Annotated in this window: 103 protein-coding genes and 1 pseudogene (1 of these 104 running past the window's edge); 62 read left to right on the top strand and 42 right to left on the bottom strand. The window is 64.8% G+C overall.

The window, feature by feature from the left end:
• The 5 genes and pseudogenes from gfa to FJ417_RS11990 form a co-directional block, all read left to right on the top strand.
• Positions 1-510: S-(hydroxymethyl)glutathione synthase (gene gfa / locus FJ417_RS11975; protein ID WP_140783565.1), on the top strand; the 510-nt coding region annotated here is incomplete at its 5' end.
• A 142-nt stretch (positions 511-652) separates the two neighbouring features.
• Positions 653-760: pseudogene (locus FJ417_RS33505) on the top strand (ACP phosphodiesterase); the annotation flags it as partial.
• A gap of 238 nt (positions 761-998) precedes the next feature.
• A complete protein-coding gene (locus FJ417_RS11980; RefSeq protein ID WP_140651196.1) occupies positions 999-1,982 on the top strand; it encodes an ABC transporter substrate-binding protein in 984 nt (327 codons plus the stop codon).
• A 191-nt stretch (positions 1,983-2,173) separates the two neighbouring features.
• Positions 2,174-2,977: an ABC transporter permease gene (locus FJ417_RS11985; RefSeq protein WP_140640285.1), complete on the top strand. Its 804-nt coding sequence runs from the start codon at positions 2,174-2,176 to the stop codon at positions 2,975-2,977.
• 122 nt (positions 2,978-3,099) lie between these two features.
• Positions 3,100-3,858, top strand: coding sequence for an ABC transporter ATP-binding protein (locus FJ417_RS11990; RefSeq protein WP_210240645.1), 759 nt, complete (start codon positions 3,100-3,102; stop codon positions 3,856-3,858).
• Positions 3,859-4,167: 309 nt separating this feature from the next.
• Here the strand turns inward: FJ417_RS11990 and FJ417_RS11995 are convergent, their stop codons facing one another.
• Positions 4,168-5,769 (bottom strand): GMC family oxidoreductase N-terminal domain-containing protein, encoded by a 1,602-nt coding sequence (locus tag FJ417_RS11995; RefSeq protein WP_140783567.1) that lies wholly within the window; start codon positions 5,767-5,769, stop codon positions 4,168-4,170.
• A 20-nt stretch (positions 5,770-5,789) separates the two neighbouring features.
• Positions 5,790-7,421: an amidohydrolase gene (locus FJ417_RS12000; RefSeq protein ID WP_140783568.1), complete on the bottom strand. Its 1,632-nt coding sequence runs from the start codon at positions 7,419-7,421 to the stop codon at positions 5,790-5,792.
• A 281-nt stretch (positions 7,422-7,702) separates the two neighbouring features.
• Here FJ417_RS12000 and FJ417_RS12005 point away from each other — a divergent pair, with 281 nt between their 5' ends.
• Genes FJ417_RS12005 through FJ417_RS12025 form a run of 5 tightly spaced genes read left to right on the top strand, consistent with a single transcriptional unit; the run spans position 7,703 to position 12,596 of the window.
• Positions 7,703-8,977, top strand: coding sequence for an NAD(P)/FAD-dependent oxidoreductase (locus tag FJ417_RS12005; RefSeq protein WP_140651205.1), 1,275 nt, complete (start codon positions 7,703-7,705; stop codon positions 8,975-8,977).
• A 35-nt stretch (positions 8,978-9,012) separates the two neighbouring features.
• Positions 9,013-9,429, top strand: a complete 417-nt coding sequence (locus FJ417_RS12010; protein WP_140640275.1) for a RidA family protein — start codon at positions 9,013-9,015, stop codon at positions 9,427-9,429.
• Positions 9,430-9,434: 5 nt separating this feature from the next.
• Entirely contained in the window at positions 9,435-10,109 is a 675-nt protein-coding gene (locus tag FJ417_RS12015) for a DUF1028 domain-containing protein (RefSeq protein ID WP_140783569.1), read from the top strand.
• A gap of 21 nt (positions 10,110-10,130) precedes the next feature.
• Positions 10,131-11,621, top strand: coding sequence for an aldehyde dehydrogenase (locus FJ417_RS12020; RefSeq protein ID WP_140783570.1), 1,491 nt, complete (start codon positions 10,131-10,133; stop codon positions 11,619-11,621).
• A gap of 45 nt (positions 11,622-11,666) precedes the next feature.
• The gene (locus tag FJ417_RS12025) at positions 11,667-12,596 is read left to right on the top strand and encodes a LysR family transcriptional regulator (RefSeq protein ID WP_140783571.1); all 930 of its coding nucleotides are present in this window, start codon (positions 11,667-11,669) and stop codon (positions 12,594-12,596) included.
• Positions 12,597-12,602: 6 nt separating this feature from the next.
• On the opposite strand, the gene argE is transcribed toward FJ417_RS12025, so the two are convergent.
• Positions 12,603-13,760, bottom strand: a complete 1,158-nt coding sequence (gene argE, locus FJ417_RS12030; RefSeq protein ID WP_140783572.1) for an acetylornithine deacetylase — start codon at positions 13,758-13,760, stop codon at positions 12,603-12,605.
• Between the two features lie 220 nt (positions 13,761-13,980).
• Here argE and FJ417_RS12035 point away from each other — a divergent pair, with 220 nt between their 5' ends.
• From FJ417_RS12035 to FJ417_RS12050, 4 genes are all read left to right on the top strand, one after another.
• Positions 13,981-16,050 carry an NAD(P)-binding protein gene (locus FJ417_RS12035; RefSeq protein WP_140783573.1) on the top strand — a complete coding sequence of 690 codons (2,070 nt, stop codon included), beginning with the start codon at positions 13,981-13,983 and terminating at the stop codon, positions 16,048-16,050.
• Positions 16,051-16,217: 167 nt separating this feature from the next.
• Complete coding sequence (locus FJ417_RS12040; protein WP_140783574.1) at positions 16,218-16,997, top strand: SDR family NAD(P)-dependent oxidoreductase; 780 nt, start codon at positions 16,218-16,220, stop codon at positions 16,995-16,997.
• Positions 16,994-17,590, top strand: a complete 597-nt coding sequence (locus FJ417_RS12045; RefSeq protein ID WP_246687439.1) for an SDR family oxidoreductase — start codon at positions 16,994-16,996, stop codon at positions 17,588-17,590. The genes FJ417_RS12040 and FJ417_RS12045 overlap by 4 nt, the downstream gene beginning before the upstream one ends.
• Positions 17,574-18,482 carry an aldose 1-epimerase gene (locus FJ417_RS12050; protein WP_140783575.1) on the top strand — a complete coding sequence of 303 codons (909 nt, stop codon included), beginning with the start codon at positions 17,574-17,576 and terminating at the stop codon, positions 18,480-18,482. Before FJ417_RS12045 ends, FJ417_RS12050 begins: the two co-directional genes overlap by 17 nt.
• Here FJ417_RS12050 and FJ417_RS12055 read toward each other — a convergent pair.
• The 4 genes from FJ417_RS12055 to FJ417_RS12070 all read right to left on the bottom strand — a co-directional run bounded on the left by FJ417_RS12055 (position 18,479) and on the right by FJ417_RS12070 (position 22,954).
• The gene (locus FJ417_RS12055) at positions 18,479-19,240 is read right to left on the bottom strand and encodes an SDR family NAD(P)-dependent oxidoreductase (protein WP_140783576.1); all 762 of its coding nucleotides are present in this window, start codon (positions 19,238-19,240) and stop codon (positions 18,479-18,481) included. The two genes, FJ417_RS12050 and FJ417_RS12055, sit on opposite strands and share 4 nt — an antisense overlap.
• Positions 19,237-20,772, bottom strand: coding sequence for a sugar ABC transporter ATP-binding protein (locus FJ417_RS12060; RefSeq protein WP_246687440.1), 1,536 nt, complete (start codon positions 20,770-20,772; stop codon positions 19,237-19,239). The genes FJ417_RS12055 and FJ417_RS12060 overlap by 4 nt, the downstream gene beginning before the upstream one ends.
• A gap of 83 nt (positions 20,773-20,855) precedes the next feature.
• On the bottom strand, positions 20,856-21,830 hold the full coding sequence (locus FJ417_RS12065) for a substrate-binding domain-containing protein (protein ID WP_140783578.1): 975 nt from the start codon (positions 21,828-21,830) through the stop codon (positions 20,856-20,858).
• Between the two features lie 113 nt (positions 21,831-21,943).
• Positions 21,944-22,954 (bottom strand): ABC transporter permease, encoded by a 1,011-nt coding sequence (locus FJ417_RS12070; protein ID WP_140783579.1) that lies wholly within the window; start codon positions 22,952-22,954, stop codon positions 21,944-21,946.
• A gap of 362 nt (positions 22,955-23,316) precedes the next feature.
• Between FJ417_RS12070 and FJ417_RS12075 the strand changes: the two genes are divergently transcribed.
• The gene (locus tag FJ417_RS12075) at positions 23,317-24,357 is read left to right on the top strand and encodes a LacI family DNA-binding transcriptional regulator (protein ID WP_140783580.1); all 1,041 of its coding nucleotides are present in this window, start codon (positions 23,317-23,319) and stop codon (positions 24,355-24,357) included.
• A gap of 62 nt (positions 24,358-24,419) precedes the next feature.
• Here the strand turns inward: FJ417_RS12075 and FJ417_RS12080 are convergent, their stop codons facing one another.
• The 4 genes from FJ417_RS12080 to FJ417_RS12095 are packed head-to-tail and all read right to left on the bottom strand — an operon-like array spanning position 24,420 to position 28,245.
• Positions 24,420-25,601: a mandelate racemase/muconate lactonizing enzyme family protein gene (locus tag FJ417_RS12080; RefSeq protein ID WP_140783581.1), complete on the bottom strand. Its 1,182-nt coding sequence runs from the start codon at positions 25,599-25,601 to the stop codon at positions 24,420-24,422.
• 7 nt (positions 25,602-25,608) lie between these two features.
• Entirely contained in the window at positions 25,609-26,598 is a 990-nt protein-coding gene (locus tag FJ417_RS12085) for a transketolase C-terminal domain-containing protein (protein WP_140783582.1), read from the bottom strand.
• Positions 26,595-27,443 carry a transketolase gene (locus FJ417_RS12090; protein ID WP_140783583.1) on the bottom strand — a complete coding sequence of 283 codons (849 nt, stop codon included), beginning with the start codon at positions 27,441-27,443 and terminating at the stop codon, positions 26,595-26,597. Before FJ417_RS12090 ends, FJ417_RS12085 begins: the two co-directional genes overlap by 4 nt.
• A 7-nt stretch (positions 27,444-27,450) precedes the next feature.
• Entirely contained in the window at positions 27,451-28,245 is a 795-nt protein-coding gene (locus FJ417_RS12095; RefSeq protein ID WP_246687441.1) for an SDR family oxidoreductase, read from the bottom strand.
• A 109-nt stretch (positions 28,246-28,354) separates the two neighbouring features.
• On the opposite strand from FJ417_RS12095, the gene FJ417_RS12100 reads away from it, so the two are divergent.
• From FJ417_RS12100 to FJ417_RS12180, 17 genes are all read left to right on the top strand, one after another.
• Positions 28,355-29,575: a mandelate racemase/muconate lactonizing enzyme family protein gene (locus tag FJ417_RS12100; protein WP_140783584.1), complete on the top strand. Its 1,221-nt coding sequence runs from the start codon at positions 28,355-28,357 to the stop codon at positions 29,573-29,575.
• A gap of 214 nt (positions 29,576-29,789) precedes the next feature.
• Entirely contained in the window at positions 29,790-32,186 is a 2,397-nt protein-coding gene (locus tag FJ417_RS12105) for a thiamine pyrophosphate-dependent enzyme (protein ID WP_140783585.1), read from the top strand.
• A 23-nt stretch (positions 32,187-32,209) separates the two neighbouring features.
• Entirely contained in the window at positions 32,210-33,220 is a 1,011-nt protein-coding gene (locus FJ417_RS12110; RefSeq protein ID WP_140783586.1) for an NAD(P)-dependent oxidoreductase, read from the top strand.
• Positions 33,217-33,930, top strand: coding sequence for an E3 binding domain-containing protein (locus tag FJ417_RS12115; RefSeq protein WP_140783587.1), 714 nt, complete (start codon positions 33,217-33,219; stop codon positions 33,928-33,930). Before FJ417_RS12110 ends, FJ417_RS12115 begins: the two co-directional genes overlap by 4 nt.
• A gap of 93 nt (positions 33,931-34,023) precedes the next feature.
• Positions 34,024-34,794 carry a GntR family transcriptional regulator gene (locus FJ417_RS12120; RefSeq protein WP_140640235.1) on the top strand — a complete coding sequence of 257 codons (771 nt, stop codon included), beginning with the start codon at positions 34,024-34,026 and terminating at the stop codon, positions 34,792-34,794.
• Positions 34,795-34,995: 201 nt separating this feature from the next.
• A complete protein-coding gene (locus FJ417_RS12125) occupies positions 34,996-36,060 on the top strand; it encodes a substrate-binding domain-containing protein (RefSeq protein ID WP_246687442.1) in 1,065 nt (354 codons plus the stop codon).
• A gap of 68 nt (positions 36,061-36,128) precedes the next feature.
• Positions 36,129-37,196, top strand: coding sequence for a substrate-binding domain-containing protein (locus tag FJ417_RS12130; protein WP_140783588.1), 1,068 nt, complete (start codon positions 36,129-36,131; stop codon positions 37,194-37,196).
• Positions 37,197-37,363: 167 nt separating this feature from the next.
• Positions 37,364-38,866, top strand: coding sequence for a sugar ABC transporter ATP-binding protein (locus FJ417_RS12135; protein WP_140783589.1), 1,503 nt, complete (start codon positions 37,364-37,366; stop codon positions 38,864-38,866).
• Positions 38,867-38,908: 42 nt separating this feature from the next.
• Positions 38,909-39,898: an ABC transporter permease gene (locus FJ417_RS12140; RefSeq protein ID WP_246672256.1), complete on the top strand. Its 990-nt coding sequence runs from the start codon at positions 38,909-38,911 to the stop codon at positions 39,896-39,898.
• The gene (locus FJ417_RS12145) at positions 39,895-40,863 is read left to right on the top strand and encodes an ABC transporter permease (protein WP_140783590.1); all 969 of its coding nucleotides are present in this window, start codon (positions 39,895-39,897) and stop codon (positions 40,861-40,863) included. Before FJ417_RS12140 ends, FJ417_RS12145 begins: the two co-directional genes overlap by 4 nt.
• 2 nt (positions 40,864-40,865) lie before the next feature.
• Positions 40,866-41,747: an SMP-30/gluconolactonase/LRE family protein gene (locus FJ417_RS12150; protein WP_140783591.1), complete on the top strand. Its 882-nt coding sequence runs from the start codon at positions 40,866-40,868 to the stop codon at positions 41,745-41,747.
• Positions 41,748-42,012: 265 nt separating this feature from the next.
• Positions 42,013-43,053: a proline racemase family protein gene (locus FJ417_RS12155; RefSeq protein WP_140783592.1), complete on the top strand. Its 1,041-nt coding sequence runs from the start codon at positions 42,013-42,015 to the stop codon at positions 43,051-43,053.
• A gap of 217 nt (positions 43,054-43,270) precedes the next feature.
• Entirely contained in the window at positions 43,271-44,263 is a 993-nt protein-coding gene (gene ftsZ, locus FJ417_RS12160) for a cell division protein FtsZ (RefSeq protein WP_040996104.1), read from the top strand.
• Positions 44,264-44,481: 218 nt separating this feature from the next.
• Positions 44,482-44,769, top strand: a complete 288-nt coding sequence (locus tag FJ417_RS12165) for a YciI family protein (protein WP_140651249.1) — start codon at positions 44,482-44,484, stop codon at positions 44,767-44,769.
• A gap of 14 nt (positions 44,770-44,783) precedes the next feature.
• Positions 44,784-45,845, top strand: a complete 1,062-nt coding sequence (locus FJ417_RS12170; protein WP_140783593.1) for a maleylacetate reductase — start codon at positions 44,784-44,786, stop codon at positions 45,843-45,845.
• A gap of 31 nt (positions 45,846-45,876) precedes the next feature.
• On the top strand, positions 45,877-46,785 hold the full coding sequence (locus tag FJ417_RS12175) for an intradiol ring-cleavage dioxygenase (RefSeq protein WP_140706670.1): 909 nt from the start codon (positions 45,877-45,879) through the stop codon (positions 46,783-46,785).
• 88 nt (positions 46,786-46,873) lie between these two features.
• Positions 46,874-48,565 (top strand): extracellular solute-binding protein, encoded by a 1,692-nt coding sequence (locus tag FJ417_RS12180; protein ID WP_140783594.1) that lies wholly within the window; start codon positions 46,874-46,876, stop codon positions 48,563-48,565.
• Positions 48,566-48,739: 174 nt separating this feature from the next.
• Here the strand turns inward: FJ417_RS12180 and FJ417_RS12185 are convergent, their stop codons facing one another.
• The 7 genes from FJ417_RS12185 to FJ417_RS12215 form a co-directional block, all read right to left on the bottom strand.
• Positions 48,740-49,546 (bottom strand): SDR family oxidoreductase, encoded by an 807-nt coding sequence (locus tag FJ417_RS12185; protein WP_140783595.1) that lies wholly within the window; start codon positions 49,544-49,546, stop codon positions 48,740-48,742.
• Positions 49,547-49,557: 11 nt separating this feature from the next.
• Positions 49,558-50,415: a sugar phosphate isomerase/epimerase family protein gene (locus FJ417_RS12190; RefSeq protein WP_210240644.1), complete on the bottom strand. Its 858-nt coding sequence runs from the start codon at positions 50,413-50,415 to the stop codon at positions 49,558-49,560.
• Positions 50,416-50,425: 10 nt separating this feature from the next.
• Complete coding sequence (locus FJ417_RS12195; RefSeq protein ID WP_181166957.1) at positions 50,426-51,223, bottom strand: SDR family oxidoreductase; 798 nt, start codon at positions 51,221-51,223, stop codon at positions 50,426-50,428.
• A 73-nt stretch (positions 51,224-51,296) separates the two neighbouring features.
• Positions 51,297-52,274: a sugar ABC transporter substrate-binding protein gene (locus FJ417_RS12200; RefSeq protein WP_140783598.1), complete on the bottom strand. Its 978-nt coding sequence runs from the start codon at positions 52,272-52,274 to the stop codon at positions 51,297-51,299.
• Positions 52,275-52,362: 88 nt separating this feature from the next.
• Entirely contained in the window at positions 52,363-53,346 is a 984-nt protein-coding gene (locus FJ417_RS12205) for an ABC transporter permease (RefSeq protein WP_140783599.1), read from the bottom strand.
• A 4-nt stretch (positions 53,347-53,350) separates the two neighbouring features.
• Positions 53,351-54,316, bottom strand: coding sequence for an ABC transporter permease (locus FJ417_RS12210; protein WP_246687443.1), 966 nt, complete (start codon positions 54,314-54,316; stop codon positions 53,351-53,353).
• A gap of 35 nt (positions 54,317-54,351) precedes the next feature.
• Positions 54,352-55,854, bottom strand: a complete 1,503-nt coding sequence (locus FJ417_RS12215) for a sugar ABC transporter ATP-binding protein (protein ID WP_140783600.1) — start codon at positions 55,852-55,854, stop codon at positions 54,352-54,354.
• Between the two features lie 81 nt (positions 55,855-55,935).
• On the opposite strand from FJ417_RS12215, the gene FJ417_RS33100 reads away from it, so the two are divergent.
• The gene (locus tag FJ417_RS33100) at positions 55,936-56,079 is read left to right on the top strand and encodes a hypothetical protein (RefSeq protein WP_181183205.1); all 144 of its coding nucleotides are present in this window, start codon (positions 55,936-55,938) and stop codon (positions 56,077-56,079) included.
• Here the strand turns inward: FJ417_RS33100 and FJ417_RS12220 are convergent.
• Complete coding sequence (locus tag FJ417_RS12220) at positions 56,076-57,572, bottom strand: aldehyde dehydrogenase family protein (protein WP_140783601.1); 1,497 nt, start codon at positions 57,570-57,572, stop codon at positions 56,076-56,078. The genes FJ417_RS33100 and FJ417_RS12220 overlap by 4 nt on opposite strands.
• Before the next feature lie 311 nt (positions 57,573-57,883).
• Between FJ417_RS12220 and fghA the strand changes: the two genes are divergently transcribed.
• From fghA to FJ417_RS12235, 3 genes are all read left to right on the top strand, one after another.
• Entirely contained in the window at positions 57,884-58,717 is an 834-nt protein-coding gene (gene fghA / locus FJ417_RS12225) for an S-formylglutathione hydrolase (RefSeq protein WP_140783602.1), read from the top strand.
• Positions 58,718-58,883: 166 nt separating this feature from the next.
• Entirely contained in the window at positions 58,884-59,336 is a 453-nt protein-coding gene (locus FJ417_RS12230) for a DUF2231 domain-containing protein (protein WP_140783603.1), read from the top strand.
• Positions 59,337-59,376: 40 nt separating this feature from the next.
• Positions 59,377-60,669 (top strand): sorbosone dehydrogenase family protein, encoded by a 1,293-nt coding sequence (locus tag FJ417_RS12235; RefSeq protein ID WP_246672273.1) that lies wholly within the window; start codon positions 59,377-59,379, stop codon positions 60,667-60,669.
• Positions 60,670-60,678: 9 nt separating this feature from the next.
• On the opposite strand, the gene FJ417_RS12240 is transcribed toward FJ417_RS12235, so the two are convergent.
• Positions 60,679-61,548: a LysR substrate-binding domain-containing protein gene (locus FJ417_RS12240; protein WP_140783604.1), complete on the bottom strand. Its 870-nt coding sequence runs from the start codon at positions 61,546-61,548 to the stop codon at positions 60,679-60,681.
• 150 nt (positions 61,549-61,698) lie between these two features.
• On the opposite strand from FJ417_RS12240, the gene FJ417_RS12245 reads away from it, so the two are divergent.
• The 10 genes from FJ417_RS12245 (at position 61,699) to FJ417_RS12290 (ending at position 73,443) form a co-directional block, all read left to right on the top strand.
• Positions 61,699-62,901: a 2-aminoethylphosphonate--pyruvate transaminase gene (locus tag FJ417_RS12245; RefSeq protein WP_140783605.1), complete on the top strand. Its 1,203-nt coding sequence runs from the start codon at positions 61,699-61,701 to the stop codon at positions 62,899-62,901.
• A 12-nt stretch (positions 62,902-62,913) separates the two neighbouring features.
• A complete protein-coding gene (gene phnA, locus FJ417_RS12250; RefSeq protein ID WP_140783606.1) occupies positions 62,914-64,170 on the top strand; it encodes a phosphonoacetate hydrolase in 1,257 nt (418 codons plus the stop codon).
• 223 nt (positions 64,171-64,393) lie between these two features.
• Positions 64,394-65,848 carry a phosphonoacetaldehyde dehydrogenase gene (gene phnY, locus FJ417_RS12255; RefSeq protein ID WP_140783607.1) on the top strand — a complete coding sequence of 485 codons (1,455 nt, stop codon included), beginning with the start codon at positions 64,394-64,396 and terminating at the stop codon, positions 65,846-65,848.
• 5 nt (positions 65,849-65,853) lie between these two features.
• Positions 65,854-66,972: a TIGR03364 family FAD-dependent oxidoreductase gene (locus tag FJ417_RS12260; RefSeq protein WP_140783608.1), complete on the top strand. Its 1,119-nt coding sequence runs from the start codon at positions 65,854-65,856 to the stop codon at positions 66,970-66,972.
• A complete protein-coding gene (locus tag FJ417_RS12265; RefSeq protein ID WP_140783609.1) occupies positions 66,969-68,315 on the top strand; it encodes an aspartate aminotransferase family protein in 1,347 nt (448 codons plus the stop codon). Before FJ417_RS12260 ends, FJ417_RS12265 begins: the two co-directional genes overlap by 4 nt.
• Before the next feature lie 5 nt (positions 68,316-68,320).
• Positions 68,321-69,331, top strand: a complete 1,011-nt coding sequence (locus FJ417_RS12270) for an NAD(P)-dependent oxidoreductase (RefSeq protein ID WP_140783610.1) — start codon at positions 68,321-68,323, stop codon at positions 69,329-69,331.
• A 256-nt stretch (positions 69,332-69,587) separates the two neighbouring features.
• Positions 69,588-70,619, top strand: a complete 1,032-nt coding sequence (locus FJ417_RS12275) for a 2-aminoethylphosphonate ABC transporter substrate-binding protein (protein WP_140783611.1) — start codon at positions 69,588-69,590, stop codon at positions 70,617-70,619.
• A gap of 31 nt (positions 70,620-70,650) precedes the next feature.
• On the top strand, positions 70,651-71,796 hold the full coding sequence (locus tag FJ417_RS12280; RefSeq protein WP_140783612.1) for an ATP-binding cassette domain-containing protein: 1,146 nt from the start codon (positions 70,651-70,653) through the stop codon (positions 71,794-71,796).
• The gene (locus FJ417_RS12285) at positions 71,789-72,646 is read left to right on the top strand and encodes a 2-aminoethylphosphonate ABC transporter permease subunit (RefSeq protein WP_140783613.1); all 858 of its coding nucleotides are present in this window, start codon (positions 71,789-71,791) and stop codon (positions 72,644-72,646) included. The genes FJ417_RS12280 and FJ417_RS12285 overlap by 8 nt, the downstream gene beginning before the upstream one ends.
• Positions 72,647-72,648: 2 nt before the next feature.
• The gene (locus FJ417_RS12290) at positions 72,649-73,443 is read left to right on the top strand and encodes an ABC transporter permease subunit (RefSeq protein ID WP_140783614.1); all 795 of its coding nucleotides are present in this window, start codon (positions 72,649-72,651) and stop codon (positions 73,441-73,443) included.
• Positions 73,444-73,527: 84 nt separating this feature from the next.
• Here the strand turns inward: FJ417_RS12290 and FJ417_RS12295 are convergent, their stop codons facing one another.
• On the bottom strand, positions 73,528-74,733 hold the full coding sequence (locus FJ417_RS12295) for an ROK family transcriptional regulator (RefSeq protein WP_140706630.1): 1,206 nt from the start codon (positions 74,731-74,733) through the stop codon (positions 73,528-73,530).
• 310 nt (positions 74,734-75,043) lie between these two features.
• Here FJ417_RS12295 and FJ417_RS12300 point away from each other — a divergent pair, with 310 nt between their 5' ends.
• The 4 genes from FJ417_RS12300 (at position 75,044) to otsB (ending at position 81,124) form a co-directional block, all read left to right on the top strand.
• On the top strand, positions 75,044-76,102 hold the full coding sequence (locus FJ417_RS12300; RefSeq protein WP_140783615.1) for a glycosyltransferase family 4 protein: 1,059 nt from the start codon (positions 75,044-75,046) through the stop codon (positions 76,100-76,102).
• A 140-nt stretch (positions 76,103-76,242) separates the two neighbouring features.
• Positions 76,243-78,405, top strand: coding sequence for an amylo-alpha-1,6-glucosidase (locus FJ417_RS12305; protein ID WP_140783616.1), 2,163 nt, complete (start codon positions 76,243-76,245; stop codon positions 78,403-78,405).
• A gap of 149 nt (positions 78,406-78,554) precedes the next feature.
• Positions 78,555-80,345 carry a trehalose-6-phosphate synthase gene (locus FJ417_RS12310; protein ID WP_140640138.1) on the top strand — a complete coding sequence of 597 codons (1,791 nt, stop codon included), beginning with the start codon at positions 78,555-78,557 and terminating at the stop codon, positions 80,343-80,345.
• Positions 80,342-81,124, top strand: coding sequence for a trehalose-phosphatase (gene otsB, locus FJ417_RS12315; protein WP_140783617.1), 783 nt, complete (start codon positions 80,342-80,344; stop codon positions 81,122-81,124). Before FJ417_RS12310 ends, otsB begins: the two co-directional genes overlap by 4 nt.
• Positions 81,125-81,145: 21 nt before the next feature.
• Here the strand turns inward: otsB and FJ417_RS12320 are convergent, their stop codons facing one another.
• The 9 genes from FJ417_RS12320 to FJ417_RS12360 form a co-directional block, all read right to left on the bottom strand.
• The gene (locus FJ417_RS12320) at positions 81,146-81,883 is read right to left on the bottom strand and encodes an ATP-binding cassette domain-containing protein (protein ID WP_140656571.1); all 738 of its coding nucleotides are present in this window, start codon (positions 81,881-81,883) and stop codon (positions 81,146-81,148) included.
• Positions 81,884-81,892: 9 nt separating this feature from the next.
• Positions 81,893-83,092, bottom strand: coding sequence for an alanine racemase (locus FJ417_RS12325; protein ID WP_140783618.1), 1,200 nt, complete (start codon positions 83,090-83,092; stop codon positions 81,893-81,895).
• Between the two features lie 13 nt (positions 83,093-83,105).
• On the bottom strand, positions 83,106-84,077 hold the full coding sequence (locus tag FJ417_RS12330; protein WP_140656577.1) for an ABC transporter permease: 972 nt from the start codon (positions 84,075-84,077) through the stop codon (positions 83,106-83,108).
• Positions 84,078-84,120: 43 nt separating this feature from the next.
• Complete coding sequence (locus FJ417_RS12335; RefSeq protein ID WP_140656582.1) at positions 84,121-85,182, bottom strand: substrate-binding domain-containing protein; 1,062 nt, start codon at positions 85,180-85,182, stop codon at positions 84,121-84,123.
• 64 nt (positions 85,183-85,246) lie between these two features.
• On the bottom strand, positions 85,247-86,308 hold the full coding sequence (locus tag FJ417_RS12340; RefSeq protein ID WP_140783619.1) for a substrate-binding domain-containing protein: 1,062 nt from the start codon (positions 86,306-86,308) through the stop codon (positions 85,247-85,249).
• A gap of 34 nt (positions 86,309-86,342) precedes the next feature.
• Positions 86,343-87,596 (bottom strand): M20 family metallopeptidase, encoded by a 1,254-nt coding sequence (locus tag FJ417_RS12345; protein ID WP_140783620.1) that lies wholly within the window; start codon positions 87,594-87,596, stop codon positions 86,343-86,345.
• A complete protein-coding gene (locus tag FJ417_RS12350) occupies positions 87,593-88,807 on the bottom strand; it encodes an ROK family transcriptional regulator (protein ID WP_140783621.1) in 1,215 nt (404 codons plus the stop codon). Before FJ417_RS12350 ends, FJ417_RS12345 begins: the two co-directional genes overlap by 4 nt.
• 197 nt (positions 88,808-89,004) lie before the next feature.
• Positions 89,005-92,163: an efflux RND transporter permease subunit gene (locus tag FJ417_RS12355; protein WP_140783622.1), complete on the bottom strand. Its 3,159-nt coding sequence runs from the start codon at positions 92,161-92,163 to the stop codon at positions 89,005-89,007.
• Positions 92,163-93,323, bottom strand: coding sequence for an efflux RND transporter periplasmic adaptor subunit (locus tag FJ417_RS12360; RefSeq protein ID WP_246677267.1), 1,161 nt, complete (start codon positions 93,321-93,323; stop codon positions 92,163-92,165). The genes FJ417_RS12355 and FJ417_RS12360 overlap by 1 nt, the downstream gene beginning before the upstream one ends.
• A 207-nt stretch (positions 93,324-93,530) precedes the next feature.
• Here FJ417_RS12360 and FJ417_RS33925 point away from each other — a divergent pair, with 207 nt between their 5' ends.
• Positions 93,531-93,827: an FCD domain-containing protein gene (locus FJ417_RS33925; RefSeq protein ID WP_348639929.1), complete on the top strand. Its 297-nt coding sequence runs from the start codon at positions 93,531-93,533 to the stop codon at positions 93,825-93,827.
• A gap of 15 nt (positions 93,828-93,842) precedes the next feature.
• On the opposite strand, the gene FJ417_RS12370 is transcribed toward FJ417_RS33925, so the two are convergent.
• Positions 93,843-94,874, bottom strand: coding sequence for a hydroxyacid dehydrogenase (locus FJ417_RS12370; protein WP_140783623.1), 1,032 nt, complete (start codon positions 94,872-94,874; stop codon positions 93,843-93,845).
• A 145-nt stretch (positions 94,875-95,019) separates the two neighbouring features.
• Here FJ417_RS12370 and FJ417_RS12375 point away from each other — a divergent pair, with 145 nt between their 5' ends.
• The 5 genes from FJ417_RS12375 (at position 95,020) to FJ417_RS12395 (ending at position 99,915) form a co-directional block, all read left to right on the top strand.
• Positions 95,020-96,096, top strand: a complete 1,077-nt coding sequence (locus FJ417_RS12375) for a LacI family DNA-binding transcriptional regulator (RefSeq protein WP_140656637.1) — start codon at positions 95,020-95,022, stop codon at positions 96,094-96,096.
• A 60-nt stretch (positions 96,097-96,156) separates the two neighbouring features.
• The gene (locus FJ417_RS12380; protein WP_140783624.1) at positions 96,157-97,146 is read left to right on the top strand and encodes a substrate-binding domain-containing protein; all 990 of its coding nucleotides are present in this window, start codon (positions 96,157-96,159) and stop codon (positions 97,144-97,146) included.
• A 153-nt stretch (positions 97,147-97,299) separates the two neighbouring features.
• On the top strand, positions 97,300-98,286 hold the full coding sequence (locus tag FJ417_RS12385; protein ID WP_140783625.1) for an ABC transporter permease: 987 nt from the start codon (positions 97,300-97,302) through the stop codon (positions 98,284-98,286).
• Positions 98,283-99,059, top strand: coding sequence for an ATP-binding cassette domain-containing protein (locus FJ417_RS12390; protein ID WP_140783626.1), 777 nt, complete (start codon positions 98,283-98,285; stop codon positions 99,057-99,059). Before FJ417_RS12385 ends, FJ417_RS12390 begins: the two co-directional genes overlap by 4 nt.
• 1 nt (position 99,060) lies before the next feature.
• Positions 99,061-99,915, top strand: coding sequence for a sugar phosphate isomerase/epimerase family protein (locus FJ417_RS12395; protein ID WP_140783627.1), 855 nt, complete (start codon positions 99,061-99,063; stop codon positions 99,913-99,915).
• 4 nt (positions 99,916-99,919) lie between these two features.
• Here the strand turns inward: FJ417_RS12395 and FJ417_RS12400 are convergent, their stop codons facing one another.
• From FJ417_RS12400 to pcaQ, 8 genes are all read right to left on the bottom strand, one after another.
• Positions 99,920-101,365, bottom strand: coding sequence for an aldehyde dehydrogenase (locus FJ417_RS12400; RefSeq protein WP_140783628.1), 1,446 nt, complete (start codon positions 101,363-101,365; stop codon positions 99,920-99,922).
• Positions 101,366-101,404: 39 nt separating this feature from the next.
• Positions 101,405-102,190: a coniferyl-alcohol dehydrogenase gene (locus FJ417_RS12405; RefSeq protein ID WP_140783675.1), complete on the bottom strand. Its 786-nt coding sequence runs from the start codon at positions 102,188-102,190 to the stop codon at positions 101,405-101,407.
• Between the two features lie 2 nt (positions 102,191-102,192).
• A complete protein-coding gene (locus FJ417_RS12410; protein WP_140783629.1) occupies positions 102,193-103,254 on the bottom strand; it encodes a branched-chain amino acid ABC transporter permease in 1,062 nt (353 codons plus the stop codon).
• Entirely contained in the window at positions 103,251-104,147 is an 897-nt protein-coding gene (locus tag FJ417_RS12415) for a branched-chain amino acid ABC transporter permease (protein ID WP_140783630.1), read from the bottom strand. The genes FJ417_RS12410 and FJ417_RS12415 overlap by 4 nt, the downstream gene beginning before the upstream one ends.
• Positions 104,144-104,872 carry an ABC transporter ATP-binding protein gene (locus FJ417_RS12420; protein WP_140783631.1) on the bottom strand — a complete coding sequence of 243 codons (729 nt, stop codon included), beginning with the start codon at positions 104,870-104,872 and terminating at the stop codon, positions 104,144-104,146. The genes FJ417_RS12415 and FJ417_RS12420 overlap by 4 nt, the downstream gene beginning before the upstream one ends.
• On the bottom strand, positions 104,869-105,600 hold the full coding sequence (locus FJ417_RS12425) for an ABC transporter ATP-binding protein (protein ID WP_140783676.1): 732 nt from the start codon (positions 105,598-105,600) through the stop codon (positions 104,869-104,871). The genes FJ417_RS12420 and FJ417_RS12425 overlap by 4 nt, the downstream gene beginning before the upstream one ends.
• Positions 105,601-105,628: 28 nt before the next feature.
• A complete protein-coding gene (locus FJ417_RS12430) occupies positions 105,629-106,945 on the bottom strand; it encodes an ABC transporter substrate-binding protein (protein ID WP_140783632.1) in 1,317 nt (438 codons plus the stop codon).
• A gap of 181 nt (positions 106,946-107,126) precedes the next feature.
• Positions 107,127-108,044 (bottom strand): pca operon transcription factor PcaQ, encoded by a 918-nt coding sequence (gene pcaQ, locus FJ417_RS12435; protein WP_140783633.1) that lies wholly within the window; start codon positions 108,042-108,044, stop codon positions 107,127-107,129.
• 68 nt (positions 108,045-108,112) lie between these two features.
• Between pcaQ and pcaD the strand changes: the two genes are divergently transcribed.
• Genes pcaD through pobA form a run of 6 tightly spaced genes read left to right on the top strand, consistent with a single transcriptional unit; the run spans position 108,113 to position 112,935 of the window.
• Positions 108,113-108,949 carry a 3-oxoadipate enol-lactonase gene (pcaD, locus tag FJ417_RS12440; RefSeq protein WP_181183206.1) on the top strand — a complete coding sequence of 279 codons (837 nt, stop codon included), beginning with the start codon at positions 108,113-108,115 and terminating at the stop codon, positions 108,947-108,949.
• On the top strand, positions 108,942-109,340 hold the full coding sequence (gene pcaC, locus FJ417_RS12445; protein ID WP_140783635.1) for a 4-carboxymuconolactone decarboxylase: 399 nt from the start codon (positions 108,942-108,944) through the stop codon (positions 109,338-109,340). Before pcaD ends, pcaC begins: the two co-directional genes overlap by 8 nt.
• Positions 109,333-110,085: a protocatechuate 3,4-dioxygenase subunit beta gene (pcaH, locus tag FJ417_RS12450; protein WP_181183207.1), complete on the top strand. Its 753-nt coding sequence runs from the start codon at positions 109,333-109,335 to the stop codon at positions 110,083-110,085. Before pcaC ends, pcaH begins: the two co-directional genes overlap by 8 nt.
• Positions 110,085-110,699 (top strand): protocatechuate 3,4-dioxygenase subunit alpha, encoded by a 615-nt coding sequence (gene pcaG / locus FJ417_RS12455; protein WP_140783636.1) that lies wholly within the window; start codon positions 110,085-110,087, stop codon positions 110,697-110,699. The genes pcaH and pcaG overlap by 1 nt, the downstream gene beginning before the upstream one ends.
• 11 nt (positions 110,700-110,710) lie before the next feature.
• Entirely contained in the window at positions 110,711-111,763 is a 1,053-nt protein-coding gene (locus FJ417_RS12460) for a 3-carboxy-cis,cis-muconate cycloisomerase (RefSeq protein ID WP_140783637.1), read from the top strand.
• A complete protein-coding gene (gene pobA / locus FJ417_RS12465) occupies positions 111,763-112,935 on the top strand; it encodes a 4-hydroxybenzoate 3-monooxygenase (protein WP_140783638.1) in 1,173 nt (390 codons plus the stop codon). Before FJ417_RS12460 ends, pobA begins: the two co-directional genes overlap by 1 nt.
• 13 nt (positions 112,936-112,948) lie before the next feature.
• On the opposite strand, the gene pcaF is transcribed toward pobA, so the two are convergent.
• The 3 genes in view from pcaF to FJ417_RS12480 are tightly spaced (each overlapping or abutting the next) and all read right to left on the bottom strand, a layout consistent with a single transcriptional unit that may run on beyond the window.
• Positions 112,949-114,154, bottom strand: coding sequence for a 3-oxoadipyl-CoA thiolase (gene pcaF, locus FJ417_RS12470; protein ID WP_140783639.1), 1,206 nt, complete (start codon positions 114,152-114,154; stop codon positions 112,949-112,951).
• The gene (locus tag FJ417_RS12475) at positions 114,155-114,958 is read right to left on the bottom strand and encodes a CoA-transferase subunit beta (RefSeq protein WP_140783640.1); all 804 of its coding nucleotides are present in this window, start codon (positions 114,956-114,958) and stop codon (positions 114,155-114,157) included.
• Positions 114,955-115,343, bottom strand: partial view of a CoA transferase subunit A gene (locus FJ417_RS12480; protein ID WP_140783641.1) — the end only. The gene runs 469 nt beyond the window's last position; 389 of the gene's 858 nt are visible here — the last part of the coding sequence; its start codon lies off the right edge, out of view; it ends in the stop codon at positions 114,955-114,957. Before FJ417_RS12480 ends, FJ417_RS12475 begins: the two co-directional genes overlap by 4 nt.

Genomic DNA, 115,343 nt, shown 5'->3' on the forward strand with positions numbered 1-115,343 from the left:
GCCGGCGGCACGCTGGTCTGCCTGTGCACCAGCAATCCGGTGAAGGTGAAGGTCAAGGGCCAGATCGCCCACAACCATGCCTGCGGCTGCACCAAATGCTGGAAGCCGGACGGCGCCATCTTCTCGGTGGTGGCCGTTGCCGGCAGCGGCGACGTCACCGTCACCGAGAACGGCGACAAGCTGAAGGTGGTCGATCCCTCGGCCCTCATCCAGCGCCATGCCTGCACAAGCTGCGGCGTCCACATGTACGGCCCGGTCGAGCGCGACCATCCCTTCAAGGGCCTGTCCTTCATCCATCCCGAACGCTTCGAGGAGGATGGCTGGTCGCCGCCGGGCTTCACCGCCTTCGTCTCCTCGATCATCGAATCCGGTGTCGATCCGAGCCGCATGGACGGCATCCGTGGCCAGCTGAAGTCGATCGGGCTCGAGCCCTATGACTGCCTCAGCCCCGGCCTGATGGACTATATCGCCACCTGGACCGCCAAGAAGTCGGGCGCCTTGGCGGCATAGTCCGCATTGCCACGTCGGGGGGCGTGGCGATCGCGCCGAAAATCTCCGGGTTGCGGCCGACCAGGCCGCATCCCTCGACAGTGCCCCAAAGCGCCTGAATTTGCCACTCATCCTGGCGCCGCCGTCGATTTCCCGATGGTCTGAGAGCGCCTTCGATCGGGCGAGCGTCCCTACCGCTACAATCTCTTTGGTCAGCAAGCCGTCCACGGTCATTGGCGCATCTGCCGGCGCCATCGGAACCGCGGTCGCCTGGCGCCGTCAATTCAAGCGCGTCAACCATGCAGGGTCCGCTGCTTCGGTTTCGGCGAAGCAAAGGACAGAAAAAGACTTCTTTTTGCGATCCGGCCCGGATGCTCTCTTGCGGGACCTAGAACAAGGCCCGCCTGGGAGGGCGACGCATAACAAGAGAGCGGCTGCCGAAACGACAGCCTGGCATACGCCACTCGAACGAGGTCGATGCCGGTAACAGCCATAGGGGAACCACGATAATGAAGACATTCCGAAACTGCCTGATGACCGCGGTCAGCGCGGGCCTGCTGGGCCTGGGGCTTGCCGCTCCCGCCAACGCCGGCGCCATTCGCCTCGGCATGACCACCTGGGTGGGCTACGGGCCGCTGTTCCTTGCTCGCGACCTTGGCTACTTCAAGGAAGCCGGCGTCGATGTCGACCTGAAAGTCATCGAAGAATCAGCGCTTTACATGGCGGCGGTGGCCGGCGGCGATCTCGACGGCGCCGCCTCCACCGTCGACGAACTGATGAAGTACCGCTCGGACGAGCTCTGCTTCAAATACGTGGTGGCGCTTGACGACAGCCATGGCGGCGACGGTGTCGTCACGCAGGCCGACGTCAAATCGCTCAAGGATTTGAAAGGCCAGCCCGTCGCCTTGAACGAGGGCTCTGTTTCCGAATTCTGGTTCAACGTGCTCCTGAAAAAGGAAGGCATGACCGAGGACGATGTCAGCGTCACCAACATGACCGCCGACGATGCGGCGACCGCCTTCATCGCCGGCCAGGTTCCCGCCGCCGTGACCTGGGAGCCGCACCTCACCGAAGTCCGCAAGGGCGGAAAGGGCAAGGTGCTGATCGATTCCACGACCACGCCTGGCCTGATCGTCGATGTGATCGCGCTCAAATGCGACCTGATCGAGAAGCACCCCGAGGATGTGAAGGCCCTCATCAAGGGCTATTACAAGGCGGTCGATTACATCAAGACCAACCCGGAAAAGGCCTATGAGATCATGGCCAAGGGCATTGGCGGCTATCTCGAGAAGCCCGAGGATTTCGCGGCCGGCGCCCAGGGCGTGCGCTACTATGACCGCGCCCGCAACCTGGAATTCTTCGGCACGCCGCAGAAGAGCGAAGCGTCCGACCTGGTGAACTTCGCGCAGGACATCTGGGGCAAGGCCGGCAAGCTCAAGATGACGATCGACTCGAAGACCATCCTCGACACCGATTTCATCAAGGAACAGTGAGCCTTCGGGATAGCCGGGATCGGCCCGCCCGGGCCGATCCCGGTTTCTCGAACGCCTGAGCTTCGCGCCTGGGTCGGTTCACCGTTTCACCGAAACGGCGAACCTTTCTATCTCTTGTTTTGACGCAATTCCGAACGGAAAACCGCCCTCACTTTTCCTGGAATTGCTCTAAAATCAACGGAGGCCATCTTATGGCACAAAGGCGGACGGCGTGGACACGCCTGACGACCCCATTCGCCAACATCCCCGCCAGCACGGCAACGACACTCGCGCTGGCGATGTGGGTGGTCGTTATCGGCGGTTGGGCGTTGCTGTCCTATGGCCGCGTCGTGCCGAACATGTTCCTGCCGACGCCTGGAACCGTGCTGCAGACGACCTATCGCATGTCGCTGGACGGCAGCCTTTTCTACCACACGCTCACCAGCGCCAAGGTGGTCATCCTGGGCTTCATCGTGTCCTCGGTGATCGCGGTGCCGCTGGGACTGTGGATGGGGACCTACCGGGCGGTGCAGGCACCGCTGGAGCCGCTGGTCAATTTCATCCGCTACCTGCCGGTGACCTCCTTCGTGCCGCTGTTCATCCTTTGGATCGGCATCGGCATCGAGCAGCGCATCGCGGTCATCTTCTTCGGCACATTCTTCCAGCAGCTGGTGATGATCTCCGACTGCGCGCGCAGCGTGTCCAGGGATCTGGTCAACGCCTCCTACACTCTGGGCACCAAGCGCTCGGAGGCGGTGTGGCACGTCATTTTTCCTGCAGCGCTTCCCTCGATACTCGACACGCTTCGCGTCACCATGGGCTGGGCCTGGACATATCTCGTCGTGGCGGAGCTCGTCGCGGCGTCGAGCGGCCTCGGCTATATCAGCCTCAAGGCGATGCGCGGCTTCCAGGTCGATGTGATCTTCATGGCGATCGCCGCGATCGGGCTTCTCGGCCTGATCACCGACACGGCATTCCGCATTCTGCGGGCAAGGGTCGCGCCATGGGCACCTTGATGTTGAACGCATCCTCGCAAACCGCAGCCGGATCAAGGGTAGTGATGACCGAAACCGTCAAGGCGAACATTCCGACCGGCACGGCCCATGCGGCCGGCGATCCGCATTCGACCGGCACCACGATGGCCATCGAGGACGTGACGCTGCGCTATGGCGACGCCAACGGCGTGCTGGCGCTGGACGATGTGTCGCTGATGGTGGCCAGGAACGAATTCTGCGTCATCGTCGGCCCTTCGGGATGCGGCAAATCCAGCCTGCTTTATCTCGCCGCCGGCCTCAATGACGCGACCTCCGGCACCATCAAGGTGGACGGCAGGGAAGTGATCGAACCCGGCCCCGACAGAGGGATGGTGTTCCAGAGCTACACCCTGTTTCCCTGGCTTACGGTGCGCGCCAACATCGAATATGGACCCAAGCGCAAGGGCCTGCCGGCGGAGCAGCGCAAGCAGATCGTCGACCAGTATCTCAACGAGGTCGGCCTCGCACCCTTTGCCGACCATTATCCGGCGCAGCTCTCGGGCGGCATGAAGCAGCGCGTGGCGATCGCCCGCGCGCTCGCCAATGATCCGGCGGTCCTCTTGATGGACGAGCCGTTCGGCGCGCTCGACAGCCAGACGCGCGGCACCATGCAGAAACTGCTGTTGCGAGTCTGGGAGCGGCAGCAGAAAACGGTGCTGTTCGTCACCCACGACATCGACGAGGCGCTGGTGCTCGGCGATCGCGTTCTGGTGATGACGGCCAGGCCCGGCAAGATCAAGGCCGAGATCAAGGTCGACATCCCGCGGCCGCGCTCGATGGACGTGATCCTCGAACCCGACTTCATCGCGCTCAAGCGCCGCATCCTCGGCCTCCTGCACGACGAGATCGACGAGGATCACTAAACCAATCTCGTCGCGGCAGGATTTCACCGTTCATTTCCGTGAAATCAGCGCAGCCGCTGGGGATTGACCAAAGCCTCTCAGCTTCGTCATCCACGGGCGGAGCGGACGCGGAGACCCGAGGATCCATTCCGTAACCTTGGCCGAGGCGCAGCGGAGCAGAATTCTTCACCGCGGCGGCGCCTCGGCGTCACGGAATAGATTCTAGGGTCTGCGCGCGTCGCTCCGCTCCTTGCTCCGCCCTAGAATGACGCTGTTTGGGGGACAAGCCAATTCCAGACGTTTGCGATGGTTCACCGAAACAGCGGCGACCTATTTGCCGAGGATCATCTCCGAAGCCTTCTGCCCGATCATCATGCTTGGCGCGTTGGTGTTGCCGCCGATCAGCTTCGGCATGACCGAGGCATCGGCGATCCGGAGCCTGTCCACGCCGCGCACCTTGAGCGTCGCCGGATCGACGACAGTCATATCGTCGGTTCCCATCTTGCAGGTTCCGACGGGGTGATAAACCGTCAGCGCCTCGGCGCGCAGATAGGCGAGGATCTCGTCGTCGCTGCGGACATCCTTGCCCGGCAGCATCTCCTTGCCGCGCACCGCGTCGAACTCGGGCGAGGCAAAAATCTGGCGCGCGATCTTGATGCCTTCGACCAGCACCATGGCGTCGTCGTCATGCGTGAAGAAGCGGTGGTCGATCAGGACGTCCCGGCGGGAACTGTCGCGCGACAATTTGATCTCGCCCACGCTTTTCGGCCGAAGCACGCAGGTGTGAATGGCGTAGCCGTGGCCGTATTCGATCAGCCTGCCGCGATGGCTGCGATAGCCGGGCACGAAGTGGAACTGGATGTCGGGAAGGCCGTTCGCGTGCCTGGTCTTCGCGAAGCCGCCGGCTTCGACATAGTTGGTGGTGAGCATACCCTTGCGGCGCGCGAAATACTGGAAGGGTGCCGCCGCGATACGGGGCAGGTTGGCGATCGACAAGCCGAGCGTCCTGGTGCTCCTGGAGCGCACCGTGATCATGCCGTCGACATGGTCCTGCAGGTTCTTGCCGACACCCGGCAGATCAAGAACCGGCGTGATGCCGATCTGCCGGAGCTCGGCTGCGGGGCCGATGCCGGACGCCATCAGGATCTTGGGCGAATTGATGGCGCCGGCCGAGAGCACGATCTCGCGGTTTGCGGAGAGCGTCTTCTGCTGGCCCTCGTGCCGCACGCGCATTGCCGTGGCGCGGCCTTCGGCAATGACGAGGTCGATCACCTCGCATTGGCTGAGCAGCGTCAGGTTCCTGCGGTCGAGCACTGGGCGCATGAAGGCACTGAAGCTGCTGAAGCGCTGACCCCTATCTTGCGTGACGTTGTAGATGCCGAGGCCGAACTGGTTTTCGGCATTGAAGTCCGCGTTGGCGGGCAGGCCGGCGTTCCTGCCGGCCTTGACGAACATGCTGGAAAGCACGTTCGGATCACGCGGATTGTCGACCAGCAATTCGCCATCGTCGCCATGATAGCGCGGGTCCTGTCCGAGCAGATTGCGTTCCAGTTTCGTGAACACCGGCAGCACGTCGCGATAGGCCCAGCCGGCGCAGCCGAGCGCGGCCCACTCGTCATAGTCCTCGGCGGCGCCGCGAATATAGACCATCGAGTTGATCGAGCTCGATCCGCCCAGCGCCTTGCCGCGATTGACCGGAATGCGGCGGTTGTTGAGCTCAGGCTGCGGCACCCCGACGAAACAATAGTCGTAGGCCGGGTTGCCGTAGAGCGAGAGGATGCCCGCCGGCACCTTGACCCGTAGGCTGTTGTCGCTGCCGCCGGCCTCGATCAGGCACACTTTGACCGACGGATCGGCGCTCAGCCGATTGGCGACCACGCAACCGGCCGAACCCGCGCCGACGATGATGTAGTCAAATTCAGCCGCTTCCATCCAACCCCCAAGACGCGGCCTCACGCCGCGGGTTCGTCCCAGACTGATCTGCCGCCGACGATCGTTTTCAGCACCTTGATGTCCGCGATTCTGTCCGGCTCGACCTGCAGCGGATCATCGGAAAGGACGATGAAGTCGGCGAGCTTTCCCGCCGCCAAACTGCCCTCGTCGTTTTCCCGGTGGCAGGCAAAGGCCGCCCCCAGCGTATAGGCATGAACCGCCTGCGCGACGGTGACCCTCTGCTCAGGGACCCAACCGTCTTCCGGCTGGTGGTCCCGGCTCTGGCGCAACACCGCATTGCGAATGCCGATGAGTGGATTGAGGTCGACGATGGGCCAGTCAGTTCCGAACGCGACGGCGCCCGCGGCCTCGAGGATGGAGCGAACAGGAAAGGCCCGCGGAAGAGATCCGGAGCCGACACGCATCTCCCAAAGCCCTTCCATTCCGAGCCATTGGTCGCGTGGATAGATCATGGCGGGCTGGAAGCTGGCTATCGCTCCTATCTCGCCAAAACGCTCGATGTCGCGCGCGGTGGGTATTTCGCAATGCTCTACCCGCGGCCGGCGCTGCCGCGAGCGTTCCCCGTCCGCGGCATAGGCGTCGAGGGCCATTTCGATGGCGCCCGTCCCGATCGCGTGTGTCCAGACCTGAAATCCTTCCTGCTGCGCACGGCTGACGGCCGCGTTGTAGGCCGATACCTTCCAAAGGCATGTTCCGGTTTCGCCCGGTTTGTCGGCATAGCCCCGGGGCATGAAGCCGGTGTGGGATTCCAGCACGCCGTCCAGGAAGAATTTGATGACACGCCCATCGAGAAAGTCAGGGTCGAGGTCACCCCTCCATCCCGATACGCGCGCAATCACCTCGTCGAGGTTCGAATCCGGATTTGCAATGCTCGAAAGCGTGAACCGCAGGCTTAGCTCGCCATTCGCGAATATTTCAGCCAGCAAGGGGACCGCTTCGTCGTCCATCCCGGCGCTTTGAACCCGCGACAGTCCCAAACGGCTTGCTTCCTTGATGGCGGAGAGCAGCGCCGCTCGCATATCGGATTTCGAGGATTGGGGGACCAAAGTTTCAAGCTGGGACCACGCTTTCTCCTTCAACCACCCGGTCGGCTCGCCGTTCGCATCTCTCACGATCTCGCCACCTTCGGAGTCGGGCGTGTCCCTTGTGATGCCGGCAAGTTCCAGCGCCTTGCTGTTCACCCAGGCCGCGTGCGCCATGCCGGAGCGGAAGAAAACCGGGCGATCGGCAACAACCCGATCGAGCAGCGATTTGTGGAAGCCGCCTTCGGGGAGATCGGAGTAGCCGTAACTGAATTCGCTGCCCACGATCCATGCGCGGTCGGGATGGGTTTGCGAATAGGCCTTCAACCGGGCGAGGACGTCGCCAAAGGTGTTTGCCTCGCGCAACCGTACTTCATCGAGATATTTGCTCCCCCAGGCAAAATGGACATGGGAGTCGATGAAGGCCGGCATTGCGAACCGACCCTGGAGATCGACGATTTCGGCATTCGCGGAAGCCTGCGCCCTGACGGAGGACCAAGAGCCGACAGCAACGATGCGGTCGCCGCGAACCAGCATCGCCTCAGCAACGGGATTCGCCGCATCGACCGTGTATAGCGCGCCGTTTGTATAAAGGGTCTCTCGCGCCATCTCACTCTCAGCGGTCGTCGCTCCGATGCGGGTGACGCAGGGAACCACCAAACCCAAGGCGCAAGAATTACTTTTTCCAGCACCCGTGCTTAGGGTCCGCCTAAGCTTTTCCCGATGTCCGGAGGCGGGAATTGGATGCCCCTCGGCGATCCCGTTCCAGCGTTTAGGGATAAGCTAAGCACTGACACATGAAATCATAATTTTCGCCCCGCCAGCCCGTCACTAAAAGCAAACCGGACCTCCATCGCAGCGGCGAAAGCCCTATCGAAAGAGACGTGGATATGTCGGTTGAGAAGGTAGACACGCTCGTCGTCGGCGGCGGCCAGGCCGGGGTGGCGATGAGCGAGCACCTGAGCAAATGCGGGGTGCCTCATCTTGTCCTCGAACGCGGCCGGATCGCCGAACGCTGGCGCTCGCAGCGGTGGGACTCCCTGGTCGCCAACGGTCCGGCCTGGCATGACCGGTTTCCGGGCATGGAGTTTCCCGTGACTGGCCCCGATGGCTTTCCTTCCAAGGAGGAGGTCGCCGACTATTTCGTCGCCTATGCAAAGCAGATCAACGCGCCGATCCGCTGTGGCGTGGAGGTCAAGCTCGTGCAGAGAAATGTCGGTCGTCCGGGATTTCGCGTCGAGACGTCGGATGGCGTGATCGAAGCCAACAGCATTGTTGCCGCGACCGGACCTTTTCAGGTCCCCGTCATCCCGCCCGTCGTTCCTGCGGATGCCGGCATCCTGCAAATCCACTCCAGCGCCTACCGCAACCCGGCGCAACTGCCAAAGGGTGCGGTGCTGGTGGTCGGCGCGGGATCCTCGGGCGTGCAGATTGCCGACGAGTTGCAGCGCTCAGGCAGGCGCGTCTATCTCTCGGTCGGCCCGCATGATCGCCCGCCGCGCGCCTATCGCGGCCGCGACTTCTGCTGGTGGCTGGGCGTTCTCGGCAAATGGGACCTGGAGACCCCGGGACCCGGCACGGAACATGTCACGATCGCGGTCAGCGGCGCTCGCGGCGGCGAGACGATCGATTTCCGCCGCCTGGCCGCGCAGGGGCTTACGCTTGTCGGCATGACAAAGACATACCAGGACGGCGTGATGACTTTCGCGCCGGACCTTGCAAAGAACATTGCCCGCGGCGACGCCAATCTGATGTCGCTGCTGGACGAAGCCGATGCCTATGTTGCCCGCAACGGTCTCGACCTTCCGGAAGAACCCGCTCTGCGCAAGATCGACCCTGATCCGGACTGCGTGACCAATCCGATCCGCGAACTCGACCTGGCCGAGGCCGGGGTCGCGACGATCATCTGGGCAACGGGCTTTGCCGTCGATTACAGCTGGCTGAAGGTCGACGCTTTCGACGAGAAGGGCCGGCCAAGGCATCAGCGCGGCGTCTCGGTCGAGCCCGGGATCTACTTCCTGGGACTGCCCTGGCAGTCGCGAAGAGGGTCGAGCTTCATCTGGGGCGTCTGGCACGATGCCAAGCATGTGGCCGACCGTATTTCGACGCAGCGCAAATATCTGGCCTATCACGCCGCCGCGACCCGCGAGCCCGTGGACGCCTGACCAAAGCTGCGAGCCCGACCCTTATGGAGACCAAGATGGCGCATACGCGAATTCGCAAATTCAATACCAAGGACACCTATCCCGAGCAGAAGCTCGACAATGATCTCTGCCAGGCGGTCGTCACGCGTGGCGGCCGGACCGTCTATCTGCGTGGGCAGTGTCCGCAGGACCTCGATACGGCGAAGAACATCGACAGCCACGATCCGGTCGAGCAGACCCATAAGGTCATGCAGAACATCAGGCAGCTCATCGAGGAATGCGGCGGCACGATGGAGCATCTGGTGAAGGTGGTTATCTACATCACCGACGTCCGCCATCGCGAAGCCGTCTACCGGACGATGGGCGAGTACATCAAGGGCGTCCATCCGGTTTCCACCGGGCTGGTCGTATCGGCCCTGGCGCGGCCGGAATGGCTGGTCGAGATCGACGGCACCGCCGTCATCCCGGACTGAACGCCATGACCTTTTCCATCGTTGCACGGTGCCGGCGCACGGGCATGTTCGGCGTGGCGGTGTCCTCGTCGTCTCCGGCGGTCGCGGCGCGTTGCGCCTACGCGCAGGCCGGCGTCGGCGCGGTCGCCAGCCAGAACGTCACCGACCCGACGCTCGGGCCACTGGCGCTGGAGTTGATGGCGCGCGGCGCATCGGCCACGGAGGCCGTCGCCATCCTGAAGCGCACGGGCGCTTTTATCGAATACCGGCAGATACTGGCTGTCGACGCCGCGGGCGTCAGCGCGATCCACTCCGGGCCGAAAGCGCTCGGCATCTGGGCCGAGGCGCGCGGCGAGGACGTCGCCTGCGGCGGCAACCTGCTTGCAAACGACGGCGTCCCGCGCGCCATGGTCGAGGCCTTCCTTGCCTCCGAAGGCGATCTTGGCGATCGGCTGATCGCCACGATGCGCGCCGCGCTCAAAGCCGGCGGCGAGGCGGGGCCCGTCCGCTCCGCCGGCATGAAGCTGGTTCGCGATGTCTCCTGGCCCGTCGCCGACCTGCGTTGTGACTGGACCGAGGACTGCCCGATCGAGCAACTGGTAGGGCTGTGGGACATCTACAAGCCCCAACTCGATGCCTACGTGACCCGCGCCCTCAACCCGTCCGGCGCGCCGAGCTATGGCGTTCCCGGTGACGAGTAGTACCGGCAGTCTGGAGCCAGCATGAGCGAACTCAGCCATAGGGAATGGGTCGGCCAGGCGTCGGCGATCCGTTTTCGCGACAAAGCCTTCATCGACGGCAAGGCGGAGCCGGCGCGCTCCGGCCGAACCTTTGCCAGCATCAATCCGGCTACGGGAGCGACGCTCGCCGAGGTCGCCTCCTGCGGAGAAGAAGACGTCGATCTGGCCGTCGCCGCGGCCCGGCGCAGCTTCGAGGCCGGCGTGTGGTCGCGAACGGCCCCTGCGCATCGCAAGCAGGTGCTGCTCAGGCTGGCGGAGCTGCTGCGCGAGAACCTGCCGGAGCTGGCGCTGCTGGAATCGCTGGATATGGGCAAGCTGGTCAAGGACGCGGCCACCATCGACGTGCCGGGCTCGGCGGCGATCTTCCAGTGGTATGGCGAAGCGATCGACAAGGTCTATGACGAGGTGGCGCCGACCGGCCATGGCGACTTGGCGCTGGTACGACGCGAGCCGCTTGGCGTCGTGGGTGCCGTGGTGCCATGGAATTTCCCCCTCGATATGGCGACCTGGAAATGCGCGCCGGCGCTGGCGGCAGGCAATTCGGTGGTGCTGAAGCCGGCCGAGCAATCGCCTTTCTCGGCGCTCAGGCTGGCGGAGCTTGCCATGCAGGCGGGCCTGCCTGCCGGCGTGCTCAATGTGGTGCCCGGCCTCGGCGAGACGGCCGGCCAGGCGCTTGGCCGCCATATGGACGTCGATTGCCTCGCCTTCACCGGGTCGACCGCCGTGGGCAAGCTGTTCCTGCAATATTCCGGCCAGTCGAACATGAAGCAGGTCTGGCTGGAGACCGGCGGCAAGAGCCCCAATCTGGTGTTCGCGGATTGCGCGGACCTGGACGTGGCGGCCGACATGGCCGCCTTCGGCATCTTCTTCAACCAGGGCCAGGTGTGCTCGGCCAATTCCCGGCTTCTGGTGGAGCGCGGCATCAAGGATGCGCTGGTCGAGAAGCTGGCCGAGCGTGCGGCGGCGACGCAACCCGGCGACCCACTCGATCCGGCATCCAGGATGGGGGCGATGGTCGACGCGCGGCACGCCGCGACCGTCATGCGCTTCATCGATGGCGGCAGGAAGTCGGCCCGGTTGGTCACGGGCGGCGGCCGGATCTCGGTCGACGGGCGCGGCAGCTTCGTGCAGCCCACCATCTTCGACAATGTTGCGCCCGAGGATCCGCTTGCCCGCGACGAGATATTCGGCCCGGTGCTGTCTGTCATCGCCTTCGACACCGAAGACGAGGCGCTCCGGATTGCCAATGACAGCGTCTACGGGCTGGCGGCATCGCTTTGGACCGACAGCCTGTCGCGGGCGCACCGCATCGCGGAGAGACTGCGGGTGGGCACGGTTTCGGTGAACACCGTCGATGCGCTGAGCCCGATGACGCCCTTCGGCGGCTTCAAGCAGTCCGGCTTCGGGCGCGACCTGTCGCTGCACGCGCTCGACAAATACACGGCGCTGAAGACCACCTGGATCAAGTACTGAGGGCCGTGACCTTGATCACCGGGTGCAAACCGGCAACATAGGACCATGCCGCTCCGCTTCACACTCAGACAGCTCGAATACTTCGTCGCCGTCGGCGAAGCGGGTTCGATTGCCAAGGCGGCCGAGCAGGTCAATGTCTCGCCGCCCTCGATCTCGGCCTCGATCGCCCAGCTCGAAGCGGAGTTCGGCGTCCAGCTCTTCGTGCGCAAGCACTCGCATGCCCTGGCGCTGACGGCGGGCGGACGCCTGTTCCTCAAGGAAGCCGCGCGCCTGCTCAACGACGCCGACGCGCTGCATGACATTGCCGGCGATATCGCGGAAAAAGTGCGCGGACCGCTGGCGATCGGCTGCCTGCTGACCTTCGCGCAGATCGTGCTGCCGGCGCTGCGCCGGAAATTCGAGGACGCCTATCCGGATGTGCGCGTCAGGCAGTTCGAGCGCAACCAGGGGCAGTTGTTCGAGATGCTGCAGCGTGGCGAAATAGACGCCGCACTGACCTACGACCTCGAATTGTCGCAGGACATGACCTTCGAGCCGCTGATGCAGTTGCCGGCCTATGTGATGCTGCCGGCCGCGCATCGCCTGGCGGGGAGGGCGGGTATCACGCCCGAGGAACTGGTCGACGAGCCGATGGTGCTGCTCGACTTGCCTTACAGCCGGGAATACTTCCTCTCGGCGTTCCAGGGTCTGCGCCCCAGGATCGTCGAGCGCACCGGCGACATCGCCGTGATGCGCTCGATGGTCGCCAACGGCTTCGGCTACGGCATCGCCAATATGCGGCCGCTCAACACCATGTCGCCCGACGGCAAGCTGCTGGTCTTCGTGCCCTTGCTGGGGGATCTCCGGCCGCTGACCATGGGCATCGCGCTGCCGAACGCCGAGCACCGCACCCTGACGGTGCAGGCCTTCATCGATCACTGCCGCCGCTTCGTGGTCGAGCAAGGCGTTTTCGGCACCGAACGCATCGTCAAGTGAGCGACATCACGGCCAGCCATCGACGAGCCGTGACAGAAGCCTCTCCAGCATCTCGTCGCAACGCCGCAGCTGTTCGACGCTGACGAATTCGTCCGGCTTGTGCCCCTGCGCCATCGAGCCCGGTCCGCAGACGACGGCGGGTGTGCCGAGATCGCGGCTGAACAATCCGCCTTCCGTGCCGAAAGCGACCTTCATGGTGCTGTTGGCGCCGGTCAGCGATTTGACGAAGGCGACGGCTTCCGAAGCGGCCGGCGTGTCGAGACCCGGATAAGTGTTGGTGATCTCGATGTCGATCGCCGCTTCGGGCGCGATCGAAGCGGCGTCGGCGGCAATGCGCGCCGCAGCACTGCGCAGCCTGTCGAGAATGCCGGCGGCATCGTCGGCGGCGACGTTGCGGATCTCGAAATCGACCTGGCAAAGGTTGGGCACGATGTTGAGCGCCACGCCGGCATTGATCTTGCCGACATGCACGGTCGTGTAGGGAATGTCGTAGTCGCCGTCGCGAGCGCCGTCGCGGGCCAGCCGATCCTGTTCGTCGCGCAGGGCCCGCACGAAATCACAACCGAGATGGATGGCGTTGAGCGCCAGCGGGGCGAGCGCCGAATGGCCTTCGCGTCCCTTGCAGAGAGCGCACGCCGCAAGCTTGCCCTTGTGCCCGGTCGCCACCTGCATGTTGGTCGGCTCGCCGACGATGCACAGCAGCGGCCGTTGAGGCGCTGCACTCAGCATTTCGATCAGGTCGCGCACGCCGAGACATCCGACTTCCTCGTCGTAGGAGAGCGCCAGATGCAAGGGCGTGCGCAGCGCCATCTTCCGGGCCTTGAGACAGACCGCGAGAGCCGAGGCCACGAAACCCTTCATGTCCGCCGCGCCGCGCCCGAAAAGCTTGCCGTCGCGCTCGGTCATCGCGAATGGCGGCAGGGTCCAGTTCTGGCCGTCGACGGGAACGACGTCGGTATGGCCGGACAGCATGATGCCGGGCTTGTCGGCCGGTCCGATGGTGGCAAAGAGATTGGCCTTGTGGCCGTCCGCGCTGTGGATGATCTGGCTGGCGATGCCGCTCGCTCCGAGCAGCTCCGCCGCATAGCCGATGAGGTCGAGGTTCGAGTCGCGGCTCACCGTCGGGAAGGCGATCAGCTTTTCGAGGATCCTGGTGCTATCCATATCTCTTGTTCCGTTGCCGCAGCCGGCTGTTTACATCGCGCCGTAGCGGTCCTGAAGTCGCATTTGGCTCAGCCCCGATTCATCGCAGGCTAATCCATGCAAGGGCGATTAGGCGCGTCCTAATCCGCACAGAAGAAATCCATAGTTTTCCCGCGCCGGCGCCAACTTATGAGTAGTCTCGGCAACTGCGGCAGCGCCAAGCCGACAGGAAGGAAGCACCATGCGCGACCCACGCTACGACATTCTGTTCGAGCCGATGAAGATCGGTCCGGTGACGGCCAAGAACCGTTTCTACCAGGTCCCCCATTGCAATGGCGGCGGTTATCGCGATCCTTCCGCCGCTGCCGAGATGCGCCGGATGAAATCCGAAGGTGGCTGGGGCGTCATTTTCACCGAACAGACGGAGATGCACCACACCTCCGAGATCACGCCCTTCATCGAGCTCAGGCTGTGGGACGACGCCGATATTCCGGCCTTGGCCAAGATGGCCAAGGCGATGCACGAATATGGCGCGCTGGCCGGCGTCCAACTCGCCTATTCCGGCATCAACGGTCCCAATCTCTACACCAAGGAGGTCCCGCGCGGGCCGTCGGCCTTGCCGATCCGCACCTTCACCAACGATCCGGTGCAGGCGCGCGCGATGGACAGAGAGGATATTCGCGACCTGCGCCGCTGGCACCGCAACGCCTTCAAGCGCGCCAAGCAGGCGGGCTTCGATTTGGTCTGCCTCTACGGCGCGCACGGCTTCGGCATCATCCAGCACTTCCTGTCCACTGCCACCAACCAGCGCAGCGACGAATATGGCGGCTCGCTGGAAAACCGCTCGCGACTGATGCGCGAGCTGATCGAGGAAGGGCGCGACGCGATCGGCGACACGTGCGGCCTGACGCTCAGGCTATCGCTCGACGAGATGATCGGTGACCTTGGCTTCGCCAATTCGGAAGTCCGCGACATGATCGAGATGCATGCCGAGCTGCCTGATCTCTGGGATCTCGCCCACGGCGCCTGGGAGGACTGCTCGGGGCCGTCGCGCTTCAAGGAAGAGGCGGCGCAGGAAAGCCTCGTCTCCGGCATCAAGAAGCTGACCTCGAAGCCGGTCGTCGGCGTCGGCCGCTTCACCTCGCCGGATGTCATGGTCAGGATGATCAAGTCGGGCACGCTCGACTTCATCGGCTGCGCCCGCCCGTCGATCGCCGATCCCTTCCTGCCGAGGAAGGTCGAAGAAGGCCGCATCGAGGATATCCGCGAATGCATCGGCTGCAACATCTGCATTACCGGCGACATGACGATGTCGATCTCGCGCTGCACGCAGAACCCGACCTTCATGGAGGAATGGCGCAAGGGCTGGCATCCGGAGCGCATGCAGGCCAAGGGCGACAGCGACAGCGTGCTGATCGTCGGCGCCGGGCCCGCCGGGTTGGAGGCCGCCCGCGCGCTCGGCCTGCGCAGCTACCAGGTGGCTTTGGCGGAAGCCGGCACCGAGCTCGGTGGCCGCGTGGCGCGCGAGTGCCTGCTGCCGGGCCTGTCGGCCTGGGGCCGGGTGCGCGACTACCGGCAGTACCAGCTCAGCCAGATGCCGAATGTCGACATCTATTTCGAGAGCCGGCTGTCGGCGGACGACATCCTGTCCTTCGGCTTCCAGAACGTCGCCATCGCCACCGGATCGACCTGGCGGCGCGACGGCGTGGCACGCGCCCATGTCGTACCGATGCCGATCGACGCCGCCATGCCGATCTACACGCCCGACGATCTGATGGGCGGCAAGGTGCCCTCCGGCAACGTCGTGCTGTTCGACGACGACCACTATTACATGGGCGGCGTGCTGGCCGAGCTGATGGCGCGCCAGGGCGCGAAGGTGACCCTGGTGACCGCTTCGGCCTATGTCTCGGACTGGACCCGCAACACACTGGAGCAGGGGGACATCCATCGCCGACTGGCGGAGTTGGGGGTCGATATCGTCCTCAACAGGACCGTCACGAGCATCGTTTCGGGCGGCCTCGCGACTGCCTGCGTCTATACCGGCGCGAAAGTGGACATGGCCGCCGATGCCGTCGTCCTGGTGACGTCGCGCAATCAGGACGATGCCGTCTGGCACGCGCTGAAAGCCCGGCAAAACGAGTGGGCCAACAATGGCATCCGTTCGGTCAAGGTCATCGGCGATGCGGAAGCGCCGGGACCGATCGCCTGGGCTACCTATGCCGGCCATCGCTTCGCCCGCGAGCTGGACGAAGCCGATATCGGTGATGCGCTGCCTTTCCGGCGTGAGGTGACGGCGCTGGCGGACGGCTAGCGCCGCTCAATTGGCGCGGCAGCGCTTTGCCAGATCCGCGCAGCTTCCGTCGCCGGCAACTGAAATTACCAAGGAAATCCGATATCATCGGCTCCGTTTTGGGACTTCCTTGACCTTTGATATTATTATAATAGCTTCATATCGAAGGGTGATGATGACGGCGAGCAATGCGGTGTAACTTATCGGATCGGGTCGCCTTGGTTACCGGGGCGGCGGGCGCAATCGGGAGTGCCATCGCCAAACGGCTTTCGGATAACGGGGCCGCGGTTGTCGTCGCGGACATCGACATGGCAGGCGCCGAGCGCGTCGCGGCCGGGCTGTGCAATGCGAGGGCCTGCGCGCTCGATATTCGCGACGGCCAATCGGTCGATGCCGCGATCGCCAGGGTTTGCGAGCAGTACGGACGGCTCGACATCCTGGTCAACAATGCCGGCGTCAATACCTTGGCGCACCGCGTCACCATAGACGAATTTCCTGCCGAGGAGTGGGATCGCATCACCGGCATCGACCTCGACGGCCTTTACATCATGAGCCGCGCCGCATTGACGCCGATGCTTGCGGCCGGGAGGGGTGGACGTATCGTCAACATCGCTTCGGTCGTCGGCCTTGCCGCGATGCGCCTGCAAAGCCCGTTCGTCGCCGCCAAGGCCGCCATCGTGCATCTGACGCGGTCGATGGCGATCGAACTGGGCGCCAAGGGAATCCTTACCAATGCGGTCGCGCCCGGCTCGGTGATGACTGCGCTGACCGCCAAGCTGTTCTACGGCGACGACGGCAAGTTCGCCGGGCGCACCCAGGAGTTCCTCGCCCATGTGCCGCTCGGCCGGCCGGCCCAGCCGGAGGAGATCGCCGAAGCCGTGCTGTTCCTGGCTTCTCCGGCCGCCAGCTACATCAACGGCCAGGTGCTGGCCGTCGATGGCGGCTGGACCGCGGGATACATGATGTGAGCACCGCCATGGAAATAGATCTTGCCGGCGCCACGATCGCGCTGGACGGCGAAACCAATGCGATCGTCGACGCGGTGCTCGCCGCATTGCGCGCCAATGGCGGCCATATTGTCGAGGGCGCCCCGACGCGCGCCGCCGCCGATATCCTGCTGATCTCGTGTCCGCTGCGCCCGGGAACGAAAGCCGAAGATCCGCGCTCCCTGTATGCCGACGCGCGCAAGGCCGCGGTGGCAATGACCGAGCGCGGCGGCCGCATCGTCTTCCTGATCTCGGCGGTCGCCGGCATGCCGATGCGTCGCCATCCGCGCTTTTCCATGGAGAACGCGTCGATCCTTGCCGGGATGCGTGCCCTGGCCATGGAATTCGGGCCGAAAATCCTGGTCAATGCGGTTGGCTTCGGCGCGGTCGAGGACCACGCCTTCGTTTCGGGCGACAAGGCGATGCTCAGCCACACGCCGGTCGGCCGCGCCGGCAGCATCGAGGAAGCGGTCGTCGCGGTGCTGTTCTTCTGCGATCCGTTGAACAGCCACACCACCGGGCAGATGCTGGGCGTCGACGGCGGCTGGGCGGCGGGCTATGGGCGCAACTTCTGAGGCGCTGACACTGAGGGCAGGGGCGCTGGATGTCGAACTGGCACCGGCAATCGGCGGCAGCGTCAGCGCGATGCGCTGGCGCGGCGTCGATCTCATGCGCCGGCTTTCGGATGACGACCGCGATGCGGACAACGTGCTGGGCGTCGCCATGTTTCCGATGGTGCCCTACGCCAACCGCATCGCCGGGAACGAATTCGACTTCGGGGCAAGGCGCTGGCGGGTCCTGCCCAACAATCCGCCCGAGACATTCAACGTGCATGGCAGCGGCTGGAAACAGCCATGGACGGTCACCGGAAGCGGTGCCGCCGCGGCCACGCTGGTGCTTGAGGTCGCCGCCGGCGCGGAACCCTATTCCTATCGCGCCGAGCAGGCCTTCGTCGTCTCGGAGGAGGGACTCGGCGTGACCATGACGCTGACCAACACCGGGCCGGTTCCCATGCCGTTCGGATTTGGCCTGCATCCGTGGTTCGATCGAGATCGCGGCGTGACGCTGCAATTCAGCGCCCGGCGCTTCCATCTCGAAGAGCCCGAAGGCGTTTCGGGCGATCCGATCACGCTGCCGCCCGAACTGGATTTCGCGAAGGGCGGGCCGCTGCCCGACGGTTGGCGCAACAATGACTACGGCGGCTGGACCGGCGAAGCGATCATCCGCTTTCCGTCGCGCGGCGCCGGATTGCGGATCGCCGCCGATCCCGTCTTCAAGCATCTGATGCTCTATGCCGACCCGACCAAGCCCTATTTCTGCCTGGAACCGCAGACGAATGCCTCGGGCGCTTTCGGCCGTGGCCGATGGAGCGATCCGGATGAAGGCGTGATCGTGCTTGCGCGCGGCGAAAGCGCGGCGGGCGCCGTCTCGTTCATGCCGTTCGCGCTTCCACCCGGGGCAGCTTAGAGCAGCCGGGCCAGGAGACCGCCATCCACCTGCATGGCGCTGCCGGTGACGAAGGACGAGGCGTCCGAGATCAGGAAGCCGATGGCGCTGGCGATCTCGGAGGGGTTGGCGATGCGCGCGATCCTGTTGGGTTCGAAAGAGAGGCCTAGCGCTTCCGCGCCGCCGGCCGCCTCCAGCCTGTCCAGTGTCATTCGGGTGGCGACCGAGCCGACAAGCACGGCGTTGACGCGGATGCGGTCGACGGCATAGTCGAGCGCCATCTGTCGCGACAATCCAACGACCGCCGCCTTTGTCGCCGCATAGGCTGGCACGCCGGGAACCGTGGCATCGGCGTGCACCGAGGCGATGTTGACGATCGAGCCGCCGCCAGCCGCGCGCAGCAGCGGCAAGGTCGCGCGGCAGACACGGAAGATGGCGGTCAGGTTGACGGCAATGGTCCTGTTCCAGTCTTCGTCGGAAAGCTCCTCGAGCCGCTTGCCGGTCGGATAGATGCCGGCGCAGTTGACGACGGCGTCAAGCCCGCCGAACCGCTCCGTCGCCTCCGCCACGGCCGCTCGCACCTCGATTTCGCGGGTGGCATCAGTCTCGCGAAAGATCAATTTGTCGCCAGCGTAACGGCCGGCAAGCGCCTTGCCCTCCTCGGCATCCAGCCCGACGCCGAACACGGCCGCGCCCTGAGCGACGAGATGTTCGGCCGTCGCCCGGCCGATGCCGGTGGCCGCGCCGGTAACCAGAACGCGTTTGCCGGCGAACATCATGGCAATACCTGCACCTGCGAAGCGTGGCGTTCTGCTTGCGCCGTGGTCACCGAACGCAGCACGCGATCCTCGCCGCCTTCGCCGCGTCTGAATTCGTCGACGATGCGGCCATCGGCAACGACGAGGCAACGGTCGCAAAGACCAATCAGCTCCTCGAGCTCGGAGGCCACGATCAGCAGGCCCACGCCCTTTTCGGCAAGGTCGACCACGAGCCGGTAGATTTCGTGCCGGGTTGCCGCGTCGACGCCCTTGGTCGGCTCGTCGAGCAGCAGCACTTTCGGCGCGCGCAACAGCACGCGGGCGAACAGAAGTTTTTGCTGGTTGCCGCCCGAAAGATGGCTGACCGAAGCCTGCGGCGACGATGCCTTGACGTTGAGCGCGCGCATGGCGGCCAGGATGGAGCTGCGTTCAAGACCGCCGCGCACGACGCCGCGCCGCGACAAGGGGGCGAGATTGCCGATGGTGATGTTGGCGCCGACCGGCAGATTGAACAGCAGGCCGTCGCGCTTGCGGTCCTCGGTCAGAAGCGCAATGCCGGCGGCACGGGCGTCGCCTGGCGATCTGATCGGCAGGGACTCGCCGGCGACGCGGATTTCGCCCGTGGCCGGGACGCGGCCGTAGATGCCGTGCAGTATCTCGCTGCGGCCGGAGCCAAGCAGGCCTGCAAGCCCGACGATCTCGCCAGCGGCCACCGACAGATTGATGTCCTTGGCGCCGTGGACGGCGCCGCTATGGCCGGCGACGGTCAGATCGCGAACCTCCAGCGCGGTTGGGGCTCCGACAGGGGCCGCATGCTCGGGAAACAGCCGCTGCAATCGTTGTCCCGACATCGAGAAGATGAAGGTCTCGGCGTCGAAATCCTCCCTCGCGATGCGCACCGCCACCTGTCCGTCGCGCAGCACCGTGGCGCGGTCACAGATGGCCAGCACTTCCGGCAGCCGATGGGTGATGTAGATCATCGCCACACCTTGCGCCTTGAGGCGTCGCAGCACGCTGAAGAGCGCATCGACCTCGGTGCCGGAAAGCGAGGCGGTCGGCTCGTCCAGCATGAGCACGCGCGGCTTCATGACGATGGCGCGGGCAATCATCACCAGATGTCGCTGCGCCGAAGTCAGCGATGCGACATAGGCCCTGGGATCGATGCCGATGCCAAGTTCGGCAAAAATCTCGCCCGCCTTCTGTTCCAGTTTCCGCTGGTGGACCATGAGGCCGTCGCCCAGCCCCGTGCGGCCGGCAAAGACATTCTCGGCGACCGAGAGCTGCTCGAGCACTTCGATCTCCTGCGGCACATAGCCGACACCGTTCGACCGCGCGTCGGCGGGCGAAGCGAAGCTGACGGGCCTGCCGTCGAGCGTGATGGTGCCAACATAAGAGCCGGCCGGATGCACACCGTTGAGTATCTTGACGAGCGTCGACTTGCCGGCGCCGTTCTGGCCAAGCAGAGCGTGAATCTCGCCCGGAATCACGTCGAAATCGACGCCGCGCAGCGCCTGCACGCCGCCGAAGCTCTTGGCGATTGCGATGGCCGACAATAGCGGTTCTTGGACGGCGTTGGGCAAGGCGATCCTCTCGGCGGAAGCCGGGTCCGGGCAAGCCGCGGACCCCGCGATGGGCGTTACTGGCCGGCGTTGTCCAGCATCTTGTAATAGGGGTCGAGGTCGGCGGCGGTGATCACCCTGGCCGGCAGCGGGTTGCTGTAGGGGACGGCCTTGTCCTGGGCGAGATCGCCGAGCAGTTCGGCAACCTTGGCGCTCTCTTCATAGAGCGGCTGCGCGACGATGCCGTAGGCGGCGCCCGATTTCACCAGGTCGAGATTCTGCCTGATATAGTCCATGCCGATGATGACGACGTCGCGTCCAGCCTTGCGAGCCGCGCCCGACCAGGTCTGGATGCTATTGCCGGTGGTGCCGAAGGCCGCGGTCACGTCCGGATTGCCTTGCAGGATCGCCACCGCCTTGGCCTCGGCCGCCGATGGTTCGAAGCCTTCCATCTGGGTGTCGAGCACCTTGATGTTGGGGTACTTCTCGGCGATGGTCTTGCGGAAAGCGGCCGACATGGCGTTCTCGGTATCGTTGGACGCGCCTTGGGTGAGCGCCACGGTGCCCTTGCCGCCGAGCTTTTCGCCGATTGCGACGGCGGCGTTCTGGCCGGCGCCGGCAATATCCTCGCCTGTCGCTGCCTTCAGCCCCTGGACCGTGCCTTCCGGCGGCAGCACATGCCAGGTCACGATCGGGAATCCCTCCTTGGCCAGCTTGGAAATGTAGGAGTAGATCGCCGGATCGGGGCCATAGACGCCGATCGCGTCGTATTTGGTGCGGGCCAGGGCGGCTTCGGCCAGCGGCAGCGTAACTGGAATGTCCCAATTCGTCGCGCTCGGGTCGCCGACGACTTCGCAGGTGTAGCCAAGCTCCTTGCACTTGTTGAGGAAACCCGCCTGCATCAGCCGGTGCACGGGGTGATCCTTCATCGCCTGCACCCAGAGCAGATGAATATCGGCCGCCTGGGCGAGGCTCGCCGAGCCCAGCGACGCGGCAGCCGCCATGGCCGCGAAAGCAGTGCGGATCAGTCCTTTTCTCAAATCGATTTTCATGTCCTACCTCCCTTGCTTCACCGGCGTTCTTGCCGGCGTAAGATCTGCTGTTCGCGTCATCTTCCGGCGTTTGGAAATGGTCCGTGCGTGAGTACGTTGCTCCTCGTGGCCGGCTATGCGCCGGCGATGAAGTAGCGGCGGCGCACAATGTCGAGCCCAACGGCCATGACCATGATCACGCCCACCGCGATCTGCTGCCAGTTGGAGTTGACGCCGATGACGACGAGGCCGCTCTGCACCACCTTCAGCATCAGGATGCCGACAACGCCGCCGGCGACCGTGCCGGCGCCGCCGAACAGGCTGACGCCGCCGACCACGACTCCGGCGATGACCGTCAGTTCCCAGCCGCTGCCGATCGAGGTGCCGCCGCTGCCGAGATCGGCCATGACGAACATGCCGGCAATCGCAGCCAGCGCGCCGACGACGATGAAGGCGCCGATCTTGTAGGCGCTGGTGTCGATGCCGACGAGGCGCGCCACTTCCTGGTTGCCGCCGGTGGCGTAGATGTTGCGCCCGAGCACGGTGCGCCGCAGGACGAAATCGGCGGCGATCGCCGCGACGATGAAGAAGGCAAAGCTCCAGCCGAGGCCGAAGGCGAGGTCGGCGCCGCCGATCGCACTGATCGCCTCCGGCAGCGGATAGACGGGGTAGCCGCCCGTCACCACCTGGATCAGGCCCTGGCCGATGAACAGCATGCCGAGCGTCTGGATGAAGGCGGGGATGCCGAGCCTGACGACGATCAGGCCGTTGACGAGGCCGATCAGCGCACCGACGCCGACACCGCCTAGAATGGCGACGGTCACCGGCAGCGCGGCCGCCGTCATCAGCTTGGCGGCGACGACCGCGGACAGCCCGGCCACCGAGCCGACGGACAGGTCGAACTCGCCGGCGACCAGAAGGATGGTCTGGCCGATGGCGATGATGCCGACAAACGACACGACGTTGAGGATGGCGCGGATGTTGCGCTCCGACAGGAAAGCCGGTTCGAGCAGCCAGAAGAAGACGATCAGCAGAGCCATCGCCGCCAGCACGCCCACTTCGCCGATGGCAATGAAGCCGATCAGCCGCCGCCGGAACGATTGCCCATCTCGGGGCGGCGAGCTCGCGTCAGCCGCGCTTTCCATCCTGACCTCCCTGGCGGCGCACGCCACCGGCCCCGCAACCGGCACCGTCGCGCCCACGCCGATCCCGGCGCGCTCCTCTACGTCATTAAGATTATAATATTATAACTTGTCAACGACGAAATTTCACAGATTGCGCGATGCTGGCCACGTCGCTGGAAAGCGCCCGCCACAGCCGCTATGAATGGCTCAGAGCCGGATGATTTCAGGTCGTTTCGACCTGAAATCTGAATCCGTCTCTGAAGCAAAGAATAGAGCATGATGTCGTCCGAAAACCGCTTCATCCTTTTCGGCATCATGCTCTGGTCGTGCGATCCGGAGCTGGGTTTTTCCCTTGGCGCGTCGTGCTTTGTTGGAGCTTGGCGATGACCGATGGGTCACGGGACGACCCTGGCGGAAACACACCGTCGCAGCGCCTCGGGGTTCGCGAGATCGCGAGACGCATCGGCGTCGCGCCCATAACCGTGTCGCGCTCCCTGTCCAATCCCGGCAGGGTCTCAGCGGAGACGCGTGCCAAAGTTCTGGAAGCCATAGAGCAGATCGGCTTCGTGCCCAACCAGCTTGCTTCCAGCATGCGCGGCAACGGTCGCATGATCGGGACGGTTGTGCCGCCGCTGATCAATTCGGGCATCGCAGAGCAGGTGCAAGGCATGTCCGACGAATGCCATGAGGGCGGCTATTCGATGCTCCTGGTGCAGGGCGAATTCACGCGGGAAGCCGAGGAGAAAGCGATCCGCACGCTGCTCGGCTGGCGCCCGGCCGGCATGATCCTTCAGAGCTTCGTGCAAAGCGAAACGGCGCGCGCCTTGCTGAAGGGCAGCGGCGCGCCGGTGGTCGAGATCTCCGAGGTCAAGGGCCGCGATCCGATCGACATGGTGGTCGGCGTCTCCAATTTCGAAACCGCCTACGCCATGACCATGCATCTGGCCGCCAAGGGCTACAGGCGGATCGGCTTCGTCTCGACGCCAATCCACGGCAATGATCGGCTGCAACAGCGCCGCACCGGTTATCACGCGGCGCTGACCGAGCTCGGCATCAAGAACCATGACAGTATGGAGGTGGAGGTGCCGATCACCGCGCAGGGCGGCGCCGAGGCGCTGATCACGCTCACGTCACGGCACAAGGACATCGATGCCATCTTCTTTTCCAGCGACACGCTGGCCGTCGGCGCCGTGCAGGAATGCCACCGGCGGGGCTGGGCGGTGCCCGGCAGGATCGCCATCGCCGGTTATGGCGACATGGACCTCGCCGCGCAGCTCTATCCGCGGCTGACCACGGTGAACGTCAATCGCTACGACATGGGCCGTCGCGCCGTGCGGCAATTGCTGGCGAGACTGGTCGGCGACGGCGAGGTGCCGGCCGTCACCAGCCTAGGCTTCGAGATCATCGACCGTGAAAGCGCCTAGTTTTTCGTCATCCACCGGCGGAGCAGCCGCGAAGCGGCGTCGCTCACGGAGGCCTTGCCAGTTTAGAGGCCAGGTTTCCCCGCTTCTTCCCGTCGCCCCAGGCGCTTCTCCCAGCCTTCGGCATGGACGTTGAGATAGGCGTTGGGGTCGTAAGGGTGGTCCTTGATCGCATCGAGGTTGAGATCGATGCCGAGCCCCGGCGCTTGCGGCAGCGACAGGTGACCATTGTCCGGGTTGACGGTCGGATGCCAGGTCACCAGCTCGCGGGTCCACGGATCGTTGAAGGCGTCGAAATGCTCCTGGATCAGGAAATTCGGCACCGCCGCCGCCAACTGCAGGCATACCGCCGTCGCCACCGGTCCGCCGCTCTGATGTGGCGCGATATGGCTGCCATGGGCTAAAGCCAGATTGGCGACCTGCATCGATGGCGCGATGCCGCCAAGGGACATCGGCTCGGGCTGGAAGATGTTGACGCCGCCGCCGGCCGCCAGCGTGTAGAACTGGCCGACCGTGTCGTACATCTCGCCGGTCGCCACGGGAATGGGCGAGCGGTGCGCCACCTCATGCACAGCCTCCTGACGGTCGCGCGAGGTCGGCTCCTCCCACCAGTAGATGTCGAGGTCGGCGAATTTCTGTGCCGCCTGAAGTGCTGCGATCTCGGTGAAGCGCGCGTGTACGTCGATCAGGATCAGCGTATCGCGCGGCAGCTCGTCGCGCAGTTTGCGGCAGATCGCGTAGGAAAGATCAAGCTCCTCGCGTGAAATGAAACCTTGCGCCGTGCCGAACGGGTCGAGCTTGAACGCCTTGAAGCCTTTCGCCAGAACGGCCCTCGCGGCTTCGAGAAAAGCCTCCGGCGTGCGCTCGGTGCGATACCAGCCATTGGCATAGCCAAGCACGCTGTCGCGCACCTGCCCGCCGAGAAGCTGGTGGATCGGCACGCCCAGGCCCTTGCCCAGAATGTCCCAGCAGGCGACCTCGATCGCCGCGATCACCGTGCGGTGGATGTGGCCGCCGTCGAGCGAAACACTGTCCAGCATGCGCTTGGCCAAAGCGTTGATGCGGCGCGGATCCTGGCCGATGGCGAGATGCTTGAGCTCATGCACGCCGGCTTCGGTGGTCTTGATGAAGCCGTTCAGCGTGCCTTCGCCGACGCCGTGAATGCCCTTGTCGGTATGGACCTTGACGAACAGCCAGTTCTTCCAGCCGGCGCCGACGGCAAAGGTCTCGATGTCGGTGATCTTCATGCGGAATCTAACCCAAACCAGTGATCGTTGCGACAACGGCTTCGGTGGTGAGGCCGTATTTCGCCTGCAAGGTCGGCACCGCGCCGCATTCGATATAGCGGTCGGGCAGGCCGATGCGCGTCACTTTCTTCGCGATGCCGGCCTCGAACAGGCTCTCGACGACAAGGCTCGCAAGGCCGCCGGTGGCGACATGGTTTTCCGCCGTGACGATCCGCTCGACGCCCGACGCGAACTCAGCCACCGCGCCGGCGTCGAACGGCTTGATCGTCGGCACGTGCAGGACGCCAGTCGAAATGCCCTGTTTCTGCAGGGCCTCCGCCGCATCCAGCGCCCGCTCGGTCATGAAGCCGGTCGAGATGATGCCGACATCGGAGCCTTCGCGAAGCCGCCGCGCCTTGCCGATCTCGAATTTGTAGCCAGGCTCGAACACGACGGGAACGCTGCCGCGCAGCAGGCGCATGTAGACAGGACCTTGATGCTCGGCGATCGTGACCGTCGCCGCTTCGATCTCGGTCGCATCGCAGGGGTCGATGACGGTCAGGCCGGGGATCATGCGCATCAGCGCCAGATCCTCGATCGCCTGATGCGTGCCGCCATAACCGGTCGTCAATCCCGGCAGGCCGGCGATGATCTTCACATTGAGGTTCGAGTGGGCAAGCGCGATGGCGACGAAATCATAGGCGCGTCGTGTCGCGAACACCCCATAGGTGGTGGCAAACGGCACCTTGCCGGTGCGGGCCAGCCCGGCGGCGACGGCAACCAGATTCTGCTCGGCCATGCCGACATTGAAGAAGCGCTCGGGAAAAGCATCCCGGAAAGGCAGGATGTCGGTGTATTTGCCAAGGTCGGCGGTCAGCCCGACGATGTCGTTACGGGTCTGCCCAAGCCTGGCCAGGGCCCGGCCGAACGGCGCTTCGACACTTTGCCGGCCGCCGCCGACAGCCTCGTCCTGGCCCATGGCCAGCGTCCGTCCGGCTTTCGTGCCGCCGCCGCTCATTGCTCCATCCCCACGCTTTTGTCGAACTCGGCGATGATGCCGTCCCATTGCGCCACGTCGATGCGGAAGAAGTGCGATTTCTCGCTGGTCTCGATGCGCGGCACGCCCTTGCCGGGCAGGGTGCGCAGCACGATCGCCTTCGGCCTGCGGTTGCGCTGGCGCGCGCCGGCCAGCGCGTCGACGAGGGCCTCCATGTCGTTGCCGTCGATCTCCGCCGTCTCCCAGCCGAAGGCGCGCCATTTGTCGGCCACCGGCTCCATGTCCAGCACCACGGGCCCATCGGCCTGGATGCCGTTGCAGTCGATCAGCGCCACCAGCCCGTCCAGCTCGAAATGGCTGGCCGACATCGCCGCTTCCCAGGTCGAGCCTTCCTGCATCTCGCCGTCGGAGAGCTCGACGAAGACACGCGCGTCCGAGCGATCGAGGCGCAGTCCGAGCGCCTGGCCGACACCTTGGCCGAGGCCGTGGCCGAGCGAGCCGCCGATAACGTCGACGCCGGGCGTGGTGTCGAGCGTCGACATCTCGAGCCGGCTGCCGTCGGCGCCATAGGTGACAAGTTCCTCGACAGGGATGATGCCGGCCTCGGCCAGGGCCGCCCAAAGCGCGATCGAGTAATGCCCGGTCGACAGCAGGAAACGGTCGCGATCCGGCCATGCCAGATTGTGCGGGTCGTAGCGCAGTTCGTGGAAATACAGCGCCGCCAGAACGTCGGCGATGCCGAGGCCCTGGCCGATATAGCCCTGGCCCTGGCCGCGCGCCATGGTCAGCATGTGGCGACGCAGCAGCGTCGCCTTGCGTTGAAGCGCCGCGACATCGGCGCTGCCGGGAGGAGAGTTTCGCAGCATTGGATGCCTAGTCCTTGTCCAGCCCGCCCGACATGTTGAGCCGCTCGGCGGTCATGTATTTGGGCGCATCGAGGCAGAGCCAGACGACGGCCTCGGCCACCTCGGAAATCTCGGCGCGGCGGCCGAGCGGGATGCGGCGCGTCCGCTCGTCGAGGAAGGCCTGCAGATCGTTGCGGCCATTGGCGCGGGCAAGATCGAGCTCGGTCGAGCGCTGCATCTCGGTGTCCATCATGCCCGGCGCCAGGCTGTTGACCAGCACGCCATAGGGCGCAAGCGCGACCGCCGCGGCGCGGGTGATGGAATCGACACCGGCCTTGCTCGCCGTATAGGCGGTGTAGTCGGGCAGCGCCATGCGCGAGCCGGGCGAGGTGATGTTGACGATGCGCCCCGAGCGCTGCTCGCGCATCACCCGGCCGGCCGCCTTGCAGGCCATGGCAAGCGCCGTGACGTTGAGCGCCAGCGTGCGCGTCCAGGCTTTGAAGGTGGCGTCGAGGAAGGGCTCGATCACGCCATAGCCGGCATTGTTGACGAGGATGTCGATGCCGCGCCAGCGCGCGACCACTTTTTCGACCGCCGTTTCCGGAGCGCCTTCGAGCGTGAAGTCGCCGATGATGATCTCGGCTTCCGCCCCGGTCTGGCCGATCTGCCGGGCCGTCTCTGTCAGGCCTTCGCCATTGATGTCGGTAATGGCGACGGCACAGCCGCGCCTGGCCAATTGCAGCGCCACCTCGCGGCCAAGCCCCCCGGCGGCGCCGGTGACAAGCGCCCGTCGCGTCATCGTGTCTGGAATTTCAGCAGGCAAGCCAAACCTCCTCTCAAGGTCATCTTGACGCGATGGATACCGGTATCCATAGATGGCTGTCAACGGGCTTGTGCTACTGTTCGCGGGCCGTTGGAGCCGGGAGGAAAAATTGAAGATCGTCGCGCTTGAAACGCTGCAGCTGGCGGAGTTCCCATTCCTGTTCTGGCTTCGCGTCCACACCGATGCCGGCCTCATCGGCACCGGCGAAACCTTCTGGGCGCCGGGGCCTGTCGCCTCCTACATCCACGACAATGTCGCGCCCTACCTCATCGGCAAGGATCCCCGCGATATCGAGCTGCACGACCGCACGCTGGGCAGCGTCTATGTCGGCGCGCGCGATTCCGGCGCCGAGGTGCGCGGCAATTCCGCGGTCAACATCGCGTTGTGGGATATTTACGGCCAGGCGCTTGGCGAGCCGGTCTGGCGGCTGCTGGGCGGCCGCACGCACAGAAACGTGCCGATCTACAACACCTGCGCCGGCTACAAGCATGTGCGCGCCAGCAAGAAGAACGCGCTGTTCGAGCGCGGCGAGGACTGGTCGCTCAAATCGGGCGGTTCCAACGAAGGCCCGTATGAGGATCTGCTCGCGTGGCGCTACAATGCCGGCGACCTCGCCAGAAGCCTGAAATCCGAAGGCATCGGCGCCATGAAGATATGGCCGTTCGATATCGCGGCCGAGGCATCGAACGGCGCCCGAATTTCGCTTGCCGACCTCGACAAGGCGCTGGAGCCGTTCCAGAAGATCCGCGACGCCGTCGGCCGCGACATGGAGATCATGGTCGAATTGCATGGCCTCTGGAGCCTGCCGCCGGCGCTGCGCATCGCCGAAGCGCTGAAAGCCTATGACGTCGCCTGGCTGGAGGAGCCAATCCGCTACAACGAACTCGACGCCATGGCTGAGTTGGCGCGCCACACATCGATCCCGATCGCCGCCAGCGAGCGGCTGGCCACGCGGCAGATGTTCAAGCAGCTTATCGACAAGCGCGCCGCTAGCGTGATCATGATCGACCTCGCCTGGTGTGGCGGCCTTTCCGAAGCGCGCAAGATCGCCAACATGGCCGAGGCCAGCGAATTGCCGGTGACGCTGCACGACTGCACGGGACCGATCGTCTATGCCGCCAGTTGCGCGCTGTCGGCCACCTTGCCGAATGTCAATTACCAGGAAGCCGTGCGCGCCTATTTCACTGGATGGTACACCGAGATCGTCGCCGACATTCCGCCGGTGAGTGACGGCCGTGTCGCGCCGCTCGAGGGGCCGGGGCTCGGTCTCAGCCTTCGGCCGGAACTGTTCCAGCGGCCGGATGCCACGGTGCGCATGACCAGGATCTAGCGCACGGTTTTTTCGCCAGGACCTTTGTCAAAACAAAGTGATGGAGCGTTTCGCCGGCTCGGTGAAACGGTGAACGCGCTTGCGCCTCGCAGGCTCTGCTCAGAGCCTGTAGACATTATGCTATTATAATCTATGATGAGCCCGAAGCGAGCAGCCACAAGCTCGCCGCCGGCGCGTTTCTGTCCGGCGCCAGACGGATTCACGGGAGGTTTTGGTGGCAATTTCTGCGGCGCGCGCACGCGAGGATTTCAACGGTGCGCCAAATCTGCCCGACCGAAAAATCTTGCTCGACCTGTTCGAGCGCATGGTGTTGCTGCGCCGCTTCGAAAGCATTGCCCAGATCGCTTGCCGCAAGGGTGAGACGCCCGGCTTCCTGCATCTCTATATCGGCGAGGAAGCGACCGGCGTCGGGGTCTGTGCGCATTTGCGGCCGACCGACTGGGTCACGTCGACCCATCGCGGCCACGGCCATGCCCTGGCCAAGGGCGCGAACCCTGGGCGCGTGATGGCCGAGCTGTTCGGCAAGGCCGACGGCATTTGCGGCGGCCGCGGCGGCACCATGCATCTCTACGACCGCTCGGTCGGCTTGTTCGGCACCAACGGTATCGTCGCCGCCGGAATCGGCCATGCCGTCGGCATCGGCATGAGCGCCCGCCAGCAGGGCCGCGACGACATCGGTGTTGCTTTCTTCGGCGACGGCGCCGCCAACCATGGCGGCTTCCACGAGGCGCTCAATTTCGCGGCGGTGCAGCGGGCGCCTGCGGTCTTCATCTGCGAGAACAATCTCTACGCCACCGCCACGCCGCTCAAATCGATCACGCTCAATCCCGAGATCGCCACCAAAGCTGCGTCCTACGGCATGCCCGGCGTAGCCGTCGACGGCAACGACGTCTTCGCCGTCTGGTTGGCCATGAAGGAAGCGACCGAACGTGCCCGCGCCGGCAAGGGCCCGACGCTGATCGAAGCCAAGACCTATCGCACCGTCGGCCACCACGAGGGCGACCCGGTCATCGGCACCTATAGGACGCAGGAAGAGCTCGACGCCTGGATCAAGCGCGATCCGATCGACATGTTCCGCAAGCGGCTGATCGAAGAGTACGGCGTCGCCGATGCCGAGGCGCTCGCGGCAATAGAGGCGCGGATCGAGAAGGTGGTCGAGGAGGCGCTCGCCTTCGCCCGCAATTCGCCCGAGCCAGATCCAGCAACGGTGCGCCTGCACGTCTTTGCCGATCCGATCAATCCGCCGGCTGCCCTGCAGCCGCGCGCCGTCGGCGAGACGCGAACGCAAGGCTGGCTCGAGGCGGTGCGCGACGGCATTGCCGAAGAGATGCGCGCCAATCCAGCGATCCTTTACTTCGGCGAGGGCACCGGCGAGCGCGGCGGCAGCTTTGCCCACACGAGGAACCTGTGGCAGGAGTTCGGTGCCGAGCGGATGGTCGACACGCCGATTTCGGAGCAGGGTTTTACCGCAGCCGCCGTCGGTGCTTCGGCTACCGGCGCGCGCACCGTTTCCGACCTGATGTTCGCCGACTTCGCCTTTGAAACCGCAGGGCAGATTTTTCTGCAGGCGGCGAAGCTGCGTTACATGACCAGCGGCGTCATGAGCGCGCCGATGGTGGTGCGCGTCGGCGCCGGCGCGCTGCGCAGTTCCGGCCCGCATCACAGCGGCATCTACCACCCGGTCTTCGCCCATATGCCGGGCTTGATCGTCTGCGTGCCGTCGAACCCGGCGGACGCCAAGGGCCTGATAAAGACTGCGCTCCGGGCCGGCGATCCGGTCATCATGCTCGAACCCAAGGCGCTGTTCGCCTCCAAGGGCGAGGTGCCGGTCGGCGAGCATTATGTGCCGTTCGGCGTCGCGCGGATCGCGAGGGTGGGCCGCGACATCACCATCGTCGCGGCCGGGCAGATGGTGCAGCGCACGTTGGAAGCCGCGGAGGCATTGGCCGCCGATGGCATCGAGGCCGAGGTGATCGACCCGCGCACCATCATGCCGCTCGACATCGACACGATCGTGGCCAGCGTCAGGAAGACGCATCGCCTGCTCGTCGTCGACGAGGCGTGGGCAATGTGCGGCCTTGGCGGCGAGATCGCCCAGGCGATCAACGAGCTCGCCTTCGACGAGCTCGATGCCCCGCCCGGAAGGCTGCATACAGCGCCGACCTCGCATCCCTTCGCGCCGGTGCTGGAGCGAGCCATGCTGGTCGACACGGCACGCATTGCCCAAGGCATTCGCGACGTCGTCGCCGGCAAGCCGCCGGTGCCGGATCACTGGTACACCGTCGGCCTGAAAAGCGCCGCGCCGGCAAAGCCAGCACCTGTTTCAGCCAAGCCGCAGCCTACGGCACCAGCCGCTTCCATCGCCACCGCCGGCGACGACGAGCCGATCACGATGCCGTTCGGCGATCTCACCGTCAGCGAAGGCACGGTCGTCAAATGGCTGAGGGCGGTGGGCGACGCGGTGAAAGAAGGCGAGCTGATCGCCGAGATCGAGACCGACAAGGCCGTGGTCGAGATCGAGGCGCCGGTCAGCGGAACGCTCAACGCCATCGATCAGCCGGTCGGCGCCGTGGTGCCGATGGGCGGGCGCATCGGCGGCATCAAGAGATAATCATCCATATCCGAAGGGCAAGCATGAAGATCCTGTGCGCCAATTGGCAAGCCGCCGACGAGGCCGAGCTCGAACGCGAGCACTATCCCGACATCGAGTTCATCCTGGCCCGCTCGACAAATGACAAAGCCGCCGCGCTCGATCCGGCGGTTTGCCAGGCGGTCGACGCGGTCATCAACTATTCGCCGACCCATAATGTCGCCGCCGCGCCAGCCGCCTTTCCCAAGGCCAGGATCGCGGTGCGCTCCGGCGTCGGCTTCGACAACATCGATACGTCCGGCTGGGGCGCGCGCAAGATTCCCGCCTGCAACGTGCCCGACTATGGCACCACCGAAGTCGCCGATCACGCCATCGGCCTGATGCTGGCGCTGACGCGCGGCACGTCGGCCTATGGCGCCGAGCTTTCGGCCAATGGAGCCGAGGGCTGGCATTTCTCAAAAGCACCGCTGGTGCGCCGTCATAAGGGGGCGACCTTCGGCGTCGTCGGGCTGGGCCGCATCGGACTTGCGGCGGCCCGCCGCGCCGCCGCCTTCGACATGAAGGTGGTGTTTTATGATCCGCATCTTCTGTCCGGTGTCGACCTGTCGACCGGCTATGACAGGGTGCATTCGCTGGCCGAGCTTATGAGGCAGGCCGATGTGGTGAGCGTGCATACGCCGTTGAGCGAGGAAACGCGCAAGCTCATCGGCGCGGATGCCTTCGCGGCCGCCAAGCCTGGCCTTGTCCTTGTCAACACGGCTCGGGGTCCGATCGTCGATCTCGACGCGCTGGAAGCAGCGCTGCGCAATGGCGTCGTCGCCGGCGCTGGGCTGGACGTCCTGCCGAACGAGCCCGGCGATCTCGAGCATTCGCTTCTGGCGGCGTGGCGGCGCCGCGAGCCGTGGATCGCCAACCGGCTGATCGTGACGCCGCACGCGGCTTTCTACAGCCCGGCGGCGATGCGCGACCTCAGGCTGAAATCGATCGAAGTCGTGCATGCCTATCTCGCCGAGGGCCGGCTGACCAACTGCGTCAACGCCGAGTATCTGAAATGAACATGGCGGTGGCATCGCGGCTGGCTGTTTCGCCCTATGCGCGCCGGCTTGCCCGCGAGCGTGGCTTCCCGCTCGAAGCGCTCCACGGCAGTGGTCCGGGCGGCCGCATCCTGGCCGCCGACGTGCTTGACTTTACCCCGGTCGATGCGCCGGCGGAGCTTCTGGCCGCGGCCCCGGCGTCTTCGCCTGTCGCAGCCCGCATCGCCGCCTTCGCGACATCGATCGCGCTGGACGCGTTGCACGAGTTGCTGAGCGCGCTGGAGAGCTCGGGGAAGGTGTTCGACATCGACGACATCGTGTTGCGTGCCACTGGTTGCGCGTTCGGCGAGATTTCAGAAGTGGCCAAGGTCAGGGAAGCGCCCGTGGCGCTCGAGCTCGGCAACAGGCAAGTCATGTTCGCGACCACATCGGGAATGCCGCTGACGGCGCTGCGCGCGGCGCGGCTTGCGGCGCAAGCGGGCAAACGCGACGACGCGGAAAAACCGGCCGTCCTGTCGGTGCGGCTACTGCCGCCGAGCGATATCCGGCCGGTGACGATGCCGCTGTTGCCGGGCCGGGCCATGCGCCTGACAGTCTCGGTCGGCTCCGCCGGTGACAACGCCGAATGCCTGCTGACGGTGGACGCCGCGCGTGTCGACGAGGCAACCTCGACGGTCTGGCTCGCCGCGTTGAAATCGGCGGTCGAACATCCGCTTCGGCTCTTTGTCTAAGCATTGCCGCAAAACCGCAGTTTTGCGCGTCATGCGATAGCCTCGGGCGGCGGAAGCTATTATAAAAGCTTCGACACAGACGCGACGAGGCTCATGGACAACACCGTTCCCACCATCGACAGTCTTCCCAGGCGCTCGCTTGGACGTTCCAACGGGCCGCTCTATCGCCAGCTCGCCGACATCTTGCGCGTGCCGATCGGTGACGGCACCTTTCCCGTCGGCGGGGAATTGCCGAAGGAAGCAGCGATCGCCGAGCACTTCGGGGTCAGCCTGATCACCGTGCGCCAGGCGCTGCGCGATCTCGAAGCCGACGGACTGATCAAGAAGCGCTCGGCGAAACCGGCGGTGGTCGCGGCGCGCAGCCCGTCGGTCAATCTGAGCTGGAAGTTCAAGAACTTCGCCGACATGGCGGCCTTCACCAAGGACGCGCAGCTTACGGTGAAATCCTATCGCAAGGAGGTCTCACCTGTGCTCCAGCGCCATTTCGGCATGGGCAAGGAGGAGGCGGGCTATTGCCTGCGCAGCGTGCTGTCGATCGGCGAACAGAGGAAGGCGCAGATCACCACCTATTTCCCTCCCGACATCGGCGCCAGGCTGAAGCGCGAAGACTTCTCCGATGTGCTGATCTTCCGCTCGGTGCAAAAGCATCTCGGGCTGCGCCTCGACGTGGCGCATGTCACCGTGCGCGCCGAAATCGCCGACGAGGCGGTTGCCGCCGATCTCGGCATCGCACTGGGCAGCGCGGTGCTGACGGTGGAGATGCTCTATCAGTCGGCCGACCAGCGCAGCATCGAGTTCTCCGTCGCCCGCCATCCCGCCGATATTTTCAGCATCACCTACGACGCGCCGAACGACCTCTCCTGAGACCGCTCGAAAGTGCGATTTCTGCCGTCGGGTGCATGGACAGGCCTATAAAATTATAATAGCATGATAGCTAGGCTGAGGTGCCGGCGGTAGGCGAGATAGCGCGCGAATTCCGCCCGCGGCCGTAGCTGTCGAGAGGCCCGGTGTCTGATCAAGATGGCGCAGTCCATCGCCAGCCGGGAGGAACATAGGGAGGAGACAATGCAGTCGAGGAGCCTGTGCGCCGGCTTGGTCGCACTTGCCGGATTCGCAGCCTGCGCTGGAGCGACATCCGGCCATGCCGAAGCCAAGAAGACCTACGCCATCTACCTTTCCAACAATTTTGTCGGCAATGACTGGCGCCAGCAAATGGAGCGCGTCGCCAATGTCGCGGTCAACAAGGGGCCGCTGAAAGGCCGCGTCGACCTCAAGATCGAAAATGCCGAAAACACGGTCCAGGCGCAGATCAATTCCCTGAACAACATCATCCGCCAGAAGCCCGACGCGATCCTGATCGACGCGTCGTCGGCCGAGGCTCTCAATCCAACGATCAAGAAAGCCTGCGACGCCGGCATAATCGTCGTCAGCTTCGACCAGACCGTGTCGGCCGAATGCGCCTACAAGCTGCATTCCGACTTCAACATCATGGCCAACAACCAGGCCGAATGGATGGCCTCCATGCTCGGCGGCAAGGGCAAGGTCTTCATGGACCGGGGCCTCGCAGGCGCGCCGATATCCGAGCAGTTCGAAAAGAATTTCGGCGCCGTGCTCAAGAAATATCCCGGCATCGAGATCGTTGGCTATTTCAACGGCAACTACGCCGCAGGGCCCGAACAGGAGGGCGTGGCGAGCCTGCTCGCCGCGCACCCGGAGGTCGACGGCATCTTCTCGCAAGGCTACGGCACCGGCGCCATCAAGGCGCTGCAGAATGCCGACCGGCCGATGGTGCCGGTCGTCGCCGCCGCCTTCAACGGCACCGGCGTCAGCTGCGCCGAGACCAAGGGAGCGAAATGCTGGCTCGGCGCCAATCCGCCGTCCCTGTCCGCCGAAGCGATCAAGCTCGCCGTCGACATTCTCGATACCGGCAAGAAGCCGGCCGACACGACCGTGCTGTTCAATTCGCCCGGCCTGACCACGGATATGGTCGATGCCAAATACGCGCCGAATTCCTCGGCCGTGAAGATCGAACTCGGCAAGACCGTGTTCCCCGATCTGGCGCCGGGCCTTTCGCTGCCGGTATCGCCAAGCTGGGTGGAGATCACGCCCAAGGAGGCCTCGGGAAGCTGATTTGATGAGGGCAGGGGCACCGTATCGCGGCGCCACGATTTCGAAACGAAAAACGGGAGGAGAAAATCATGAAATTATTGAGCCGTTACACCGGCCTTGCAGCGCTTGCAGCCACCATGATGGCGGTTGGCATGCAGGCCGGCCATGCCGAAGACAAGAAGCCCTACACCATCTATCTCTCCAACAATTTCGTCGGCAATGACTGGCGCCAGCAGATGGAGCGCGTCGCCACCGTGTCGGTCAACAAGGGGCCGCTGAAAGGCCGCGTCGACCTCAAGATCGAGAATGTCGAGAACACTGTACAGGCGCAGATCAACTCGCTGAACAACATCATCCGCCAGAAGCCGGACGCGATCCTGGTCGATGCCGGTTCGGATTCGGCGCTCAACCCCACCATCAAGAAGGCCTGCGACGCCGGCATCGTCGTCATCAGCTTCGACCAGGTGGTGACCGAGCCTTGCGCCTATGCCGTCGCTTCCGATTGGGACCGCATTCCCGCCGTCATGGCCGAGTGGATGGCCACCCAGCTTGGCGGCAAGGGCAACATCATCCTCGACCGCGGCCTCGCCGGCGCACCGATCTCGGCGCAATTGCAGGGTGGGTACGAAAAGGTGCTGGCCAAATATCCCGACATCAAGGTTGTCGGCTATTACAACGGCAATTACGCGCTCGGTCCGGAACAGTCCGGCGTGGCGGCACTGCTTGCCGCCAATCCGAAGATCGACGGCATCATGACGCAAGGCTACGGTTCGGGCGCCATCCAGGCGCTGAAGGACGCCGGCCGGCCGATCGTCCCGGTCGTCGGCTTCTCCTACAATGTCGCGGCCGTCACCTGCGCGCAGACGCAAGGCGCCAAATGCATCCTCGGCTCGAATCCGGCCTATCTTTCCTCCGAAGCGATCAAGCTGGCGGTCGATATGCTGGACACCGGCAAGAAGCCGGCCGAACGCTCGGTGTCGGTCAAGGGTGATTTCGTGACGACCGATCCTTTCGAGTCGAAGCTTTATCCGGGCACCAAGATGATCAAGATCGCGGTCGGCGAAAATGCCTTCCCCGACCAGGCGCCCGGCCTGACGCTGCCGATCACGCCCGATTGGGTCGAGATCACCGCCGCGGAAGCCGCCGGCAGCAAGTAACATCCGGTTCCACGATCCTGTCTCCCGGCATCGAGCGATGCCGGGAGACCTTTTCGAGCAATTCCAAGAAAAGTGTGAGCGGTTTTCCGTCCGGAATTGCGTAAAAACAAAGAGATAGAGCGGTTCGCCGTTTCCTTGAAACGGTGAAACGCTCTGGAAAGCGGCCCATGGATCTCGTCACCGTCAACGGTCTGTCAAAACGCTATGGCGGCATCGTTGCGCTGAGCGAAGCTGCATTCAGCGCCCGCGCCGGCGAGGTGCACGCGCTGCTCGGGGAGAACGGAGCGGGCAAAAGCACCTTCATCCAGATCCTGTCGGGAGCGGTGCAGCATGACGGCGGCTCCATCCTCGTCGATGGCCAGGACTATCGGCCCGCGAACCCGGATGCCGCGCAGGCGCGCGGCATTGCCGCCGTCTTCCAGGAACTGTCGCTCATCCCCGATCTCAGCGTCGAGCAAAACATCTGGTTCCGGCACGAGCCAAGGACATGGCTTGGTACCGTCAACCGCGCGGAAATGCGCCGCGGGACGCTGGCGCTCCTGGAGAAATACGATTTCCCGGCGCCGCGTCCCGAACAGGAATTGCGGCGGCTGACGCTGGCCGAACGGCAGATCGTCGAGATCGCCAAGGGCCTGGCCAAGAACCCGCGCATCCTCATCCTCGACGAGGCGACTTCGGCGCTGCCGGCGCGGGAGGCTGAATGGCTGTTGAAGCTCACCCGGCAACTTGCCGCCGAAGGCAGGCTGGTCATCTTCATCTCGCATCGCATGGCCGAGGTGCGCGCCATCGCCGACCGGCTGACGATCTTCCGCAATGGCAGCACTGTCGCCGCGCATGAGGCCGCTGCCGTCTCCGACGACGAGATCGTCACCCAGATGATCGGCCGCCATCTCGACCGGCTCTATCCCGAGCGCGTGCCGACGATGACCGATCGCGTCGCGCTCAAGGTCGCAAACCTCGCCAGCGGCAGCCGTCTCTCAGGGGTCGACTTTTCGCTTCGCGAGGGCGAGGTGCTCGGCGTCGGCGGCTTGCAGGGCCACGGCCAGCGCGAATTGTTCCAGGCGCTGTTCGGCGCCACAAAGGCGAGCGGCACGATCGAGCTCTGGGGCAAGCCCGCGGCGATCGGCAATCCGCGCCAGGCGCTGACCGGCAAGGATGGCATCGCGCTGGTGCCGGAAGACCGGCGCGGCCAGGGCCTGCTCTTGACCAAGAGCGTACGCGAGAACCTGACGCTGTCGGTCATCAAGCGCTTCACCGAAAATGGCCTGCTCAGCCGGCAGAAGGAAGCGGCCCTGGTCAAGGAGATGGTCGATTTCCTGCGCATCAAGGCGGGCACGCCGGAGCAGCTTGCCGGAACGCTGTCCGGCGGCAACCAGCAGAAGGTGATCTTCGGCAAGATGCTTCTGACGCAAGCGCGCGTGCTCCTGCTCTACGATCCTACACGCGGCGTCGATGTCGGCACCAAGGGCGAGATCTTCCAGCTGATGCGCGATCTCGCCGCCAAGGGCTACGCGATCCTGTTCCATTCGAGCGACATGCCAGAGCTCGTCCATGTCGCCGACCGCGTGCTGGTCATGCGCAACGGCCGTATCGCCGCGACGCTGGAGGGCGAGCATATTTCGGAGGAGGAAATCCTGCGCGCCGCCATGCTTGAAACCAGGGCGGCCTGAGGCATGGTGATGTCCGCGGAGCAAACTGTGGAAAGGGCGCGAATGCCGGCGCGAACCAAGGACAGCAGGCCAGGCATGGATTGGCGCGGCCGCGCGCTCGACCGCGCGCCATTCCTCGTCGCCTGCCTGATGCTGGCCTTGATCGTCGCCATCTATGGCAGCCTGCAGTCCGGCGTCTTCAGCCTGGACGAGCTCAATCTCGATACGGCGGCGGCGATGACGCTGATGCTGGCGGCGACCGGACAGACCATCGTTCTGGTGCGCGGCGGCATCGATCTGTCGATCGGCGGCATGATCAGCCTCGGCACGGTGATCGCGGCGACGCGTTTCACCGACGATCCTTCGACCACGGCGTTCTGGGCGCTGGCCATACTGGCGCTCGGTTTCCTCATCGGCGCGCTCAACGGCCTGCTGATCTCGCTGCTCAAGCTGCAGCCTTTCCTGGTGACGCTCGCCACCTGGTCGATCCTCAATGGCGTCGCCATGATCATCCTGCCGACCGATGGCGGCAGCGTTCCCGGTTGGTGGGTCGGATTTGCCTCGGTGCAACTCCTCGGCCTGACCAGCCCGGTCTGGATGTTGCTGGCGCTGCTCGTGTTCTGGTGGTGGTTCCGTGCGACGCGCGTCGGCATCACCATCCAGGCCTCCGGCTCCAACGAGAAATCGGCGTTTCTGTCGGGGGTTTCCATCACGCGCGTCAACATCGTCACCTACGGCCTGTCAGGTCTGTTCGCCGCGGGCGCGGCGCTGTTTCTGATAACACAGACCGGCGCCGGTTCGCCGACCATCGGCAAGGACTACATCCTGCCTTCCGTGGCGGCCGCGGTCATCGGCGGCGTCAGCCTGTTCGGCGGTCGCGGCCATCTCGCCGGCACGCTGATCGGCGCTTTCGTGCTTACCCTCATCGGCAATCTGGTCTTCGTCCTGCACGTGTCGAGCTATTGGCAACCGGTCGCGTCCGGCATCATCCTGCTGCTCTCGGTGCTCGCAAGCTCGATCGCCGAAAAGGCCGCGAGGAACCGCGTCCAATGAGCGCTTTCCTCGCCCGCAACCGCCTCATCGTGCTTGCCTATGCCGGCATGGTCGTGCTGCTCCTGGTCACGGCGATTTTCTCGCCTGGCTTCCTCTCGGTCTCCAACATGCGCTCGACCGTGGTGCTGGCGGCCTTCGTCGGCATCGTCGCGCTCGGCCAGACCTTCGTCATCATCGGCGGCGGCATCGACCTGTCGGTGCCCTGGGTGCTGAATTCCGTGGCGATCGTGATGGCGCTGCTCTGCGGCGGGCAGGATCTGCCGCTTATCTGGGTCGTGCCGCTGCTGCTTGCCGGCGGCGCCTTCATCGGGCTCATCAACGGCGTCGGCGTCGCCCAGTTCGGAGTGCCGCCGATTATCATGACCTTGGCCACCAATGTCATCCTGCAGGGCCTGATCCTGGTGCTGACCGGCGGTTCGCCGACGCCGTCCGCGCCGGCGCTGATCCAGTTCCTGTCGGTCGGGCGCATCGGCGGCTTACCGGTCATAGCGCTGATCTGGCTCGCGCTGACGCTGGTCGCCACGCTGCTGCTCTCCAAGGCCGCGTTCGGACGTCATCTCTATGCGCTGGGAACCAGCGCGACCGTCGCCGAATTCTCCGGCGTGCCGACCGCGCGCACCACCATTTTGACCTACGTCATCTCCGGCCTCACCGCCGCTTTCGCCGGCATGCTTTTGACCGGCTATTCCGGCCAGGCCTATCTCGGCATGGGCGATGCCTATCTGTTCACCTCGATCGCGGCGGTCGCCATCGGCGGCGCTTCGATCCTCGGCGGCAGCGGGCACTATCTCGGCACCGTCGCTGGCGCCATGGTGCTGACCATCCTCACCGGGCTCCTACCGGCGCTCAACCTGTCGAGCGGCGCGTTGCTGGTCGTCTACGGCGCCGTGATCCTGATCACCGTGTCGATCGGCAGCGAGACCTTCGCCGGACTCGGCGGCAGAATTCGCGGCAGAAGGGCTTGAGCATGGTCGAAATCACTTGCGTCGTCGATGCCGGAGCAGAGCTGGGCGAGGGCACGCTCTGGGATCCTAAGGCCGGCGTGCTCTGGTGGATCGACATCTGGAAGAAGCTGATCCACCGCTACGACCCGTCGACCGGCAAGGACGAGGTGTTCGAGACGCCGGAATATCTCGGTTGCCTCGGCCTGCGCGAAAAAGGCGGCCTGGTGCTGACCATGACCGACGGTTTTCATTTCTTCGACCCTGCGACGGGTGTGTTCGAAGCGATCGTCGACCCGGAAGCACATATGCCGAAGACCCGTTTCAATGATGGCAAGCCGGACCGGCAGGGGCGGTTCTGGTCAGGCTCGATGTTCGAGGTGCCCGGCAAGCCGATCGAATTCATCGGCGCGCTATACCGGCTCGATCCCGATCTTTCGGTGCACAAGATCATCGACGGCATCGGCTGCTCCAATGGGCTCGCCTGGAGCCCGGATTCGAAGACCATATATTTCTCCGACAGCCATGCCGGCGCGGTGTGGGCCTATGATTTCGACCCCGCCACCGGCGACATCGAGAACCGCCGTACCTTCGTCGACATGACGGTCACCGGCGGCGTCGCCGACGGAGCTACGGTCGATGTCGAAGGCTGCTACTGGGTGACCATCCCGGTGACCAGCAAGGTCTGCCGCTACGATCCGACCGGCAAACTGATGCAGACGGTGCTCTTGCCGACCGACCTGCCGACCTGCTGCGAGTTCGGCGGCAAGGACCTCGATATCCTCTATGTCACCTCTGCCGTGCTCAAGCGTCCTGCCAGCCACTTCGTCGGCCAGAAGCATCCGGGCGGCCTGTTTGCGCTCGATGTCGGCGTCAAGGGTCTGACGCTGCCGGCATTCAAGGGATAGCGCCGGCAATCAAGGCGCGACATCGCGGGCGGCGCCTCGACCTTGCGCGCCGAGATCGTCCCGTCGCCATAGGCGGGTTGGCATTCACAGCGCGGGGTGCGTGCCAGCCACCAGAGGAATTTTCCGCGATTTCGGCGTGCAGCTGGAAAAACGTTGGCGGTCATTCGCGGAATCTCCTTGAGGCTGGCGTGCGGATTGATCAGTTTGTCCCCAAGCAGGACCACTTGCCAGGCGGATAGTCGCGGCGGACAGGGAGAGAACAGCAATGCGCACCAAAACCAGCATCCGCGTCGTCGGCTGCCACGCCGAGGGCGAGATCGGCGATGTCATCGTGGGCGGCGTGTTGCCGCCCGCGGGCCGCACGATGATGGAAAAGATGATCACGATGGAACGCGATCACGACCATATCAGGCGCATGCTGATCTGCGAGCCGCGCGGCAGCGTTGCCCGGCATGTCAATCTCCTGGTGCCCTCGACGCGCGAGGATTGCGCCGCGGGCGCCATCATCATGGAGCCGACCGAATATCCGCCGATGTCCGGCTCCAACACGATCTGCGTCGCCACGGTGTTGCTCGAGACCGGCATGGTGCCGATGCAGGAGCCCGAGACGCGCTTCAAGCTGGATATGCCCGGCGGCGTCATCGAGGTGCGCGCCGAATGCAGCGACGGCAAATGCCTGTCGATCACGCTGCGCAATGCCCCCGCCTTCGCCGAGCGCCTCGATGCCGATATCGAGGTGGAAGGGCTCGGCACGATCAAGGTCGATATTGCCTATGGCGGCATGTTCTACGCGATTGTCGATGCGCCCGCGCTCGGCTTCTCGGTCACCCCCGACGAGGCCCGCGAATTGGCCGTGGCCGGCGAGAAGGTCCGCCGCGCGGCGCGCGAGCAGCTCGATGTCGTGCATCCGCAGTTCGACAATGTGCGCGGTGTGTCGATCGTGCAGTTCGCCATGCCGTTCCAGGGGCCGGGCAACGTCACGCGCAACACCTGCATCGTCTCGCCAGGACGCTCGGACCGCAGCCCGACAGGAACCGGCACCTCGGCCCGCATGGCCGTGCTGCAGGCGCGAGGCCAGATGAAGGCCGGCGAGGTGCTGATCCATGAATCGATCATCGGCTCGCGCTTCACCGGCAAGATCCTCGAACTCACCGAAGTCGCCGGACGCAAGGCGATCGTGCCGCAGATAACCGGCAGGGCCTGGATCACAGGAGAGCACAATTACTATCTCGATCCGACGGATCCCTATCCGCAAGGCTATGTGCTGTCGGACACCTGGGGCACCTCGACTTCGGTGACGCAATAGAATTTCTTGCAGCGCGCCGGCTCGGATCACTCGAGCGCCCGGACGCTTCCAGCTCTTGGCCGGGGCGTTTGCGCTTGCAGAATGTCAGCGGACCTTGCAGGGAGGCGCCTGCTCTGATTCCCTGCGGTTGGTGGGGGTCGCCTGATTCGTGTGCTTGCTTCGGTTCCGCATGATCGTGCGGCGGAGCCGCAGGTGCCTTCGGTAGAAAGATGAGAACATGACCGCCAAGCCGGAAATCCTGGAGATGAGACCCAAGATCACCGTTGTCGGGGTCGGCGGCGCCGGCGGAAACGCCGTCAACAACATGATCGCCGAAGGGCTGCAGGGCGTCGAGTTCGTCGTCGCCAACACCGACGCCCAGGCGCTCACCATGTCGAAGTCGTCGCGGCTGATCCAACTGGGCGCGCATGTGACCGAGGGGCTGGGCGCCGGGTCCTTGCCCCAGGTCGGGAGCGCTGCCGCGGAAGAATCCATCGACGAGATCATGGATCACCTTGCGGGAACGCATATGTGCTTCATCACCGCCGGCATGGGCGGCGGCACGGGGACGGGTGCGGCGCCCGTGATCGCGCGTGCCGCGCGCGACGCCGGCATCCTGACGGTGGCCGTCGTCACCAAGCCTTTCGTGTTCGAGGGCAAGCGCAGGACGCAGGCGGCCGAGGAAGGCATCGAACGCCTTCGCGAGAGCGCCGATACCGTGATCGTCATCCCGAACCAGAACCTCTTCAGGGTCGCCGACGCCAGGACCACATTCGCCGACGCCTTCGCCATGGCGGATCGCGTTCTCTACGCGGGTGTAGGCTGCATCACCGATCTCATCGTCAAGGAAGGCCTGATCAATCTCGATTTCGCCGACGTGAAGTCGGTGATGCGGGACATGGGCCGGGCGATGATGGGAACCGGCGAGGCCTCCGGGGAGGGGCGCGCCAAGATCGCGGCCGAGGCGGCGATCGCCAATCCGCTCCTCGATGAAGCTTCCATGTCCGGCGCCAGGGGGCTGCTCGTGTCGATCTGCGGCGGCATGGACATGACGCTGTTCGAGGTCGACGAAGCCGCGACGCGGATACGCGAAGAGGTCGACGCCGATGCCGACATCATCGTCGGCGCCATCTTCGACCAGGCGTTGGCGGGAAAGTTCCGCGTGTCCGTCGTCGCGACCGGACTGCGCAAGAGCGCCGACATCGCGCAATTCGAGCAGAGGATCGCCTGAGACCACAGGGATCTCGCGGCTGCGCTAGCCCTCGACGGCACGATGCAATCGGCCGGTATCCGTTTCCGGCGGCGAACAATCACGACCGCATGGACCCATATCTGTCCAGTTTGGACAAATTCATCGGTCCGTTCGACGGGAGTCGATTTAAGTTCCGGCAGGGAGGAGTAGAACTTAGCGACGATCGATGAAGCGTCGCGCCCCCCGGGAGGACTATCTTGCTCTTTGCCGTCCACTGTCTCGACCATGCCGATGCGCTTGCGCGCCGGCTTGCCAATTACGATGCCCACAAGGCCTATCTTGCCGCCGGATCGGTCGCGACTGTAATCTCCGGGCCGCTGGTCGCTGCGGACGGTGCGACCATGATCGGCTCGCTCTTCGTGTTTTCCGCGGACAGCATCGAAGATGTGAAGGCGTTCAACGCCGCCGACCCGTTCAATGCCGCCAATGTCTGGCAAAGCGTCAGCATCAATCCCTTCCTGCTGCGTGTCGACAATCGCGGCTGACGGGGAGAGGCTCGATGAAAAGCTTCGTCTATAATGGCCAGCCGGCGCGCGTCGTCTTCGGATCTGGCACCATTGCAAGGCTGCCGGAGGAGATCGACCGTCTGGGGCTGAAGCGTGTGCTCGTGTTGGCAACGCCGCCGCAGGAGGCGGACGCGCGGCGTCTGGCCGGATCGCTTGGCGGCACCGCGGCCGGGGTCTATGCCGGGGCGACGATGCATACGCCCGTGTCCGTGACCGAGGACGCGCTGCGGGTCGTGGCGGAACTCGAGGCCGACGGGCTGGTCGCGGTCGGCGGCGGCTCCACGACGGGCCTCGCCAAGGCGATCGCGTTGCGCACCGACCTGCCGCAGATCGTGATGCCGACGACCTATGCGGGCTCGGAAATGACACCCATCCTCGGCGAGACGAAGGATGGCGTGAAGGTCACCCAGTCGAGCCCGCGGGTGCTGCCGGAAGTGGTCATCTACGACGTCGATCTGACGATGACGCTTCCTGCCGCGTTGTCGGGGACAAGCGGCATGAACGCCATCGCCCATGCGGTCGAGGCGCTCTACGCGAGGGAAAGCAATCCGGTGATAGATCTGATGGCGGCCGAGGCCATCGGCGCATTGGTGAGCGCGTTGCCGGTCATCGCCGAGAAGCCGCATGACCGCGATGCGCGCTCCAAGGCGCTTTACGGCGCCTGGCTCTGCGGCATCTGCCTCGGCTCGGTCGGCATGGCGCTGCACCACAAACTTTGCCACACGCTGGGCGGCAGTTTCGATCTGCCGCATGCGGAGACCCATACGATCGTGCTGCCGCATGTGCTGGCCTATAACGCCCCCGCCATTCCGGCGGTCATGGAAACCCTGCGGGCCGTGCTGAAGACGAACGACCCGGCGACGGCTCTCTACGATCTTGCGGGCAGGATCGGCGCAAGGCGCGCCCTGTCTGAGATAGGCATGCCGCCCGACGGGATCGACACCGCGACGGACCGCGCGCTGGCCAATCCCTACTGGAACCCGCGGGCGCTGGAGCGGGAACCGATCCGGGCTCTTATCGCGCGCGCCTATGCCGGCGAGCCGCCGCAGGCCTGAGAACCCGAACGTCCCTGGAGGAGTTATCGCCATGACAGGCACCGCAGACGCCGCTCGACCGAAATATCCCTATTTCGAGGAAGAGACCTCGGTCGACGTGGTCAACGCGCGCATGGGGCCGGATGTCGACCCGCGCCTGCGGCAGGTGATGGGCGTGCTGGTGAAGCACCTGCACGCCGCCATCAAGGAGATCGAGCCGACGCATGAGGAGTGGCTGCAAGGCATCAAGTTTCTCACCGATGTCGGCAAGATGTGCTCCGACTGGCGGCAGGAATTCATCCTTCTTTCCGATACGCTTGGCGTTTCGATGCTTGTCGACGCGATCAATCACCGGCGTCCGAACGGCGCCACGGAAAACACCATCCTCGGACCGTTCTATGTGCCGGAGGCCCCGCGCTACGAGCACGGCGCTAACATCTGCCTCGACGGCAAGGGCGAGCCGATGGTGGTGCGCGGTCGCGTGCTCGACACGCAAGGCAAGCCGATCGCCGGCGCGCTGATCGATGTCTGGCAGACCAATGACGACGGCTTCTACGATGTCCAGCAGAAGGACATCCAGCCCGACTGGAATCTGCGCGGGGTCTTCACCGCCGACAAGAAGGGCGAATACTGGTATCGTTCGGTCAAGCCGCGCTACTATCCCATCCCCGACGACGGACCGGTCGGAAAGATGCTCGCCGCGCTCGGGCGTCATCCGAACCGGGCGGCGCATGTGCACTACATCGTCAGCGCGCCGGGTTACGATCCCGTCATCACCCACATCTTCGCGCCCGATTGCCGCTACCTCGCCGAGGACGCCGTCTTCGGCGTGAAGGATTCGCTGATCGCGGATTTCACCAAAGTCACCAACCCGGAAAAGGCGCGCGAGCTCGGTTTCGACGCTCCGTTCTGGTCCGTCGAATGGGATTTCGTCATGGCTCCCAAGACCGCCGGAACTTGAGGCTGGTCAGTTTCGTCCAAATTGGACAAAAGCTGGCGTCGAGCCGCCTGATCGGCGTATCCTTCCGCGCTGGAAGGAGAATGTTCGGATGAACGATCACGAGTTCCTGCGCGTTTATGATTTCGTGGATCGCCTGCGCAGACCTTTCCTCGGCGTGACGGATGTCGAAGACGAGGCCGCCTGGCGCATCATCCACTACCTCATGCGCTCGGAGCTCGAGGGCTATCCGGTGACGATCAGCAAGCTCGCGCTGGTCTCCAATCTCCCTCACGGCACCGCGATCCGGCGCATCCAGGGCATGATCGACGGCGGATTGATCGAAAGGCGGGCGGCTTCCGAAACGGCCAAGCGCTTCACGCTTCACCCGACGGCACGCCTCTCGAACCTCGCCATCAATTATGCGGCGGAGACAAAAGCCCTGATCGCCGAGATCGTCGGCGGCCGTAACAATGAGGAGCATGAGGCCGACTATTATTTCGGCGCCCCGCAGCGCGGCAGTCCGATCATCCCGCCGATCAACCTTTTGACCAACAGGGTCACGAAAGGCGTCGAGCTGCAGTTCCTGCTGAACGACGACAATTACTTCGCCGCCATGCGCAACACGTGGTCGGACTTCCGCAACAATCTGGCGAGCGCCAAGAGCTTCAAGCTGGTGCACCAGAACGATCTTTACCGGGAGGGCCTGGCGAACGGCGCGCGCACCATCTCGGCCTACGACATGATCGCGATCGACATGCCTTGGCTCGGAGAATTCGCGAGCAAGGGACTTGTCCTGCCGATCGGCGAGACGATCCGCGAATCCGGCATCAACCCGATGGATTTCCATCCGTCGATCTGGTCGACGACGACCTGGCAGCGCGTCGAATACGGTGTGCCGATCTATTGCACGATAGAGGTGCTGGCCTGCCGGTCGGATCTCTTCGAAAGCGAGGGGCTGTCGCTGCCGCGCACCTTCGACGACGTCATCAGCGCCGGGCGCGCATTCCACAATCCGGCCGCGGAACGCTACGGCATCGCCTGGAACGCGGCGCACCGGCCGCTGGCATCGAGCTTCATGTTCTTCCTCGGCTGCTGCGGCCAGAGCGTGCTGTCGATCCGCCGCACGCCGACGGGCTATTCCACCGAAAACCTCGATGCGCAGCATATGCGGCCGCAGATCGACAGCGAAGCCGGCCTGCTGGCGCTCGACTACATGCATCGCATGCTGGAGATCGCCCAGCCCGGCGCGCTCGAGGCGCATTGGGACGATTCCTGCGCGGTCTTCCTGCGCGGCCAGAGCGCGATGGGCTATGTCTGGACGATGCGCGCCGCGCAGTTCGAGGCCGAAGTCCGCTCCGCCGTCAAGCGCCGCGTGGCCTACGTTCCACAGCCTTCAGGACCGGGCGGCACCAACACCTCGCCGATCGGCGGGTTCCTGTTGTGCATTCCTTCCAACATCGACCCGAAGCGTCTGCCGCTGGCGGCCGAAGCGCTGGCCTGGATGGCATCGCGCGAGGCCATGAAGGAGCATGTGAAGAACGGCTTTCCCGTCGCGCCGCGTTTCTCGGTCAGCGCGGATCCGGAGGCGATCGGCAGCTCGCAGCTCGTGCGCTTTGTCGGCAGTCTCGCCAACCGCAATCTGCTGCGCAACTGGCAGCGCCCGCCGGTGCCGTTCTACACTGGCATGGAGCGCATCATCGGCGAGGAGGTTCACGACGCGCTTTCCGGCCGCAAATCCGACCGAGCGGCCCTGAAAGACGCCCAGGACCGCATCGAGCGGATCGTCGACCGCGTCGGCTGAATCCGTTTCCTTGCGACGCGCCCTGAAGCAGTTCAGCGTTTGATGAAATCGCGTGCTGCAACTCCTTGTTTTTTGCGCAATTCCAAAGGAGAATCGCAGTGCGGTTCTCCTGAAATCTCTTTGTTTTGACGCAATTCCGGACGGAAAACCGCTCACACTTTTCCGGGAATTGCTTTAGGCGATCGCCCGTATCGAGCCGCCATCCACGCCCCAGACGGAGGAGGTGACGAAGGAGGCGAGATCGGAGGCCAGGAAGACGATGACGTTGGCCACTTCCTCCGGCTTGCCGAGGCGGCCGAGCGGCAGCTGGCGCAGCGACATCTCGTGCTCGACGGCCTTCTGCGGCTCCATATTGTGGAACTTGCCCATGGTTTCGGCAAAGCCGCCGGGCTGGGTCCAGAACGGCGTCCAGATCGGGCCGGGAGCCACGGCGTTGATGCGGATGTTGTTGGCGCCTTCGGTGCGCGCCAGCCCCTTGGTCAGGGCGAGCACTGCCGCCTTGGACGCCGAGTAATCGATCGGAACGCCTTCCGGCTGGCGCGCAAGATCCGAGCCGTTGTTGACGATCGCGCCGTGTCCGTGCTTGCGCATGACCGGCAGGACGACGCGCGTCGTGCGGACATAGCTCATGAAGTTGAGCGAGAAGGTCTTGTCCCACTCGGCGTCGGTCAGTTGGTCGAACGTCCGCACCGCGCCGGCGCCGACATTGTTGACGAGGACGTCGACCGTGCCGCCGAAATGGGCGATCGCGGCTGTAACCTTCTTCTCGATATCCTCAGCCGAGGAAAGATCGGCCTTGAACGTCGCGGCCGTGCCACCGGCAGCCGTGACTGCGGCCGACGTCTCGGCGAGCGCCGCTTCGTCGATGTCGAAAAGCGCCACGCGGCTTGCCTCGCGGCCGAACGCGATCGCCGTTTCGCGGCCGATGCCCTTCGCCGCCCCGGTGATCAGCACCACCTTGCCCTTGAGATTGGTTTCCATTTTGATCCTCCCTATCTTGCGGCGAATTGCGCCATGGTGGTTTCGAACGAGCGTCGCGCCGCCTCTTCGAGCGGCAGCACGCGATGCCTCTTTGAGATCACTTCGACCGAGTAGAAGCCATCGAAGCCGGTCTTGCGGATCGCGTCGATGAAGGCGGGTGGATTGAGCACGCCCTCGCCACAGAGCCGGCGTTCGTAGATCGTGTCTTCCCAAAGCGTGCCGACGACCTTCTCATCCGCGTCGTCGAGCTCGACCGAGACGACATATTGCTTCGGCACGGCGGCCACGGCTTCGTAGGGGATGCCGCCGCGGCCGACATGCCAGATGTCGAGCAGCAGGCCGCCATTGGCCTTCGCCGCGCCTTCGACGATGGCGCGCGCGGTTTCCAGGGTGCGCACGTTGGAGAACGGCATCACCTCCAGCGCGATCCTGGTCCCGTAACGGGCGGCGTCGTCGCAGATCGCGGCGAAGCTGTCCGTGACCTGCCCAAGGTCGATCGTGTCGGCATCGAATTCCGGCGCGATCTTGACGTCGCGGGCGCCGAGCGTCTCCGCCGCCTCGAAGAGCTCGCGCCGAACCTTGTCCGATGCGGCGCGCAGGGTGCCGGACGCGAACCAGTGGGTGATGAACTCCAGCTCGACATGCGGCATGCCATTGGCGTCGAGGATGCGGCGCATCTCCTTCAGGCCGATCTTCTCGCGCGTCGCCTGCAGATCGGCATGGATCAGGCCGACGCCCTTGTATCCGGCCCTGGCCGCCGCCTCGACACGCCGGGCGAACGGAAAGGGGCTGATCTCGTTCGGCGCGAACGGATAGACGTCGCCGGAGATGGTCCAGTAGGCGGCGACGAGTTCAATGGGTTTGCTCATCATGTTCTCCTCAGACCGAGGCGCCTTCCGACCCGGTGCGGAAATCGAAGCTGGTCGTCAGGCCGCCGTCGGCGATGATCTCGGCGCCATTGAGCGCAGTGGAGGCGTCGGAAAGCAGGAAGAGGCCGGCGCGGGCGACCTCGGCCGGATCGAGGATGCGGCCGGCCGGCTGGCGGTTGGCGCGCGCGGCGAGGAAGCGGTCCGGATCGTTGGCGGATTTCATGTGCCGCTCGAAGAGGCCGGCGAGCATCGGCCCGGGGCTCAGCACGTTCGCGCGTATGCCCTGGCGCGCATGGTCCATCGCAACTGTGCGGGTAAGCTGGCGGACCGCGCCCTTCGAGGCGGCGTAGACGGCAAGCTGCTGCTCGGCGAAGGTCGCGTCGATGCTGGCGACCGCCACGATCGGGCCGCCGCCGCGCGCGGTCATCAACGGCAGCATGGCGCGAAAGGCGAGCGCCGTGCCGATGAAATTGACCGACATGGTCCTTTCCATCGCCGCTTTGTCGAATTCGAGGATGGTGCCGACAGTCAGCATGGCCGCCGACGTCACGAGGCCAAGCGTTCCAGGATTTTCCCTGGCGATCATGTCCGTGATGCCGGCCCAGGTCGCCTCGTCGGTAACGTCGCCCCGGACATGCGAATAGCGTTCGCTTGCAAGGCTCTCGGGCGCCGGCGCGAGATCGACGCCGATCGTGCGCACGCCGCTTTCGGTCAGCAGCCGGGCAATGTTAGTACCAAGACCAGAAGCCGTTCCGGAGACCACGACAAGGTCCGGCAAGGCGTTGCTAAAGACTGGCTCCGTGGCCATGGGGTATTCCTCTTTTCTGACGTCGGGAAGGGTGAGGCACGGCGGCGGGCCGCCGTGCCTCGGATGCGGATAATCAGCGGCCGAGCGCGGCGTTGCAGTCGGCGACGTTGGCCTTGGTGATGATCTCGTGCGGCAGGAAGATCTGCTTCTCCACATTCTTGCCGTCGAGGAGATCGGCGACGGCCTGCGCGGCATATTTGCCGTCGTCGATCGGCGACTGCAGGACGGTGGCGTATTGCGTGCCGTCATTGATCTGGTTGACGCCTTCGATCGAACAGTTGGAGCCGACCAGGACCAGGCTTGCCGGATCGATGCCGGCGCGCTTGGCGGCGACGATCACGCCGGACATCATGTTGTCGGCCTGCGCATAGACTCCCTTCACGCTTGAGCCGAGTTGGGTGAAGAGGGCGGCGGCGGCATCCGTCGCCTTGGTCTGGTCCCAGTTGCCGTTCTGCTTGCCGGCCACCTGAATGCCGCTCGCCTTCTTGCCCAGGACATCCTCGAAGCCCTGCGAGCGCTGGATCTGAGGCGGTGTTCCGGGAACGCCCTCGACGATGAAGACCTTGCCGTCGCTGCCGAGCTTCTTGTCGGCGAAACCCTTGATCATGGCCTCGCCGGCGGACTCGCCGTTGCCGATGTCCGACGGGCCGGTGAAGACGTCCCAGAATTGCGAATATTTCTCGTCCGGCCGCGAGTTGGTGATCACCAGCGGGATGCCGGCCTGCTTGATCTTGCGCAGCGACGGCACGATGGCGCTCGCATCCGCGGGCCAAAGCACGATCGCGTCCGGCTTCTGGGCGATCGCCTGGTCGACCTGCGAGGCCTGCTCGGCGGCGTCGTAGTTGTTGATCTTGACCTCGAGATCGATGCCCGCGGCGGCCGCGACCTCCTTGAAGGCGCGCTGGTGGAGCGCGCAATATTCGCATTCTTCCGTGACCGTCAGCAGGATCACCTTCGAGCCCTTGGCCGCGGCGAAGGCCATTCCCGGCGCCATCAGTCCTCCGACGACCGTGGTCGCCAGCAAAAGTTTGGTGAGTTTTGCGAAGTTCATTTTGGTTACTCCTCCCGTTTCAAGGTGCACGTTCCCCCGCACCGCCGATCGGCTCGGCAGCGTTGCAAGGATCCGTCGGTTGTTTCCGCTAGGCGGAATTGGCGGCTCGCGACATTGCGAGCCGTTCGCTCATCCATGCGCCCAACTGTCCGTCGAGCAGCACGATCCCCATCAGCACGAGGCCGTTGGCGAAGAGAATCCCCGTCGCCCCCATGCCGATCAGACTCAGTCCATTGTTCATCACCGTCAGGATCAGCGACCCAAGCAGCACATGCGCCGGCGTTCCCGAACCGCCGCTGAGGGCGACACCGCCGACGATCGCGGCCGAGACGGCCTGCAGCATCAGCGTGCTGCCGGTGGTCGCCGCGGCGCTGGCGAGGCTCATCGACAGCAGGCTTCCCGCGAGCGCGGCCGTGGCGGCGGAAAGCACGAACACGATCACCAGCGAGCGGCCGACCCTGGCGCCGCTCGCTGCCGCGACCTGGGGCTTGCTGCCGACGACGCGGATGTCGCGTCCCATCAGCGTGTAGTGCATGAACAGGCCGACGAGCAGGAAGGCGGCAAGCGTCACGACGCTGCGCCAGGAAAGGACGGTCAGCAGCGGATCGTCCAGGGCCATGCCGAGGTCGAAATTGTCAGTGCTGATGACCTTGCCGCCGGCGAGCCAGAAGGCGAAGCCGGAGAGCGCCATCATCGAGCCGACCGAGACGACGAGCGACGACACCTTGAAGCGGCTGATCACGAAGGCATTGACCAAGCCGACAAGCACGGCGAACGCCAGCGCGGCGAACATGCCATGGACGAGATTGCCGGCGCCGATGACGAGCGTGATCAGGCCGCCCACGGCGACCATCGAGCCGACGCTCAGATCGAACTCGCCGGCAATCATCGTCAACGACAGGCCAAGCGCGACCATGCCGAGCAGCGCGAAGGATTGCATGAGGGCATAGAGATTGCGGCCGCTGATAAAAGCCGGATTCCAGATCGCGAAGGCGGCGACGAGAGCGGCGAGAAGGACAAGGCGCAGCAGCGTCGCGCCGGAGATCATCTTCGACTTGCGGATCGCGGCCATGGTCTTACCTCCTGAAGCCGAGCGCCAGCGCGCCGAGGATCACCGAGCCGATCACCACCAGGCCCTTGACGATGAGCTGGATCTCCAGCGACAGGCCCTTGAGCAAAAGGATGTTGGAGATCATTGCCAGGAATACGGCGCCGATCGCCGCGTCGAGTATCCGGCCCTGGCCGCCCTTGATCGCCACGCCACCGACGAGCACGGCGGCGATCGCGTCGAAATCCAGCCCCGCGCCGAGCTTGAGGTTGCCCTGCGCCGCCTGCGAGCCATAGAGCGCGCCGGCAAAGGCCGCAGCTATGGCGGCGAACATATAGGCAAGCACAAGCGTGCGGCCGACGCGCAGGCCTGTGAAGCTGGCCGCCTTCGGGTTCAGCCCGATCAGGCGAAGCTCCCGGCCGAAGCGGGTCCGCTCGACGATGAAGCTCAGCACGATCGCCGCCAACAGGAAGAGCAGGATCTGATTGGGCAGGCCGAGGGTCCGTCCGACCCCGAGCCAGTTCGCGTCTCCCTGGCCCACGACCGTCAGGCCGCCGGAATAGAACGAGCCGGCGCCGGTGATGATCGAAGCCATCGCTATCGTGGTGATGATCGGATTGGTGCGGAACAGGCCGACGGCGATACCCTGGGCCAACCCGAACAGCCCGCCGATCAGGACCACCAGGATCACGCTCGCGAACAGGCCGAAATGCAGGAAGGATGCAAAAAGAATGGTGGAGACGGCGGCCGTCGCGCCCATCGACAACATGAAGAGATTGCCGGAAAGCGTGATAAGCGCCATGCCGACCGCGGCGATGCCGACCGCGGACGTGGAGTACATGATCGCCGACACATTGGCGCCCGAGGAAAAGCCGGGAATGGTGAATGTTGCCCACAGGGCGAACAGCACCGTGGCTGCCCACACCGCGGTGGACTGGATGCGCTCCGGCCGCATCAGGCTGGCGCCGAGCGCCGCCGCGTCGAATCCGACCAAGGCCCTGCCTCCGCTGCTTATATTGCCGTTGATGCTCATGCCGCCCTCCCGATGTCCGGACCGCGAACGACATCGCCCAGGATGGAATCCATGGTCGTCTCCTCGACCGGCAGGTCACGAACGATCTCGCCGCGGAAGACTGTGATCACGCGCTGCGACAGTTCCCGGATCTCTTCCAGGTCCGTCGAAAAGAACAGGACGACCAACCCCTCGCGGGCGAGCGCCTGGATTTCGCGGTAGATCTCGGTGCGGGCGCCGACATCGACGCCGCGTGTCGGCTCGTTGAGCACCAGGATCCTGGGCGAGAGCGCGACCGACTTGGCGATCGCCACTTTCTGCTGGTTGCCGCCCGAAAGCGTCGACGCCGCAGCCGGCAGCCGGCGGGCGTCGATCTGGAACCGGCGGGCAAGCTCGCCCGCCTGCTTGCGCGCATCGGCGAGCGTCAGGACACCGAAGCGGTTGAGGCGGTCGAGTATCGCCGCTGTGAGGTTGACCTCGATGGGGGCTCCGAGGAAGAGGCTCTTGCCGGCGCGGTCCTCCGAGACATAGGCGATACCGGCACGGCTCGCCGCCGCAATCGAGGTGACCTCGACCGGAGAGCCGCCGACCCTGATCGTGCCGGCGTAGTGTCGCTCCAGGCCTGCCAGCGTTTCGACCAGCGCATTGGCGCCGGAGCCCAACTGACCGATGACGCCGACGATCTCGCCGGCGCGGAAGGCAAGATCGACGGGGCGGTATTTTCCCGCGACGCCAAGTCCCGCCAGCTCGATCACCGTCGCCGCCTCGGGCCCGGCCCGGTCGCGCGTTGCATGCGCCGAGGTTACCTCGCGACCGATCATCTCGGTGACGAGCTCGTCATTGGTCCATTGCGCGGTCGGTTTCGTCAGGATGCGCTGTCCGTTCCGGAACACGGTCGTGCGATCGGTGAGGGCGAAGATCTCCGGCAGGCGATGGCTGATATAGACGACGGCCGTTCCCTTGGCGCGCAGCCAGCGCACCGTGGCGAAGACCCGCTGGATCTCGGCGTCGGAAAGGCTCGCGGTCGGTTCGTCGAGGATGAGCACGCGCGCTCCGCGCATCACAGCGCGGCAGATTTCGAGGAGCTGCTGCTCGGCGATCGACAGGGTTCCGGCCTCGAGGTTGAGCGGAATATCGGACAGCCCGAGCTGATCCAGCGTCTCGCGTGCACGCGCCCTGTAGCGGGCGCGGATGTAGAGCTGGGAGATATCGGGGTCGCCCAGAAGCACATTGTCCAGCACGGACAGATGCGGAATGATCGACAGTTCCTGATAGACGACGGAAACAAGTTTCGGATTGGTGAGCTCGCCTGGCCGCAGAAGCTGTCCATCGACGCGGACCTCGCCTTCGTCCGCAGGCATGAGGCCGGCGATGATACGCACCAGCGTGCTCTTGCCGGCGCCGTTCTCGCCGCAAAGAGCATGGATCTCGCCGGCGTGAAGATCGAAGTCGATGCCTTTCAGCGCATGGACCCCGCCGAACGACTTGCGCAAGTTCGTGACCGTGAGAACGGCTTGCATAGCTTGTGAAACCTCCCAACACCGCGCCTCCGAGCGGTGCCAAAAGGCTTAAACGACAAGTTCGCCGGGGGTCGCGGGTAAATGGTCCACATTGGACTTTCTGTCCTGCCGGCGCATCGTTACCGCGCGGGCTATGTGCAGCACTCCTTCTCGGAGCAACTGATGAACCTGATCCGCGCCGATCTGCGCGAGCTGGCGAGCAGGTCTACGGAGCGCCTTCTTTAGTCGGTCTGGATCCAGACCGCCTTGGTCTCCAGATACTCGTGCAGATGCTCGACGCCGCCCTCGCGCCCGTAGCCGGACATCTTCATGCCGCCGAACGGCACGGCCGGGTCGATGGCGTGATACATGTTGACCCAGACCGAGCCGGCCTTGACGCGACGCGCGAGCTTGTGCGCGGTGCCGAGATTGGTGGTGAATATGCCGGCCGCGAGACCGTAAGGCGTAGCGTTGGCGCGCGCGACGACCTCATCCAGCGTGTCGAAGGGCATCGCCGAGATGACCGGCCCGAAGATCTCTTCCCGCGCGATGGTCATCTTGTCCGACACCGCGCCGAAGACGGTCGGCGCGATGAAGTTGCCGCCGTCATAGAGCTCGCCCGTCAGCCTTGAGCCGCCGGCGACCAGCCTGGCGCCTTCGTCGTTGCCGGCCTTGATGTAGCCTTCCACCTTGCCGGCCTGCCTCGCATTGATCAGCGGCCCGATCTCGGTTTCCGCCTCGATGCCGTGGCCGATGCGCAGCTTGCCGGCGAACTCGGCGACCCGGCGCACGAATTCGTCATGGATCTCGCGCGCCACGAACAGGCATGAGCCGGCAATGCAGATCTGGCCGGAATGCACGAACACCGCCATCGCCGCGACCGGCACGGCCTTGTCGATATCGGCGTCGCGGCAGACGATGATCGGCGACTTGCCGCCAAGCTCCAGCGAGACGCGCTTGAGGTTGGCGACGCCGGCGCGGGCGATGGCCTGGCCGGTCAGCGTCGAGCCGGTGAAGACGATCTTGTTGACGTCGGGATGCTCGGCAAGCCGCGCGCCGGCCTCGGCGCCGGTTCCGGTGACGATGTTGACGACACCGTCGGGCACGCCGGCTTCCTGCATCAACCGTGCGATCAGGAGCGGCGTCAGCGATGCATCCTCCGACGGCTTCAGCACGATGGTGCAGCCGGTCGCCAGGGCCGGCGCGATCTTCCAGATCGAGGCGGCGGTCGGGGCATTCCAGGGGATGATCGCGCCGACGACGCCGACCGGCTCGCGCCGGGTGAAGGTGACGATCTCGCCGGGGATCGAATTGTCGATCGCTTCGCCATGCAGCGCGGTCGCCATGCCGCCATAGAAGCGCAGCATGCCGATGACCCGGCGCCGGTTGGCCAGCGTGCGGGTGATTGGCAACCCCATGTCGAGCGTGTCGGAGACGCTGAGCTCTTCCCAATGTTTCTCGAACAGGTCGGCGATCCGCAAAAGCACGCATTGCCGCTCGTAAGGCGAGAATTTCGACCAGGGGCCTTCGAAGGCCGCGCGCGCCGCGGCCACCGCCGCGTCGATGTCGGCGGCCGACCCGCGCGGCACGGTTGCCAGCACTTCGCCCGTCGCCGGGTTCAGCGCCTGCATCTCCTCACCGGATTGCGCCGCGACCCATTTGCCGCCAATGAACATCGGCCGGAATTCGCCATGGTAGAGCGTGGTGGCCTTCGCCCTCGGGTCGAAGTTCAGGGTCATCGTCTCCTCCTCACGAATTCCGACGCGACTATTACTCCGGCTGCCGGCGACCTCAAACAAGGAAAGCTAAAGGGCGTTCAGATAATCGGACAACGCGCGTCTTCTCCGTCGGCAATGCATCGACAATGGAGAGCTTTGCGGCGAAGCCCGATCTGGCCCCAGTCGGTATTGGGCGGCTGCCGGTGGCACAGGCCGGCAGGCTAACCGGCGGCGGCCTCTTCCATCGCCCGACAGTTTTGCAAGGTGCAAGGTTGCGCCAGGCCCGGCCGGCGGTTATGCCGGTCGATATTTCCAGACGAAAGGCAGAACCGATGAAGGTCGTTTCCACCTCCAAATCGCATGGCGGTATCCAGGGTGTCTATTCCCACGCTTCCGAGGTCTGCGCCTGCGACATGACCTTCGCCGTCTTCGCGCCGCCCCAGGCCAAGGACGGGCCGCTCCCGGTCCTGTGGTACCTGTCGGGCCTCACCTGCACGCATGCCAACGTCATGGACAAGGGCGAGTACCGGCGGCTGGCATCCGAGCTTGGGCTCGTCATCGTGTGTCCGGATACCAGCCCGCGTGGACCTGACGTTCCCGACGAGAAGGACAATTGGCAGTTCGGCTGCGGCGCCGGTTTCTACCTCGATGCAACGCAGGAGCCCTATGCGAAAAACTATCGCATGTATTCCTACATCACCGAGGAACTGCCGGCGCTGATTGCCGCCAACTTCCCGGTCGACATGGCACGCCAGGCCATCTTCGGCCATTCGATGGGCGGACATGGCGCGCTGACGATCGCGCTCAAGAATCCGCAACGCTACCGGAGCTGCTCGGCTTTCGCGCCGATCGTGCAACCGTCGACGGCCGGCTGGTCGCGGCCGGCCTTCGAAAAATATCTCGGGCCGGGCGAGAAGAGCTGGCGCGCCTACGACACGACGCTTCTGATCGAGGACGGCAAGCGCTATCCTGAGTTTCTCGTCGACCAGGGCACGGCCGACGGCTTCCTTGAGGATGGTCTTCGGCCATGGCTGCTCGAAGAGGCATGCAAGAAGGCAGGGATCGACCTCACCCTGCGCATGCAGGACGGCTACGACCATTCCTACAATTTCATCTCGACCTTCATGGACGATCACCTGAAGTGGCATGCCGCGCGGCTTGCGTGATTGTCTTCCGTGAAATGCGCGCCCGGCCGCCCTGGAACGGTCTATTCCGCGTCAGCCATGGCTGACCATCGGGCATTCACCTTCTGGTGAGCGCGAGAATTTCCGGCGGAACATTCGTCTTTTCGCGCTGTTACATCCAAGCAGCAGCGCGGAAAGGAGCTTCCGCATGGACAACCCGCAATCCACGGCAAGCATAGTTGGCCATCCCATCCATCCCATGCTCGTCACCATCCCGATCGCCTGTTTCGTCGGGACGTTGCTCACCGATATCGTCTATTGGCAGACAGCCGAAATGACCTGGGCCAATTTTTCGGCCTGGCTTGTAACCGTGGGTGTCATCGTCGGTATTCTGGCCGCCATCGCGGGGCTTACCGACTTTCTTGGCGACCGCAAGATACGCGCTCAGCCGACGGCATGGCTGCATATGGCCGGCAATCTCGTCGCGCTTGTTTTGTCCTTCTTCAACATGCTCATCCACACCCGCGATGCCTGGACGTCCGTCGTGCCAACCGGGCTGATCCTGTCGGCGCTGGTGGTGATCATCCTGATCTTCACCGGCTGGCTCGGCTGGGGGCTGGTCTATCGCCATCATGTAGGAGTGGCCGATGAGACGGTCTGACAGCGCGATCAAATGGACGACCGCGGCGCTTTGCTGCGCAATGGCCGTGGGCGTTGCCGGCTGCAGCGACGACAACACCGACCCGAACACGCAGATCGGCCCGAATCCGAAACTGCCGGAGATAAACCAGTACCTGTTCCCGCCGATGCATCTGGCCTCGGTGGTCGGGTGGAAAAACGACGAAAAGCCGACCGTCGCGCAGGGCCTGCAGATCGAGGCGATGGCTAAGGGACTTCAGCATCCGCGCTCGCTTTACGTGCTGCCAAATGGCGACATATTGGTGGTGGAATCGACGGCGCCGACCGAAGCATCGGTCAAGCGGCCCAAGGACATCGTCATGGGCTGGGTCGAGAACTGGGTCACTTCCGGCGGCGACACCGGGCCGAGCAACCGCATCACACTGTTGCGCGACACCAATGGCGACGGCAAGCCGGACTACCAGGGCGTGTTCCTTGACCATCTCAACTCGCCCTTCGGCGTGGCGCTGGTCGGCAACGACCTTTATGTCGCCAATACGGACGCGATCGTGCGCTATCCCTATCAGCCGGGCGACACAAAGATCACGGCGCCGGGCAAGGTGCTGACGCAACTGCCGGGCGGGCCGATCGATCATCACTGGACGAAGAGCCTGGTGGCGAGTCCCGACGGTGCGCTGCTCTATGTCGGCGTCGGCTCGAACTCCAACATTACCGAGAACGGCATCCAGGCCGAGAAGGACCGCGCCGCGATCTGGGAGGTCGACCGCGCCACCGGCCGCTCCCGCATCTTCGCCAGCGGGCTGCGCAATCCCAACGGGCTGTCGTTCGAACCTGAAAGCAAGGCGCTTTGGACGGTGGTCAACGAGCGCGACGAACTCGGGCCCAACCTCGTGCCGGATTATATGACGTCGGTGAAGGACGGCGCCTTTTATGGCTGGCCATACAGCTATTACGGCCAGCACGTCGATCCGCGCGTGATGCCGCAGCGGCCGGACATGGTGGCGAAGGCCATCCCACCGGACTACGCGCTGAGCTCGCATGTCGCGCCGCTCGGGCTTGCCTTCTACACCGCAAGCAACCTGCCGCAATCCTATCGCGGCGGTGCCTTTGTCGGCGAGCATGGCAGTTGGGACCGCTCCCGCTTCAACGGCTACAAGGTCGTCTTCGTGCCGTTCAGCGGCGGGCATCCTAACGGCATGGCGCAGGACGTCGTCACCGGCTTCCTCAACGACAAGGGCGAGGCGAGGGGCCGCCCGGTCGGCGTTGCCGTCGACAAATCCGGCGCCCTGCTGATTGCCGACGATGTCGGCAACACGGTGTGGCGGGTCACCGCCGCGGCGCCCGGATCCACGTAGGAACTAGGCTCAATCCCCCGACATCGAGCGGGCCATGTCGAGGAAGGCGCGCACGAGCTTGCCGCCGCTGCGCTCGCGCAGGCAGATCAGCGCTTCGTCCATCAGCGTCTCCGGCGCGTCGATTGTGATCGGCACCAGCCGCGAGTCGTGGCCGAACTCGGCCGCCGAGACGAAACCGACGCCGGCTCCGGAGGCGACGATCTCGCGCACGGCCTCACGGCCTTCCGCTTCGATGGCGGGCTTCAGCTCGACATTCGAAGCCGCTGCGAGATCTTCCAGCTTCTTGCGCGTTTTCGAACCGCGCTCGCGCATCACGAGCGGTTCCCGCGCGAGTTGTCCGAGCGTCAGCGATTTCCTGTCCGACAACGGGTGTTCGGCGGAGACGAAGGCGGTGATCGGCGTCGAGTTGAGTTTGAGCATCTCGAAATCGCGTCCCGCCGGCATTTCGCCGAGAACGCCGATATCGGCTTCATACCTGTAAAGGCTGCTGATCACGGTTTCCGTGTTGCCAGAGCGCACGGACACCTGGACGCCGGGGTAGCGGGCGCGAAAGGCGCCAAGGATATGCAGCAGATGGTGCGCCGCGTCGGCAACGATGCGCAACGTGCCGGAGCGCAACGCGCGCGATTCGGTCAAAAGTTCGAGCGCCTGCTGCTCGGTCTCGAACATGCGGTGGGTGATCTCGAGCAGCCTCTGGCCCTGAGTGGTCAGCGTGACCTGCTTCTTGTTCCGGTTGAACAGGAGCACGTCATATTCTTCCTCCAGCTTGCGCACCTGGTCCGAAATCGCCGGCTGGGTCAGGAAAAGCGCCTCCGCCGCACGCGAGAAGCCGCCGGAAATGGCCACCTGATGAAATGCTCTGAGCTGGACATAACGCATCCGCGTGGTTCCCGTATTGGCGCCTGAGCGTCAGGCTGTTATCATCAATCAGATCGATACATCAATACAAAATAACGATTTTACAAATATGTCCTACCCGCCGAGAATGACTGTCATATTCCGATGACAGGATCGAAGTGGGAGGGCAGCATGCTCGCTGAGATGAAACTTGCGGCGGCCAAGCCGCTGGATGGGCCGGCACTCGGCGAACCTTATCTGCTGACGCCCGGCCCGCTCACCACGGCTTACGCGGTGAAGCAGGCAATGCTGCGCGACTGGGGCTCCTGGGACGGCGATTTCCGCGCCATGACCGCCGAGCTTCGCCGCCGCCTGCTGGCGCTCACCGGCGACAGCCGTGACGAGTTCGACTGCGTGCCGATGCAGGGCAGCGGATCGTTTTGCGTCGAAGCCATGCTCGGTTCGTTCGTTCCCAGGGATGGCAAGGTGCTGGTTTTGGCCAATGGCGCCTACGGGCTGCGCGCGGCGCAAACCATGCAGTATATCGGCCGCGCCTACACGCTGATCGACAAGGGCGACTATCTGCCGCCGCGCGGCGAAGAGGTCGCGGCGGCTCTCGAGGCCGACCCCGCCATCACCCATGTCATCGCCATCCATTGCGAGACCAGTTCCGGCATCCTCAACCCGATCGCCGAGATATCGGAGGCCGTCTATGCCAGCGGCCGCAAGCTGCTGGTCGATTCCATGAGCGCGTTCGGCGCCATCCCGCTCGACGTCAATGAAATCCGCTACGAAGCGATGGTGTCGTCGGCCAACAAATGCATCGAGGGCGTGCCGGGTTTCGGCTTCGTCATCGCCCGCAAGAGCGAACTGGAGGCAGCCAAGGGGCGCAGCCATTCGCTGTCGCTCGACATCCATGCGCAATGGGCGAACATGAACAAGACCGGGCAGTGGCGCTACACGCCGCCGACCCATGTCGTCGCGGCCTTTCTCGAGGCGCTGCGCCTGCACGAAGCGGAAGGCGGCGTCGCCGGCCGGGGCGCGCGCTATACGCTGAACCGCGACGTCATGGTGGCCGGCATGCGCGCCCTCGGTTTCGAGACGTTGCTCAAGGATCGCTGGCTGTCGCCGATCATCGTCACCTTCTTCAACCCTGCGCATCCGAACTTCGCCTTCGAAAGGTTCTACGAACTGATGAAGGATAAGGGCTTCATCATCTATCCGGGCAAGCTCACGGTGGTGGACTCCTTCCGCATCGGCTGCATCGGCCAGATGGACCAGCATGTCATGCGCCGTGTGGTCGAAGCAGCCGCGCAATCGCTGAACGAAATGGGCGTCGACACCGCCGCACCGTCACCTGCCGCAATCGCCGAGCGCGCCAAGCTCGCCGCCTGAAAGGTCCTTGAGATGAACCAGATGTCTCCCGTCAACGTCGCGGCGAACGGCCGTTCCTATCCCTGGCCGCGCGTGCCGGCTATCGCCATTTGCCTTGACGGCTGCGAGCCGGCCTATCTCGACGAGGCTATTCATGCCGGGCTGATGCCGGCGCTGGAAAGGATCAAGAAGAAGGGCACGGTGCGTTTTGCCCATTCGGTGATCCCGAGCTTCACCAACCCCAACAATCTGTCGATCGCCACCGGCCGGCCGCCAGCGGTGCACGGCATCTGCGGCAACTACCTCTACAACCCGGAGACGGGCGAGGAGGTGATGATGAACGACCCGAAGTTCCTGCGCGCGCCGACGGTGTTCCAGGCCTTCTACGATGCAGGCGCCAAGGTGGCGGTGGTGACGGCCAAGGACAAGCTCAGGGCGCTGCTCGGCAAGGGACTGAAGTTCGACGACGGCCGGGCGATGTGCTTCTCAGCCGAGAGGTCCGACACCACGACGAAAGCCGAGCACGGCATCGACAATGCGTCGAAGCATTTCGGCCTGCCCGTGCCCGAGGTCTATTCCGCGGAGCTTTCGGAATTCGTCTTCGCCGCCGGCGTGCAACTCCTGAAGGAGTTCCGGCCGGACGTGATGTATCTCACCACCACCGACTACGTGCAGCACAAATACGCGCCAGGCGTGCCGCAGGCCAACGCCTTCTACGAGATGTTCGACAAATATCTGGCGCAGCTGGATGCGCTGGGCGCGGCGATCGTCGTCACCGCCGACCACGGCATGAAGCCCAAGCATCATGCCGACGGCTCGCCCAACGTGGTCTATGTGCAAGACCTTCTCGACGAATGGCTGGGCAAGGACGCCGCCCGTGTCATCCTGCCGATCACCGACCCCTATGTCGTGCATCATGGGGCGCTGGGCTCCTTCGCCACTGCCTACCTTCCCAAAGGCGCGGACCGCGAGGCGGTGATGGAAAAGCTGCGTAAGGTCGAGGACATCATCCTGGTGCTCGGCCGCGAGGAAGGCTGCGCCCGCTTCGAACTGCCCGAGGACCGCATGGGCGACATCATCCTGATCTCGGGCGAGAACAAGACGATCGGCACGTCCGAACACCGGCACAATCTGGCCGCGCTCGACGAGCCGTTGCGCTCGCATGGCGGGCTGACCGAGCAGGAGGTGCCCTTCATCGTCAACCGCGTGCTGCCGGACCTGCCGAACGAGCCGGTTCTGCGCAACTTCGACGCCTTCTACTACGCGACGATGGCGGCTGCGCTGGGTTGAGTTGGGCGTGGCGGTCGACCCCCACTCCGCCGAGCTTCGCTCGGCACCTCTCCCCCGATCGACGGGGGAGAGGAAAGGCGCCAGGGCTGTCTGCGGCTTAGCCTGCAAACGTCGGGGCGCTGACTTCACAAGATTTCCTCTCCCCGTCGATCGGGGAGAGGTGGCCCGAAGGGCCGGAGTGGGGGGTTCGACCCCGCGACATATCCAAGACTGGAACCAACCCATGACCCAACTCGATCCCGCCATCAAAGTCCGCCACGAACCGATGCGCATCGCCGGCGAGAAGGTCGACGCCGAGCAGAGGCTGGAAGTGCGCTTCCCCTGGAACGATACCGTCATCGGCACGGTGCCCGCGGGCGGGGCGGAGCATGCCAGGCGCGCCTTCGAGATCGCGGCTGCCTACCAGCCGAAGCTGACGCGCTACGAGCGGCAGAAGATCCTGCTCAGGACCGCCGAACTGCTCAATGCCCGCAAGGACGAGCTGTCGGATCTCATCACGCTGGAGCTCGGCATCTCCAAGCAGGATTCGCTCTACGAGGTCGGTCGCGCGTTCGACGTTTTTACGCTCAGCGGTCAGTTGGCCATCCAGGACGACGGGCAGATATTTTCCTGCGATCTCACCCCGCATGGCAAGCAGCGCAAGATCTTCACCATCCGCGAGCCGCTCAACGCGATCTCGGCGATCACCCCGTTCAACCATCCGCTCAACATGGTGTCGCACAAGGTGGCGCCGGCGATCGCCACCAACAATTGCGTGGTGGTCAAGCCGACCGAGCTGACGCCGATCACCGCGCTGATACTGGCCGACATCCTCTACGAGGCCGGCCTGCCGCCCGAAATGCTTTCGGTCGTCACCGGCTGGCCCGCCGATATCGGCGACGAGATGATCGCCAACCCCAATATCGACCTCATCACCTTCACCGGCGGCGTGCCGGTCGGCAAGATGATCGCGTCGAAGGCCGGCTACAAGCGCCAGGTGCTGGAGCTTGGCGGCAACGATCCGCTGATCATCCTCAACGATCTTTCGGACGAGGATCTGGCGAAAGCCGCCGATCTGGCTGTCGCGGGCGCCACCAAGAATTCCGGCCAGCGCTGCACGGCAGTGAAGCGCATCCTGGTGCAGGAAAAGATGGCCGACCGTTTCGTGCCGATGGTGTTGGAGCGTGCCAAGGCAATCCGCTTCGGCGATCCGCGCGACCCGGCAACGCAGCTCGGCACGGTGGTGCACGAGAAGGCTGCCGCGCTGTTCGAAAGCCGTGTCCACATGGCGGCCGAGCAAGGCGCCGAAGTGCTCTACAATCCAGGCCGCAAGGGCGCGCTGCTGCCGCCGATCGTCGTCGACCGCGTGCCGCACCAGTCCGAGCTGGTGATGGAGGAAACTTTTGGGCCGATCGTGCCGATCGTGCGCGCGCCGGACGATGACGAAGCGCTGATCGCGTTGTCGAACTCCACGGCCTTCGGCCTGTCGTCGGGCGTCTGCACCAACGACTTCCGCCGCATGCAGAAATACATAACCGGCCTCAAGGTCGGCACCGTCAACATCTGGGAAGTGCCGGGATACCGCATCGAGATGAGCCCGTTCGGCGGCATCAAGGATTCGGGCAACGGCTACAAGGAAGGCGTCATCGAGGCGATGAAGAGCTACACCAACGTCAAGACCTTCTCCTTGCCTTGGTAAGTGCCGTGAAGGACAGTTTCGACCTTGCTGTTGTCGGCTCCGGCATTCTTGGGCTGGCTCATGCTGTTGCGGCGGCGCGGCGCGGCTTGCGCGTCATCGTCATCGATCGCGACCAGAAAGCGAATGGCGCCTCGATCCGCAATTTCGGCCTCGTCGTCGTCACGGGACAGGAGTCGGGCCCGTCGCGCCGGCTGGCGGAACGCAGCCGCGAGATCTGGCTCGAGCTGTCGAATGAGGCGGGCATTGAGATCCTGCACCGCGGCAAGCTGATCGTGGCGCAGCGGCCGGAAGCACTGGCCCTGCTGGAGACGTTCAAGTCTGGCGAGCATGGCAGCGCGTGCGGGCTTCTGACCGCTCGACAAGTGGTCGCGCAGCAGGCCGGCCTTGACGAGAAAGCAATCATCGGCGGGCTCTACAGCCCGTTCGAGTTGCGCGTGGAGTCACGCGAGGTGCTGCCGCGGCTGGCGTCGTTCCTGGCTGAGAAGTTCCGCGTCGTGTTCCGCACCGGCGTGTCGGTGACCGAGATCGCGCCGCCCTTCGTGGAAACCAGCGCGGGACGTGTCCATGCGCAAAAGGTCGTCGTCTGTCCCGGCGACGATTTCAGCTCGCTTTATCCGGAACTGATCGGCAAGCACGGCGTGCAGCGCTGCAAGCTCCAGATGCTGCGGCTGGCCGCCCCCGGTTTCCGGCTCCAGTCGGCGCTGATGTCCGATCTCAGCCTGTTGCGCTATGGCGGTTTCGCCGGCCTTCCTGAGGCCGCCGTGTTGCGAAGCAAGCTGGGCGAGCAGCGCGGAGCCGCGCTGGCCAACGGCGTTCACCTGATCGTCGTGCAGAGCGCGGACGGTTCGCTGGTCGTCGGCGACTCCCATCATTACGGGCTCACGCTCGATCCGTTCGGATCGGAAGCCGTCGACCAATTGATCCTCGATGAATTCAAGACATTGTTCGGCACGGTGCCGAACGTGCTTGCGCGCTGGACGGGATATTACGCTTCAGCGAAGAATGCCGTGCTGCGCGACACCCCGCATGAAGACGTGCGGCTGGTGATCGTTACCAGCGGCACCGGCGCCAGCACCGGCTTCGGGCTTGGCGAGGAGACCATAACGGAGTTGTTCGGCCAATGACGCTCATCCATACCGAAGGCGAATCCAACAAGGCCGCCGCCCGACAGGAATGGAGCGCGAGGCAGAGCCACGCGCCTTCGCAGGAGCTTTTGCGTCGCGACGCCGACGCCTTCCTGCACCAGAGTCTTTCCAGCCCCTGCGTCTCGGCCATCGCCAAGGCGGAAGGCATCTGGATCGAGGACACGGCCGGACGCCGTTACATGGATTTCCACGGCAACAGCGTCCACCATATCGGCTACGGCCATCCGCGACTCAAGGAAGCGATCGCCAAGCAGATGGATGAATTGCCGTTCTCTCCGCGCCGCTTCACTTGCGAGCCGGCGGTCGAGCTTGCCGAGACGCTCGGCAAGCTGGCGCCGGGGGACCTCGGCAAGGTGCTGTTCACGACGGGCGGCTCCGACGCGATCGAGGTCTCGCTGAAGCTGGCGCGCGCCGCCACCGGCCGGTTCAAGACGCTGTCGTTCTGGGACGCGTTTCATGGCGCTGGTTTCGGCGCTTCCAGCGTCGGCGGCGAGGCGACCTTCCGCTCCGGCATCGCCGGGCCGCTTTTGCCCGGCGCCGAGCATGTTGCGCCCTGGGCGCCCAATAATTGCCCGTACGGCACCAATTCGCTGGAGGACTCGGCGCGCGCGTGCGCCAGCATGATCGCTTACGTGCTGGGGCGCGAGGGCGATTTCGCCGCCTTCATCGCCGAGCCGATGCGCGCGACGCCGCTGGTGCCGGCGCCTGGCTTCTGGAAGGCAGTGCGCGAGGCCTGCAACCGGCACGGCACGCTGTTGATCTTCGACGAAATCCCGACCGGCCTCGGCAAGACCGGAAAATTCTTCGCCTCCGAGCATGACGGCGTGACGCCCGACATCATCGTGCTCGGCAAGTCGCTCGGCGGCGGCATCCTGCCGATCGCCTCGGTGATCGCGCGGCGCGATCTCGACGTCGCCGGCGACTATGCGATCGGCCACTATACGCATGAGAAGAACCCGGTGACGGCGCGCGCCGCGCTGACCACCATCGCCATTGTCCGCGAGGAAGGCCTGGTCGAGCGCTCGGCCGAACTTGGCGCCCATGCGCTGGCGCGTATGAGCGACCTCATGCGGCGCTCGCCATTCGTCGGCGACGTCAGGGGCAGGGGGCTGATGTTCGGCGTCGAGATGGTCGAGGACAAGGCAAGCCGTGCCCCGGCGCGGGCTCTTGCCGAGCGGATCTATTATCGCTGCCTCGACCAGGGGCTGAGCTTCAAGATCAGCCAGGGCAATGTGCTGACGCTGTCGCCGCCGCTGGTGATTGCGCGCGCTGATCTCGACCAGGCGCTCGACATCGTCGAGGCCGCCGTGCTGGCGGCGTGAACCCGATGAAGGCTGTCCGCACCGACAGGGAGCTCGAATGCCCGGGGATCGACGCGGGCCTGATGGCGCGCGGTGTCGAGCTGGTGACGTTGCCGGACGGAATTCCGGAAGCCGAGCTGATGGCGGCGGTCGCCGACGTCGACCTTATCCTGATGTGCTACACGCCGATCACCGCGCGGGTCATCGAGGCGGCGCCCAGACTCAAGGGCATCGTCAAATACGGCGTCGGCATCGACGCCATCGATATCCAGGCGGCGACGCGGCGCGGCATTCCGGTCGTCAATGTTCCCGAATATGCCGAGGAGACGGTGGCCGAGGGCGCCTTCGCGTTGATGATCGCGCTGGCGAAACGGCTGCCGGCGATTACGGCCGCTGTCTCGCGCGACGGCTGGATCTGGCCCGAGCAGCGCTGGCTCGGACGGGACATCTCCGGATCGACGCTTGGCCTGGTGGGCTGCGGCAAGATCGGTCGCAGCATGGCCCGCATGGCGGGGCAGGGGTTTCGGGCGCGGGTGCTCGGATACGATCCGGGCATCGACGCTGCGACGATGCAAGATGCAGGGATCGAGAAGATCGACGATTTGCATGCCATGCTCGGCGCCTGCGATTTCGTGTCGATCCACTGCGTCCTGAACGAGCAGACACGCGGCCTGATCGGCGGCCGAGAACTAGCCTGTATGAAGCCTTCGGCCATCCTCATCAACGTCTCGCGCGGGGCGCTGATCGACGAGGCAGCGCTTGTCGAAGCGATCGTTGCCGGACGCATCGCCGGAACCGGGCTCGACGTCTACTCGCTGGAGCCGCTGGCCAGGTCCGGTCATCTGATGAGCGCGCTTTTCGATCGCGACAATGTGATCCTGTTTCCGCACCTCACCTTCTTCACGCATGAGGCGATGCGCCGGCTTGAGGATGACACTTTGGCCCGCTGTTTCGAGCTGCTCGAAGGTCGGCCGGTAACGATCCGCTCGCACGACCCGCGCTTGCGCGCGCAAACGACGGGCGTCGAATTTCGCTGAAGAATCCGTCATTTCCGTGAGGTATCGCAACCAGGAGTGCAGGAGAACACGCCTGCAACGGCCATGCGACAGTTCCGTGACAAATATCAGCAGAGACTTGCCTGTCATAAAATAAATAGATTTTACTTATCGATCGGCGACCCTCAAAGTTGACACAACGACGACATGCACCAGCGCTACTGAGCCCTTGGCGGGCCGACCAATGCCATCACGAGTGCGTCGCAGATTGTGCCTTTCAATCAAAGGGGAACTGACCATGAAATCGCGAAATCTCACCGTAGCTCTGGCCTTTACCGCGGCACTGTTGGGCTCGTCGGCGCTCGTCGCGCCGGCCTTCGCCGACGGCGTCGTCACCATCTACTCGGCCGATGGCCTGCATGACGGCAATGGCAGCTGGTACGAGACCGAATTCGCCGCGTTCACCAAGGCCACCGGCATCACCGTGCAGTATATCGAGGGCGGTTCGGGCGGCGTCGTCGAACGCGTGGCCAAGGAGAAGTCGAACCCGCAGGCCGACGTTCTCGTCACGCTGCCGCCCTTCATCCAGCGTGCCGCAGCCGACGGCTTGCTGCAGGATTTCAAGCCCGAAGGCTCCGACCAGATCGATGGCGGCACCGACAAGTACCGGCCGCTGGTCAACAACTACATGAACTTCATCTACAACAGCGCCGTGCTGTCGGAAGCGCCGAAGAGCTACAACGACCTGCTCGATCCGAAATTCAAGGGCAAGATCCAGTATTCGACGCCCGGCCAGGCCGGCGACGGCACCGCTGTCATGCTTGAGATCATCCACGCCTTCGGCGGCGAGGACGCCGGCTTCGAATTCATGAAGAAGCTGCAGGACAACAATGTCGGCCCGTCCGCCTCGACCGGCAAGCTGACCGCGTTGGTCAACAAGGGCGAGCTGCATGTGGCCAATGGCGACCTGCAGATGAACATGTCGCAGATGGCCGACAATCCGAACATCAAGGTGTTCTGGCCCGCGGGTCCGGACGGCACCCGCTCCACCTTCGCGCTGCCCTATGAAATCGGCCTGGTCACCGGCGCGCCCAACAGCGACAACGGCAAGAAGCTGATCGAGTTCCTGCTGTCCAAGGAAGCGCAGTCGACGGTAAGCTCGGTCGCGCTCGGCATGCCGGCCCGCAAGGACGTGAAACCGGACGACACCAATTTTGCCAAGGCGCAGGAGGCGATGAAGGGCGTGACCATCTGGGTGCCGAACTGGGACGATGCGCTTACCAAGCTGCCCGACTATGTCAAGAAGTGGAACGAAGCGACGGGAAGTTGATCTCCTGGTGGGCAAATCCGGAGGAGCAGCCATGTCGGTGCCCGCTTTCACGGGAAGCAATGTCATGGACGTCGACGCCGCGAAAATTCGCGGCGCCGGCTCCAATGTCCACTTCGACAAGGTCAGTGTCGCCTATGGCGGGCATGTCGTGCTGCATCCGCTGACGCTCGACATCGCGCCTGGCGAGATCCTGGCGATGATCGGGCCCTCCGGCTCCGGCAAGACGACGGCGCTCCGGGCCGTCGCCGGCTTCGTCCGGCCGGCCAGCGGCCGCATCCGCATCGGCGCCACCGACGTGACCGATCTTCCGCCCTATGAGCGCGGACTCGGCATGGTGGTGCAGAACTACGCGTTGTTTCCGCATATGCGGGTCGAAGACAACGTCGCCTTTGGTCTGAGAGCTCAAGGCGCCGACAAGGCGCTGGTTGCCGAGCGCGTCAAGGACTCGCTTGCGACCGTCGGCATGTCGGGCTTTTCCAAACGCTATCCGCGCGAGCTTTCCGGCGGCCAGCAGCAGCGTGTCGCCATCGCGCGGGCGCTTGCGGTCAGGCCGCGCGTGCTCCTGCTCGACGAGCCGCTTTCGGCGCTCGACGCGCAGATCAGGCGCAACATGGTCGAGGAGATCGCCAAGCTGCATCGCGACCTGCCTGGGCTGACGATCCTCTATGTCACCCACGACCAGACCGAAGCGCTGACGCTTGCCGACAAGATCGCCATCATGCGCGACGGCCGGGTGTCCTCGCACGGGCCGACGGGGGAGCTTTACCGCCGACCGCCGAACCGCTTCACGGCCGAGTTCCTCGGCCGCGCGAATCTTTTGCCGGTGACCGTCGCGGAAGGCGCCGGGCCGAAGGGACTGGCCAAGGCGAAGCTCGGCGATGTCTTGCTTGCTGGCGCGGGACGCAGCGAGAAGCCCGGCGACAAGACCTTGCTCTGCATCAGGCCGCAGCATCTGAGCCTCACCGGCGACGAGGAACACACCAACCGGATCGTCGGCACGCTGAAGGAAGTGCACTGGCAGGGCGAACTCACCCATCTGGTGCTCGATGTCGACGGCACGCCGGTGCGCGTCTCGGCGACCAGGCTGCCGGTGAGCCTGCCGGAGCGCGGCTCGGCGATGCCGCTGTTCTTCACGCCCGGCGACACCTCGCTCGTTCCGGAAGACGTCCGTGGCTGACGCGGCCGTCCTTCCCGCGCAGATAACCAGAAAGGTGCCCGGCCGGCTCTGGATCGTGCCGCCGGCGGCGCTGCTGGCGCTGCTGTTCTTCTATCCGTTGGTGCTGATCGTCCAGCAGGCTTTTACCGACGACAGCGGCATGGCCAATGTCGCCGAATTCGTGCGTGTGCTGCATGCGCGCTTCTTCCTCAACGCGCTCATCAACACCATCACCATTTCGGTCGCCGCGACCGCCGGATGCCTTATCGTCGGGCTGGTGTTGGGACTGATCCTCGCCTTCGTGCCGTTTCCCGGCAGCGGCGTGATCGCCCGGCTGATCGACACCTTCATCGCCTTGCCGACCTTCCTGGTGACGCTTGCCTTCACCTTCCTCTACGGCTCGGCCGGTATGCTCAACGCCGGGCTGATGGAAGTGTTCTCGCTGCAGGCGTCGCCCGTCAACTTCCTCTACTCGACCTGGGGCGTGGTCCTGGCCGAGGTCACCGTCTACTCGCCCTTCGTGCTGCGTCCGCTGCTCGCCGCGTTTTCGCTGGTCGATCGCGGCCAGATCGAAGCGGCGAGCGTGCTTGGCGCGCGGCCGTTCCGCATCGTTCGCCAGGTCATTCTGCCCGCCGCCGTTCCGGCGCTGATTGCCGGCGGCAGCCTCTGCCTTTTGTTGACGGTCAACGAATTCGGCATCGTGCTGTTCATCGGCGCCAAGGGCGTCATCACTTTGCCGCTGCTCATCTACAGCAAGGCCATCCAGGAATCGGCCTATCAGGTCGCCTGCATCATCGCCGTCATCAACATCGCGCTGTCGCTCGGGCTGTTCGGCCTCTACCGGTTCGCCGCCGGCCGGCTGGGAGCATAAAGATGCTGGTCTGGTCGCGCCCCGGTCGCATGCTGATCTGGACAGTCTTCGCGCTGTTGTTCGGCGTCTTGTTCCTGGCTCCGCTCGCCGTCATCCTGCTCTCCAGCCTGGCCGACCAGTGGAACGGCGTGCTGCCGAGCGGACTGACGGTCGAGCACTACAGCGATGTCATGCAGGGCGCCGCGTGGAAAGCGGTGCAGGCCAGTCTGATCACCGGCTGTCTTGCCAGCGCGCTGGCCCTGGTCAGCGGCACCTGGGCGGCGCTCGCGCTGCGTGTCCAGGACGCCACGCTGGCGAGAGTGCTCGGGCTTTTGTTCTTCATCCCAAGCGCGGTGCCTTCGGTGTCCGTGGGTCTCGGCTTGCTGGTTGCCTTCAGCCATCCGCCGCTGCTGCTCAACGGTACGATCGCCATCGTCATGGTCGCGCATTTCGTGCTGATCTCGGCCTTCACCTTCGGCAATGTCTCGGCCGGGCTGGCGCGGCTTTCGCCGGACTTCGAGCAAGTGGCGTCGAGCCTCGGGGCGCGTCCTGCGTACCGACTCTGGCATGTCACGCTGCCATTGCTCACGCCTTACCTGGTCGCCGCCTTCGGCTTGAGCTTCGCGCTGTCGATGGGCGAGCTCGGCGCGACGGTGATGGTTTATCCGCCGGGCTGGGTGACGCTGCCGGTATCGATCTTCAGCCTGACCGATCGCGGCGACGTCTTCGCGGGCGCGGCGCTGACCATGGTGCTCGTCGCCGTGACGCTGTTGCTGCTGCTCGGGCTGGAGCGGCTGACCGGACGCCAGACGCGATAGCGCCTTGTTTCGACGCAATTCCGGACGGAAGGCTACGGCGAAGCCGCCGAGCCTGACCGCGTCACACTTTTCTTGGAATTGCCTTTAGCCCACCGGCTTCTGCAGCACGTCGAACTGCGGATTGGTTTCCGAAAAGATCGGCAAGGCCGCGGCGCCGAGGACGGACGTGTCCTTTCCCGCGGCGCCCACCACGACGCGTGGCGCGACGCGGGCTCTGGTCGAGCTCACCGAGAGATGGAGCGGTTCGAGCCGGCCGGCCAGCGCCTCGATCACAGGCAGCGGCATGAAGCCGCCGAGCACGACGGTCTCGGGATCGAGCGCCATTTCCAGGATATCGATCGCCTGCCGCAGCGGATCGACCGCCTCGGCGAGCCAGGCTTCGAACCGGCTGTCGCCCTTTGCCAAAAGCTCTTCCAGCAGGTCGGGAGAAGCATGGTCGGGATCCGGCAGGTCGAGCTTGTCATAGGCAGCGCGCAGCGAGACGTAGCGCTCGAGGCAGCCGCGCTTGCCGCAATCGCAGGGCAGGCCGCCTGGCTTGACGATGATGTGGCCGATCTCGCCGGCATTGTGTCGAGAGCCCTTGTAGAGATGACCGTCGAGGAAAAGGCCGGCGCCGAGGCCCGTCCCGATGAAGAGATAGACAAAGCTGCCGAGCTTGCGTGCAACGCCATAAAGCCGCTCGCCGATGGCCGCAGCCGTGGCGTCGTTCTCGACGGTGACGGTGATGCCTGTGAGCCGTTCCAGCTCGTCGGCGACCGGAAAGTCGTGCCAGCCGGGAAGGGCCGTCGGGCCGACCGAAGTCATGCCTTCGACGCCGAACGGCCCGGGCATCGCCATGCCGGCGCCAAGCAGTCTTGTCCGGTCCAGTCGGCAGGTTGCGATCAGGTCGCTTGAGATCGCGGCAAGCAGGGGCATGGCCTCAGTGGGAGTCGGCCGGTCGACATGTCTCTCGATGCGCGCGCGGACGGCGCCGGAAAGATCTGTGACGACGCCAACGGCTAGCTGGTGGTCGAGCTGCAGGCCGATCGAATAACCGCCATCCGGGTTGATGGAGTAGGGAACGGCAGGCTGGCCGCGCGCGCCTTTCAGCGTTGCTTCAGGACGCAGCAGCCCGGCCGCTTCCAATTCCTCGACGATGTTGGAGATGGTCTGCGACGACAGCGCCGTCAGCCTCGCGATCGCGGCCCGTGACAGCGCGCCGTTGACGCGGATCGCTTCGATCACAACGCGCCGATTGTGCGATTTCGCCTGCTCGAGATTTGTGCCGGAGATGGCTTTTTTGAGGGTCATGCGGTCGTTACCAGTCACGGAACTGTAGATTGCTACTTTAGAAAATCAAGTTGATTTAATTATATCGACGACCAGCAACTGGCCAAAAGCCTGGGCCAGCCCGCAGGCTCGCAGCCGAAATATCGGAATTTGGTGGTGGTGAACATGCTGGCGCGGCGTGGTCGTAGGTCTTGAGCCAAGATTGTTTTACGCAATTCCGGACGGAAAACCCTTCGCACTTTTCCTGGAATTGCTTTGACCCGCGACCAATTGGGCAGGAACGATCTCGCGGCTGACGCATTTTGCTTCGCGTCAGCAGTCGAGGGACCCGATGCGCATAGCCCATGTCGCGCCGCTCTACGAATCCGTGCCGCCGAAACTTTATGGCGGCACCGAGCGGATCGTCTTCTACATCACCGAAGCACTCGTCGAGCTCGGGCATGACGTCACGCTGTTCGCGAGCGGCGACAGCGAGACATCGGCCCGACTGGTGCCAGGTCGCGACCAGGCGATCCGCCTCGATCCGCGGCCGAAGAAATCGGAAATCGCCGCGCATCTGGCGATGCTCGCCGATGTGCGCGAGCGCGCCGGCGAGTTCGACGTCATCCATTTCCATCTCAGCCACTTCCTGCATTTTCCGTTTTTCGAGGAGATCGCGGGTCGCACGGTGACGACGCCGCATGGCCGGCTCGACTATGTCGACCTGGCGCCGGCGTACCAACGTTTTCCGCGTTTCCCGATGATCTCGATTTCGCAGAGCCAGAAGCGCGGTTTGCCCGATGCGAATTGGCTCGCCACGATCCATCACGGATTGCCGCTCGATGCCTATCAGCCGACTTATCAGCCGCAAGCGGAAGAGCCGTATCTGGCCTTCCTCGGACGCCTGTCCCGCGACAAGCGGCCGGATCGCGCCATCGAGATCGCGCGGCGGTCCGGGTTGAAGTTGAAGCTGGCGGCCAAGATCGGCGACGACGACCGCGCTTATTTCCGCGACAACATCGAGGCGCTCATCGATGGCGACCGCATCGACTATGTCGGCGAGATCACGGAAGACGAGAAGGCCGAATTCCTGGGCAACGCGACAGGCCTGCTGTTCCCAATCGACTGGCCGGAACCGTTCGGCCTCGTCGCGATCGAGGCCATGGCCTGCGGCACACCGGTGATCGCCTGGAACAACGGCGCCCTGCCGGAGATCGTCGACAATGGCGTCACCGGCTTCGTCGTGGACAATGTCGAGGATGCGGTCGCATCGATGCCCGCGCTTCTCGAACTCGACCGGCGGCAGGTGAGGGCAGTCTTCGAGAAAAGGTTCTCGGCGACAAGAATGGCGCGCGACTACCTTTCTGCCTATATGCGTCTGACCGGCATGCCGGAGGCCAAGGCCTCCTGACCTTGGATGATTTCAGGTCTGTTCGACCTGAAGTCTGAATCCGGCTCTAAATCAAAGAGATAGAGCATGATGTCGTCCGAAAACCGCTTCACACTTTTCGGCATCATGCTCTAGGGTGGGGCAACCGAAAGAGGTGACGAATGACGAAGCTCGACGAGCGCAAGCTCGATCCTGCCGTGGCCCTTTCCTCGCTCGACGAGACGGCGCCGCGAGAACCGCACCGGCTTTTTGCTCTCAAGCAGGGCGACTGCTTCGCCGTCGCCGACGCCTATGGCGACATCAGGGGCGCCGGCGACGGCTTCTTCCGCGATGACACGCGCGTGCTGTCGGAATTCCGGCTGACCATCGGCGGCAGGCCGATGTCGCTGCTCGGCGCATCGCTCAGCCAGGACAATGTGCTGTTCACGTCCAACCTGACCAACCTGCCTATTCAAAGCGCTGCCGGCCGCGATATGCCGCAGGGCGCGATCCATATCGAGCGCGTCAGGCTGATCTGGCAGGACAGGCTGTTCGAGCGCATCACGCTTTCCAACTACAGCCGCGAGCATTCCACCATCACCGCCTCGCTGCATTTCGCCGCCGACTTTCGCGACATGTTCGAGGTGCGCGGCTCCACCCGGGTGAAGCGGGGCACCACGCATATCGCCAAGACCGACAAGACCTCGGTCCTGCTCGGCTATGATGGCCTGGACGGTCTGCCGCGACTTTCGGCAATCTCCTTTTCGCAGGCGCCAGACCAGTTGAGCGACAATCGCGCCGATTTCCTCATCGCCGTGACCAAGCGCAGTCAAAAGGTGCTTTACGTCGAGGTCGGCCCTGCGGTCGCCGACGCGCCCGATCGCGACCGCTTCCGCGCCGCGGCGGCGCGCGCGCGGTTCGGCATGCGCGCCAAGCGCAGGCACGGCGCCACGGTGCACAGCTCGGGGCGCGTGTTCAACGATTGGGTCGAGCGCGCCCGTGCCGATGTGGCGCTGCTTACCACCGAGCTTTCGACCGGGCCTTATCCCTATGCCGGCATCCCGTGGTTTTCTACCGCGTTCGGCCGCGACGGCGTGATCTCGAGCCTGCAGATGCTTTGGCTCAATCCCGGACTGGCGCGCGGCGTGCTGGCTTTTCTGGCCGAGCACCAGGCGACGGAGACTTCGCCCTTCAGCGATTCCCAGCCCGGCAAGATCATGCATGAGACACGCAAGGGCGAGATGGCGGCGCTGCGCGAGCTTCCCTTCGGTCGCTACTACGGCGGTGTCGATACCACGCCGCTCTATATCCATCTGGCTTCCGCCTATGCCGACCGCACCGGCGACATGGCCTTCATCGACAAGCTTTGGCCCTCGCTGAAGGCCGCCGCCGAATGGACGGAGGAGGCGAGCCGCGCCACCGGCTTCGTCACCTACCAGCGCGCCGCCGAGTCCGGCCTCGCCAACCAGGGGTGGAAGGACAGCTTCGATTCGGTCTTCCACGCCGACGGCCGCATCCCCAAGGGGCCGATCGCACTGGTCGAGGTGCAAGGCTATGTCTTTGCCGCCTTCCGCGGCCTGGCGGCGCTCGCGCGCCGCCGCGGCGAATTCGCGGATGCCGAGCACTGGGAAAACCGCGCCGAGGAAATGCGGGTCGCCGTGGAACGCGATTTCTGGCTGGACGACCTGAATTTCTACGCCTTGGCCATCGATGGCGAAGGCCAGCCCTGCAAGGTTCGAACGACAAATGCCGGGCACCTGCTTTTCGTCGGGCTGCCGCAGCCCGAGCGCGCCAGGCTGGTCGCCGACCAGTTGCTGTCGGCCGCCTTCCATTCCGGCTGGGGACTGCGGACGCTCGCCGACGATGCGGTGTTCTTCAACCCGATGTCCTACCACAACGGCTCGATCTGGCCGCACGATACCGCGCTTTGCGGCGTGGGCCTCGCGCGCTACGGCGAACGCGACAGCGTGGTGCGGCTGATGAGCGGTACTTTCGAATCGGCCGTGCATTTCAATATGCGGCTGCCTGAATTGTTCTGCGGCTTCGCCCGGGCGCCGGGCGAAGCGCCAATCGCCTATCCGGTGGCCTGCCTGCCGCAGGCCTGGTCGGCAGGCTCCACCTTCATGCTGATGCAGGCCTGTCTGGGCCTGGAAATCGATGGCTGGGAAGGCGAATTGCATGTCACGCGCCCAAGGCTGCCGATCGGTATCGACACTCTCATGCTCCGGCATCTGAGCGTCGGGGACAAGGTCGTCGACTTGACCTTCCAGCGGGTAGGCGACCGTGTCGCCGCCTTCCTTTCCGATCGTCATGAAGGCCAGGTGCCGCTTATCGTGCGGACTTAGAAGAAGGCGTCGCAAGCCCGCGTTCAACAATCGAAAAATGTCGGAACCCCTGGCCGGTTCGTGCGTTGCACAGCTGGACCGGTCTGCCGTCCGCAGCCGGCAAGAACGAAAACAAAAGAGCGGACAGCCGGAGGCAGCCTGGCATTTCAATGACACAATATAGCGTTCTGTTACTGGTCCTCATTCTCGCAAGCCTTGGACTTTCCGCATTCGCGATTTTCATTTCGATATCCCGATACCGCCGCAATCACCCGAGGGCCGCGGCTTCGTCGGCTTCCGGCGACGACTTTGCTACCGAGGCCGCGCGCAAGGTGCTGCGCGAGTTCGAGAAGAACGGGCAATCGGTCGACGCGGCGCTGGTCACATGGTCGCCGGAGACGTTGCGCAAGATCCTCGCGGATGAGTTGCCGGATGCGCAGGTCATCATCGTCTCCAATCGCGAGCCTTATATCCACAACGAAACCAGGGACGGCGACGTCGAGCTTGTCGTGCCGGCGAGCGGGCTGGTCTCGGCGCTGGAACCGATCACGCGCGCTTGCGCCGGCACCTGGATCGCCTATGGCGGCGGCAGCGCGGACCGGACGGTGGTGGACAGGAACGACCGTATGCAAGTGCCGCCCGGCAATCCTTCCTACACGCTGCGCCGCGTCTGGCTGAGCGACGACGAATATCAAGGCTATTATCTTGGCTTCGCCAATGAGGGGCTGTGGCCGCTCTGCCACATCGCGTTCACGCGTCCGATCTTCCGCGAATCGGACTGGGAGGCCTATGAGGCCGTCAACCGCAAATTCGCCGAGACGGTGGTTGCCGAGGCGCGCAACGAGCGGCCGATCGTGCTGGTCCAGGACTATCACTTCGCGCTTCTGCCGCGCATGATCCGCGAGCGCCTGCCGGAGGCGATCGTCATTACCTTCTGGCACATACCGTGGCCGAACTCGGAAGTGTTCAGCATCTGCCCGTGGCGCGAGCGCATCCTCGACGGCCTGCTCGGCAGCTCGATCGTGGGCTTCCACACCCAGTTCCACGCCAACAACTTCACCGAAAGCGTCGACCGTTTCATGGAAAGCCGGATCGAGCGAGCCGACGCTGCCATTTCCTATGGCGGCCAGGTGACGCTGGTGCATTCCTATCCGATCTCGATCGAGTGGCCGGTCGAGCTGCTGAAAACCCTTCCGAGCGTCGAGGAGTGCAGGGCGCGCGTGCGCAAGCGGTTCAGAATTCCAGCGGGCGCCAAGCTCTGCGTCGGCGTCGAGCGTCTCGATTACACCAAAGGCATCCTCGATCGCTTCCATGCGCTTGAGGAACTGTTCATCCGTCATCCAGAAACGGTCGGCAACGTGGTATTCCTGCAGATCGCTGCACCAAGCCGGGGCACGCTGCCTGCCTACAAGCAGCTTCACGACGAATGCCTGCGCTATGCCGACGAGCTCAACCAGCGCTACGGCAGCAAATCCTATCAGCCGGTCGTCATGGTGGCCGAGCACCATGCGCAAGCCTCGGTCTATGAGCTTTATCGCGCCGCCGATATCTGCCTCGTCACCAGTCTGCATGACGGCATGAATCTCGTCGCCAAGGAGTTCGTGGCGTCGCGCGACGACGAGCAGGGCGTGCTGCTGCTCAGCACCTTCGCCGGCGCCTCGCGCGAATTGCTGGAGGCGCTGATCGTCAATCCTTACGACGCGGCGATGATGAGCGAGACGATGCTGCAGGCGCTGACCATGGGAACGGACGAGCAGCACGAGCGCATGCGGCGCATGCGCGACATCGTGCGCGACAACAATGTCTACCGCTGGGCCGGCAGCATGCTGCTCGACGCGGCGCGGCTGAGAAAGCGTGGCGACCTCGACCGGGTCACCGCCTTATACGACCGGCCGACCGGCCCAACCGGGGACAATGTCGTCTCCATGTTCGAACGCAAACAGGCAGTCGGATTCCGATGACCATTCAAGCAGACTTTACCCCGCCGCTGCCCGAAGGCCGGTGGGCGCTTTTCCTCGATATCGACGGCACCTTGCTGGAGCATGCGGCGCATCCCGACGCCGTCTCGGTCAGCGAGGAGTTGCGCATTCTCCTGGCGATGATAGAGCGGCGGCTCGACGGTGCGCTCGCCTTCATCACAGGGCGCTCGATAGCAGCCGTCGACCATCTGTTCGACCCGTTGAAACTGCGAATCGCCGGCCTCTACGGGCTGGAACACAGGCTCGCGCCGGACGGAAAGATCGAAGCCGCCGACGAGCCGGCGGATATGACGGCGCTCGCCGACGAGATCGAACTCGAGCTGGCAAGCAAGGCCGTCTATGTCGAGCGCAAGGGGCCGGTGCTCGCCATCCACACGAGAGCCGCCCCGCAGCTTCTGGCGCGGGCGACGGAATTGGTCGAGGCAGCGCTTGCGCGCTTGCCGCAAGGCTACCGCGTGATCGCCGGCAATGCCGGCGTCGAGCTGATGCCGCTCGAAGCGGCCAAGGGCGCCGCGATCCGGCGCTTCATGCAGCTCGATCCGTTCACCGGCAGGCGTCCGGTGTTCCTCGGCGACGATACGTCCGACGAGAACGGCTTCGACACGGTCAACGCCGCGGGTGGGATCTCGATCCGCGTCAAGCCGCAAGGCGAGACCGCGGCGCGCTTCGCCATCGAAGATGTCGCGAGCGCCATTGCCTGGCTCGAAGCCAATTTCGGGAAGCCGGCCACGCCAGCGGCCAGCCGCAATCTCGTTGCCTAAGGCCGCCCAAGCGCTACGCCGCTATTGCTGCTGCAGGCCGGTGATCATGGCGATGATCTCGTTCTTGTCGGTCTTCTTCGTCTCGCGCACGCCGATCTGCTTGCCGCGCCTCAAGACGCAGATGCGGTCCGACAGCTTGAACACCTGGTCGAGGCTGTGGCTGATGATCAGGATGCCGACATTGCGCTGCTTCAGCGACAGAACGATTTCTTCCACCTTGGCGGTCTCAGCGACGCCAAGGGCGGCCGTCGGCTCGTCGAGCAGGATCAGCTTGCTCGCCCAGTGCGTCGCCCTGGCGATCGCGACGCCCTGGCGCTGGCCGCCGGAGAGGTCGCGGATGGTGGCATGCGCGGAAGGGATGCGTACGTCGAGCTCCTTCACCAGCTTTTCCGTCTCGGCGATCATGCGGCGGCGGTCGAGCAGGCCGAAGCGGTTCAGCGGCTCGCGGCCGAGGAACATGTTCATGTAGACGGTCTGCTGGTCGGCTAAAGCGAGATCCTGATAGACCACCTCGATGCCGTGCGCGCGCCCCATGGTGGCGTTCGACATCGTCACCGGCTTGCCCTCGATGGCTATCGTGCCGGAGGAAGGCGGATGCACGCCCGAGACGATCTTGACCAGCGTCGACTTGCCGGCTCCGTTATCGCCGACAAGCGCCACGATCTCGCCCGGAAAGACTTCGAGCGAGAAGCTCTCGATCGCGGTGATGCCGCCGAAATTCTTGCGGATATCCTGAAGCTGCAGAATGGGCGCGTTCATTGTCGTCTCCTAGACAGGCCAGGCATAGGGTTCGCCAAAGCCGTTCTCGATGGTTTCGACCTTCGGAGCGCCCTTCGAGATACCTGAGACGCCGACGACATAGGCGCGGGTGACGAAGGCCTGGCCGCGGAAACCGAAGATGGCGCTGTCGCCGGGTTTGGGGGCGTTCGCGCCGGAGGCGTCGATCATGGCGTAGTAGTCGATCGCCGAGGGCGGCGGCACCTCGACGCTTTTGAGCGCCGAGGCTGTGGTGGTTGGCTCGGCCGAGACGATCGCCTTGACGTCATAGTCCGGGAAGATCGGGTCGATATAGAAGCCGCCGCCGAAGCAGTAGGCCTTGCCGCCCGACAGATGCGAGACCTCGGTGAGGTAGAGCACGGCAGGCAATTCCGGCAGGTCTTCCATGACATGCAGCGCCGTGGTGCCGTGCAGGCCGTTGCCGGGCTCGCACTGCGTGGCGCCGGCTTCGGCCAGCGCGGCCAGCACGACGCTCGACGTCGTGCCAGGCGCATTGATTTCGATCTCCTTGCGCCCCGCCTTGGCGAGCGCCTCGGCGGCCTTGCTCAGCGTTGCAAGATTGGGCGTCGGCAACACTTTTCGCGCGGCATGATCGAAGAGCAGGGCAGGGAAGGTGGTGATACCGGCAAAGCGGCCGCCCGGAACGGCATCGAGCCGGTCGGCGACGCCGACGACCTCGCCGGCGTCGAAGCCGCCTTCATGGCCGCGGTAGAAAATGTCGCCTTCGGCCGCGATGCGGGCGAGCAGGTCCTGGACATGGCCGGCGGCCTTGGCGCCCCTGCCTGCTTCCTCGGCCTTGGTGTCGTTGAAGACGGTCCAGTAATCCGGCTGGAAGGTGCTCGCCGCCGCCTCCGCTTCGAATTTCGCGATCTGCTGCAAATGGCCGAGATGGCCGAGTTTCATCCCGGCCTTGTGCGTGGCGCGCGCGCAGGCCATGTCGACCGCCACGGCGCGTTCGATGCCGCCGCGCATCACCGCCTTGCAAAATGAGCTCGAGCGCCCGACCTGCTTGGTCATGGCGAAAATCTTCAGGCCGAGCCGGTCGGCTTCCTGCTTGAGGACCGCCGCATTGTGCTCGACCGTGTCGAGATCGAGCACATAGGCGTTGGCCGGCAGCTTGCCTTGCTGATGAAGGCCGATCGCCGCCTCGATGAAAGCGGGATTGCGGCGGCGCAGAACGTCGAGAAACATGGAAAAGGTTCCTTCAGCGGGATTTGTCGCGCAGCGACACGGCGACGGCGGTGAGGATGATCAGGCCGCGCACGATCATCTGGTCGGAGACCGAAAGGCCCATCAGGATCAGCCCGTTGTTCAGCATGCCCATCATCAGCGAGCCGACGAGAGCGCCGACGATCGAGCCCTTGCCGCCGTTGAGCAGCGTGCCGCCGACGATGACGGCAGCGATCACCGTCATCAGATCGGTCTCGCCGAGCGTGTATTTCGCCGCTTGCAGGCGCCCGGCGTAGAGCAGTCCGGCAAGACCTGCGAGCCCGCCGCTGATGGTGAGTACGGCGAGCCTGATCTTGGGCACGCTGATGCCCGAGACGCTCGCCGCGCGGGCGTTGTCGCCGGTCGCCAGCACATGCGCGCCGAAACGCGTCTCACGGTAGACGAGGTGGCCGATGGCGATGGCAATGACCGTCCACCAGATCAGCGACGGCACGCCGAGCAGCGACCCCGAGCCGAAGAAACCGGTGAAGGTCTCGTTGGTGACCGAGATCGAACGCAGATCGGTCATCGAGCGCGAGACACCGGCGAACAGGCCCATCGTCGCGAGCGTCACCAGGAAGGACGGCAGCCTTACATAGGCGACCAGCGCGCCGTTGATGAGGCCGATAAGGATTCCGGCACCCAGGCCGGCGACGATGCCCGCCGCCATCCCATAGGAGGCGATGGTGACGGCGGCGGCGAGCGCCGCCACCGCGACGATCGAGCCGATCGAAAGGTCGATCTCGCCGGCCGACATGACGAAGACGAGGCCTATTGCCATGATCGTCACCGGCGCTGTCTGCAGCACGATGTTGGAGAGGTTGCGGACGGTGAGGAAGCCGCTGTCCCGCAGCATGATAGCGAAGAACAGGAAGATCGCCAGGAAGCCGAGATAGACGACATATTGCTGCAGATTGAAGCGGCTAGCGAGGCTGCCCACCTCGGTACTGGTGTTGGCACTGGACATGTTCGATCTCCGATGATGTGTGCTTCGCAGCCTGCCACCGCGTTTACTTCATGGCGTCCGCGATGGTCGCGGGCACATCCTTGTTGAGCGACTTCTTCCAGCCTTCCTTCACCGTCTCCTTGGTGACGGCAATGGAATCGACGGCATAGAAAGGCTCGGCCTTCAGGCCGACCAGGGAACCAGCCGAGGCACGCGCCAGCGTCACGCCGATCGAGTAGGCCTCGTCGGCGACAAGGGCCGCGATGTTGCCGCCCTTGACCATATCGAGCGCGGCCGGTTCGTTGAGGTCGAGCGTGACGATCTTGGTGTGCTTGTTGCCGGCGGCGCGCAATGCGGAGAGCACGCTGAGAGCCGGCTCGGCCCAGGTGACATAGATGCCGTCGAGGTCCGGATGCTGGGTGATCATCGCCTGCGCGATGTCCTCGCTGCGCGCCGGGTCGGCCATCCCGGCCTCGGCGGCGATCTTCATGTCGGGATAATCCTGTTCGATCGTCTTCTTGAAGGCGCCGTCGCGCTGGTTGGTGACGTAGAAGTCGGCGTCATGGAAGATGTAGCCAACCTTGCCCTTCTTGCCGAGCGCCTCGGCCATGGCGATGCCAGCCTTGTTGCCCATCTGGAAGAGGTCGTCCGAAACGATGGCGACATAATCCGTGCCCTGCTTGTAGCCGGCCGGGCAATTGTCGACGAAGCCGAGCTTGACGCCGGCCTGTCGGGCCGGGTCGTAGACCGAGGCGGCGGTCGCCGGATCGACCGGCAGCGACAGGATGATCGACGGTTTCTTGGCCATCACCGTCTCGACATCGGCTTTCTGGCGCGCGGCGTCGAAGCCGGCGTCGGTCTGCGCCACCACTTCGACGCCGAGACGCTTGAACTCGTCGCGCGCGCCGGCGTTGACGGCGTTGGTGTACTCGCTCATCTCGTGCCAGACGAGAGCCGCGGTGAACTTGCCGTCCTTGATCTGCTGCTCCTGCGCCTCTGTCAGCGTCAGCGAGGCCGCCGGAACCGGCTTCTCGCCGTTCGGGCCGGTGGTGACGCCTTCGGCGGCGAAGGCGTGAGCGGCGAACAGGCTCGCCAATACAGTCATGATACTCAATACTTTGCGCATATCGGTTCCCCTTTTTGTTCAGGAAGAGAGCTCCGGCCCGGTAAGCCGAGCCGGAGCATGGGCTTCACTTGGCCGCGTCGAGCACCGACTGCGGTGCATCCCGGTTCAGCGAATCCTTCCAGCCCTGGGAGACATTTTCCTTGGTTACGGTCAGCGCCGGCGCCACGACGAAGGCGGGCGTCTGCTGGCCGAGCAGGGACTTCATGCCGGAGGCGGCCATGGCGCGGCCGAGTTCATAGGCCTTATCGGCGACGAGTGCCGCGACATTGCCGCCCTTGACCATGTCGAGGGCGACCGGCTCGGCAAGATCGAGCGTGACGATCTTGGTGTGCGTGTTGCCGGCGCCGCGCAGCGCCGAAAGCACGCCGTCGGCGGGCTCGGCCCAGGTTACATAGATGCCGTCGAGTTCGGGATGCTGCAGCAGCATTGCATTGGCCAGTTCCTCGGCACGGGCCGGGTCGGAAATGCCCTGTTCGGCGACGATCTTGATGTCGGGATAATCCTTCTCGATGGTCTTCTTGAAGGACTGGTCGCGCTGGTTGGTGACGTAATAATTGGCATCGTGGAAGATATAGCCGACCTTGCCCTTGCCGCCGATGGCCTTGGCCATGGCATCGGCCGCCTGCTTGCCCATCTGGTAGAGATCGTCGGTGACGATCGAGGCGTAGTCGGTGCCTTGCTTGTAATCCTTGGGCAGGTTGGACAGGAACACCAGCTTGACGCCATCCTTGACCGCCTGGCGGAAGGCTTCGGCGGAAGTGACAGGGTCCAGCGGCAACGCCAGGATGACGTTCGGCTTGGCGGCGAGCGCGGTCTCGATGTCGCTGCGCTGGCGGGCGGCGTCGAACTGCGCGTCGGTCTTGACCGCGATCGAGATGCCGGCCCGGGCGAACTCGTCCGTGGCGCCCGCGGTCACCGCGTTGGTGAAGTCGGAAGAGGTATGCCACAGAAGGGCTGCCTTGTAGCCCTTGTCCTTTAGCGCCGCGATGTCGGCATCGCTCGGCGTCAGGCTGGAACTCGGGGTGGCGGTCTCGCCCTGCGGTCCGACCGTCTGCGCGTGAGCCGCGCCGGCGGCGAGCATCAATCCGCCGGCCAGGGCGGCGGCAATCCATTTCTTCATCAGCATGTTTCAGTCTCCCATTTTCTGCTTCGTTGGTCTTTCAGTCGGCCACGCCACAATAGCGGGCCATGAAGGCTGCGAAGCCGACGATGCCGGCGAGGTATTCCTCGATATCGACGTGCTCCTCGAAAGTGTGGCAGTTGCGGATGTCGCCCGGCGCGCAATAGACGGCGGGAATGCCCAGCCGATTGACGAAGAACGAGGATTCCGACCAGAAGGGCGCGCCCTCGATCATGCCGCGTCCGCCCATGGCGCCTGCCATCGAGTCCGAAAGTAGGGCGACTTCGGCGCGCGTCTCGTCGATCTCGGCGGCGGTGCCGCCCAGCCTGTGGTCGCGACCGGCCGGATAGGCGAACTCGACGGTGATCTCCGGGTCGGTGATCGCGCCGCGCACCGCGGCCTCTATCTCGGCGGCGGCCGTGTCGAGGTCCTCGCCCGGCAGGAGCTTGCGGATCAGCGACAGCGTGCACCGCTCGGGCACGGCGATATAGCCGCCGCCGGTGAGGCCGGTGATCAGCAGGAAGCCACGCCCGGTGAGCTTGTGCTCGGCGCGGGCTGCCACCGCGTCCGAATGCTTCCAGAGCGCCGTCATTGCGGCATGCGCGGCGCGCAGCGCATCCTTGCCGAGCTCCGGCACGCCGAAATAGGCCGACTTGCCGGTGATCGTGATATCGGTGATGAAGAAGCCGATCTGCGCGGCGTAGACGGCAAGCCGCGTCGGCTCGACATAGCAGGTGAAGTCGGGCGCCGCGACCTCGCCGGCCTCGATGCGCTCGACGAAATGCTTGATGCCGGCGGAGACGCCGGTGCCGGGCTGGCCGCTTTCCTCATCGCCGACGAAGGCGAAGGCGACATCGCCCTTGAGGCGGATGCCGGCCTTGTCGAGCAGCGAGAGCGCCGCCAGCGAGGCGGTGATGCCGGCCTTGAGATCGCCCGAGCCGCGGCCCCAGACCGCGTTGTCGACGATGGGCGCGCCGAACGGGTCCTCGCGCTCGGTGCCGGCCCAATGCTCGCGCCAGCCGTCGACATGGACGGTGTCGGTATGGCCGATGAACAGCAGGCGCTTGCCCTGGCCAGTTCCCTTGCGCTCGCCCCAGATGTTCGGCCTGCCGGGCAGGAAATCCGCGCGGCTCAAGCCGCTCAGTCCCAGCTCGCGCATTTTCGCTTCGAGGAAGTCGACGAAATTCGCTTCATTGCCGGTGATGCTGTCGCGGCCGATCGCGCCCCTGAACAGCGCCAGCGCCTGGTCGGAATCGAGAGCGGCGCGCAGCCGGGTTGTGATGTCGCTGGTCACAGCACGACCTCCTTCAGGGCAGCCGCCTGGGCGGTGGGAAGTGAAATCCGGCCGTCCGGCGCGTCGACGCCGAAGAGCGTGTTGTGCAGCTGGCCAAGGCCGATCGCGGCGGCGCCGATCAGCGCCGCCCGCGCGCCCAGCTCGCCCGCCTCGACGGTGATAGGGTAGGGGAAGCAGAGCGGTATCAAGGCTTTGACGCGTGAGAGGATTTCCGGCCTGAGGCCGATCGAGCCGCCCAGTATTACCTTTTCCGGATTGGCGACGGCGGCGATCGCGGCGATGCCTTGCGCCAGATAGCGCGCCGTCTCGTCGAGCACTGTGAGCGCTGCCTTGTCGCCTGTTGCGGCATTCTCGAAGATCGCGGGGACCGCGACCTGGGTGCCGGTCAGGGATCTGTAGCGCTCGGTCATTGCATGCGTCGCCACCGCCCGCTCGAAAGCGCCGGTGCGCAGCGATTCCGCGGCGAACGGATCGGCGCCGATCGGCATGAAACCGATTTCGCCCGCCGCATGGGTGGCGCCGCGCACCAGATGGCCGCCCAGCATCAGGCCGCTGCCGACGCCGGTGCCAAGCGCGATATAGGCGAGATTGTCGATACCCTGGCCCTGGCCCAGCCAATTCTCGCCAAGCACGGCGAGATTGACGTCGTTCTCGATCATCACCGCGACGCCGAGCGCCTTCTCAAAGGCGTCAAGCACATTCATGGCGTCGAAGCCGGCGATGTTCGGCGCGAGCAGGATGCGGCCGGTCGCGGGGTCCGGCGCGCCCGGCGCGCCGATGACGGCAAGGCGGATTTTCTTGCGGGGAATCCGCTCCCTGGCCGCGGCCTGGAAGGCGAGCGCCGCGATCTGGTCGATGATGAACTGGCCGCCGCGCGGATCGGTCGGCGTCGCCGCTTCGGCGAAGATCTGGCAGGCGAGGTCGGTCAGCGCCACGCGCACCTTGGTGCCGCCCAGGTCGACAGCGATAATGTAGGCGGCGTCGTGGACGAGCTCATAGGTGACGGCGGAGCGCCCGACATGGCCGCTGGTGCGTCCGGTCTCCTGTACCCAGCCTTCCTGCTCGAGGCCACGTACGATTTCCGAGATCGTCTGCTTCGAAAGGCCGGTGAGCTTGGAAATCGAGGCCCGCGATATCGGCCCGCCTTGGACGATCGCCTCCATGACGGAGCGTTGCGAGAACTGGCGGGAAATACGCGGCAGATCGCTCACGGCGGGCCTCGGATTAATTCGTTCTGTCACCGAACTTATTATTCAAGCATTTGCTTGTCAACGACCTTGTTGCGTCGCCCGAGAACAGCGATCGGATGTGGATGCTGACGGAGCTCCGCCGACAATTCAGCCGGACAACCGCTGTCGCGATCAATGGCTTACGAAAGAACGTTGCTGGCTTCTGGGGATGCCTGCCGCTACTCGGCCGCCAGCTTGCGTCGGGCAAGGCTGATCTCGTCCAGCGGGAGTTCCGGCTCGTCATGGCTTTCTTCGTGACCGCGGAACGAGCTCAGCCAATGCGAAAGATCGTCGAGGTAGAGATAGATCACCGGTGTGGTGAAGAGCGTCAGCGCCTGACTGACGAGCAGTCCGCCGAACATCGTGTAGCCGAGGGGCTGGCGGATCTCCGCCCCGGTGCCGTTCTCCAGCATCAGCGGCAGTGCGCCGAGCATCGAGACCATGGTGGTCATCATGATGGGGCGGAACCTGAGCAGGCAGGCCTGGCGGATCGACTCCAGCGAACTGAGATGCTGGTCCCGTTCCGCCGCGATGGCGAAGTCGACCATCATGATGCCGTTCTTCTTCACGATGCCGATGAGCAGGATGACGCCGATCAGGCCGATCAGGTTGAACTCCATGTGGAAGACGAGCAGCGTTCCCAGCGCGCCAAGCCCGGCCGAGGGCAGGGTGGAGAGAATGGTCAGCGGGTGGATGTAGCTTTCGTAGAGGATGCCGAGGATCAAATAGACCACGACCAATGCGCCGAGGATGAGCACCGGCACGGATGACAGCGACTGCTGGAAGGCCTGGGCCGTGCCCGTGTAGCTGGTCTGGATGGTAGCGGGCAGCCGCATCTCGGCGGCGGTCCTGTCGATCGCGGCGGTGGCTTGTCCCAGCGCTACATTGGGCGCCAGGTTGAAGCTGATCGTCACCGACGGGAACTGGCCTTCATGGTTGATGACCAGCGGCTGCACCGGCTTCGTCGTCCACTTGGCGATGGCCGAGAGCGGCACCTGCGAACCGCTCGACGTCGTCAGATAGATCTGGTCGAGCGCCTTGAGGTTGCCGCGCAGCGACGGCAGCACCTCCATGATCACGTCATAGGTCGAAAGCTGGGTGAAATACTGGGCGATCTGGCGCTGGCCGAAAGCGTCGTTGAGCGTGTTGTCGACGTCGTTGGCCGTCAGGCCGTAGCGGGCAGCCTGGTCGCGATCGACCTGCAGCGTGAGCGTGGTGCCGGAACTCATCTGATCGGTCGAGACGTCCCGCAATTCGGGCAGGCGCTGCAAGGCCGTCAACAGCTTGGGCGCCCAGCTGTCCAGCGTGTCGAGGTCGCTGCTTTCCAGCACATACTGGTATTGCGACGCGGACAGCTTGCCGCCGACACGCACGTCCTGCGAGGCCTGCATGAACAGGCGCGCGCCTTGAACCACCGCGAGCTTCGGCTGCGACCGGCGGATGATCTGATCGGCCGAAGCGTCGCGCTCGTCGCGCGGCTTCAACTGGATGAACATGCGGCCGGTGTTCTGCGTGTTGCCGCTGCCGCCCGTCGATGCCGCGAAATGCGCAACCGCCGGATCCTTGGAGACGATCCCGGCAAATTGCGCCATATAGGACTGCATCTGGCCGGCGGAGACATCCTGGCCGGCGATCACCTGGCCGAAAATCAGGCCGGTATCCTGCTGCGGAAAGAAGCCGCTCGGGACAAGGGTAAAGAAATAGCCGGTCAGCGCCACGCAGCCCAGGAACACCAGAAGGGTGATGAAACGATGCGCAAGCGCCCGGTCGAGGCCGCGCTCATAGGCGCGCAGCATGCCGTCGAAGACGCTTTCGCTCCAGCGGTAGAGCCTGCCGTGGTGTTCCTCGGCCGCCGGCTTGATGAAGCGTGAGGCGAGCATCGGGGTAAGCGTCAGCGAAACGCAGGCCGAAACCAGAATGGTCATGGCCAGCGTCACCGCGAACTCCTTGAACAGGCGACCGATGATGCCGCTCATCAGGAGCAATGGGATCAGCACCGCCACCAGCGAGATCGAGATCGACATGATGGTGAAGCCGATCTCGCTGGCGCCGCGGATCGCTGCCTGCATCGGCTTCTCGCCATGCTCGATGTAGCGGACGATGTTCTCCAGCATGACGATGGCGTCGTCGACGACGAAGCCTATGGAGATGGTCAAGGCCATCAGCGACAGATTGTCGATCGAATAGCCGGCGGACCACATCAGGCCGCAGGCGCCGAGCAGCGCCAGCGGGACGGTGAAGGCTGGGATGGCCGTCGCCCAGACATTGCGCAGGAACAGGAAGATCACCATCACGACCAGCCCGATGGTGAGCATCAGCGTGAACTGCACGTCCGCTACCGAAGCGCGGATGGTCTGGGTGCGATCCGAAAGCACCTGCAGTTTGAGCGAGGCCGGCATCGAGGCGGTCAGCATCGGCAGCTCCGCCTTGATCTTGTCGACCGTGTCGATGATGTTGGCGCCTGGCTCCTTGAAGATGACGAGGACGACGCCGCGCGTCGTGTCGGCCCAGCCGGCCTGGGTGTAGTCCTGCGCGTCGAGCACCGCCCGGCCGACATCCTTGACCCGCACCGGCGCGCCGTTGCGATAGGCGATGATGGCGTTGTTCCAATCGCCGGCAGCGGTCATCTGGTCGTTGGAGAAGATGGTAAAGGAGCGCACCTCGCCCTGGATGTTGCCTTTGGGCAGGTCCACGGTGCCGATCGAGAGCGGGGTGCGCACCGCTTCGAGCGACAGGCCCCTTGCCGCCAGCTTGGCCGGATCGAGCTGGACCCGGATCGACGGCGTCTGCTGGCCGCCGACCAGCACCTGGCCGACGCCGTCGACATGGCTGATCACCTGCGCAAGCTTGGTGTAGACGTCGTCGCTCAACGTCGTCAGCGGCAAGTCCGTCGAGCTCGCCCCGATCAGCATGATCGGCGAATCGGTCGGATTGACCTCCCTATAGGTGGGCGGATTGGGGAGGTTCTTCGGCAATTGTCCGCCGGCGGCGTTGATGGCCGACTGCACCAGCCCGGCGGCCGATGCGATGTCGACGTTGAGAGCGAATTGCAGCGTGACCTGGCTGGAGCCTGACAGGCTGCTCGACGTCATTTCGGCAATGCCGGGGATCTGCGCGAACTGCGTCTCGAGCGGCTGGGTCACCGACGACGCCATGGTGATCGGGTCGGCGCCCGGCAGGCTGGTTGACACCTGGATCGTCGGGAAGTCGACGTTGGGCATCGGCGCGACCGGCAGGTTGAGATAGGCGACGACGCCGACGAACAGCACGCCGATCATCAGGAGCGAGGTAGCGACCGGGTAGCGGATGAAAGGCGTGGAAACACCGATCGCAGCCATCAGCTTGCACCTCCGGGCTGCGCGGTGCCAGCCTGCGTCTGGCCGGCACCGGGTGGGGGCGCGGCGTCGACACTTGCGCCGTCAACCACGCGGTATTGGCCGGCGATCACGACACGCTGCCCTTGGCTCAGACCATCGGTCACGACCGTCTCGCCGCCATCCGAAGGACCTGTCTTGACCGTCTGCCGATGGACCTTGCCGTCGTCGCCGACGACATAGGCGAAGAGCCCGTCAGGGCCATGCTGGACGGCTTCGTCCGGCACCACGATCGCGCCTGACATCGTGCCGATGCGCATGCGCGTGTTGACCGAAAGACCCGGCCACAAAGCATTGTCCTGGTTGGCGAATGTCGCCTTGAGCGAAATCGTGCCGGAGGCCTGGTCGACCTGGTTCTGGACCGCTTCCAGCTTACCGCTGGCCAGCACCGTCTTCATATCCGCGCCAAGCGTGTCGATCGGCATGGGGCCGGCCGTGAAAACCTTGTTGATGGTCGCGACCTCGTCCTGCGGCTGCGTGAACGACACGTAGATGGGCTGAAGCTGCACGAGAGTGAAAAGCCCGGGACTCTGGCCGGCCTGCACGATGTTGCCCGGATCGATGGTGCGGAAGCTCGTCTTACCGGACAGCGGCGCCGTGATCCTGGTGAAGTCGAGGTTGAGCTGCGCCGCCTCGATGGCCGCCTTGTCGCCCTCGATCGTGGCGGCGGTGGTCGTGACCACCGCCTGCTGGTTGTCGACATCCTGCTGGGTTTCGAAGGTCTTTTGCAGGAGCGTGGAGAGGCGTTTGAGGACCACTTGCGCATTCTTGAGCGTCGCTTCGTCCTCCGCCTCCTTGGCCTTTGCCTGGTCGAGTGCGGCCTGATAGGGGCGAGGGTCGATCTCGGCAAGCAAGTCGCCTTGCTTGACCATCTGCCCCTGCTCGACCGGGACCTGGTCGACGACACCGGCGACACGGCTCGAGATGCTGACGCTGTTCAGCGGCGTCACCGTGCCGAGCCCGTATAGATAAAGTGGGAAATCGGCCTTCCGCACCGTGGCGACAGTGACCGGAACCTTGGGCGCGGGCTGCGCCGACGCCGCGCTCGCGGCAGCCTTTGCCTGGGCGTGGTTGCGCCATAGGCCATAGCCGCCGCCAAGCAGAATGAGTACGGCCAAAAGCACGATGCTCCGAGAGCGATGCTGCCGTTTGCGACTGGCTTGCTGCGTTGATGAAATGCTCATGATGCCGTCCACCTGCGGGCCAGAATACCTAGCCTTTTCAGGATGGTTGGAGGTTGGGATCGACCTCGTCGATCGGCGGGACAGTAGTCCTGTCGACGCTGCGCTGTCAGCTTACAGATCGGTCATGTTGCGCTGCGGCATTCAACGATGCGTGAGGCCGCCTTGACCGGACCATCGCGGCAAAATCAAATTTTGTTCATAGCCGGGGCTCGATCCGAAGCGACAATCAACTGCTCAAGCGGGAAACAGGAAAGCTGCACCCGTATCGAAAAACACCGGGCGACGAGACGATGCAAACCGCCGCGAGCGGCGTTCGCCGAAATGCACGCGATCATAGATGCGATCCGCTTACGCAAGCCGGAAGCGGCGGAGGCCGCGGCCCGGCGGCATGTGGAGACGGCTTGGCAAATCGCTCGCGACGCGCGTCGGTTGGGCACGCTTTAGGCGGCTTGTTTCAGCTCAATTCCGGTCGACGGGCTTGGAGCGCATGCGCGAAACCGTCTCGCGCTCGGCGCGCTTGGAGCGCAGTGGCGGCAAGCCGCGGTCGATGAGGTCCATGTCCTCAAGCACCATGTCGCCCATCCGCTTGAAGGCGATGTCGAGCGCCCCGGCGCGGTGCGCCGAGCGCAGGAAGCCGGGGAGGGCGCGGACAGGATGGTCCTGCGCCAGCGGCTCCTCCGGGAAGACGTCGCTTGCGGCAACGATATGGCCGCTCTTCACCGCCGCCATGAGTGCCGCGAAATCGACGACGCCGGCGCGGCTGAGCAGGATGAAGGCCGAGCCCTTTCGCATTTTGGCAAATGCGTCCGCGCCGAGGAAACCCTGGTTCTCGCTGGTGACCGAAGCGACGACGAAGACGAAATCGCTTTGCGACAGCACCTCACCCAGCGAGGCCGGCTCGACGCCATTGTCGATCAGGATCGACGGCGGCAGCCACGGATCGTAGACCTTGGTGCGGGTGCGGAAGCCGGTCAGCAACCGGTTGAGCGCGCGGCCGAGATCGCCGAAGCCGATGATGCCGACATCGGCGCCGGAGAGAAGCCGCGCGGCCTGGTTGCCGTCGCCGCCCCAGAGCTCCTTGCCTTGCCGGAAGGCGAGATCGGCGTCGACGATGTTTCTGGCGAGATTCAGCGCCATGGCAAGGCCGAGCTCCGCGACCGGCTCGGCAAAGACCAGGCCCGTGGTGACGACATGGATGCCGCGCGCAAACAGCGTCTCATAAGGCATGTTGTTGAGCAGGTTCGTCTCGACATTGAAGATGCAGCGCAGCGTCTTCAGCTTCTCCAGCGTCTCAGCTGAAATCGGCGGCTGGCCGATGATAAAGCGCGCCTCGGCCAGAGTATCGGCGGGCAAGGCGGCAACGCCTTCCGGGGTGGTCTCGACAATGCGATGGTGTTTGCGCAGGCGCGCCAGCTGTGGCGGCGTGAAGATGAGCTCCAATGTGCGCGGCTCGGGCGCGCTGATGACCAGCGGCAAGGCTTTGTCGGGCATGTTTTTTCCTCCGGGCGCGATTGGATCGCGTCAATCACGCATTCAAGTCTTACTCCCGATGAAACGATTTACAAGAATGAAAAATCGATTTATCGATTACAATAGCGAGGCAGAAAATCGGCTGCCTGCCCTCGGGAGGAGGTCAATGGCACAACACCAAATCCGGCAGCGGCGTCCGTCGATCCACGACGTGGCAAGTCATGCCGGCGTGTCCGCGGCCACTGTCTCCAAGGTGCTGGCCGGCGTCACCACGGTCAAGCCGGAAAACGCGCAGCGTGTGTTCGACGCCGTCGAGCGTCTGGGCTATCGCGTCGATCCACTAGCCTCCGACATGCGTCGCGCCAAGCGCCGCATCATCGGCGCCATAATGCCCGAGTTCGAGAGCGAGTTCTTCGGCCAGATGGTCACCGAGCTCGAAGGCCTTGCCGAACAGCGCGGCTACACGTTGGTCGCCGCATCGAGCCGTGAATCCGAGGCGCGCGAGAAGGAAATCCTTGCCCGCATGCATGACTGGCGTGTTGCCGGCGTCGTGCTGGCGCCGGTGCGCAACGAGCATGGTCCGGCGGCCGCCTTCATGAAAGCCCACGGCATGACCGGCGTGCTGATCGACCGCGTCTTATCCGACGACGCCTTCGATACGGTATCGGCCGACAGCGCCTCCGCCAGCGCCGAGGTGGCGCGGATGCTGGTCGGCAAGGGCCACAGCCATATCCTCGTCATCGGCCTTGCCGAGCAGGCGGCGACCGTGCGCGCCCGCCTCGAGGGTTTTCGCGCGCAAGCGCTGGCGCTCAACCCATCGGTGCGCATCGACGTCATCACCTCGGAAGTCAGCGTCGAGCCGTTGAGGGCTTCGCTGCGAGATTACTTTGCCAGGGGAGAGCGGCCGACCGCCGTCTATTCGCTGCTCTTGAAGGGCACGCTCGTCGCGCTGTCCGAGTTCCGCCGGCGTGACTGGCATTGCCCGAACGACATCTCGCTGGTCGGCTTCGACGATGCGGAATGGATGCAGGTGACATGGCCGGCGATCGCCGCAGTGGTGCAGCCGGTGCGCCAGATCGCCAGCGAGGCGATGAACCTTTTGTTTCGCAGGGTCGAGGGCGCCGTGGGACCACCCACGGCGCGGCTCGAGCCCTGCCAGGTGTTGATGCGGGAATCCGTTGGCTCGCCAGGCAGCGGTCCGCATTCCGGGGGAGGAGACCGACAACAGCCCCCATTGTCGTGAACGGAAGCTAGCGCCGGCCCTGGCCGAGGCATCCGGCGCCAAGGATCAACGGAGGATCGAATGACATCGTATTTCTTGAAGATAAATCGATTTACCCTTGCCATGGGTGTCGCGCTTGCGTTTTGCGCCGTCGGTACCGCCAAGGCCGAGGACGGCGAATATGGGGTGCTGATGAAGACGCTGGCCAACCCGTTCTGGGGCGCGATGGCGCAGGGCGTCGCGGACGGCGCCAAGGAAGCCGGCGTGAAATACTTCCAGCAGGCGGCCGAGAGCGACCAGGCGGCCGAGCCGCAGCTCAATCTTTGCAACACGATGCTCGAGCGCAAGCCGGTGGCGATGATCACCGCCGCGATCAACTCGACCAACCTTCTGCCTTGCCTGAAGTCGGCGCAGGACGCCGGCATCAAGATCGTCGACCTCGACAACAATCTCGACCAGGCGGTGCTGGACAAGGAAGGCGTCAAGGTGACCTTCCATATCGGCTCCGACAACATCGCCGCCGGCGCGCAGGCCGCCGAATACCTCGCCAACAAGCTCGGCAAGGACGCCAAAGGTCCGGTGCTGGTGATCGAAGGCCTTTCCGGCAACATCACCGGCGAAAAGCGCGCCAAGGGCTTTGCCGACAAGCTGAAGGAACTGGCGCCAGGGCTCGAAATCGTCGCCTCGCTGCCGGGCGACTGGGATCGCGGCAAGGCCGCCTCGATCGCCACCGACACGCTGACCGCGCATCCGGATCTCGTCGCCATCTTCTGCGCCAATGACGGCATGGCGCTGGGCGCCGTGGAATCCGTCTACGCCGCCGGCAAGGGCCCGCAGGTGACGATCATCGGCGTCGACGGCAATTCGGACGCGGTGAAGTCGATCAAGGAAGGCCGCCTCAATGCCTCGGTGGCGCAGCTTCCCTATCTGGTCGGCAAGCAGGCGGTCGAGAACGTCAAGAAGGCGCTGGCCGGCGAGAAGGTCGAGGACAGCATCGCCGTGCCGACGCTGGTGCTGACCAAGGACGTGATCGACGCCGGCAAGGAGCCGATGCTGCAATATGTGAAGTGAGTAGGAAATAGGCAGTAGGAAATAGGCAGTAGGCAGTAGGCAGTAGGCAGTAAGCAGTAAGCGATCCGTGCCGCTCGGATCGCTCTCCTATTTTCCCTACTGCCTAAGCCCTACTGCCTACTGCCTTACTGCCCTCTCTCAAGGTGCAAAGACATGGCTTCTGAACAGCCCGGCTTCTGGGCTCGGGTGCAGCGCGCATCCGTCGAAAGGCTCCACATCAGACTTGAGTCGCTGGTGGTGCTTCTGGCGCTGAGCACGGCGATGGCGCTGCTGTCGCCCTATTTCCTGTCGCTCAGCAATTTCCTCAACATCCTGCTCGCGACCTCGACGATCGGCGTGCTGGCGATCGCCGCCACCTTCGTCATCGGTTCGGGCGGGCTCGATCTGTCGCTCGGCTCGGTGATGGGTCTTGCGGGCGTGGCCGGCGCCTTCGTCGCCGTCAATCTCGGCTGGCCGTCGGTGCTGGCGGTGCTGGCCTGTATCCTCGCAGGCGGCGTTGCCGGCTATATCAACGGGCAATTGGTGACCCGCGCCTTCGTGCCGGCGTTCATCGTCACGCTTGGGATGCTTGGCCTTGCACGCGGCCTGGCGCTGGTGATCTCTCAGGGCAGGGCGATCTACGGCTTGCCGCCGGAGATCGTCTATATCGGGCAGGGCAGGCCGTTCGGCATTCCCATGCCGGTGATCATACTGGTGCTGACGGCGATCGTCGCGCATGCGGTGCTTGCCTATACCCGCTTCGGCCGCCACACACTGGCGCTGGGCGACAGCGAGGGCGCGGCGCGCGCGGCCGGCATACGCGTCGAACACCACCGCCGCATCATCTATACGCTGTCCGGCGCGCTGGCCGGGCTTGCCGGCTTGCTGTTCACCGCCCGCGTCAATGCCGGCGACCCGACCGCCGGTATCAATTACGAGCTCACCGCGATCACGGCGGCGATCATCGGCGGCACCAATCTGTTCGGCGGCCGCGCCTCGATCCTCGGCACGATGATCGGCGCGCTGATCATGGGCGTGCTGCAGAACGGGCTGACGCTGCTTGCCGTGCAATCCTACTACCAGCAGATGGCGATCGGCGCGGTGCTGATCCTTGCCGTCTTCATCGACCAGTACCAGGTGCGGAAGGAGTCGCGCGTATGACACTGCTTTCGCTTCGCGGCATCCGCAAGAGCTTCGGCGCGGTCGATGTGCTGCACGGCGTCGACCTTTCGGTCGCGGCCGGGGAGGTGGTTGGACTGGTCGGCGACAATGGCGCCGGCAAGTCGACGCTGATGAAGACGATCACCGGCATCTACCGCGCCGACAGCGGTTCGATCGAATTCGATGGCAAGGACATCCTGGCGCTGGACCCGGGTCAGCGCCGCCAACTCGGCATCGAAATGATCTACCAGGATCTTTCGCTCGCTAAACAACAGGATGTTGCCTCGAACATCTTCCTTGGACGCGAGCCGACGAAGCTACTGTTCGGCCTGTTCCCCGGCTTCGTCGACAAAGGCGAGATGGATCGCCAGGCGTCGAAGATGATCGAGCGGCTGGGCGCGCATCTGCCGTCAATAAACCGGTCGGTCGGTTCGTTCTCCGGCGGCCAGCAGCAGACGGTGGCGATCGCGCGTGCGCTCACCTTCAATCCGAAGCTCGTCATCATGGATGAGCCGACTGCGGCGCTGGCCGTGCGCGAAGTGCAGAGCGTGCTCGACCTCATCCGGAGGCTGAAGTCGGAAGGGATCGCTGTCATCCTGATCTCGCACCGGCTGAACGACGTGCTGTCGGTCACCGATCGCATCGTCGTGCTGCGCCACGGCAGGGCGGATGCCGATCTCGTCACCGCCAGGACCAATATGAACGAAGTCGTCAGCCGCATCGTCGGCGGCGGCGATACGGCCGCAGCGGCGGCGCATGAGCAACGAGGCTGACATGAACACCTTCGGACTGCACACTTTCGCCATCGCGCCGGTCTGGGACCTCGCCCGCATCGAGCCGCAGATGGACCGGCTCAAGGAATACGGCATCGGCCTGATGGAGATCCCTTTGCTTCGGCCTGAGGAGATCGACACCAAGCGGACGCGTAGCTTTGCCAATCACTACGGTGTTGAACTGGTCCCCTCGCTCGGCCTGCCGCGCGTTCTCGATGTGGTCGAACGGCCGGACGAGGCGCTGGATTTCCTCGAGCCGGCTTTCCGGGTCTGCAACGAGGTCGGCGCCGAGGCGCTCGGCGGCGTCACCTACGGCACAATCGGCAAGACCACCGGCCGCGCGCCGACGCAGCGCGAGATCGACGGCATGTGCCGTTTCCTCGAACGCGCGGCGACTTCGGCGAAGTCGCGCGGCTTGAAGCTCGGCATCGAGCCCTGCAACCGCTACGAGACGCATCTGATCAACCGCGGCGTCGACGCGGCGCGCATCATCGAGCGCGTCGGCGCCGACAACATCTTCATCCATCTCGACACCTACCACATGCATATCGAGGAGGAGAGCTTCGCTTCCGGTTTCGAGGCGGCGGCGCCTTATCTCGGCTATGTGCATGTGTCGGAGGCAAATCGCGGCGTGCCGGGTCGCGGCATGCTGAACTGGGCGGCCTGCATGAAGGCCATCGCCGACATCGGCTATCAGGGCGCGATCACGCTCGAAAGCATGAACCATGTCGATGTCGACATCGCCGGCGGGCTCGCCGTGTGGCGGCCGGTGGCCGAGGATCCGCGCGACGTCATCGAGGTCGGACTGCCGTTCTTGCGCGAGGAGGCGAGGAAGGCCGGGCTGACGCTGGGGTGAACCCTCAGAACGGGTAGTGCTGCCCGGGATCCTCGATCGTCACCCAGCGCAGGTCGGTGAATTCGGCGATCGATGCCTTGCCGCCGAAGCGGCCATAACCTGAGCCCTTGACGCCGCCGAAGGGCATCTGCGCCTCGTCGCCGACGGTCGGGCCATTGATATGGCAGATGCCGGCCTGGATGCGCGCGGCGACGGCCATGGCGCGGCGGATGTCGCGGCTGAACACGGCGGAGGACAGGCCGTATTCGGTGTCGTTGGCAACGCGTACCGCCTCGTCCTCGCCTTCCACGCGAATGACCGGCTTCACCGGGCCGAAGGACTCTTCCGCATAGACGCGCATCGCGGGCGTCACGTGATCGAGGAGCGTTGCTTCGACGACCGTGCCGGAGCGCTTGCCGCCAGCCGCCAATTTCGCGCCCTTGGCGGTCGCGTCGGCGATCAGATCTTCCATCTTGTCGGCCGCCTCGCTGCTGATCAGCGAGCCGAGCACGACATGGCCGCGCGGGTCGCCGGCCGGAAGTTTGGAGGCACGCGCGGCGAGCTTAGCGACGAACTCGTCGGCGATCTTCTCATCGACGATCAGCCGCTCGGTCGACATGCAGATCTGGCCCTGATGCATGAAGGCGCCGAAGGTCGCGGCATTCACTGCAGCGTCGATGTCGGCGTCGTCCAGCACGACCAGCGGCGCCTTGCCGCCGAGCTCGAGCAGGGCCGGCTTAAGATGCCGCCCGGAGAGTTCGGCGATGATGCGGCCGACCTTGGTCGAGCCGGTGAAGTTGACGCGCTTCACGGCCGGGTGTGCGATCAGCGTCTCGACGATTGCCGCCGCGTCCTTCGGGTCGTTGGTGAGGACATTGACCACGCCCTTGGGCAGGCCGGCCTCGATCAGCACCTGGCCGATCAGGCGGTGCGTGCCTGGGCACATTTCGGAGGCCTTCAGCACGACCGTGTTGCCGCAGGCGAGCGGCATGGCGAGCGCGCGCGTGCCGAGGATGACCGGCGCGTTCCACGGCGCGATGCCGAGGCACACGCCCGCCGGCTGGCGGATCGCCATGGCAAGCGTGCCGGGCTTGTCGGACGGAATAACCTCGCCGGAGATCTGCGTGGTCATCGCCGCCGCTTCGCGCAGCATGTTCGACGCCAGCATGACGTTGAAGCCGGCCCAGGGGCCAGTGGCGCCGGTCTCTTCCATCATCAGTTTCGTGAACTCGCCGACCTTGGCGGCCATGACGTCGGCTGCCTTGGAAAGCAGCGCGCGGCGCTCGCCAGGCCCGGTCTTCGACCAGGCATCGAAGGCAGCGGCCGCGGCATCGATGGCCGCGTTGGCGTCGGCAATGCTTGCGGCCGCGGCGCGCGTCGCGAGCTTACCGGTGAATGGGTCCAGGCGCTCATAGGAGGCTTTGCCGGTCGCCGGCCGCTCGTCGCCGTCAATCAGAAGTCCGATGTCCATGGGTCTCTCCTCGCTCGCGATCGAGCGTTGCAGATTGTCTCAGAAGCCGAGCACTTCGGCGTTTATAGATGCTTCGAGGCCGCCGTCGACCGGCACGTTGGCGCCGTTGATCCATCGCGCTCCATCGGAGCACAGGAACAGCACCACAGGCGCGATGTCGTCCGATGTGCCGGCGCGGCCGACCCGCGCGATATCGCTGTCGACGCGGGCATCGCCAAGCACGCTGCGGAATTGCTTGAGGATCGGCGTCTCCACCGGGCCGGGACTGACCGCGTTGACGCGGATGCCACGGCTCTTGAACAGGTCCTGATGCGCGGCGCGGAAGGTCCACAGGAGCAAAAGCTCCTTCGAGACAGGATAGCCTTCCTCGTTCTTCACCGCGTGGTCGGCGATCACCTTGGCGACGTCGGGAAAGCCTTCGACGCTGACCATCGAGGCGGCGCGGTTCAGATTGGCGCGCCAGGCATAGCCGGCGATGGAGGCGACGTTGACGATGGCGCCGCCTTCGCGAAGCCTTGGCGCCAGCGCCTCGGAAAGCGCGCGCAGGCCGTAGAAGTTGACGGCGAGCGTCGGCGCGGCACCGGTGTTGCCGGAGAGGCCGGCGATGTTGCAGAGCGCGTCGAGGCGCTGCGGCAGCCGCGCGACGAGGTCGTCGACGCCGGCCTTGGACGAGATGTCGGCTTGGACGAAGACGCCCTGGTGGCCGGGCGGCTCGCGCATGTCGACGCCGATCACATCGGCGCCGAGTTGGCCGGCGAGTTCCGCGGTGCGCGCGCCGATGCCCGAGGCGACGCCAGTGATGAGGATCGTCTTGCCGAACAGGATGCTCATGCCTTCTCCCGAGAATTGGTGGTCTTCAGCGGCGAAGCAATCTCGCCGGTCGGATTTGATGCTCCGGCGGGAAGCCTGACGCGGTAGCCGACCGACAGCAGTCGCCAACCGAAACGCTCCTCGAGCGTGCCCCAAAGGCCTCGCGGCAAGAGCAGCGAGAAGACGAGCGCCGTAGCGCCGAGCCCGATCAGGTACCAGACGCCGGTGCCGCCGAACCAGGTTTCGATGAGGAAGAAGAGCAGCGCGCCGAGGATGGCGCCTTCGAAGGTGCCGATGCCGCCGACCAGCACCATGAAGATCATGTAGGCCGTCCACTGCACGCTGAAATAGGTCTTTGGCTGGAAGGTGATCGCGGTCGCCAGCCACAGCGCGCCGGCGACGCCGATGCCGAAGGCGGCGAGCACGAAGAGCAGCCGCTTGGTGCCGGTGACGCGCACGCCGACGGAGGCTGCCGCATCCTCATTGTCGCGGATGGCGCGGATGGCCGCACCGGTGCTGCCGCGCAGCAGGCCGAAGAGGATCGCGAGCAGCGCCGTCATCGAGGCCAGCGCCAGCCAGTAGATGGTCAGCCTGCGTGTCGATGCATCGTAGACGTTGAGCGAGATCAGCGACGTGCCGGTCTCGCCCTGGATCAGCCGATCGAGATTGACGAGAAGGTGAGTAAGGGCGGCAATCACCCACATGCCGATGGCGAACTCGCCGTTCTTCAAGCGCAGCATGAACAGCGAGATCGGCCAGGACACCGTGCCGACAATGACCGCCGAGATGAAGAGCGAGACGAACGGATTGAGCCCGGCATTGGCGAGCCGGATGGCGAAATAGGCGCCGAGCCCGAAGAACACCTGCTGGCCGACCGACACCAGTCCGCCGAAGCCGGCGAGCGCGTTCCACATGGCGGCGAGGATCACATAGATGAACAGCGCGGTCATGCGGTCGACGGCGCCGGCGGACAGGAACTGCGGTGCGATGGCGAGCAGCAGGATGACGGCCGCCACGCCGATGCCGGCAAAGCGCGAGGCGGCGGTGCCGCGCTCGATGACAGGGGAGGAGGCGCTCATGATGCCTTCCCCGTGGAGATGCGCAGCAAGCCGCGCAGGCCGAGGCCTGAGGTGTAGAGGCGGATGAACAGAACGATCAGGAAAGCGACATGGCCGCCGATGAGAAAACCTTGCGGATGTATCTTGGCGCCGAGCGTCTGGGCGAGCGCCAGGACGATGCCGCCGATCAGCGTCCCCCAGAGCGAACCGGCGCCGCCGATGACGGCCGCCTCGAAGGCGAACAGAAGTTGCGTGGCGCCGGCATAGGGATCGAAGGTGGCGCGCATGCCGAGGAAGGCGCCAGCGAGACCGACGGTGACCATGGCGATCGCCGCGGCGATGGCGTTGGCGCGGCGCGCATCGACGCCGACCAGCCCCGCTGTATCAGGGTCTTCCGAAGTCGCACGGATCGAGCGGCCGAGCCCGGTGCGGGTCAGAAACAACTGCAGTCCGCCGAGCAGGACGACGGCGGCGACGAAGATGATCACCGCGAGCTTGCCGACATAGATGCTGCCCGGCCATTCCCAGGAATCGTAGGACAGGCTGCCTATGAAAGGCGCCAGCGAGCGCGTGTCGGCGCCGAATTGTTCGAAAAGCACATTGTCGATGACGATGGCGAGACCGAAGGTGGTGAGGATCGGCAGCAGCGCGCCACCGCGCGCGCTGCGCTCGAGCAGGAAGCGCTGCAAGGCCCAGCCGATCGCCGCCATCAACGGCAGCACGATGAGCAAGCCGAGGTAGGGCGGGATGTGGAAGCGCGAGGCGAGCAGCCACAGCGCGAAGGCCGACAGCACGGCGAGGCTGCCATGCGCAAGGTTGATGATGCGCATCACCGAGAACATGAAGGAGAGGCCGCAGGCGATCAGCGCGTAGTAGCCGCCAAGCAGGATGCCCTGGACGATCTGGTTCATCATGCCGGCACGCCTGTGGCGCCTTTCCGGTGCAGGCCGAAATAGGCTTTGGTCACCTCGTCGCGCGAAACGGTCTTGCTGTCGCCGGCGAGCGCGATCCGGCCCTCCAGCATGCAGATGACCTTGCTGGAGACGGAGAGTGCGCGGTTGAGATCCTGTTCGACGAGGATGATCGTCGTGCCGGAACTGATCAGCCCCTGCAGCGAGGCGTAGACGCGGTCGACGACCAGCGGCGACAGGCCGAGCGAGACTTCGTCGAGCAGGAGGAGGTCGGGATTGCTCATCAGCGCGCGGCCGATCGCCGTCGCCTGCTGCTCGCCGCCCGAGAGATGCCCGGCCTTGGCGTGGCGGCGCGGTTTGAGGTTGGGGAAGGTTTCGAGCACGCGCTCGACGCTCCACTCGCCGGGACGACCGGCGCTGCGGCCGAGCAGGAGGTTTTCCTCGACCGTCATCTGCACGAAGAGCCGCCGGCCCTCGGGCACCAGGGCGATGCCCTTGCGGACACGTTCATGCGAAGGCACGCCGGAAAGGTCGGCGCCGCCGAAGACCACGCGGCCGGAGGCTGCCTGATGCGCGCCGGCGATTGCCCTGAGCAATGTCGTCTTGCCCGCGCCATTGGCGCCGACCAGCGCCAGCGTCTCGCCGCGTTCGACGCCGAAGCTGACGCCGCGCACTGCTTGAAGCAGGCCATGCCGGACAACGAGATCCTCGACCGACAGCAGGCTCATTTCGGGCCTCCGCCGAGATAGGCGCTGATCACCTGCGGGTCGGCCATCACCGCGTGCGGCTCGCCGTCGGCGATGACCTTCCCGGCATCCATGCAGATCAGCCGCTCGGCCACCTGCAACAGGATGTGGACGATGTGCTCGATCCAGACGATGCCGATCTTGCGGCGGCGCAATTCGCGGATGGTCTCGACGAGTTCGCTGGCCTCGCCGTCGGTCAGGCCGCCGCCGATCTCGTCGAGCAGAAGCAGCGTTGGTTTTGCGGCGAGCGCGCGCGCCAGTTCCAGCCGCTTGCGGTCGAGCAGGCCGAGCGTCTCGGCGCGCCGGTTGGCGACGCCAAGCATGCCGCACAGCCTCAGCGAGCCGAGCGCTTCCTCATAGGCCTCGTCGCGGCCGAGCCCGGCACCATGCGAGGCGGCGACGAAGACATTCTCGAAAGCGGTCATGCCGCCGAAGGGTTTCGGCACCTGATGGGTGCGCACCAGGCCCAGCCGGCAGCGCCGCGTTGCCGGCAAGGCGGTCACGTCATCGCCTCGGAAGGCGATCGTTCCGGCGCTCGGCGGATAGGCGCCGGAGAGCACGCTGAGCAGCGTGGTCTTGCCGGCGCCGTTGGGGCCGACGATGCCGACCGCCTCGTCGGCGCCCATGGCGAAGTCGATGTCGTCGAGCACCACAAGCGCGCCGAAGCGCTTGTGGATGCCGGCGCCGCTGAGGATCGCACCTTTGGGCATGGCGTTCACGATGCGGTCTCTCGACAGATCAGCCGTTGTAAGGCTGGAGCTTGGCCTCGACCGGCACGTTCGGGTCGGTGGCATTCTCGGTCACGACATAGTCGAGCGGGAATTTCGAGCCTTCCTTGGCGGCGACCCATTGCGTGCCGATGATCGGGCCGGGCGAGACATTGGGGACCGGGCCGCTTGTGAAGTCGACCTTGCCGCCCATGGTCTCGGTCTTGAGCGTGCTCAGCGCCTTGGCGACAGCCGCCTTGTCCTTGGCGTTGGCGCTTGCCTTAAGAGCTGCGAAGCCGGCATCGAGCAACGACATCGAGGCGCCGAGCTGCTGCGTCCATTGCTTGCCGCTCGCTGCCTCATAGCCATCGGCAAGCTCGGTGCCCGAAACGCCGGTCAGCGACGACTTGTAGGGGAAAGCCTTGTGCCAATAGGCGGCGCTCGAAATCTTCATGCCGAGGTCTCCGAGCGCCTCGATGTCGGACGGGAACAGGCCGGTCTTGGCGACCTGGGCGATCTTGATCTGCCGGGTCAGGCCTTGCTGCGCGGCCTGGCGCCAGAAGGCGGCGAAGTCGGGCGGGATCGGGAAGGAGTTGAAGATCTCGACGCCTTCCTGCTTGAACAGCGCGATCTGCGAGGAATAGTCGGTGGTGCCGGTCTCGTAAGCGCCGGGATCGACGATGGTGAAACCCTGCTTGGCGAGCAACGGCGCCAGATGGGCGCGGATGGCGTTGCCGTCGGCGTCGTTGGGATACATGACGCCGACCTTCTTGTTGGTCTCGATCAGGTTCCACTGCGAGATATAGGCCTTGAAGAATTCCTCGACGCCGAAGCCGAAATGATAGGTCCATTTGAACGGCGAGGGCTGGCCCGGTTTGGCGCCGCGGCCGAAATACCAGGCCTCCCAGGGCATGACCGTCGACAGGCAAGGCACGCCGGCCGCCTCGCAGGCGTCCGCCACCGGATTGATGACCTCCGGCGTCGAGATGGCGAGCATCAGGTCGATGGCCTGGTTGTTGATCAGGTCCTTGGCGAGCTGGCCGGCGCGGGACGGATCCGACTGGGTGTCCTGGTCGACAATCTCGACGCTGTATTTCTTGTCGCCAAGCTCGATGCCGTTGGCCAGGGCCTTGCGGGCAAGATCCAGCACATAGCCGTCGGTCTCGCCGAAGCCGGCGAGCGGGCCGGTGCGCGGGCTGACAAAGCCGACCTTGAGCGTGTCGGCGGCTTGCGCGAAGGCCCCGCCGCGGCCGAATGCCAGTGCGGCGCCGCCGGCCACCGAAGTGGCGATGAACTGGCGCCGTGAAATACCCGACAGAGCGGGTTTGCTGCCGATAATATAAGACATCTGCTCCTCCCTCAGTCGCCGTTCGACGCAGCGGCAAACGGGTCTTCCGTTTGCGGCCGGACGGCACGGCTTTCGATCCTCCGAAGGCCACATTGCACTAGCGGTTTGGTTCGGTAAAATGATATTTTACGGTGTTTCATTAACCCCTGGGTTAGTGGAATTCGAACCGATAAGCCGATCGTCAGGCGTGGTGCCGTGCTGCCTCGCGGATCGTCTGCAACAGGATGGTGAAGGCGGGTGAGGGCGCGGTGTCGGTGCGCATGGTCAGGCCCACCGGCCCCTTGGTCTCCGCCGTATCCACCGGCAAGGCGACGAAGGCGCCGCTGGCGATCTCGTTGGCGACGACGCCCGCCGAGATGATCCATACCGCGTTGCTCTGGCGCATGAAGGAGCGGCCGAAAGAATCGGAAACGGTTTCGATTTCCGTGGCCGGCGCGGTCATGCCGTTGGTTATGAAAAGCCGGTCGACGAAAGGCCGGATGACGGATTCCCGCGTCGGCATCAGGACGGGAAACTCGTCAAGCCGCGCGAAGATGTCGGCGTCCGGCTCGGCCAGGGGATGTCCGGCCCGCACCACGAACAGCACCTGCTCGGAATAAAGGTGCTCGAAGAAGAAGCCGGTCATGTGCTCCGGCGCCGCGAGGCGGCCGACGACGAGATCGAGCGCGCCGACACGCAGCTGTTCGAGCAGCACTGCATTCTCTCCGGTGACGATCTTGAGCGCGGCGCCGGTGTTTTCCTCGAGGAACAGGTTCATGGCGAGCGGCATCACCCGCGCCGACACGGTCGGCAGCGCGCCGATGCGGATCGGGTCGCGATTGAGGGCGCCGTCCTGGCGCACGGAATCGACGCCGCGTTTCAGCGCCGAAATCGCCGAGCCGGCATGTCCAAGGAAGATTTCGCCCAGACGCGTGATGCGAATACCGCGCCCGTCGCGTTCGACCACGGCTATGCCGAGCGCTTCTTCGAGCTCACGCAAGGTCTTGGTCACGGCCGGCGCGCTGACATGCAGGAAGTCGGCCGCGCGCGCGACGCTGCCTTGCCGCGCGACTTCGAGAAACGCCTGAAGATGGCGGAAGCGGATCCGGCTTTCGGCCATGGTTCGATAACCTCAGAGTTAATGAAACGCCGCAAAATATCATTTTACCGAACCAAACCGCTCGTGCAATGTGGCTTCGGAGGATCGAAATCGTGCCATTCGTCAGCATAGGCGGCGTCACGCTGCATCACCGCCATATCGAGGCGCCCGGCACGTCGCGTCCGATCGTCTTCATCAATTCGCTGGGCACCGATTTCCGCATCTGGGACGACGTCGTCGCGCGGCTTGCTGGTGAAATGCCGATGCTGGTCTACGACAAGCGCGGCCACGGACTGTCGGACTTCGGCGGCGGCGTACGTTCCATCGACGACCATGTCGACGATCTGGCGGCCCTCATCGACCATTTCGGTTTCGACAAGGTCGTGCTCTTCGGCCTGTCCGTCGGCGGCATGATTGCGCAGCGGCTCTATACCCGCCATCCCGAATGTGTAGAGGCTCTGATCCTCAGCGACACGGCGCACAAGATCGGCACCGCCGAAAGCTGGAACACGCGCATCGCGACTGTCGAGCGCGACGGCATCGAGGCGATCGCCGAAGGCATCATGAAAGTGTGGTTCACGCCGCAATTCCATGCCAAGCGTGCGGCGGACCTGGCCGGCTGCTGCAACATGCTGACCAGGCAGGCACTGCCTGGTTACATCGGCACATGCATGGCGGTGCGCGATGCCGATTTCACCGACAGCGCGCGACGCATCGCGGTGCCGACGCTTTGCATCGTTGGCGACCAGGACGGTTCGACGCCGCCGGATCTTGTCCGCTCGCTGGCCGGAATGATCCCCGGCGCACGCTTCGAAGTGATCCGCGATGCTGCGCATGTACCGTGCATCGAGCAGCCCGAAGCGCTCGTCACTCTGATCCGCGATTTCGTCGCCTCATTGCCTGAGGGAAAGTCTGCTCATGGATGATGTCACGAAGAACCGCTACCGTACCGGGCTCGAGGTCCGCCGCTCCGTGCTCGGCGGTCCGCATGTCGACCGCGCCGAGGATGCAGCGACCGATTTCGACCGGCCGTTCCAGCAGTTGATCACCGAAGCCGCCTGGGGAACGGTATGGGCGCGACCCGGCTGGTCGAAGCGCGAGCGCTCGATCGTGACGCTGGCGCTGCTTGCAGCGCTCGGCCATGACGAGGAAGTGGCCATGCATGTGCGCGCCACCGCCAATACGGGCGCCTCGCGCGACGACATCTGCGAGGCCTTCCTGCATGTCGCGATCTATGCCGGCGTGCCGGCGGCCAACCGCGCCTTCAAGATCGCCAAGCAGGTGTTCGCGCAGATGGACGGAGCCGATCATGGCTGAGACCGGCTCCAACCAGGCGCCGGAAGCCGGCGCCTTCTTCCAGCGCGACCGCCAATGGCATCCGCCGGCGTTGACGCCGAACTACAAAAGCTCGGTGCTGCGTTCGCCGCAGAAGGCGCTGCTGTCGTTCGACAACACGCTGTCGGAATTGACCGGCCCGGTGTTCGGGCACGCGATGCTCGGCGAGCTCGACAACGACCTGATCCACAATTTCGCCAGACCCGGCGAGAGCGCCATCGGCGAGCGCATCATCGTCCATGGACGCGTGCTGGACGAACGCGGCAAGGGCGTACCGGGCGTGCTGCTGGAATTCTGGCAAGCCAATGCAGGCGGCCGCTACCGTCACAAGAAGGACGGCTACCTTGCGCCGCTCGATCCGAATTTCGGCGGCTGCGGCCGCACCATCACCGGCGAGGACGGCGGCTACGCGTTTCGCACCGTCAGGCCCGGACCGTATCCATGGCCGAACGGGCCGAACGACTGGCGGCCGGCGCACATCCATTTTTCCGTGTTCGGCCATGGCTTCGCGCAGCGTCTGATCACGCAGATGTATTTCGAGGGCGATCCGCTGATCTGGCGTTGTCCGATCGTCGGCGGCATTCCCAACAAGGTCGCGGTCGAGGCGTTGATCGCCGCGCTCGATATGCAGTCGACCATCCCGATGGACGCGCTTGCCTACAAGTTCGACATCGTGCTGCGCGGGCGGCGCTCGACGCTGTTCGAGAACAGGCCGGAGGGCAATTGATGACGCAGTCGCCCGATCGGCTGAAGGAGAGCCCTTCGCAGACCGCCGGACCTTATGTACATATCGGGCTGACGCCCAATTTCTGCGGTATAGGCGGCGTCTACGCGAGCGACTTCGGCGCGACCATGGTCCAGGATCTCACCAAGGGCGAGCGCATCGAGCTGCGCATCCGCGTGCTCGACGGCACCGGCACGCCGCTGAAGGACGCGCTGGTCGAGATCTGGCAGGCGGATGCCGAGGGGCTCTACAATTCACCGGCCGAGATGCGCGGCGGTGCCGATCCAACCTTCCAGGGCTGGGGCCGGCAGCCGACCGACATGGAAACGGGCGTCTGCCTGTTCCGGACGATCAAGCCGGGCCGGGTGCCGTTCCGCGACGGGCGGCTGATGGCGCCGCATATCACACTGTGGATCGTGGCACGCGGCATCAATGTCGGGCTCAACACCAGGCTCTATTTCTCCGACGAGGAGAAGGCCAATGCCGAGGACCCTATCCTTGCGCGCATCGAGCATCGCCTGCGCGTGCCGACGCTGATCGCCGAGCGTCAGGGCAGTACCTACGTCTTCGATATCCATTTGCAGGGCGAAAAGGAGACGGTCTTCTTCGACAGCTGACCGTGGCCGCCATGACCGTTTCGCCCTTCGATCACCCGCTGCTTTCCGGCCTGCTCGGCGACGAAGAGGCGGCCAGGTATTTTTCCGTCGAGGCCGACATCGCTGCGATGCTCGCTTTCGAGCGGGCACTGGCCGAGGCGGAAGCCGAGTGCGGCGTCATTCCACGTGATGCCGCGGCAGCGATCATGAAAGCACTGGGATCGTTCCGGCCGGATACGACCAAGCTGAAGGCGGGCGTCGCCAAGGACGGTGTGGTGGTGCCGGAGTTGGTGCGCCAGATCAAGGCTGCTGTCGGAGCGCCGCACGATACGTACGTTCATTTCGGCGCGACCAGCCAGGATGTCATCGATAGCTCGCTGGTGCTCAGGCTGCGCGGTGCGGTCGACCATATCGGCCTGCTGCTCGGCGAGAACATCGTGCGCCTCACCGGGCTGGAACTGGAGTTCGGGAGCCGCGAGCTCATGGCGACGACGCGCATGCAGCCGGCAATACAAATAACTGCGCGCGATCGGGTCGTTTCGTGGCGGGTGCCGCTTGAGCGTCACCAGGAACGCTTGAAAGAGCTCTCGGGTCGGTTGCTAGTGGTTCAGTTCGGCGGCGCCGCAGGCACGCTGGAAAAGCTCGGCGGCAAGGCCGGCGCGGTGCGCGCCGCGCTCGCCGCCAAGCTCGGTCTTGCCGATGCGCCGCAATGGCATAGCCAGCGCGATACGCTTGCCGAATCCGCCGGCTGGCTGTCGCTGGCGACCGGCAGCCTCGGCAAGTTCGGACAGGACGTCGCGCTGATGGCGCAGACGGGCTCCGAGATCAAGCTGTCCGGCGGCGGCGGTTCCTCGGCCATGCCGCACAAGCAGAATCCGGTGAAGGCGGAAGCATTGGTGGCGCTGGCGCGCTTCAACGCCACGCAGCTCTCCGGGATGCATCAGGCACTGGTGCATGAGCAGGAGCGCTCGGGCGCGGCCTGGACGCTGGAATGGCTCATCCTGCCGCAGATGGTCGTGGCGACCGCGGCCGCGCTCAGGCTTGCGGCCGAGTTGGCCGGACAGATCGAGAGCCTCGGTCATTGATGCGCACACGGGTCGCCATCATTGGGTCCGGACCGTCCGGCCTGTTGCTCGGTCAGTTGCTCGCCACCATTGGCGTCGAGACGATCATCCTTGAACGGTCGAGCCGCGAGCATGTGCTTGGACGTGTGCGCGCGGGCGTGCTCGAACAGGGCACGGTCGACCTGCTCGGCCAAGCGGGCGCGGCGGACAGGCTGCATGCCCAGGGCCTGCCGCATGCCGGCATATCGCTCGCCTTCGATGGCCGCGCGCATCGCATCGACATGACAACGCTTACGGGTGGCAAGCATGTCACCGTCTATGGCCAGACCGAGGTGACGCTCGATCTGATGCAGAAGCGCGAAGCGGCGGGACTCCCGACCGTCTTCGAAACATCGAATGTCGCGCTGCATGATTTCGGCGGCGCGTCGCCCTTCGTCACCTACGACAAGGACGGCCTCACGCATCGCATCGACTGCGACTTCATCGCCGGCTGCGACGGCTACCACGGCGTCAGCCGCAAATCGGTGCCAGAAGGCGCGCTGAAAACGTTCGAGCGGCAATACCCATTCGGCTGGCTGGGCGTGCTGGCGGAGGTGCCTCCGGCCGACCACGAACTGGTCTATGCCAATCACGAGCGCGGTTTTGCGCTCTGCTCGATGCGGTCGCCGCAGCGCAGCCGCTACTATGTGCAGGTTCCCGCCGACGAGCGCGTCGAGGCCTGGTCCGACGATCGGTTCTGGGACGAGTTGCGCGGGCGCCTGCCGCCACGGATAGCGGCCGCCGTCACCACTGGGCCGTCCTTCGAGAAGTCGATCGCGCCGCTGCGCTCCTTCGTCGCCGAGCCGATGCGCTTCGGCAGGCTGTTCCTGGTCGGAGACGCCGCCCATATCGTGCCGCCGACCGGCGCCAAGGGCCTCAACCTCGCTGCAAGCGACGTGCGCTATCTGTTTGCCGGACTTCGCGAATTCTACAACGGGAAGTCAGAGGCCGGGCTGGACGCCTATTCGTCAAAAGCGCTGGCGCGAGTCTGGAAAGCGGTGCGCTTCTCCTGGTGGATGACGACGATCCTGCACCGTTTTCCGGAGACAGGCGAGTTCGGCCAACGCATCCAGGAAGCCGAGCTCGACTATCTCGTAAATTCCAAGGCTGCATCCACGGCATTGGCCGAAAACTACGTCGGCTTGCCCTATTGATCTGCTTGGACGGTCAGATTCCCTCCAGTGCGATGGCGATGCCCTGGCCGACGCCGATGCACATGGTGGCCAAAGCCAGCTTGCCGCCGCGCTCGCGCAGTTCGAGCGCCGCGGTACCCGTGATGCGCGCGCCGGACATGCCGAGCGGGTGGCCAAGCGCGATCGCGCCGCCATTGGGGTTCACATGCTCCGCCTTCTCGGAAATTCCGAGTTGGCGGAGCACGGCGATGCCCTGGGAGGCGAAGGCTTCGTTCAATTCGACGACGTCGAATTGTTCGGGTGTCAGGCCGAGGCGGGCGCAAAGCTTCTTCGTGGCGGGCGCCGGTCCGATGCCCATGATGCGCGGCGCCACACCGGCGACGGCACTGCCGAGGATACGGGCGATCGGCGTCAGGCCATGCTTCTTCGCGGCTGCCTCGGACGCGATGATGAGGGCGGCAGCGCCGTCATTGACGCCGGAAGCGTTGCCGGCGGTGACGCTGCCGCCCTGGCGGAACGGCGTCGGCAGTTTGGCCAGCGTCTCAATGGTGGTGCCCGCGCGGGGGTGTTCGTCCTTCACGACGATGATCGCGTCGCCTTTCCTCTGCGGGATGGTCACCGGCGCGATCTCCTTCGCCAACCGGCCGTTGGCTTGCGCGGCGACCGCCTTGTCCTGGCTGCGTACCGCGAAGGCGTCCTGGTCGGCTCTGCTGACGGAAAAATCCTCGGCGACGTTCTCGCCGGTCTCCGGCATGGAGTCGACGCCATACAGCTTCTTCATCAGCGGGTTGACGAAGCGCCAGCCGATGGTGGTGTCGTAAATCTCGGCATTGCGCGAGAAGGCCGTGTCGGCCTTCGGCATGACGAAGGGCGCGCGGCTCATCGATTCGACGCCGCCGGCAATCATCAGCTCGGCCTCGCCTGATTTGATGGCGCGCGCGGCGATGGTGACGGCATCCATGCCCGAGCCGCACAAACGGTTGACGGTCGAACCTGGAATGTCCTGCGGGAGGCCGGCAAGCAGCAGCGCCATGCGCGCCACATTGCGATTGTCCTCGCCGGCCTGGTTGGCGCAGCCATAGACGACGTCATCGACGGCCGCCCAGTCGACGCCGGCATTGCGCCCGACCAGCGCCTTCAACGGAATCGCGCCGAGATCGTCGGCCCGGACGGAGGACAGTGCGCCGCCGAAGCGGCCGATGGGCGTGCGGATGTAATCGCAGATGAAGGCTTCGGTCATCTAGGCAGCTTTCCCTTTGGCGGCCCCTTGATGCGCCGCCTTGGTGCGGGCCTGCAGGTCGCGCAATGTCTTCAGCTCGAGTTCCGTCGGTGCCGGCGTCTCGTCAAGGGCCTGCGCGAACTTGACCGTCCAGCCACAGGTTTCCTGCACCTGCTCGCGGCTGACGCCCGGATGCAGCGAGACGACGGTGAATTCCTTGGTCGCCGGGTCCGGCTTCCAGATGGCGAGGTCGGTGATCAGCAAAGTCGGGCCGGCCGTGTCGATGCCGAGGCGCTTGCGGTGGTCGCCACCGTCGCCATGGCCGAAGGAGGTGAAGAAGTCGATCTTCTCGACCATGCCGCGCTTCGACTGCGCCATGGTGATGTAGACCTGCCTCGACGAGGTGGCGATCTCCGGCGCACCGCCGCCGCCGGGCAGGCGGGTCTTGGGATGCGCATAGTCGCCGATGACGGTGGTGTTGATGTTGCCGAATTTGTCGAGCTGGGCGGCGCCCAGGAAGCCGATCGAGATGCGGCCGCCCTGCAGCCAGTAGCGGAACATCTCCGGCACCGCGACGGTGGTGACCGCCGTCTCGCACAACTCGCCGTCGCCGATCGACAGCGGCAGCACGTCGGGCGCCGTGCCGATGGTGCCGCTCTCATAGATCAAGGTGATATCCGGCGCATGCGTCAGCCGCGCGATGTTGCAGGCGGCCGACGGTGCACCGATGCCGACGAAGCAGACATCGTCGCTTTTCAGGGCGCGGCTGGCGGCGATCGTCATCATCTCGTTTGGGGTGACGCCCATATCCTTCGCGTCGCTCATGCGGCTTTCCTCAGATGCTCGACGCGACCGGCAAAGTCGTCCGCGCTGCTCTCGATGACGTTCTTCTGGATCCAGGCTTGGAAGCGGTCGCGGTCGGCGGCGATCTCGTCCCATTCCAGATAGGCGGCGTTGTCGCGCTCGTAGTAGCCATGCGCGTAGGAGGGGTGCGAGCCGCCCGGCACGACCGAGATCGCCGCGATCGTCCAGTTCGGCAGCACGGTAAGATTGGGGTGGAGGTCATCGAAATTGTCCACGACTTCCTCGACCGTCACCACGGCGCGCTTTGCGGCAAGAACGGCCTCCTTCTGGATGCCGATAATGCCCTCGACCAGCACGTTGCCTTTCCGGTCCGCCTTCTGCGCATGGATGAAGGTGACATCGGGCC

It is taken from the genome of Mesorhizobium sp. B3-1-7, from assembly GCF_006439385.1.
Taxonomy (GTDB): Bacteria; Pseudomonadota; Alphaproteobacteria; order Rhizobiales; family Rhizobiaceae; genus Mesorhizobium.

Bases quoted from the DNA above. Each gene is read 5' to 3' on its own strand.
- FJ417_RS11980 (WP_140651196.1), top strand. From the start codon at position 999: ATGAAGACATTCCGAAACTGCCTGATGACCGCGGTCAGCGCGGGCCTG.
- FJ417_RS11985 (WP_140640285.1), top strand. From the start codon at position 2,174: ATGGCACAAAGGCGGACGGCGTGGACACGCCTGACGACCCCATTCGCC.
- FJ417_RS11990 (WP_210240645.1), top strand. From the start codon at position 3,100: ATGGCCATCGAGGACGTGACGCTGCGCTATGGCGACGCCAACGGCGTG.
- FJ417_RS11995 (WP_140783567.1), bottom strand. From the start codon at position 5,769: ATGGAAGCGGCTGAATTTGACTACATCATCGTCGGCGCGGGTTCGGCC.
- FJ417_RS12000 (WP_140783568.1), bottom strand. From the start codon at position 7,421: ATGGCGCGAGAGACCCTTTATACAAACGGCGCGCTATACACGGTCGAT.
- FJ417_RS12005 (WP_140651205.1), top strand. From the start codon at position 7,703: ATGTCGGTTGAGAAGGTAGACACGCTCGTCGTCGGCGGCGGCCAGGCC.
- FJ417_RS12010 (WP_140640275.1), top strand. From the start codon at position 9,013: ATGGCGCATACGCGAATTCGCAAATTCAATACCAAGGACACCTATCCC.
- FJ417_RS12015 (WP_140783569.1), top strand. From the start codon at position 9,435: ATGACCTTTTCCATCGTTGCACGGTGCCGGCGCACGGGCATGTTCGGC.
- FJ417_RS12020 (WP_140783570.1), top strand. From the start codon at position 10,131: ATGAGCGAACTCAGCCATAGGGAATGGGTCGGCCAGGCGTCGGCGATC.
- FJ417_RS12025 (WP_140783571.1), top strand. From the start codon at position 11,667: ATGCCGCTCCGCTTCACACTCAGACAGCTCGAATACTTCGTCGCCGTC.
- argE (WP_140783572.1), bottom strand. From the start codon at position 13,760: ATGGATAGCACCAGGATCCTCGAAAAGCTGATCGCCTTCCCGACGGTG.
- FJ417_RS12035 (WP_140783573.1), top strand. From the start codon at position 13,981: ATGCGCGACCCACGCTACGACATTCTGTTCGAGCCGATGAAGATCGGT.
- FJ417_RS12040 (WP_140783574.1), top strand. From the start codon at position 16,218: ATGCGGTGTAACTTATCGGATCGGGTCGCCTTGGTTACCGGGGCGGCG.
- FJ417_RS12050 (WP_140783575.1), top strand. From the start codon at position 17,574: ATGGGCGCAACTTCTGAGGCGCTGACACTGAGGGCAGGGGCGCTGGAT.
- FJ417_RS12055 (WP_140783576.1), bottom strand. From the start codon at position 19,240: ATGATGTTCGCCGGCAAACGCGTTCTGGTTACCGGCGCGGCCACCGGC.
- FJ417_RS12065 (WP_140783578.1), bottom strand. From the start codon at position 21,830: ATGAAAATCGATTTGAGAAAAGGACTGATCCGCACTGCTTTCGCGGCC.
- FJ417_RS12070 (WP_140783579.1), bottom strand. From the start codon at position 22,954: ATGGAAAGCGCGGCTGACGCGAGCTCGCCGCCCCGAGATGGGCAATCG.
- FJ417_RS12075 (WP_140783580.1), top strand. From the start codon at position 23,317: ATGACCGATGGGTCACGGGACGACCCTGGCGGAAACACACCGTCGCAG.
- FJ417_RS12080 (WP_140783581.1), bottom strand. From the start codon at position 25,601: ATGAAGATCACCGACATCGAGACCTTTGCCGTCGGCGCCGGCTGGAAG.
- FJ417_RS12085 (WP_140783582.1), bottom strand. From the start codon at position 26,598: ATGAGCGGCGGCGGCACGAAAGCCGGACGGACGCTGGCCATGGGCCAG.
- FJ417_RS12090 (WP_140783583.1), bottom strand. From the start codon at position 27,443: ATGCTGCGAAACTCTCCTCCCGGCAGCGCCGATGTCGCGGCGCTTCAA.
- FJ417_RS12110 (WP_140783586.1), top strand. From the start codon at position 32,210: ATGAAGATCCTGTGCGCCAATTGGCAAGCCGCCGACGAGGCCGAGCTC.
- FJ417_RS12115 (WP_140783587.1), top strand. From the start codon at position 33,217: ATGAACATGGCGGTGGCATCGCGGCTGGCTGTTTCGCCCTATGCGCGC.
- FJ417_RS12120 (WP_140640235.1), top strand. From the start codon at position 34,024: ATGGACAACACCGTTCCCACCATCGACAGTCTTCCCAGGCGCTCGCTT.
- FJ417_RS12125 (WP_246687442.1), top strand. From the start codon at position 34,996: ATGCAGTCGAGGAGCCTGTGCGCCGGCTTGGTCGCACTTGCCGGATTC.
- FJ417_RS12130 (WP_140783588.1), top strand. From the start codon at position 36,129: ATGAAATTATTGAGCCGTTACACCGGCCTTGCAGCGCTTGCAGCCACC.
- FJ417_RS12135 (WP_140783589.1), top strand. From the start codon at position 37,364: ATGGATCTCGTCACCGTCAACGGTCTGTCAAAACGCTATGGCGGCATC.
- FJ417_RS12140 (WP_246672256.1), top strand. From the start codon at position 38,909: ATGCCGGCGCGAACCAAGGACAGCAGGCCAGGCATGGATTGGCGCGGC.
- FJ417_RS12145 (WP_140783590.1), top strand. From the start codon at position 39,895: ATGAGCGCTTTCCTCGCCCGCAACCGCCTCATCGTGCTTGCCTATGCC.
- FJ417_RS12150 (WP_140783591.1), top strand. From the start codon at position 40,866: ATGGTCGAAATCACTTGCGTCGTCGATGCCGGAGCAGAGCTGGGCGAG.
- FJ417_RS12155 (WP_140783592.1), top strand. From the start codon at position 42,013: ATGCGCACCAAAACCAGCATCCGCGTCGTCGGCTGCCACGCCGAGGGC.
- ftsZ (WP_040996104.1), top strand. From the start codon at position 43,271: ATGACCGCCAAGCCGGAAATCCTGGAGATGAGACCCAAGATCACCGTT.
- FJ417_RS12170 (WP_140783593.1), top strand. From the start codon at position 44,784: ATGAAAAGCTTCGTCTATAATGGCCAGCCGGCGCGCGTCGTCTTCGGA.
- FJ417_RS12175 (WP_140706670.1), top strand. From the start codon at position 45,877: ATGACAGGCACCGCAGACGCCGCTCGACCGAAATATCCCTATTTCGAG.
- FJ417_RS12180 (WP_140783594.1), top strand. From the start codon at position 46,874: ATGAACGATCACGAGTTCCTGCGCGTTTATGATTTCGTGGATCGCCTG.
- FJ417_RS12185 (WP_140783595.1), bottom strand. From the start codon at position 49,546: ATGGAAACCAATCTCAAGGGCAAGGTGGTGCTGATCACCGGGGCGGCG.
- FJ417_RS12190 (WP_210240644.1), bottom strand. From the start codon at position 50,415: ATGAGCAAACCCATTGAACTCGTCGCCGCCTACTGGACCATCTCCGGC.
- FJ417_RS12195 (WP_181166957.1), bottom strand. From the start codon at position 51,223: ATGGCCACGGAGCCAGTCTTTAGCAACGCCTTGCCGGACCTTGTCGTG.
- FJ417_RS12200 (WP_140783598.1), bottom strand. From the start codon at position 52,274: ATGAACTTCGCAAAACTCACCAAACTTTTGCTGGCGACCACGGTCGTC.
- FJ417_RS12205 (WP_140783599.1), bottom strand. From the start codon at position 53,346: ATGGCCGCGATCCGCAAGTCGAAGATGATCTCCGGCGCGACGCTGCTG.
- FJ417_RS12215 (WP_140783600.1), bottom strand. From the start codon at position 55,854: ATGCAAGCCGTTCTCACGGTCACGAACTTGCGCAAGTCGTTCGGCGGG.
- FJ417_RS33100 (WP_181183205.1), top strand. From the start codon at position 55,936: ATGGTCCACATTGGACTTTCTGTCCTGCCGGCGCATCGTTACCGCGCG.
- FJ417_RS12220 (WP_140783601.1), bottom strand. From the start codon at position 57,572: ATGACCCTGAACTTCGACCCGAGGGCGAAGGCCACCACGCTCTACCAT.
- fghA (WP_140783602.1), top strand. From the start codon at position 57,884: ATGAAGGTCGTTTCCACCTCCAAATCGCATGGCGGTATCCAGGGTGTC.
- FJ417_RS12230 (WP_140783603.1), top strand. From the start codon at position 58,884: ATGGACAACCCGCAATCCACGGCAAGCATAGTTGGCCATCCCATCCAT.
- FJ417_RS12235 (WP_246672273.1), top strand. From the start codon at position 59,377: ATGGCCGTGGGCGTTGCCGGCTGCAGCGACGACAACACCGACCCGAAC.
- FJ417_RS12240 (WP_140783604.1), bottom strand. From the start codon at position 61,548: ATGCGTTATGTCCAGCTCAGAGCATTTCATCAGGTGGCCATTTCCGGC.
- FJ417_RS12245 (WP_140783605.1), top strand. From the start codon at position 61,699: ATGCTCGCTGAGATGAAACTTGCGGCGGCCAAGCCGCTGGATGGGCCG.
- phnA (WP_140783606.1), top strand. From the start codon at position 62,914: ATGAACCAGATGTCTCCCGTCAACGTCGCGGCGAACGGCCGTTCCTAT.
- phnY (WP_140783607.1), top strand. From the start codon at position 64,394: ATGACCCAACTCGATCCCGCCATCAAAGTCCGCCACGAACCGATGCGC.
- FJ417_RS12265 (WP_140783609.1), top strand. From the start codon at position 66,969: ATGACGCTCATCCATACCGAAGGCGAATCCAACAAGGCCGCCGCCCGA.
- FJ417_RS12270 (WP_140783610.1), top strand. From the start codon at position 68,321: ATGAAGGCTGTCCGCACCGACAGGGAGCTCGAATGCCCGGGGATCGAC.
- FJ417_RS12275 (WP_140783611.1), top strand. From the start codon at position 69,588: ATGAAATCGCGAAATCTCACCGTAGCTCTGGCCTTTACCGCGGCACTG.
- FJ417_RS12280 (WP_140783612.1), top strand. From the start codon at position 70,651: ATGTCGGTGCCCGCTTTCACGGGAAGCAATGTCATGGACGTCGACGCC.
- FJ417_RS12290 (WP_140783614.1), top strand. From the start codon at position 72,649: ATGCTGGTCTGGTCGCGCCCCGGTCGCATGCTGATCTGGACAGTCTTC.
- FJ417_RS12295 (WP_140706630.1), bottom strand. From the start codon at position 74,733: ATGACCCTCAAAAAAGCCATCTCCGGCACAAATCTCGAGCAGGCGAAA.
- FJ417_RS12300 (WP_140783615.1), top strand. From the start codon at position 75,044: ATGCGCATAGCCCATGTCGCGCCGCTCTACGAATCCGTGCCGCCGAAA.
- FJ417_RS12305 (WP_140783616.1), top strand. From the start codon at position 76,243: ATGACGAAGCTCGACGAGCGCAAGCTCGATCCTGCCGTGGCCCTTTCC.
- FJ417_RS12310 (WP_140640138.1), top strand. From the start codon at position 78,555: ATGACACAATATAGCGTTCTGTTACTGGTCCTCATTCTCGCAAGCCTT.
- otsB (WP_140783617.1), top strand. From the start codon at position 80,342: ATGACCATTCAAGCAGACTTTACCCCGCCGCTGCCCGAAGGCCGGTGG.
- FJ417_RS12320 (WP_140656571.1), bottom strand. From the start codon at position 81,883: ATGAACGCGCCCATTCTGCAGCTTCAGGATATCCGCAAGAATTTCGGC.
- FJ417_RS12325 (WP_140783618.1), bottom strand. From the start codon at position 83,092: ATGTTTCTCGACGTTCTGCGCCGCCGCAATCCCGCTTTCATCGAGGCG.
- FJ417_RS12330 (WP_140656577.1), bottom strand. From the start codon at position 84,077: ATGTCCAGTGCCAACACCAGTACCGAGGTGGGCAGCCTCGCTAGCCGC.
- FJ417_RS12335 (WP_140656582.1), bottom strand. From the start codon at position 85,182: ATGCGCAAAGTATTGAGTATCATGACTGTATTGGCGAGCCTGTTCGCC.
- FJ417_RS12340 (WP_140783619.1), bottom strand. From the start codon at position 86,308: ATGCTGATGAAGAAATGGATTGCCGCCGCCCTGGCCGGCGGATTGATG.
- FJ417_RS12355 (WP_140783622.1), bottom strand. From the start codon at position 92,163: ATGGCTGCGATCGGTGTTTCCACGCCTTTCATCCGCTACCCGGTCGCT.
- FJ417_RS33925 (WP_348639929.1), top strand. From the start codon at position 93,531: ATGCGTGAGGCCGCCTTGACCGGACCATCGCGGCAAAATCAAATTTTG.
- FJ417_RS12370 (WP_140783623.1), bottom strand. From the start codon at position 94,874: ATGCCCGACAAAGCCTTGCCGCTGGTCATCAGCGCGCCCGAGCCGCGC.
- FJ417_RS12375 (WP_140656637.1), top strand. From the start codon at position 95,020: ATGGCACAACACCAAATCCGGCAGCGGCGTCCGTCGATCCACGACGTG.
- FJ417_RS12380 (WP_140783624.1), top strand. From the start codon at position 96,157: ATGACATCGTATTTCTTGAAGATAAATCGATTTACCCTTGCCATGGGT.
- FJ417_RS12385 (WP_140783625.1), top strand. From the start codon at position 97,300: ATGGCTTCTGAACAGCCCGGCTTCTGGGCTCGGGTGCAGCGCGCATCC.
- FJ417_RS12390 (WP_140783626.1), top strand. From the start codon at position 98,283: ATGACACTGCTTTCGCTTCGCGGCATCCGCAAGAGCTTCGGCGCGGTC.
- FJ417_RS12395 (WP_140783627.1), top strand. From the start codon at position 99,061: ATGAACACCTTCGGACTGCACACTTTCGCCATCGCGCCGGTCTGGGAC.
- FJ417_RS12400 (WP_140783628.1), bottom strand. From the start codon at position 101,365: ATGGACATCGGACTTCTGATTGACGGCGACGAGCGGCCGGCGACCGGC.
- FJ417_RS12410 (WP_140783629.1), bottom strand. From the start codon at position 103,254: ATGAGCGCCTCCTCCCCTGTCATCGAGCGCGGCACCGCCGCCTCGCGC.
- FJ417_RS12415 (WP_140783630.1), bottom strand. From the start codon at position 104,147: ATGATGAACCAGATCGTCCAGGGCATCCTGCTTGGCGGCTACTACGCG.
- FJ417_RS12420 (WP_140783631.1), bottom strand. From the start codon at position 104,872: ATGAGCCTGCTGTCGGTCGAGGATCTCGTTGTCCGGCATGGCCTGCTT.
- FJ417_RS12425 (WP_140783676.1), bottom strand. From the start codon at position 105,600: ATGCCCAAAGGTGCGATCCTCAGCGGCGCCGGCATCCACAAGCGCTTC.
- FJ417_RS12430 (WP_140783632.1), bottom strand. From the start codon at position 106,945: ATGTCTTATATTATCGGCAGCAAACCCGCTCTGTCGGGTATTTCACGG.
- pcaQ (WP_140783633.1), bottom strand. From the start codon at position 108,044: ATGGCCGAAAGCCGGATCCGCTTCCGCCATCTTCAGGCGTTTCTCGAA.
- pcaD (WP_181183206.1), top strand. From the start codon at position 108,113: ATGTGGCTTCGGAGGATCGAAATCGTGCCATTCGTCAGCATAGGCGGC.
- pcaC (WP_140783635.1), top strand. From the start codon at position 108,942: ATGGATGATGTCACGAAGAACCGCTACCGTACCGGGCTCGAGGTCCGC.
- pcaH (WP_181183207.1), top strand. From the start codon at position 109,333: ATGGCTGAGACCGGCTCCAACCAGGCGCCGGAAGCCGGCGCCTTCTTC.
- pcaG (WP_140783636.1), top strand. From the start codon at position 110,085: ATGACGCAGTCGCCCGATCGGCTGAAGGAGAGCCCTTCGCAGACCGCC.
- FJ417_RS12460 (WP_140783637.1), top strand. From the start codon at position 110,711: ATGACCGTTTCGCCCTTCGATCACCCGCTGCTTTCCGGCCTGCTCGGC.
- pobA (WP_140783638.1), top strand. From the start codon at position 111,763: ATGCGCACACGGGTCGCCATCATTGGGTCCGGACCGTCCGGCCTGTTG.
- pcaF (WP_140783639.1), bottom strand. From the start codon at position 114,154: ATGACCGAAGCCTTCATCTGCGATTACATCCGCACGCCCATCGGCCGC.
- FJ417_RS12475 (WP_140783640.1), bottom strand. From the start codon at position 114,958: ATGAGCGACGCGAAGGATATGGGCGTCACCCCAAACGAGATGATGACG.